Source organism: Mesorhizobium sp. LNHC232B00 (genome assembly GCF_000502435.1).
GTDB lineage: Bacteria > Pseudomonadota > Alphaproteobacteria > Rhizobiales > Rhizobiaceae > Mesorhizobium > Mesorhizobium opportunistum.
The window spans coordinates 341,637-456,421 of record NZ_AYWP01000001.1; the positions used below are offsets into that span (position 1 = coordinate 341,637).

Sequence of the window (114,785 nt, forward strand, 5' to 3'; positions counted from 1 at the left end):
AAATCGCCTGACCGGTCTTGCCGTTGTCATGCTCGTTTGACAAAACAGGCGCGCCTCTGGCGGGAGGCGGCCTATAAACGAGGATTTGCCGAAATGAACGTGGCCCAGAACATCGTCGCCGGCCTTGACCGGATACTCACCATGGAACTGGTACGCGTCACCGAGCGGGCCGCCGTCGCGGCCGCCAGGCTGCGCGGCCGTGGCGACGAGAAGGCGGCCGACCAGGTTGCCGTGGACGCCATGCGCCAGGAGCTCAACCGGCTCGCAATCAAGGGCACGGTGGTGATCGGCGAGGGCGAGCGGGACGAGGCGCCGATGCTCTATATCGGCGAGGAGGTCGGCACCGGCAAAGGTCCGGCGGTCGATATCGCGCTCGATCCGCTCGAGGGCACGACGATCTGCGCCAAGAACCTGCCGAACGCGCTCGCCGTCATCGCGATCGCCGAGAAGGGCAGCCTTTTGTTCGCGCCCGACGTCTATATGGACAAGATCGCCATCGGCCCGGGTTATGCCGAAGGCGTCATTGACATCGATGCCTCGCCGGCCGACAACATCGCCAGCCTCGCCAGGGCCAAGGGCGTCGCCGTCTCCGACATCACGGCCTGCATCCTCGACCGGCCCCGCCACGCCAAGCTGATCGACGCCGTGCGCGCCACCGGAGCCGCGATCCGGCTGATTGGCGACGGCGACGTCGCCGGCGTCATCCACACCACTGACGCGGAAGAAACCGGCATTGATATCTATCTCGGCATCGGGGGTGCGCCGGAAGGTGTTCTGGCCGCCGCGGCGCTGCGTTGCACCGGCGGCCAGATGCAGGGCCGGCTGATCCTCGACACACAGGAGAAGGTCGCACGCGCGGCCAAGATGGGCATTTCCGATCCGAAGCGCGTCTATCGGGCCGAAGACATGGCGCGCGGCGATGTGCTGTTCGCGGCCACGGGCGTCACCGACGGGAACATGCTGGCGGGAGTGAAGTTCGGCCGCACCACCATCACCACCCATACGATCGTGCTGCGCTCGTCGTCGCGGACCGTGCGCGAGATCAAGGCCCGGCACCAGGATTTGGATAAGTTCTAGACCAGCTTGCGAAGCCACGTCACAGTTGCTAGCCATTCAGGGGCCAGCCTGAAGCTGGCCGCAAGGATTTGACGATGAAGGCGTTCGACTGGCGTGCGGAGCCGATTTCGCGTGCCATTACGAAATCCTATCGCAACACCCAGAATGTGCGTCGCTGTCTCACCCGTGAATGCGGCGATGCGTTCAGGTTCGATCGACCTTTCACGGCCTGGCTCAAGGACGGTCGGGAAAAGACGATGGGGACGCAGCCGACGAATGGATCCGGCGCCAGGCTGAAAAGCGGAAAGCGTAGTTTTTCTTGAATTGTCCCGCGACGTCTGCCGCCGTGAAGCTTGGTTTTGCCCGCCTTCGGCCTATCCTGCACCGAACTATGAGTCGGCAAAGCGCATGATGGGCGAAAGGCGCCTTTTCCTCGATGTCAGGCAGTCGGCCACCGGTCTCGCCTGGGAGCACCGGCTGACCGAACGGCAGGACATGATCGCGCTTGCGATCGCGCAAGGCCATGGGGTGCCCGACATCGTCGCGCGCGTGCTGGCCGGGCGCGGCGTTACCGCCGATGAGACCGAGCGGTTTCTCGACCCGACAATCCGCGACCTGTTGCCGGATCCGGCATCGCTGACCGACATGGACAGGGCAGCGGCCCGCATCGCGGCGGCGGTGATGGCCAAGGAAAAGGTGGCGATCTTCGGTGACTACGATGTCGACGGCGCCGCCTCGTCCGCCTTGCTGAAGAGGTTCCTGGCGCATTTCTCGGTGCCGTCGGAAATCTACATCCCGGATCGCATTTTCGAGGGCTATGGCCCCAATCCCGATGCCATGCGCGAACTCGTCTCGCGCGGCGCGACGCTGATCGTCACCGTCGATTGCGGCACCAACAGCGCGGTCTCGGTCGATGCGGCCAATGCGGCTGGCGCCGATGTGGTGGTGCTCGATCACCATCAGGTTGGCGGCGCCTTGCCGGCGGCGATCGCCGTCGTCAATCCCAACCGCGACGATGACCTTTCCGGGCAGGGACATCTCTGCGCCGCCGGTGTCGTCTTCCTTGCCCTGGTGCAGACTGCAAGAGTCCTGCGCGGCCTGACCGACGCGCCGCCGCCGGACCTGCTTTCGCTGCTCGATCTCGCGGCACTTGCCACCGTGTGCGACGTGGTGCCGCTCACCGGCGTTAACCGCGCTTTCGTGGTCAAGGGGTTGCAGGTTGCGCGCCAGTTTCGGCATGGCGATCTGCATGTCGNACCGTGTGCGACGTGGTGCCGCTCACCGGCGTTAACCGCGCTTTCGTGGTCAAGGGGTTGCAGGTTGCGCGCCAGCAGAAGAATGAGGGGCTGGCGGCACTGGCGCGGGTCTCGCGCATCGGCGAACCAATCAGCACCTTTCATCTCGCCTATCTGATCGGCCCGCGCATCAATGCCGGCGGACGCATCGGCGATGCGGCACTCGGCAGCCGGCTGCTTGCGACCGACGATCCGGTCGAGGCCCGCACCATCGCCGAGACGCTCGACCGACTCAACCAGGAGCGGCAGCTGATGGAGCAGGAGATGCTGGCGGCGGCCCGTGCCGAGGCCGATGCCGAGCTTGCCGGTGGCAGCGGTCCGGCCATCGTCGTTACCGCCAGCAACAACTGGCACCCCGGCATTGTCGGCCTGCTTGCCTCACGGCTCAAGGATCACGCGCGCCGGCCGGCTTTCGCCATCGCCTTCAATGCCGTGGGCGTCGGTACCGGTTCGGGTCGTTCGGTGTCGGGCTTCGACCTCGGCCGGCTTGTGCGCGAAGCCGCCACCGCCGGGCTGATCGTCAAGGGCGGCGGCCATGGCATGGCGGCCGGCATCACCGTGGAGCGCGCCAGGCTCGGCGAGCTCAGGGCGTTTTTCGAGGAGCGGGCGGCCGCCGACGTGTTTCGGCTGCAGGACGAGGAAAGCCTCGCGATCGACGGCGCGCTTGCCGCCGAAGGCGCGACGCTCGGCCTGCTCGATGCGCTGGAAAAGGCGGGGCCATTCGGCGCCGGCCACGTGGCGCCGGTTTTCGTGCTGCCGCGGCATCGGCTGGCCGACGCCAGGCCGGTCGGCACCAACCACATCCGCTGCGAATTGCAGTCCGACAGCGGCGGTCGCATCCAGGCGATCGCCTTTCGCGCCGTCGACACGGTGCTGGGAGAATTCCTGTTCAAGAACCGGGGCAAGACGGTGCACGTCGCCGGCTCGCTGTCGGGCAATCACTGGAACGGCAACCGCACGGTGCAATTCCGCATCATCGACGCTGCGCAAGCGTAGTCGCGCCCGAGGCCGTCGAATTCAGCTGGCCGGCGCATAACGCAGCAGCATCACGCCCTGGCTCAGGCTTTCCGTCCCAAGCGGTCTCAGCGTCAGCGACTGGCCGGACTGGAAGTATGGCTTGCCGCCGCCAAGCACGACGGGATGCATGTAGAGCCTGAATTCGTCGACGAGACCGGCACGTGACAGCGAGGCGGCAAGATCGGCGCCACCGAGNCACCGAGGATGACGAGCCCATCCGTCTCGGCCTTGAGAGACCTTACGGTGGTCTCCGCATCGCCATCCACCAACCGGGCGTTCGGTCCGACTTCTCGGAGCGTGGTCGAGAATACGATTTTTGGCGTCTCTCGCCACGCGCGGGCAAAATCCCGCTCGACCTCGGTGTCGCTGGTCTCGCGGTCAGGGCTGTCCCAGAAGCGCATCATCTCGTACATGCGCCGTCCGGCTAGGACGACCGAGGCCTGTCGCATCATGTCGTTGAAATGCTGGTGCAGCTCTGCCTCGGGAACGGGCAGAGCGATGTCCCCGTCCGGTCCGGCTATGTAGCCATCCAAGGATGTCAGCATGGAATAGACGATTTTGGCCATCGGCATGCCTCCGTTCCATCTCCTGTAAACGAGCATAACCAGTTGCGTTTTGCAATCGGTTTATCTCATGCAGGCAAAATGGAATCGACGTAGAGCCGGTCGGACGAAGCATCTCCCTGGACAAGAGATGGCAGCGGCGCCTTTCAAGCGATTGACGTATTCTAAGCCAAAACCGTCTGAAGCCGGGCCAGTTCGCCGATCTGCGCCATGGTCGCCTGGTAGCCGAGCTGGATCGCCTCGTCGGCACGGTGGAACTCGGTCAGGCCGATATGGCTAAGCTTGGGCTGCAGCGACATGTCGGGCGGATCGCCGGCGAGCCTGGCGCGCGAAATGCGGTCCTGGATGATGTTGAAAGCCTCGACCATGACGCCGGTGATGCCGAGGCGGCTTTGATGCGACTGGTGCTCCGGGTCCGAGTGGCCGAGACGCGGCGCGTCCTTTTCGACAACCAACTCGCCGGCGCTATGTTTGATCACGGCGGCACGGCCGAACAGGTCGTAGTGAAGATTGACCGCCACGACCAGCGGCTGCTCGTAGGCGCGGCAGACCGACACCGGGACCGGATTGACCAGCGCGCCGTCGACCAGTACGCGGCCGTTGCAATTCACCGGTTCGAACACGCCGGGCAGTGCATAGGAAGCACGCATGGCTGTGATCAGCGAGCCGCTCGACAGCCAGATTTCGTGGCCAGTGCGGATTTCGGAAGTGACGGCGACGAATGGCTTGGGCAGGTCCTCGAAGCGAACGCCCGCCACATGTTCGCGCAGGCGCGCATCGAGTTTCATGCCGCCGAACAGACCGCTGCCGCGCAAATTGAGATCGAGCAGGCCGAAGATGCGTCGCCTCGTAAGGCTGCGGGCGAACTCTTCCAGCTCGTCCAGTTTGCCGGCGAGATAACAGCCGCCGACCAGCGCGCCGATCGAGGTGCCGGCGATCATCGAAACTTCGATGCCGGCCTCATCAAGCGCGCGCAGCACGCCGATATGGGCCCAGCCTCTGGCGCAACCACCGCCAAGGGCGAGCGAAATGCCTGTTTTCCTGGGAGATTTGGTTTCGGATGCGCCACCGGGCGAGGACAGGCCGTTGGCCTCCCTGACATCTGGTCTGTTACGCAATGACGCCCACTCGAGCATCATGATCTCCCTTGTCCCATGTCCTTTGTAGCGGAAGGACGTTTGAGAATAGTGAACATGAGTGGTTTGTGAATATTGAATGGTTCACAGAGGCTTCCGATACGTTTCTTCCGCATCGAACAGCGGCTTGCTGCCATCGTCGGCAAGCGTCCCCTTGCCATCGACCAGCCCCACCGTCCGATAAAAACATGAACGCCGGCCCGTGTGACAGGTTGCGTCGTGGCCCAACACTTTGACGCGCAACCATATGGCGTCCTGGTCACAATCCGTGAGCATCTCGACGACATGCTGGAGATTGCCCGAGGTTTCGCCCTTTTTCCAAAGTGCGTTGCGCGACCGCGACCAGTAGTGCGCGATGCCCGTTTCCAACGTCAGCGCCAGCGCTTGCGCGTTCATGTGCGCGACCATCAAGATCATACCGTCGGCGGCGTCGGTGACGACGACGGTCACAAGGCCCGAGGCATCGAAGCGCGGTGAAAACACCGCGCCTTCTTCCAAGGCCTTCTTGTCTGACGGAGCTTTTGGAAATTCCAGTGCCGACATCGCCGATTTATTTCCTGGCCGGGTTATTTTCCTGTTTGACCATGATCTCTGGACAAACGTTTTCGTTTGTCCGCGACAACCGGCTTCCACTTTTCGGGATCATGGTCGGGCAATGCCGGTGACGGGGCTTATATCCCGCCGCCACGCACCATGGTGACAAAACGAACCTGCTCCTCGGGCGTGTCCTTGAAGACGCCGGTGAAGGTGGAGGTCAGCGTGGTGGAGCCCTGCTTGCGGATACCGCGCATGGCCATGCACATGTGCTCGGCCTCGATCATGACGGCGACGCCGCGAGGATTGAGCACATCCTGGATGACGCCGGCGATCTGCGCGGTCAGGGCTTCCTGCGTCTGCAGGCGATGGGCAAAGATATCGACGACGCGCGCGATCTTGGACAGGCCGACGACCTTGCCGTCCGGCAGATAGCCGACATGCGCCTTGCCGATGATCGGCACCATGTGATGCTCGCAATGCGAATGGAACTGGATGTCCTTGACGATGACGAGATCATCATAGCCGGCGACTTCCTCGAAAGTACGGCCGAGTTCCTCGGCGGGGCACATGTCGTAGCCGCCGAACATTTCGCGATAGGCCTTGGCCACGCGCTTGGGCGTGTCGACCAGTCCCTCGCGATCCGGATTGTCGCCGGTCCAGCGCAGCAATGTGCGCACGGCGGCTTCGACTTCGGCTTCGCTCGGCCGGTCGGTGACCGGCTTTTCCATGTAGGCGGACTGGGGCATGAGTTTCTTGATGACGGCATCCATAAAAAGGCGTCTCCCGTAGTTCCTCTCACAGGAGGAACGAGTTGAACGGACCACGACCTTTCGGTGTCGGAAACTCGCCCCGTTTCCAGCCCCGTAAGCGGCGTGAACTTCCCGGCACGGACATTGGCTTTCGCAGCCTTGTCGATACCGATCTGCCAGCATTATATAAGGTCGTGGCGAGCGAAAGGAAGACACGGCAGCGGCAATCGCTGTTCGCTTGGCGGCGACGGATTGGAAAATTATGATCAACGACGTCTACAATGCGAAAATTCTCGGTTTTGCTGGAAATATCGCGCGCATCGGCCGGCTCGATCACCCCGACGCGACCGCAAAAGCCCATTCCAAGCTGTGTGGGTCGACCGTTACCGTCGACCTCAAGATGCAAGATGGCGTGGTCACAGACTTCGCCCATGACGTGAAGGCGTGCGCGCTCGGCCAGGCCTCGTCCTCGATCATGGCGCAGCATGTCGTCGGCGCGAATGCCGAGGAATTGCGCGCGGTGCGCGAGAGCATGCTGAAGATGTTGAAGGAAAATGGCGAGCCGCCCGAGGGGCGCTTCGCCGACCTGAAGTATCTGGAACCGGTGCGCGACTACAAGGCACGCCATGCCTCGACCATGCTGACCTTTGACGCCGTGGTCGACGCCATCGGCCAGATCGAGAAGAAGCGCGCCGAAGAAGCGGCCTAGGCCTCGCTGGAAGCGCGCCTGCTTTCGGCGAATTCGCTTCTAACCCAGTCGGCGAAGGCCAAGGCCGGCTCCGAGAGACCGCGCAGACTTCTGGCCACCAGCCAATAGGCGCCTGACGCGACGTCGATGTCGAATGGCTTGATCAGTGCGCCGGATGCGACTTCTCCACCGATCTGCAAGAGATCGCCAAGCGCTACGCCATGTCCGAGCAAGGCGGCCTGCTTTGAAAGCGATGCGTCCGCCAGCATGGGGCCTCGCGCGGGTACGGCATCGGGCGGCACCCCGGCTGCCTCGAACCAGCGTGTCCATCCCTGGCGATTTTCCTCATGCAAAAGTGTGTAGTTGGCAAGGTCGATCGGCTTCTCAAGAGGAGGGCCTGAGGCAAGCAGAGCCGGCGACAGAACCGGGGAGTCGACCGTCGAGGCAAGCCGCTCGGCCTGGCTGCGGGGCCACGAGGAAGCGTGGGCGCTGAAGCGAAGGGCGAGTTCAGGCTGACCGCTGCGGAATTCGATCAGTCTGGGATCGACTTCGAGGGACACGTCGATATCGGGCCGTATCTGACGAAACCGGTTGAGCCGTGGGACCAGCCATACCGATGCCAGCGACGGCTCGACGCTGACACGAACCACGGACTGCGCCGGAATCGCGACCAATTCCGAAAGCAATTTGTCGATGCCGTCGAAACTCCTGACCAATTGGGAAAGCAGCCGCCGGCCTGCATCCGTCAGTTCGACGCGGCGGTGATGGCGTTCGAACAGGGGCTGGTGCAGGAAGGTTTCGAGTTCGCGAATCTGTCGGCTGATCGCCGCCTGCGAAACGAAAAGTTCTTCGGCCGCGCGGCTGAAGCTCAAAAGACGGCCGGCGGCTTCGAAACTCCTCAGTGCCGTCAGGGGAAGTCGACCGCGCTTCATTCGCATAATCTCATGTTATCCGAACCGGAAATTATACTCGTTTGAAGGCGAAGGCCAGCGGCGGTCTAATCCATGTCAAAGGAGACACGGGTCATGATCCAGTTGCTGAGCATCCTCGGCGATGTCATGCGGATCGCAACATTTCAGTGGCGCGACGAGAGGCAGCACCCAAAGCGATGTGAAGAGCCGGCCAGCCATGACCGGTGGACACATGCGGCCGACCGGCAGCCATTTCGCCGTTTCCGTTCGTGACAGCAAGGCGGTGGGATTGCGTTCTCCCGCGCATGCCCACATCTATCGCGTGGAAACGCGATACGGAGACAGCAGTGGGCGACCGGCACGGGCATGTGCATCCAGCGGAACAGCCGAGGCGCGGTCGCAACTGGCCCGGCCCGTGGCGCAAGACGCCTGGCCGTCTCCTCGGCACCTCGATCGTACGCCTCTACCAACTGACGCTGTCCGGCTTTGTCGGCAACTCCTGCCGTCATCTGCCGACCTGTTCGGAATACGCGCATGAGGCGATCGCCAGGCATGGCCTGTGGGCCGGCGGCTGGATGGGATTTTTCCGGGTGCTGCGCTGTGGGCCATTCGGTACGCATGGCGTCGACCTCGTGCCGGAAGCGCTGGCGGATCGCTATGTGTGGTTCCTGCCCTGGCGGTACTGGCGGATCGGCAAGAAACGCCGGCAGGGGTGATTGTGCCGATGCGCCAATGGGTCGTTTTTACGATCCGGTAGGGTTAACGCAAGCCTGCACAAAGACTGCGCATTTGAGACAAAATCGAGACAAGAGACCTCGTTAAGCCGCTCGCGAACACCCTTCTGGAGCGAGCATCCCATGCGCAATTTCGACCGTCTTCCGTTCATCCTTGCCGGCGTCCTGTTCCTGCTAGCCTGGCTGCTGGGATTTCCGATGCGCGCGCAGTCGGCGCCGCTTGGCGATGTGCAGTGCACGCTGATCGCCGATGCGGCAAGCGGCAAGACGCTTTATCAGGACGGGACCTGCGACCAGCGGTTCAGCCCGGCCTCGACATTCAAGGTGCCACTCTCGCTAATCGGCTACGATGCCGGGATCCTGAGCGACGAGCACACGCCGGCCTGGGACTACAAGCCTGAATTCAAGGCGGCGAAGCGGGATCAAAAGACCGTCGATCCGGTGATCTGGGAGCGGGACTCGATCATCTGGTACTCGCGGGAGATCACCCGCCGGCTCGGTAGTGAGAAATTTGCCGGCTATGTCTCGAAACTCGGTTACGGCAACAGCGACGTGTCCGGCAATCCCGGCAAGGACGATGGCTTGACCTATTCCTGGGTGAACTCCTCGCTCAAGATCACGCCGGTCGAGCAGGTCGATTTCCTGCGCAAGCTGCTTGCCCGCCAACTGCCGGTGTCGGCCAAGGCGTACGACATGACAGCGGCCATCATACCGACGTTCCAGGCCGGCGGCTGGACCGTGCAGGGCAAGACCGGCAGCACCAGGCTTGGCGGTGACGCGGACAAGGACAAGCGCTCGCTGGGCTGGTTCGTCGGCTGGGCGAAAAAGGACGGCCGCCAGATTGTCTTCGCGCGGTTGGTCGTCGATGCCACCCGCACCGACATGCCCAAGGGACTGCAGACCCGGGCCGCGTTCCTGAAGGATCTGCCGCTGCTGGTGAAATAGATTGGTCAGGTGCTCCGGCGCGCACGGATGATGTGGCCGCTGGAGTTGGCTGTCCTTTCCGTCGGGGTTCTGGAAAGGCGAGCGGCGATATCGCTGCTCTCGAGATCCTCGATCTCGTCGAAGCCGAGGCCATGGAGAGATTGTGCCAGCTCACCGGGAACGAAGAAGCTGATCCATGGCTCCCCGACAGCGGCAACGCGTGCCGCGTGGAAAGCCAAGGCAGCTTGCCCCGCCGCATCGCGGTTCTCAGCCGGTTCGCTGTAGTCGAACACCACCTCCGAGCCGGGAACACCGGCTATCCAGGACAGCGTCTTGAAGATCGCTTCCTTCGTCAGGTAGGGGACGACCCCCAGCCAGATGAAGAAGCTCGGTTCGGTCGACTGCAAACCGGCCGCGGTCAATTCCGCTGACAGGCTCTGCCGCTCGAAATCGACCGGCACGAATGTTGTGGCGGATGGTTCGGCAAGACCAGCATTGGCAATGCATTTGCGTTTCCAGGCCTGCGTCGCCGGGTGGTCGACTTCGAACACGTTGAGGTCCGGATACGGATTGCGCAGTGAAAACGTGTCGAGGCCGGCGCCAAGTACGACGAGTTGCCGGATGCCGCGACGAACCGCCGCCGCCAGCCAGTCCTCGGCGAACCGGGCGCGAGCGGTCACGAACAGGCGCATGCGCCGGCGGCGCTCGTCTTCCTGCTCAAGCTCCTGCGCCGTGGGGGCCGCTTCACCCAGTATCGCGATCGCGTAGGGATCGCGAAACAGCCCCGCCTGCGGTGAAAACTGATGCAGGGCCCTCATGCGTGCGACGCCAAGGGCGGTTCGGCTGGGTGTAGCGTCTTCCATGCTGATGATTCCAGTTGGTGTCGTGCCTTTTCGCAAGGCTCTGCGACATCTGTAGCGACGTTTCCTGACGGTTGCGCCAATTGCCGCTCTTTACCTGACGCGGCACTGCCTCTAAAACCCGCCCGCTGCCGGTTGTCCATGTGATTTGGCGCACCCGGCTTTACCCACGACCACCCGCGCTCGTTTGCGGGACTGGATAGGAGATACCCATGCTGAATTCCGTTTCCCTGACATTTCCCGATGGCTCCGTCCGCGATTACGACGCGGCGATGACCGGTGCGAGCCTTGCCGAATCGATCTCGAAGTCGCTGGCCAAGAAGGCCGTCGCCTACGCCATCGACGGCACCGTCCGCGACCTCTCCGACCCGCTCGGCAAGTCCGGCAAGGTCGAGATCATCACCCGCGAGGATCCCCGCGCGCTGGAATTGATCCGCCATGACACCGCGCATGTGCTGGCGGAAGCGGTGCAGGAATTGTGGCCGGGGACGCAGGTGACGATCGGGCCGGTGATCGAGAACGGATTCTATTACGACTTCGCCCGCAACGAGCCGTTCACCCCCGACGATTTCCCGGTGATCGAGAAGAAGATGCGCGAGATCATTGCGCGCAACAAGCCGTTCACCAAGGAAGTCTGGTCGCGCGAGCAGGCGAAAAAAGTGTTTGCCGACAAGGGCGAGCGCTACAAGCTCGAGCTGATCGACGCCATTCCCGAAGACCAGGATCTCAAGATCTACGCGCAGGGCGACTGGTTCGATCTCTGCCGCGGTCCGCACATGGCCTCGACCGGCCAGATCGGCAACGCCTTCAAACTGATGAAGGTGGCCGGTGCCTATTGGCGCGGCGACTCGAACAACCCGATGCTGACCCGCATCTACGGCACGGCCTGGGCCGACCAGGCGCAGCTCGATGCCTACCAGACGATGCTCGAGGAAGCCGAGAAGCGCGACCACCGCAAGCTCGGCCGTGAGATGGACCTGTTCCATTTCCAGGAAGAGGGGCCAGGCGTCGTCTTCTGGCACGCCAAGGGCTGGAAGATGTTCCAGAACCTGGTCAACTACATGCGCCGCCGCCTCGACGAGCAGGGCTATCAGGAGGTCAACGCACCGCAAGTGCTTGACAAGAGCCTGTGGGAGACGTCTGGCCACTGGGGCTGGTATCGCGACGCGATGTTCAAGGTGACGGTCGCCGGTGACGACACCGACGACGACCGCATCTTCGCGCTGAAGCCGATGAACTGCCCGGGCCACGTGCAGATTTTCAAGCATGGGTTGAAGTCATACCGCGATCTGCCCGTAAAACTTGCGGAATTCGGCAATGTGCATCGCTACGAACCGTCAGGTGCGCTGCACGGGCTGATGCGCGTGCGCGGCTTCACGCAGGACGATGCGCACATCTTCTGCACCGAGGAACAGCTCGCGGCGGAATGCCTGCGCATCAACGACCTGATCCTCTCGACCTATGCCGATTTCGGTTTTGAAGAGGTCAGCGTGAAGCTGTCGACGCGGCCAGACAAGCGCGTCGGAACCGATGAGGCGTGGGATCATGCCGAGGCGATCATGGGCAATGTTCTGGAGACGATCAGGACGCGCTCCGGCAACCGCATCAAGACCTCGATCAATCCGGGCGAGGGCGCCTTCTACGGGCCGAAGTTCGAATATGTGCTCAAGGATGCCATCGGTCGCGAATGGCAGTGCGGCACCACGCAGGTCGACTTCAACCTGCCGGAGCGTTTCGGCGCCTTCTACATCGGCTCGGATTCCGAGAAGAAGCAGCCTGTCATGGTGCACCGTGCGATCTGCGGTTCGATGGAGCGTTTTCTCGGCATCCTGATCGAGAACTACTCCGGCCATTTCCCGCTGTGGTTCGCGCCGCTGCAGGTGGTGGTGGCGACGATCACGTCGGAGGCGGACGGCTATGTGACCGAAGTGGTGGCAAAGCTGAAGGCGGCCGGACTTCTGGCGGAGGCCGACCTGCGCAACGAGAAGATCAACTACAAGGTACGCGAACATTCACTGGCCAAGGTCCCGGTCATTCTCGTCTGCGGCAAGCGCGAGGCGGAGGAACAGACGGTCAATATCCGCCGGCTCGGCTCGCGCGACCAGCAATCGCTTGGCCTTGCCGAGGCGATCGCACAACTGACCGAGGAAACGATCACACCCGATCGCCGGCGCAAGCGCGCGGCCTGATTTGAACAGCCCTTCCAGTCATGGCGGTGGATCGATCCACCGCCATTTTCATATCCCTGTCACGGCGACCTTGTAACGAGCCCCCATGCTCAAGCTGAAATTGCGCGAACGGCCCTTTCCCGAGCTTTCCTACGCCAACCCGCGCCAGCCGGCGCTGGCGCGCTGGTTCATTCATTCGGTCGAAGGCCTGTCGGGCCGCGATCGTTTCGCGGCACTCTATGATTTCTGGCGCCGCCAGGTGGTGCCGAGCGGCGAGCGGGTATTCAGCCGCATGCTGGAACTGATCGACGTCGGCGTGCGGACCGCCGATCAATGGCCGCCGGCGCAATTACCCGACACACCGCTTGTGATCGTCGCCAACCATCCGTTCGGCATCGGCGACGGCATTGCCGTGCTGTCGCTGGCCGAGCAGTTGGGTCGGCCGTTCCGGGTGATGATCCACAAGGATTTGCTCAAGATCCGCGAGATGGAGCCTTATTCGCTGCCGATCGACTTTTCCGAGACCAAGGACGCGCTGAAGAACAACATGGCCGTGCGCCATGAGGCAGTGCGGCTGCTCAGGGAAGGCGTCACCATCGTGGTGTTTCCGGCCGGCGGCGTCGCCACGGCGCCAAAGGGGTTTGGCCGGGCGCGCGACCTGCCGTGGAAGATGTTTCCGGCGCGTCTCGTCCAGGAGGCGAAAGCGTCGGTCATTCCCATGCATTTTTCCGGGCAGAACGGCAGGCTGTTCCATCTGGTCAGCGGTCCAATGAACATGGCCGAGCGCGATGGCCGTGTGGCCAAATTCGTCGGCAAGGCGTCGCTGACCTTGCGCACGTCGCTGCTGATCCGCGAGTTCGCACGGCTGTCTGGCAAGGCGATCGACGTGCGCGTTGGCGATGTGCTGCGCTGGAGCGAGTTGGAGCCTTTGCGCGACCGTAAGCTGCTGCTCGAGCGCCTTTATCGTGGTGTGTTCGATCTGGCGCCGACACAGCCGCGCCGCCGGATACCCTTTCTGCCGACGCGAACAAAGCTAGCAGCCTAAGGCTAATCCGCGCCTTCTTCAGGATCCATCGCTGCGGCTTCAGTGGCGAGAACCTCGATCTCCTGGTTCTGACCGGCGACGACCGTGAAATCCTTCTGGTAGATGCGGTCGCGATTCTTGGCGATGATGGTGTAGTCGCCTTCAGCAAGCACCATGGAGGCGAAGGCGCCGACGGTCTCCTTGATCGGATCGCCGGATTCGTTGAGCAGCGACCACGAGGTGTCGGCGATTGCCTCGCCGCCCGATTCGCGCACCAGCTTCATCGTGATCTCGGCGGCATGGTGCTCGACGGTGGCCTCGGTCAGCTTGCCGGCCTCGACGCGGATGTCGGAGCGGATGACCGCGTTGACGGCGCCGTAGGTCGAGACGACATGATAGATGCCGGCGTTGAGCCGCACGACGCTGTTGGGCTCGACGTCGGGGATGATCAGCGCGCGGTCGCCATTGGCCTCCGCCGTGCCCTCGTAGATCGAAAAGCGCAGCTTTTTCGGCGGAATGCGCACGCCGCCTGACAGCACCGCGTCGAGCTTCAAGCCGCCGGCGTCGAGCACGAGGCTTTCGCGCTTGGCTTCCTTGCCGACCGTGATGCGCTTGGTGGCGCCGGCCCGGCCGTAGGACGCATGGACCAGATAGCTGCCTGGTTCGAGCTGGAAGACGGCGTTGCCGCCATGCGCGGAGGCGACCATCGGCAATTTGCCGTTGACGGCCTCAGGCTTGAAGACACGCCAGACCAGGCCGCGGGTGATGTCGGCGCCTTTGTCGGTCAACTGGGCCGACAGAGTGATGGCGCCACCGCCGCCAAGCGCCAGCGGGGTTTCGCTCTTGGGCGTCGCATAGCTCGAAATTCCGGGAAGTTTCAGGTCGCTGACGCCGTCCTTTTCCTGTGCGGCAGCCATGGTGACCGGCAGCAGGAACAGCGCGGCGCAGAGCCGGACCAGGAAAAGACGCAGTCGCCCCTCAAACATGCCTTGCGTTGAAGCCCATGGCGGTGGCAATTTCAAGGCTTAAGAGTCCGATCCACGACTCTTCAGTCCGGCGCTTGCGCGCCTTTGCCCGAGCCGCCCGACTTCCCGATGGTGCGCTTCAGCTCAAAAACGAGTGTCTAGGAGACTTGCGCCCATGGCGTCGCCGATCATCGACTTCCTGCTCACCCGAAATTCAGCGCCGATTCCGGAGCTCAAGGAGCCAGCGCCTGGTGACGCCGATATCGCAACGATGATCGCTGCCGCCACGCGCGTGCCCGATCATGGCCGGCTCGAACCCTGGCGCTTCATCCTCTACCGCGGCGATGTCCGCATCGAGATCGGCAAGAAGTTGGCCGACCTTGCCGAGCAGCGGGAAGGGCCGTTGCCCGAAGGCCGCCGCAACCAGGAACTGGCGCGATTCTCGCGGGCGCCGCTGGTGATCGGCGTGGTATCGGCGCCGAAGGAGAATCCGAAAATCCCGCTATGGGAGATGTTCCTGTCGGGCGGCATGGCGGCGATGAACCTGATGATTGCGGCCAATGCGCTGGGCTATGGCACCAACATGATCAGCAACTGGTATTCCGATGTCCCGGAGGGCAGGGCGATCCTCGGACTGGCGCCGCAGGAGCGTGTCGTCGGCTTCGTCCACATCGGCTCTTATGCCGGCCCGGCGCCGGAGCGGCCTCGGCCCGATCCCGCAAAGCTCTATGCCGATTACTCAGGGCCTTGGGCGGGCTGAATGTTCTACGAGCCATCGAAGGGGCACGGACTGCCGCACGATCCCTCCAAGGCGATCGTGGCGCCGCGCCCGATCGGCTGGATATCGACGCTGAACAAAGCGGGCGAGATCAATCTCGCGCCATACTCTTTCTTCAATGCGTTTTCGACGCGGCCGTTCATCGTCTGGTTTTCCTCGGAGGGAGAGAAGGACAGCGCCTCCTTCGCTCAGGAAACCGGCGAGTTCGTCGCCAATCTCGTCAGCCGCGATCTCGCGGAGAAGATGAATTACACCTCCGTCAACGCGCCGCGCGGCGTCAACGAGTTCGTCTATGCCGACCTTGCAATGGCGCCTTGCCGTCTTGTCGCGCCGCCGCGCGTGGCAGCAGCACCCGCCGCGCTGGAATGCCGGGTGACGGAAGTCTTTCGGCCACGGGCGCTGGATGGATCGCCGACGAGCGCTGTCGTCGTCGCCGGCGAAGTGGTCGGCGTGCACATCGACGATGCCTTTTTGAAGGACGGACTGTTTGACATCACCAAGGCCGGGAATGTCGCTCGTCTCGGCTACATGGACTATGCGAGCGTCGACGAAGTCTTTTCGATGCGCCGGCCGCGCTGGGGCCAGGAATAAGAGCCTTCCAACTTGTTCGCTATCGCGCCTTGCCGGCATTCGTTCGCCGCCGGCCGTCATGACGGCGCGCACATAGCCGGGCTCTGCGACACGAATGCTTCCGTCGGGGAGGCCGAGTATGCGGTCCAGGGCGATCTCGTAGGGCTTGACGCGTTTCTCCAGGGTTTCGATCGCGACATCCATGTCGGCGTCGCTGCCGCCGGCGAATGCCTTGGCGACCACGTCATGCGTGGCCATGCCGAACTGCATGACGATGTCGGCGACCCCCTCCGGATCGAAGGTCCTGAAGGTGCCGTCTTCGACACCTTGCCGGATGATCCTGACCAGCAGGGGCGAAAACGACCCGCTGGCGGCCAGGTTGATGCGGTCGTAGCGTACAGGCGAAAACGCCTACCACTCGCGGTCCGCCATCGCGGCGGCTTTCTTGGTCGCGAGCGCGCGAAAAGCGATTTCCCTTCATTTGAACACAGGCTAAGAGAACGGCTTCGGCGATGCGTTGGGGTTGGGGCATCGACCTTGGGGATAGTGCGGGGCACTGGCAACATGAAGAAGCGAGACACGCTGGGGACCCGGCTGCGCTACGGGTTTGACAAGAGCATGGCCGCAGGACCGATCGCGCTGATCGGTTGGCTCGCAGTCGTTTCCCTGCTGATCATCATCGCCGCCGCAGCTTTGCTTGCGGTGACCCGCATCGCACCGGAGGGCGGCGAGCCGCTGAACTTTTTCGAAGCGTTCTGGGAATCGCTGATGCGCACACTCGATTCCGGCACGATGGGCGGTGATACCGGCTGGGCTTTCCGTCTCGTCATGCTGGTCGTCACGCTGGCCGGCATCTTTGTCGTGTCGGCCCTGATCGGCGTGCTCAGCGCCGGCGTCGACGGCAAGCTCGATGAATTGCGCAAGGGCCGGTCGCGCGTGCTGGAGGCCGATCACACCATTATCCTCAATTGGTCGCCGTCGATCTTCGACGTCATCTCCGAACTGGTCATTGCCAATGCCAGCCGGCGCCGTCCACGCATCGTCGTCATGGCCAATATGGACAAGGTCGCGATGGAGGACGAAATCGCGGCCAAGGTCGGCAAACTGGGCAACACGCGCATCATCTGCCGCAGCGGCGACCCGACGGATCTCTACGACCTGGCCATCGTCAACCCGCAGACCTCGCGGTCGGTCATCGTGCTGTCGCCGGAAGGCGACGATCCGGATTCGCAGGTCATCAAGACGGTGCTGGCGCTGGTCAACGACCCGAACCGCCGCACCGACCCCTACAACATCGCCGCCGAGATCCGCGATGGCAAGAACGCCGAGGTCGCCCGCGTCGTCGGCGGAGCCGAGGTGCAACTCGTGCTGGCCGATCAGCTGATCTCGCGTATCGTCGTGCATTCAAGCCGGCAGTCGGGTCTCAGCGGCGTCTATTCGGAGCTGCTCGATTTCGACGGCTGCGAAATCTACACGACCGGGCAGCCGGAACTTACCGGCAAGACCTTCGGCGAAGCGGTGATGGCGTATGAGCACTGTGCGCTGATCGGCCTTTGCGACCCGCAGGGGCGCGTCGATCTCAACCCGTCGTCGGATCTGGTGATCGGCAAGGACATGCGCGCCATCATCATCGCCGAGGACGATGCCGCGATAAAGCAGGGAGGTACCGGGATCAAGATCGACGCGGCGGCGATCCACGGTCCTCGGCCGATCGAGACGAAGCCGGAGCGCATGCTGATCCTCGGCTGGAACCGGCGCGGTCCGATCATCACCTATGAACTGTCGCGCTACGTCGCGCCTGGTTCGATCCTGACCATCGCCGCCGATACGCCCGGGCTCGAGCAGGAAGTTGCCGGACTGACGGTCGCCAGCGACAATCTGTCGGTCAAATGCAGCATCACCGACACCTCGAGCAGCGCAGCACTGGCGAGCCTGGACGTGCCTTCCTACGATCACGTGCTCGTCCTCGGCTACAGCGAAACCATGGCGGCGCAGCCGGCCGACACGCGCACGCTGGTGACGCTGCTGCATCTGCGTAAGATCGCCGATGATGCCGGCCTGCACATCTCCATCGTCAGCGAGATGATCGACGTGCGCAACCGGGAGCTCGCGGCGGTGACCAAGGCCGACGACTTCGTCGTCAGCAACCGGCTGGTCAGCCTGATGTTGGCGCAGGCATCCGAAAACCAACACCTCGCCGCGATCTTCGATGATTTGCTCGATGAGAAGGGCTCCGAAATCTACATGCGCCCGGTCGCGGATTATGTCGCGATCGACCAGCCGCTGACCTTCTGGACGATCGCGGAATCGGCGCGGTTACGCGGCGAGATCGCGATAGGGTACCGGCGCATCCGCACTGGAGATGCCGACCAAAGGGCGCTGGGTGGCGTCATCGTCAACCCGCTGAAGTCGGAAGCGCTAGCCTATCAGCCGGAGGACAGGATCATCGTGCTTGCGCGGGACTGAGAGCAATTCCAGGAAGATTGTAAAAACGGATTTAAGCGGAAATCCCTGCCGCCCGCGCGCGTGCCAGAAGCCGTTCGGCCAGCCGCAGGTGCGGGCGGTCGAACATTTTGCCGTCGATGCCGACGACGCCGGGATCTCCCGTCGCCGCGAATGCGTCGACGATTGCCTGGGAGTGTTTCACAGCCTCCGTCGACGGCGTGAAGGCAGCGTTGATGACGGGCACCTGATCTGGGTGGATCGCCATCTTGCCGGTGAAGCCGTCGCGCTCGGCCTCAGCGCATTCCTCGGCGAAGGCCGCCATGTCGCGAAAATTCGGGAAGACCGTGTCTATAGCTGCAACTTCCGCCGCACTGGCGGCGAGGATGGTCATGGTGCGGGCAAGGCGGAACACATCGGTGTAGCGGCCGCTCTCGTCGCGCGCCGATCGCGCGCCGATCGCCGCCGACAGGTCTTCCGCGCCCCAGGTGAGGCCGACTAGGCGCGCGCTAGCACCGGCATAGGTCGCGGCGGCGAGCACACCGGCAGGGGTTTCGGTGATGATCGGCAGGATCTTTATCGCCCTGTCGGCCAGGCCATTTTCGGCCTCGCGAACCCTGAGCTTTGCCGAGAGCTGCTGCACATCCTGGCCGCTGTTCGACTTGGGCAGCATGATGCCATCCGGCTTCGCCGGCACGAGCGCGGCAAGATCGTCATCCGTCAGCCCGGTCGACAGGTCGTTGACCCTGACGTAGATCGCCGAGCTGGTTTGCCCCCGGCGTCCGGCGATGAAGCGTGCCGCGATCGCGCGCGCCGTTGCCTTGTTCTGCGGCGCCACGGAGTCCTCGAGGTCGACGATGACGACATCGGCGCCGGCTCCAAGGCCCTTTTCCAGCTTCCGCTCGGAATCGCCGGGGACGAACAGCAGCGAACGCATCAGGCCGCCTTCTTCAGCATCATCGCTTGCCTCGTGCATTTGGCGACGAGGTCACCATGCTGGTTGTAGGCGCGGTGCTCGAACTCGACGATGCCGCGATCGGGCTTCGATTTCGATTCCCGCACCGAGACGACCGTGGTCTCGACGCGGATGGTGTCGCCATGGAACACCGGGTGCGGAAACACGGTCTCCTTCATGCCGAGATTGGCGACCGTCGTGCCGACCGTGATGTCGTTGACCGAGATGCCGATCATCAGGCCGAGCGTGAACAGCGAGTTGACCAGCGGCTTGCCCCATTCGCTCTTGGCGGCGAAATCGAAATCGATATGCAGCGGCTGCGGGTTCAGCGTCATCACCGAAAATAGCATGTTGTCGCTCTCGGTAACCGTCTTGCGCAGCGTGTGCTGGAAGACGTGGCCGACGACGAACTCCTGGAGATAAAGCCCGGCCATTTCCTGTCTCCTTCGCTGCCTGACGGTTGATAAGCGCTGCAAATCGGCCCCGCAAGCCAGTTAATGAACATGGTGAACCGTTCGTAAACCATTTCTGCCTACCGTAATGACCGGGGCCAGAAACCTTCTGGCTAGGGGCGTAAGCAGACGGCATGGTTGTTGTTTCGCATTTCCTGAAGTGGATCTACACGGCCAGGGTGTCCGAGCGCGCCGCCGCGGCAAGCGCGCTGGCCCGTGCCTACATCAATTCCGAATTGCCGTTCGAGGACCGCTGCGCCGCCGAGGCGGCGCTGACGCTGCTGCTCGACGATGCCTCATCGAAAGTGCGGCTGGCGATGGCGAAGGCGCTGTCGATGAGCCATCACGCGCCGCTGCAGATCATCAGCGCACTGGCCTCCGACCAGCCGGAGGTTGCCGGCGTGGTGCTGGCACGCTCGCCGCTGCTCACCGACGCCGACCTGATCAACCGCGTGGCGGCAAGCCAGAAGGCAACGCAGACGCTGATCGCCGATCGGCCGCTGGTCTCGATGGCGCTGTCGGCGGCCATCGCCGAGATCGGCGAGGCGGAAGCCTGCGCGGTGCTGCTGGCCAACAGCGGCGCCGATATAGCGTCGCTCAGTTTCCGCCGCATGGCCGAGCGCCATGGGCATCTGCCCCTGGTGCGCGAGGCGCTGATATCGGATATCCGCCTGCCTGCCGACTGCCGGCACATGTTGCTCATCAAGCTCGGCGAGACATTGAAAACATCACCGCTGGTCATGGCTCTGATGGGCGCCGCGCGTGCCGAACGCGTCATGCGCGACGCTTGCGTCAAGGCCTCGGTGACGCTGATAGAAGGCACGCGCCCGGAGGAACACGCGGCACTGATCGAGCATTTGCGCTTGCGCGGCGATCTCACCGCGAGCTTCCTCATCCGCACCATCGCGCACGGCAAGGTGGATTTCTTCGGCTCCACGTTGGTCGCGCTCAGCCAGCAGTCCGAACAAAGGGTGAGGGCGCTGCTCGCCGGCGGGCACGATGTCGCCCTGCAGGCGCTGTTCCGCAGCGCTGGCCTCGCCGCCGCCACGCACGCGATCATCCTGCGGGCGCTGAAAATCTGGCGGGAGGTCGCCAATGGCAAGCGCGTCGCTGGCGTGCAGGAGGTCAGCTGGCTGATGCTCAAGGAATTGGGCGGGCAGTCCGCGGATGGCGACCTCGCCATCCTGGTCAAGTCGATCCATCTCAATGCGCTGCGCGAGAACGCGCGCGGTCATGCGCTGGCGATCGCCGCGGCCTGAAGTCGGCGCATTCGGCCACTTAGCTTCGATCCCTGGCGAAAAAATCCGGGAAATCCTCCATTGCCGCGGCGATGATGCGCAGTGACGCCGCGATCTGCAGCATGTCGCCGGTGGCGTTTTTCTGGGCGATGGCCGCCGCATATTGGCGGGCGACGGCGATGGTCGCCGTCTGCGGATCGCCTGGGGCGCGGAAGAGCAGTTCGCGTGCCAAACCTCTCAGGAAGTTGGCGATCGAGAGCGCGGTTTCGGGCGCAATGGCATGGTTTTGGCTCGTAGCGCGCAGCCGAAGGATCTCGAGGCCGACCGTGACGGCCACGACGCCGCCACCCAGGACCGCCTCGCCCTTCTTGCCCGAATTCTGCACCAGCGGCATCAACTGGTTGATCCGGTCATAGGCGAGGCTTTCGAAGGCCGAACGCCTCGGCACACGCTCGTGCAGGCAAAGCCGCGCCAGATCCTCGCGCATGGCGCGCACGATGCGGTTGGCCGCGAGCCACGGATCGGCGGGCAGAACGACGAGGAAGACGCCGATCGCCAGCAGGATGCCGACCAGCACCGACGCCGAGCCGGCGAAGAACGGGCCAGGATCGTAGGTCATCGCCTGATGCGGACTGAGGAAGGCGAGGAAGTTGATGGCGAACGCCGTGGCTACGCCGACATAGCGCGGATTGGCCATGCCCAGCGCCGTCGGCACCAGGATCGGCACGACAAACAGCACGAACCAGCCGAAGCCGGGCAGCGCAGGCAATGCGACCTGGCCGACGAGAAAGGCAAATGGCAAAGCCAGCAGCGTTCCCTTGAAGAAACCCCAGGACACCTGCACGGGATCGGGGCGGGCAGCAAACAGGCTCGACACGACGGCAACGAGAATGACGGTGCCGGCCGCTTCCGACCATTTCGTCGTCAGCCAGAAAGCCGCGACCAGCAGCGTCGCAAGGGCTGCGCGCACGGCGTTGCGCGCCGCGCCGGGATAGTCGCGGTGTACTACGAGGGCCGGCTGCTGGCTGGCGGGACCTGGGCGCCGCGTGACCGGCGCGCGCAAGGCATCGAGCCCGCGCAGCACCTGCTTCAGCGCCTCGGCGAAATCGGCGGCGATGGTGAGGCGGGTGATGGTGCCGACCTTGTCGTCGCCCTGGTCGGCCGGGACATCGGGCATCTGACGCGCCTTGGCCGAGATCGCGTCGAGCCGCGCCACCCAAGGCGCGGTGTCATCCAGCGCGCCGGGTTTGGTCGCCAGTTCGCCGACAAGCAGCTGCAACTCCGAGCGCACCGGAATGAGCGCTGCGTTCTTCGGCGCGGCGTGCGAATGCAGCGCACGCGCGGCCGAGAGTGCCGACAGCAATTGCCCGATGGTGCGCCGCACTGGATGGGCGCGCGGCGCGAAGCTCGGCGCCTCGAGCCTTGCATAGGCGCGCATCTCGCCAAGTGTCTGGGTGTCGGCGACCAGCTTCCTGTGCAGGCCGGAAAGCGTTGCCGGATCGCCGCTGGAGAACGCACCGCCGGCATAGGTCGCGAGATCGATGATGCAGCGCTTCAGCCGCGAGATGATGGCGTCACTGGCCAGCTTGGGCAGGATCAGCCGGCTTGTCAGGCCGGCGCAGACAATGCCGAGCACGATCTCGGCACAACGCGCGGCCGCGAGGTCCACGACCAGATGCGGCTGCCCGAAGGCGGGCAGGCCGATGATCATCGCCGTATAGCCGGCAAGTGCCGCACCATAGGCTTCGGGATTGCGCAGCAGCGACGAGACGAAGGTGCAGATGCCGATCCAGACCGCGAGCACCGTCACCAGCACCCAGGGGCCGGTGCCGAACGCGGTGGTGATGCCGATCGCCGCGACGCCGCCCACAAGCGTGCCGAGCAGCCGGTAAAAGCCCTTTGCCAGCACCATGCCGGCGACCGGCTGGGCAACGATGAAAACCGTCATCATCGCCCATTGCGGGTGGTCGAGCTTCAGTGCATAGGCGGCCAGAAGCGCGATCAGGCCGGCCGAAACAGTTCTAAGGGCGAAAATCCAGTCCGAACGCGTCGGCTGCGTCAGCCCGGCCAGATTGGTCTCGAAATAGCCCTTCAGCCGCACCCAGGTCACATGCTGGTCTCCGTACCCGCACGGACAAAGTAGAGCAGTGGGCGGCTAGATATCCAGCACTTCCGCCTCGGCGAATTCGGCACGTTCCTGGATGAAACGGAAGCGGGCTTCGGGCTTGGTGCCCATCAGCTCATCGACCCTGTCCTTGGTGGCCGAATCGACTTCGTTCACATCGACCCTGAGGAGTGTGCGCTTCCTCGGGTCCATGGTGGTTTCCTTGAGCTGTGCGGCCATCATCTCGCCCAGGCCCTTGAAGCGGCCAAGCTCGACCTTGCCGCGCCCGGTGAATTCGGTGCGCAGCAGCTCGTCCTTGTGCGCGTCGTCGCGGGCGTAGGCGACCTTGCCGCCCTGCCTGATCGAGTACAGCGGCGGCACCGCGAGATAGAGGTGTCCACCGCGCACCAGCGCGGGCATCTCCTGGTAGAAGAAGGTGATCAGCAACGAGGCGATGTGAGCGCCGTCGACGTCGGCGTCGGTCATGATGATGACGCGGTCGTAGCGCAGATCCTCGTCGCGGTACTTCGATCGCGTGCCGCAGCCGAGCGCCTGGATCAGGTCCGATATCTGCTGGTTGGCGGCCAGCTTGTCGTTGCCGGCGCTGGCGACGTTGAGGATTTTGCCGCGCAGCGGCAGCACCGCCTGGCTGGCGCGGTCGCGTGCCTGCTTGGCCGAGCCGCCCGCCGAGTCACCTTCGACGATGAAGAGTTCGGCACCGGCGGCGGCGTTCTGGGTGCAGTCGGCGAGTTTGCCTGGCAGGCGCAGCTTGCGCACCGCGCTCTTGCGCGACACTTCCTTTTCCTGGCGACGGCGCACCCGTTCGTCGGCGCGCGCGATCACCCATTCGAGCAGCTTGGAGGCTTCCTGCGGATTGTCGGCCAGCCAATGGTCGAATGGATCGCGGATCGCGGTCTCGACAATTCGAATGGCCTCTATCGTCGCCAGCCTGTCCTTGGTCTGGCCGACGAATTCCGGCTCGCGGATGAACACCGACAGCATGCCCGCCGCCGAGATCATGACGTCTTCCGAGGTGACGATCGAGGCGCGCTTGTTGCCGACGAGTTCGGCATAGGCGCGCAGGCCCCGTGTCAGCACATTGCGGAAACCGGCCTCGTGCGTGCCGCCTTCACCGGTCGGGATGGTGTTGCAGTAGGAATTGACGAAGCCGTCGCCGCCGAACCAGGTCACCGCCCATTCGAGCGAGCCATGGCCGCCTTGCTTGTCGCTCTTTCCGGCGAAGATTTCGCGCGTCACCTGGAAATCGTCGCCCAGCGATGCCTTGAGATAGTCCTTCAAGCCACCGGGAAAATGAAATTCCGCCTTGGCCGGCGTCTGGTCCTTTTCCTTGATCAGCGACGGATCGCAGGTCCAGCGGATCTCGACACCACCGAACAGATAGGCCTTCGAGCGCGTCATGCGGTAAAGCCGCGCCGGCTCGAACGCGGCACCCTTGCCGAATATCTGCTCGTCGGGGTGGAAGCGGATCTTGGTACCGCGCCGGTTGTGGACTTCGCCAAGGTGCTCGAGGCCGCTGACCGGAACGCCGCGCGAGAATCTCTGCCGGTAGAGCTGGCGGCCACGCGCGACTTCTACCTCGAGATGATCCGATAGCGCGTTGACCACGGACACGCCGACGCCGTGCAGGCCGCCTGAGGTCTCGTAGACCTTGGAATCGAACTTACCGCCCGAATGCAGCGTCGTCATGATCACTTCGAGCGCCGGCTTCTTGAATTTCGGGTGAGGATCGACCGGAATGCCGCGGCCATTGTCGGTGACGGAGAGATAACCGTCGGCCGAAAGCTCGACATCGATGAAAGTGGCGTGGCCGGCAACCGCCTCGTCCATCGAATTGTCGATGACCTCGGCGAACAGATGGTGCATCGCCTTGTCGTCGGTGCCGCCGATATACATGCCCGGCCGGCGCCGCACCGGCTCCAGGCCTTCGAGCACCTCGATGTCGGCGGCGCTGTAGCCCTCCGAACCGTCGCGGCTTGCCGCCGGCCGCTTGGCTGCCGCCTGCACCAGCGGATCCGCCGGGCGCGCCGGTGCGCGGACCGGCTGCGGTTGCTTGTCCAGGTCGCCGAAAAGGTCGTTGTTGTCGTCCATGCCTGCCATAGGTCCGGTGCTGCGAATCACCCGCCGATACTGCCACGCTTTTCAGCGCCAAGCGACGGAGGTTCCTGTTACGTTCGGGGATCCGGCCCGTCTTATCCTAAAACCATTCGATAACCAAGCGGGCGGAAATAGGTCGAATGCCGTCGTTCTGCGTTCCTGATTCTTTAACAATGCCACGTAGCGTGAGCCCAACATAACAAGAAACTACGGGCATCAGGGGTTTGGGCGTGAGGGGCAAGGCTATAACGATGATCGGTATCGCCGCCGTTTTCGGCGCGATCTCGATCTTTGCCGCGGATTTCTGGGTCAAAAGCCAGGCCGATGCCCAGGAGAAGACAGCCTCGATCGTCGCGCCGGCCCCGCCCAAGATCGAATTCAAGACCATCGTGGTGGCCAACGCTCCGTTGCGCTACGGCATGGAACTCGATCGCACGAAGCTCATCGAAATTCCCTGGCCGCAGGATTCGCTGCCGCAAGGCGCCTTTGCCACGATCGATGGGCTGCTCGGCGAAGGCGGCCGCGTCGTGCTGTCGCCGGTCGAGGTCAACGAACCGGTGCTGCTCACCAAGCTGTCGGGGCCGAACGGCCGGGCGACGCTTTCCAACATGCTGACGCCCGGAATGCGGGCGGTTACCATCCGCACCGATGAGATCGCCGGTGTCGGCGGCTTCGTCACGCCGGGCGACCGCGTCGATGTCGTGCTGACGCGCGATGCCGGTGAAATCCAGGAGGTCGCCAAGAACGCGCAAGGGGCGGCCGGTTCGACCATCACTTCCGAAATCGTCGTCGCCGACGCCAAGGTGCTGAGCGTCGGCCAGGGCGCCGACGAGCGCCAGACGGCGCCGCAGATCGCCAATTCCGTGACTCTCGAGGTGACGACCGAGGGCGCCCAGAAAGTGGCGCTTGCCCGCACCGTCGGCACGCTGTCGCTCTCGCTTCGCTCGGCCAGCGAAGGCGGCGACGGCAAGAACGGCGTCACCACCATCTCCTCCTTTGGCGGATCGGTGGCGTCCAAGGCGCAGGCCACGGCCGGCTCGTTATTCGATGCCATGACCAAGGAGCCGGAGAAGCCGAAATTCAAGACGGTCATCGTGACGCGTGGCACGAAGGCCGAGGAATATCAGGTTCCGGCGCGGGACCAGAAGTAAAAGGCCGGTGGGGACCGGGTGGGACGGGACAATGCTGATGCGTACCCTATATGGAATGACGGGCCGGTCGTGCTTCGTGCGCGCCCTGGCGATGGCGGTTTCGCTGGCCGCGGGCGCGATGCTCGCCTTCGCCAGCGCGGCCAGGGCGGATAATGACATCGTCTATGTCTCGGCGACCAAGAATGCGTCGATCAAAGTCGCCAAGGGCAAGCCCAAGACGATCATCACGAGCGCGGCTTTCTACCAGATCGTCATCGGCGATCCCGAGATCGCCAACGTCAATCCGCTGACCGATAAATCCTTCTATGTGCTGGGCAACAATCTCGGCACCACCGGCATCGCGCTGTTCGACGACAAAAAGCAGCTTGTCGGGACCGTCGACATCGAGGTGACGCTCGACACCGACGAACTGGCGAACACCATCCGCGCCAGCGTGCCGGACGCCAAGATCAAGGTCGGCTCGGCCAACGGCCGCGTGGTGCTGTCGGGCGAGGCGGACGACGCTGTCGCCGCCGAGAAGGCAAACAAGATCGCCACCCGCTTTTCCGGCAACGAGGAGGTGATCAATTCGGTCAACATCTCGTCGTCGCAGCAAGTCCAGCTCAATGTCCGCTTCGTCGAGATCAACCGCCAGGCGGGTCAGGATCTGGGTGCAAAATACAGCGCCAATTTCGCCTACGGCTTCGGCGGACGCGATGTTTCGCTCGATCCCGGCACGGTGCCGGCGGCGGGAACCGGTGAAATCATCGGCCGGCTACTATCCAATGGCGTCTCCATCGATATCGCCATCAAGGCGCTGGAAGAGCGCGGCCTTGCCCGGCGGCTGGCGGAACCGAACCTTATCGCCCGTTCCGGCGAGACGGCGAGCTTCCTGGCCGGCGGCGAATTCCCGATTCCGGTTTCGGAGGACAACGGCAAGATCTCCGTCAGTTACAAGAAATACGGCGTCAGCCTGGATTTCAAGCCGACCGTGCTCAAGGACGGATTGGTCAGCCTGGACATCGCGCCGGAAGTCTCTTCGATCGACGCGTCGGCATCCTACAACATCGGCAACATTTCGGTGCCGGGTTTCATCGTGCGCCGTGCCAGGACGTCGGTCGACCTGAAGAACGGCCAGAGCTTCATGATCGCGGGGCTGCTGCAGTCGCAGAACGACATCACCACCTCGCGCATTCCCGGCCTCGGCAAGATGCCGGTGCTTGGAGCGCTGTTCTCGTCGAAATCCTACCAGCGGCGCGAGACCGATCTGGTCATCATCGTCACGCCCTATCTGGTCAAACCGGTCGATCCGTCGAAGAAAATGGCCGTGCCGACCGACGGCACGCAACCGGCCAGCAACGCCGACTACTTCCTCAACAACACGGAGGAAGTGAAAGGGTCGGATACCAACCGCGCCCTGGCTATGGCTGACGGCGGCGCCGCACGGGCCGCTCCCGCCACCACGGTCGGACATTTCCTCGACCTGCCGAAGGACTGAAGCCATGCGTCTGATCCTGAGATCGAGCGTCGCCTTGCTGCTTGCCGGTTTCGCCGGCGGCTGCACCAGCGACGACTATGTGCGCAGCGAAGGCGTGACGTCAGGCGCCGGTGACGCCCAGGCCGCCAACACCGTCATGCAGATGGTCGACCCGTGGAAGTACGGTGTCCAGAACACCAGGCTTCTGGTGCCTGCGAAGCGTGGCGATGCCGGACCCGTCACACCCGATCAGGCGGCAGGCGCGAAGGCAGCGCAAACAAGCACAAGCGACTGAATCGAAAAAGGCAATCGATCAAGGCGATCGACCTACAGGCGGCAAGAATGGCAAACGGCATCAAGACCAAGAAGATCCTGCTCGTATCCACGGACAGGGCCTTCGTGCAGGACACGCGGACCGCGTTCGCCGCTTCCGAGATCATCCAGCTCTCGACGGTGGACAAGAGTGTCACCGAACTGCGCGGCGAGGTCCAGGAGACCGACTTCGGCGTCATCATCGTCGACATGGACGCGGCAAGGCTGGAGGAAGTCGAGTCGCTGCAGCGCATCATGCGCCGGCTGGAAGGCAAGGCGCCGGTGGTCGTGGTCACCCAGGAGTTCAACGCCGCTGCCGTGCGCATCCTGGTGCAGCTCAAGGTCGCCGACTTCCTGGTCAAGCCGATCACCACGGCCGACCTGGTGCGTTCGGTCGTGCGGGCCCTGCAAGGGCCGGGGCGCGAGGAAAACACCGAGTCGCAGATTTACACTTTCATGCCGGCCGCGGGCGGCGTCGGCACCACGACGTTGGCGCTGCAGACCGCTTTCCAGCTGCATCACTCGGTGACGCGCGGTGCCTCGACCTGCGTGGTCGACCTCAATTTCCAGCAAGGTGCCTGCGCCGAATATCTCGATCTCGAGCCGCGGTTCGACATCACCGAGATCGAGAACCAGCCCGAACGCCTCGACCGGCAGCTGCTCGACGTGATGCTGTCCAAGCATGCGAGCGGGCTTTGCGTGCTGGCGGCGCCGACGCATCCCTCGGAAATGCGCTCATTCAAGACCGATGTCGTGGTGCGCATGCTCGATCTCGTGTCGGCCTACTTCGACAATGTCGTCATCGACATGCCGCGGACCTGGTTCCCCTGGACGGAAACGGTGCTGCTTGGCTCCAACAAGCTCTACATCGTCGCCGAGATGACGGTGCCGTGCCTGCGCCACACGCAAAGGCTGATCCAGGCGGTCTACGAGACGGTGGGCAAGGAAGTGAAGCCGAACGTCATCGTGAACCGTTTCGAGCAGAAGATGTTCGACAACGGCATCAAGCAGGCGGACGTCCAGGAAATCCTGGGCGAGCATTTCGTCGGCGGGATCGCCAACAACTACCGGCTGGTGCGCGAGGCGGTCGACCGCGGTGTACCGCTGCACGAGATCGATCCCAACGCCAACGTCGTCAACGACCTGAAGCGGATCATCCTTCCGGAAGAGGCTGTCGCGATTGGAGCCAAGTCGAAATCGCTGTTTGGCCTAGGCAGGGGCCTGTTGAAGAGGAAGGCCGGATGACCAGCCGTTTTTCCACCCTGCAGAACCGCGATGCGCGCCCACAGCGCCCGGCGGAATCAGCCCCGGTCGCGCACCATGCGGTCGTCATCCCAACCAGTCGAAAAGCTTTGCCGGCAAAGCCGGAGACGGCACCTGCAAAGAATGCCAACAAGGTCCTGGATGCCCGCGTGCGCATCCACAGGATGCTGTTGGAGGAGATCAACCTTGTCGCGCTGGAGCGTTTGCCCCGCGACGAGATGCGCCGGCAGGTGCATGATTTCGTTTCGGAAAAAACCAGGCAGGAGCGGATGGCGATCAACACCGCCGAACTCGACGCACTGGTCGACGACATCGTCGACGAGATGGTCGGCCTCGGTCCGCTGGAGCCGCTGCTTAAGGATCCCGACATCAACGATATCCTGATCAACGGCCATCAGAACTGCTTTGTCGAAAAGAAGGGCAAGCTGCAGCAGGTTCACATCCCGTTCAAGGATGAGGCGCATCTCCTGCGGATCATCAACAAGATCGTCGCGGCCGTTGGCCGGCGCGTCGATGAATCGCAGCCGATGGTCGATGCGCGCATGCTGGACGGCTCGCGCTTCAACGCGGCCATCCGCCCGGTTGGTGTCGACGGGCCGCTGGTGTCGATCCGCAAATTCTCCAAGAACAAGCTCGGCCTGCACAAGCTGGTTGAATTCGGGGCCATCACCCAGAACATGGCCGAGGTGCTGGCTGCGGCGGTTCACGCCCGCAAGACGACGATCATTTCGGGCGGCACCGGCACCGGCAAGACGACGATGCTCAATGCGCTGTCGGCCTTCATTCCGGAAGACGAGCGGCTGATCACCATCGAGGACGCGGCCGAACTCCAGCTGCAGCAGCCGCATGTCGCTCGCATGGAGACGCGCCCCGCCAACATCGAGGGCCATGGCGAGTTGAAGCAACGCGATCTGGTCAAGAACGCGCTGCGCATGCGTCCCGATCGCGTCATTCTCGGCGAGTGCCGCGGCGAGGAAGCCTTCGACATGCTGCAGGCGATGAACACCGGCCATGAGGGGTCGATGGCGACCATCCATGCCAACACGCCGCGCGATGCCATTTCGCGTCTCGAACAGATGCTGGGCATGACCGGGATGCCGATGACGGTGCAGTCGATCCGCAGCCAGATCGCCAGCGCCATCGACCTCATCGTCCAGCTGACCCGGCTTTCCGACGGCAAGCGCAAGGTGACGAGCGTTGCCGAGGTGACGGGCATGGAAGGCGACGTCATCCAGATGCAGGAGATCTTCCGCTTCGTGCGCACCGGCATGGACGCCGACGGCAGCATTCTCGGCTATTTCGAGGCGACCGGCATTCGGCCGCGCTTCCTCGAGGATCTGCGCGCCATGGGCATCGAGTTTCCCGGACGATATTTCGAACCCGGCCGGCCGCAGGAGTAGACGGGGTGTTCGATGGACTGAGCGCGATCTATGTCGTCTATGCCGGGGCCGCGCTGACTGGCATCATGATCGCCGAGGCCTGTTATCTCCTCTATGCCGGCCGCAGCGACAAGCGCACCGCCATCAACCGGCGCATGAAGCTGCAGGAAAACAAGATCAGCCAGGAACAGGTGCTGATCCAGCTGCGCAAGGAGCGTGGCCTCGATGCGGGCACCTCGCTGTTCTCGCCGGACCGTTTCCGGGCGCTACGCACCCAGTCAGGCATGATCATGCCGCTGTCGAAATTCCTGATGATTACTTCCGGTATGGCCATGGCCATGGCACTGTTCGCCATCTGGCATGGGTTGCCGCTCTTGATGGGGCTTGTCCTGTTCCTCGTTCTGGTGCCGCTGGTGCCGGTGATGATGATGCGCTTCATGCGCAAGCGCCGGCTCAAGCGTTTCGGCATGCAACTGCCGGAGGCCCTCGAACTGATCACGCGCGGCCTCAAGGCCGGTCATCCGGTGCCGGTGGCCATTGCCATGGTGTCGCGCGAAATGCCCGACCCGATCGGCACCGAATTCGGCGTCATCGCCGATGAGGTGACCTATGGTTCCGATCTGGTCTCGGCATTGAATTCGCTGTTCGACAGGGTCGGCCACGAAGACCTGCCGCTGTTCATGACCGCGGTCTCGATCCAGTCCAGTTCGGGCGGCAATCTGCGCGAGATTCTCGATGGCCTGGCGTTGACGATCCGCGAGCGGGGCAAGCTGCGCCGCAAGGTGCGTGCCATCTCGACCGAGGGCCGCCTGTCGGCCTACATCCTGACGGCGATACCGGCGCTGCTGTTCGCCGGCATCATGGCCATGATGCCGGGCTTCTACCGCGATGTCTGGGACGAGCCGAAAACCTGGTACTTGATCGGCGGGTCGGTCACCTGGCTGATGCTGGGCAATCTGATGATGTTCAAGATGTCGAATTTCAGGTTCTGACATGCAGGGCTTCATCGAATTCCTCGCCTCGCTTGCACCGACCTCATTGATGCCGGTGGCCATCCTGCTCCTGGCGTTGGGCACGGTGGCGGTCGGCTGGCCGATGGTTGCGGCGAAGGGCGACCGCAACGATGTGAAGCGCCGGCTCAAGGTCGACAATGGTCCCGTGGCCGCAAGACCCGAGCCGGTGCAGAAGAAGAACGCCAACGTCGTGCGCGAGAAGGCGGTGAAGCGGGCGCAGGAATTCTATGCCAAGAGCGATCCGGAAAATGTCGCCCGGCTGCGCATGAAGCTGATTCAGGCGGGCTATATGGAGCCGCGCGCCGTCGGCATGTTCTTCATCATCCGCTTCTCGGCGCTGATCGGCGGCGCGATTGGCGCTTTCGTCCTCAACCAGTGGCTGGCCAGTGCCGATGCGACGATGACCAGCCGCTGGGCGTTCATCATCCTGTCGGGTGTGGCCGGCTACTTCCTGCCCGGTCTGGTGTTGAGCCAAAAGACGCGGGAGAAGATGCGCGAATACCGCAATGGTTTTCCCGACTTCATGGATCTGATGATCGTCTGTTCGGATGCCGGCATGAGCATGGAGGCCGGCATCGAGCGCGTCTCGAAGGAACTCGCCAGGACCTATCCGGCGCTCAGCCAGAACCTGCAGCTGGTGTCGCTGGAACTGAGGGCGGGGCGCAGCCTCGACGATGCGCTGAAGGCACTCGCCGACCGCCTCAGCCTGGACGAGGTCCGTTCCTTCGCCACGCTGCTGCAGCAGTCGAAGGAACTCGGCACCAGTCTGTCGGGAGCGCTGCGCGTCTTCTCCGACGAGATGCGCCACAAGCGCATGTCGCTGGCCGAGGAAAAGGCGCATGCCTTGCCGGCCAAGATGTCGATCCCGGTCACCGTGTGCATCCTGCCGGTGGTGCTGATGATCGCGATCATTCCGATCATCGTCAAAATGACGGGCACGCATTAGGACCTGTCCTATTCCGAAGGAGCAGGATTTCGAACAGTACTGCATCGGGATCTGCAAGGTCAGCAAATGAGAGTCGACAAATGCAGAGCCGGGGCTGACAACCCATCATCCTGCCCGAACGCGGCCCTGCGATGCGAGGACTCATGCGAATTCTTCTGTGTACTCTCTCTGTCTCTCTCGCTGCCGCCAGCTTTTCGACCGCCCAGGCCGCGGCCGACGATTGCGGCGATGCCGCCGCCCTGGTGCAGAAGGCCTATCCCAAGGCTCGAAAGAGCGCCGACGGCGCCTCGTTCACGCTCGACCCCCATACCAGCATTGTTCCGCTCCCGCAGGATGATACACCGGGCGTGGTCTGCAAGGTCTGGCCCGCTCATGACGATCTGCTGCTGGCCTCCGTGCCGCTGATGGATAGCGCCAAATCCAGCGACGACGAGCATTATGGCGATATCGAGCTTCTGGTCGTCGACAGGAAGACCCTGCAGGTGCGCCAGCGCCTGCTTCAGCCCAGGCTGATGAACGATGATGCTATTGCGATCCGCAAGATCGAATTCGATACTGGCCGCTATGTCCTGGCGCCCGGCGTCACCGCCTTTGGGCTGCGTATCGACATGGCAAATCACTCGCAGCCCAATCCGTTCAGCGAGACCGATCTGCGGCTCTACGCCATTGCCGGTGGCGCCCTTCATGCGGTGCTCGACGGCCTTGTGGTGGCCAACTATGGCGGTGAAGGCGACACCAATTGCGCTGGATCCTTTCATTCGAGCCAGGTCAGCCTGACGATGAGCCCGGCGAGCCTCCATGGCTATCACGATATTGTCGTGGTCGAGCGGTCGGATACGGACGACCCATCGGTCGACAAGAATGGCGAGTGCCAGTCCCATCCCGGCAAGCCTGTGAACCGCACCTACCGGCTGCGCTATGACGGCGGCCGCTATCCGGTTCCGGACGAGCTCAAGGCCCTGGCGCCGTGAGAATGCACTTGCGTCTGCCGGATGGAGGTGTTGCCGCCCAGTGGTTAACAGCTGGTATCCCCGAAACCAAATCTTGTATGCATTTCGGCACCGAAGCTTAACCGCCGTGCTGTAGTGTCCTTGCTGAAGAACGACCCGGCAAATCGGGCGACGGGGCAGGGCATGCGTCAGACGAAATTTGCGGCGGTCGCCACGATGGCGGCCGTCCTGATGATAACCGGGTGCACGACGAACAACAACGTCGACACGACCAAGACCACCGCCATCCAGCCGGCGGCAAAGGCCGTCGACACCTCCGACCTGGCGGAAGGCAAGGCGCAGTTTCGCGACGCCAATTATGGTCTGGCCGAACAGCATTTCCGCAAGGCCGTCGAACTAAAGGCCGACAATGCGGAGGCCTGGATGGGGCTCGCCGCTTCCTATGACGAGCTCGGCCGCTTCGATTTCGCCGACCGCGCCTATGGCCAGTTGCTGAAGGTCGCCGGCCGCAAGCCGCAGATCGTCAACAATATGGGCTATTCGCAACTGTTGCGCGGCAACAAGAAGAAAGCCAGGGCGCTGCTGCTCGAAGCCAAGGCCGGCATGGCCGACCCCACGGTCGTCGACGCCAATCTCGCTTTGCTGAACAAGGGCTGATGTTTCCTGCTCCGCGCTCGGCGTGGTGCGGTTTCGGGACACATGGCTTCGGGACACATGGCATCGACGCTTTGTAAACCCTATCCGCAGGTTGGATCGAGAGATCGGCTGAAAACCATGTCCGAGGGCTGCCGCTGACCTAGAATGCGGCACAACCGCCGACGCTCGAGAGGCCTCCACCCGATATGCTGGACTTCAGTTCGCTCCTGCTCGCAGCCGCGCTGTCGGGCACCTGTCTCAGCGTTACCATGTTCGCGATCTGGTTCACCGCGCCGCGGGCCAGCTTCGTCCTGTCGGTGGCGTGCGGCATTCTCGTGCTCGTCGCGCATGTGATCCTGTTCTGGCAATACACCAGGGATCCCGACCCGGTGCTCTGCCAGACCGCGCTCGCGCTGCTCAGCCTGGGGTTCCTGATCATCTGCCTGTCGGCCATGCAATATCTCGGCGTGTCAGACTACGGACGTGCCGTCGTGCCGACGCTCTGCGCCATGGCAGTCTGCGCGGCGGTGACCTTCCTCGGTCTTGACGGCATCGGCTTCGTCATCACCTACGCGACGGTGACGGTGCTGCTCTCGGCGATCGGGGCCATGTTCTGGATCAACGGCAGCCACGACCGGCGGATCCTGCTGGTGGTCTCGTTCCTGAGCGGCACCTGTGCGGTGTCGTTTGCTCTTTGCGGCATGGTCTTGTTGGGCAAGGGGCAGTGGACGCTGGGGGCGGCGCCCGACAACTGGGCCGAACGTCTCAATTCCGTCGTCGCAGTGGCCTGCATGACCGGCCTCGGCGCCCTAACGCTTTCCCTTCACCATCTGCAGGCGCAGATCGAGCTGAAGGCCGAGACGATGACCGATCCGCTGACCAGGCTGATGAACCGCCGCGGGTTGACGTCACTCCATGGCGAGCGGACTTTCGGTCCGTTCATGGCGATCGTCATGTTCGACCTCGATCACTTCAAGAGGACGAACGATGTCTATGGGCACCCGGTCGGCGACCAGGTACTGTGCCGGTTCGCCGCCGTCATAAACAAGTATGCCAGGACTGGCGTCGATGCCTTTCGCCTGGGTGGCGAGGAGTTCGCAATCGTCATGTCGCGGATGACGGAAGAGCGGGCCTATGACCTCGCCAGCAGGATCGGCGTGGCCTTCGGCACCGAGGTCGTTCCCACGCCGCTCGGTCCGTTGCGCAGCACGGTCAGCGGGGGCATCGGCTTTGGCGGGGCTGACGGCAGGTCGCTCGATGACGTGCTGGCCGAGGCGGACGCCGCGCTTTACGCCGCCAAGCGCGCCGGGCGCAATTGTGTCGTCAGCCGCAAAGGGATGGGCAAGGCCGAGCCGGTCGAGCCAGCCTTGCGCTCCGCGTAATTATTCAGCCGCTCCCAGGTAGTCCGACAACGGCGGACAGGAACAGACCAGGTTGCGGTCGCCGGCGACATTGTCGATGCGCGACACCGGTGGCCAGTACTTTGCCGCGGTGTCGGCGTCGCCCGCGGGATAGGCCGCTTCCAGCCGCGAATAGGGATGGGTCCACTGGCCGGCCAGCGCCTCGGCGGCGGTGTGCGGCGCGTTGACCAGAGGATTGTCGGTCAGCGGCCATTCGCCCTTCGCCACCTTGGCGGCCTCGCCGGCGATGGCGATCATCGCCTCGCAGAAGCGGTCGAGTTCGCGCTTGGGCTCGGACTCCGTCGGCTCGACCATCAGCGTGCCGGCGACCGGGAACGACATGGTCGGCGCATGGAAACCATAGTCGATCAGCCGCTTGGCGATATCGTCGACGCTGATGCCGGCGCTGTCCTTGAGCACGCGCGTGTCGAGGATGCATTCATGCGCGATGCGATCGTGCCGGCCTTTGTAGAGCAGCGGGTAATATGGCGCGAGCCGTGTCGCCACGTAGTTGGCCGAGATGATGGCGGTCTCTGTCGCCTGCTTGAGGCCAGCGGCGCCCATCATGCGGATATACATCCAGGTGATCGGCAGGATGGAAGCGCTGCCGAACGGCGCGGCCGACACGGCATGTGCCGAACCCTCGGTGACGTGGCCCGGCAGATAGGGCTGCAAATGCGCCTTGACGCCGATCGGGCCGATGCCGGGACCGCCGCCGCCATGCGGGATGCAGAAGGTCTTGTGCAGGTTCATGTGGCAGACGTCGGCGCCGATGTCGGCGGGGCGGGCCAGCGCGACCAGCGCGTTGAGGTTGGCGCCGTCGAAATAGACCTGGCCGCCATGTTCATGGATGAGGGCGCAGAGATGGCGCGCGCCTTCTTCATAGACACCATGCGTCGAGGGATAGGTGAACATCAGCGCGGCGAGATTTTTGGAATGCTCGTTGGCCTTGGCCCGCATATCGTCCATGTCGATGTTGCCGTCCTCCAGGCAGCGCACGACGACAACGCTCATGCCGGCCATCGCCGCGCTGGCAGGATTGGTGCCATGCGCGGAGGAAGGGATCAGGCAGACGGTGCGATGGCCTTCGCCGCGCGAGCGGTGATAGGCGCGGATGGCGAGAAGGCCGGCATATTCGCCCTGGCTGCCGGCGTTGGGCTGCAGGCTGACGGCGTCGAAGCCGGTGATCTCGGAGAGCCACCCCTCCAGCTCGCCGATCATGGCGCGATAGCCGACCGAATGGCTGGCCGGCGCGAAGGGATGCAGATTGGCGATTTCAGGCCAGCTCACCGGCATCATTTCGGCCGCCGCGTTGAGCTTCATGGTGCAGGATCCGAGCGGGATCATGCTGCGGTCGAGCGCCAGGTCCTTGTCGGCCAGCCGGCGCAGCAGGCGCATCATGTCGGTCTCAGAGCGGTTCTCCTGGAAAACCGGCTGGGTGAGGAACTCCTTGCCGCGCGGCTTGCCGGGCATCGAGCCGGCTTGGGCAGCGCCTGGCTTGGCGCCGAACAGGGCCGCGATCGCCTCGAGATCCGCCTCGGTCGAGGTTTCGTCGAAGGCGATGCCGATGTGGTCGGCATCGATGACGCGCAGCAGCCGGCCACCCTTTTCAGCGGCAGCCGCGATCGAGCCTGCCTTGCCCGTCACCTCCGCCGTCACCGTATCGAAGCGGCTGGAGCCGAGCACGGAGATGTTCGCTGCCTTGAGCCCCGCTGCGAGGCGGTTGGCGAGCCCATGGATATGTTCCGCGATCGCCCGCAGTCCAGCGGGGCCATGCCAGATCGCATAGGCCGTCGCCATGTTGGCGAGCAGCGCCTGCGCGGTGCAGATGTTGGAGGTCGCCTTGTCGCGGCGGATATGCTGTTCGCGCGTTTGCAGGGCAAGGCGGTAGCCGGGCCGCCCCTTGCTGTCGGTCGATTGGCCGACCAGGCGGCCGGGCATCAAGCGGGTCAGCTTGTCGGAGACGGCGCAATAGGCGGCGTGCGGCCCGCCAAAGCCCATCGGCACGCCAAAGCGCTGCATCGGACCAACGGCAATGTCGGCGCCAAGCTTGGCTGGCGCGTCGGTCAGCGTCAGGCCGAGCGGGTCGGCGATGAAGACGACGATGGTGCCCATGGCGCGGGCCTTTTCGATCGCAGCCTTGTGGTCGCCATAGACGCCGAATGTGTCGGGCCAGGAGACGAGCAAGGCGGCTGTGTTGTCGTCGATCGTCTCGCCGTCGATCTCGATGCCGAGCGGCTCGGCGCGGGTGCGCACGACATCCAGCGTCTGCGGGTGCGGGGTGCCGGCAAGCGCCACCTTGGTGCGCTTGTCGCGGTGGTGGCGCAATGCGATGCCGACCGCTTCGGCCACCGCCGTCGCCTCGTCGAGCAGCGAGGCCGACGCCACCGGCAGGCCGGTCAATTCGGTGACCAGGGTCTGGAAATTGAACAGCATTTCCAGCCGGCCTTGGCTGATCTCGGCCTGGTAGGGCGTATACGCGGTGTACCAGGCCGGATTCTCGAACAAATTGCGCTGGATGACCGGCGGCACGTGCACGCCATGATAACCGGCGCCGATGAAGCTTTTCAGCACCGTGTTCCTGGCCATCGTCGCCGACAATTCGGCCAGCGCTTCGGCCTCGCTGGCCGGTGCGGGCAGGGTCAGCGGCAGGTCGAGGCGGATCGACTGCGGCACGGCCTGGCTGATCAGCGTCTCGACGGAGGGAACGCCGATCACGGCAAGCATGGCTCTGACATCGTTGACATCAGGACCGATATGGCGGGCCGAGAAGGGGGTGAGTGCTGTGGTCATGGCAATACGTCCTGATATCAACCGATATGAGCTTTGTAGGCGGCCTCATCCATGAGGCTCGCGAGTTGACCTTCGTCGGCGAGCTTCATCTTCCACAGCCAGCCCGCGCCAGTCGCCGCCGAATTGACCAGCGACGGGTCGGACGACAGCGTGCCGTTGGCCTCGGTGATCTCGCCATCGACCGGGGCGTAGACGTCGGAGGCCGCCTTGACGGATTCGACCACGACGGCGGTGTCGCCCTTGGCGAGCTTGCGGCCTGCCTCGGGCAGTTCGACGAAAACGAGATCGCCGAGTTGCTCCTGCGCATAGTCGGTGATGCCGACGGTGGCGACGCCGCCTTCGACGCGGAGCCATTCGTGATCGGTGGTGAAATAGGTCGTTGCCATCGGGGTCATCCTTTGCGGTAGCGATGAGGGGTGAAGGGCAGGGAACTGATATCGACAGGGATTTTCGTGCCGCGCACGTCGGCGAAAACCCGTGTCCCGGGCTTTGCCAGCGGCGTCGCGACATAGCCCATGGCGACGGGATGACCGGCCGAGGGGCCGAAGCCTCCCGATGTGACATGTCCGGCTGGATTGCCGTCGGCGTCAAAGAGTGCGGCGCCGGCGCGCACCGGCTGGCGGCCTTCCGGCTTCAGGCCGACGCGCTTTTGCGCGGGGCCTCGCTCCACAGCGGCGCGCAAAGCGTCGGCGCCGATAAAGGCGCCGGTCGCGCGGATCTCCTTGGGGATTGCCCACATCAGTGCGGCGGCGGCCGGGTCGGTCTCCGGCGTGATGTCCTGGCCATGCAGGCACAGTCCCGCTTCCAGCCGCAGGCTGTCGCGGGCCGCAAGACCGATCCACAGCACACGCTCGTCCTCCAGCAGCTTCGCGACAAGGTCGCGCGCATCTGCCGCCGGCAGGCCGATCTCGAAACCGTCCTCGCCGGTATAGCCCGACCGGCTCATGAACCAGTTCTTGCGCGGTTCGACGCCGTGCATGAACAGCAGCGAGCCGGTCTCGATGCCGGCACGCGACAGCACGGCCCAGGCCTCAGGCCCCTGGATAGCCAGGAAGACACGGTCGAGCGGCTCGACCGTCGCATCGAAATCCCTGGCAAGGTCACGCAGGTGCTTTTCGTCGGCGACGGCATTGCCGGCATTGGCGACCACCATGAACCTGGCATCGCCGAGCCTGGTGACGATCAGATCGTCCAGAATGCCGCCGGCCTCGTTGAGGAAGAATGTCAGTTTGGATTGCGAGATTTCGAGCGCGCCGGCGTCGAGCGGGCACGCACGGTCGAGCAGCGCCACCGCTTGCGGCCCGCCGATGTCGAACAGCTTCATGTGCGAGATGTCGAAGAGGCCGGCATGCTCGCGGGTGTGAAGATGCTCCTTCATGACGCCGGCCGGATAGGTCAGCGGCATCGACCAGCCGGCAAAGGCGCCAAAGCGCGCACCGGCCGCTGCGTGGATGTCCTCGAGGGGAAGGTGTCTGCTGTCGTCGCCCGTCATGTCATCTCCAGAGTCGCACGCAATCGGCCGCTAATGGCGACCAGTCCGTGCCCCTCTGTCTGAAGCCTGAGAGACTCGCGCAGCCGGAACTCTGTCAGCGGCGCTTACACCTTCGGCGCGGGGGCAAGCCCCGACTTTCCAGAGTGTCTTTCCCGTCTACGGTTCTTTTGCCTGAGAGATTTCGGGCGATTTCCCCTTCGGCGGCAGCTCTCGCTGCTCTCTCCCGCAAACAGGTAGGACTCGAAACCTGAGCCCTCGACGCGCCATGCATAGCCCGTCGGCGACACCTTGTCACCTCCCAGCGACATCAAAGGTGCGTTGATATTCAGATGATGCCTGACCTGAATCCCAACACACCGAAAGTGCGCCGCGCTGACAAGTCTTCGCTAACCACGCCGTTTGCCGGTTTTTCAAGACACTCCTGATATACGGACGGAATGGGCCGGCTTCTTCTGCCGATGGACGGGGACGACAGATGGGCGAATTGATCATGAGCGCGCCGATGGCGGGGCTGACTTCGAAAAGTCGCATCACCGAGGAGGATGTAGCCATACTGCGCCACGAAGTGTTCGGCGATGGTGTGGTGACGCGGGGCGAGGCCGAGGCACTCTTCGCGCTCGACGCGACGGCGAAGGACAAATGCCGGGAATGGCCCGAATTCTTCGTCGAGGCGGTCACCGACTACATCGTTCACCAGGAAAAGCCTGCTGGTTACATCTCGCAGGACAATGCCGACTGGCTGGTCCGCACGATCTCGCGTGACGGCATGGTCGACAGCCGGACGGAACTCGAATTGCTGGTCCATGTGCTGGAAGCGGCGAAATCGTCGCCGAGCCGGCTTTGCGTCTATGCGCTGGAACAGGTCGCGCATGCCGTCATCGACGGCAAGGGGCCGCTGATGCTGGGCGGCGCGCTGGTTCCCGGATTGATCGCCAAGGCGGAAGTCGAGCTGTTGCGCCGTATCCTCCATGCCCATGGCGGCGACGGCAACATCGCCATCACCCGCGCCGAGGCCGAGGTGCTGTTGCGGATCAATGAGCGGACTGCCCAGGCCAACAACGATCCCTCCTGGAACGATTTGTTCGTCAAGGCGATCGCCAATTTCGTCATGTGCTCGGCCGGCTACGAAGCCCCGACCCGTGACGTGGCGCTGCGCCAGGAAAATTTCCTCGACCACGCCGATCCACAGATCGGCGGCTTCTTCAGCCGCATGGTCTCCGGCGGCCTTGCCGGCATCATCGAGGCCTATCGCTCGCCGGATGACGTCGAGACCGAGTGGGAGGCCAGGAACAGGGCAGCCGAAGCACTCGCCCGCCGTGCCGAGACGATCGATGCCGGCGAAGCCAAATGGCTGGTCGAGCATATCGGCACCAACAGGCCCCTGTACGAGAATGAACGCGCGCTGCTGACCCTGATCAAGCACGCCTCGCCGGAAATCCATCCGGCGTTGAAGGCGCTGCTCGACAAGGTGGCTTAGGCTGAGCCGTTCGCTGCGATCGTTTTGCACAGGATGATGTTGGAATAGCCTTCAGGCCATCCTGCAAACTCAGCCATGCGCTCGAAGCCGGCCTTTTCGTATAGGCCCGGCGCCTGGAAGTCGTGGCTTGATACCCATATCCGTCGGGCGCCGCGACGGGCAGCCTCCGCGACAAAAGCATTGATCAACTGCGTGGCGTAGCCGCGGCCTCGATGGGCCTCATCGATCCACATCAACTCGAGTTCCGACGTGCCTGCCCAGGAATAGCCGGCCGCGACACCTATTGTTCGTCCGGCATCCTCGCGAATGACAAAGGCCAGTCCGCGGTCATCGTCACGGCCTGTGAGGCGCCGGTTCTCGTTGTGCAGATGGTGTTCCAGTGCACTCCATTCGGCGGACGACAGGTCGTGCTCCGCCTCCATCCGAATGGCCATCAAATCCCGCCATACCAGTCATAGCCATTGTCTTCCCAATAGCCGCCGCGCCCGCCGCCGACATTGGCGAAGCCGTCGACCAGTTCGATCTTGTAGAGATATTTCGGCATTTTGTAGCCGAGCTGGCGCTCGACGCGGACGCGCAGCGGTGCGCCGTTCTCGACCGGCAGCGGCTTACCGTTGAGGCCATAGGCGAGGATCGTCTGCGGGTGGCGGGCATCGATGAGGTCGATGGTGCCATAATATTTGATGTCGCCGGAGAGGCTGCGGTCGATCGTGTCGAGGCAATGGAACATGACGTAGCGCGCCTGCGGCTTGACCACGGCCTGGTCCAGCACCAGCGAAAGCGGCGTGCCGGTCCATTTGGCGATGCAGCTCCAGCCCTCGACGCAGTCATGGCGGGTGATCTGGGTGCGGCTCGGCATGTTTTGAAGTTGCTCGCGGCTGAGCGACAGCGGCTTCTCCACGAGACCTGTCACTTCCAGGCGCCAGTCGGCGAAATTGTTGGCGAGCAGACCCTTGTAGGTGTCGTCGTCCGGCGCCGTGACACCGTTCGGCCGCTGCGGCTGGCGGATGTCGGCTTCGGTGAATTCCGGCGCCAGCGCGTCGCGGCCGGCGAGCAGGCGCTGTGCGCGGTATGTCAGGCCATTGGCGTTTTCGAGGAAGCTGCGCAGGCCGCTGCCGATGCTCAGCTGGCTGTCGAAGGCATCGCAACCGGACAGCAGGATGCCGGAGGCGGCAAGACTGCCCGCGGTCAGGAATTTACGGCGGCTGATTTCGAATTTCGGCATGTCACGCGCTCCTCTCGGTGGTTTTGTCGTCATGCGCCGGAGGGTCGGTGCGGTACCAGCCGGTGATGATCGAGCGCAATTCGTTGATCGGGCCGGCGGCCAGGATCATCAGAATATGGATGACGAAGAAGGCGACCAGCAGAACCATGACGGTGAAATGGATGGTGCGCGCGGTCTGCCGGCCGCCGAGCAGGTCGTTGAGGAACGGCAGCACCGAATTCATGCTGGGCGACATCGCCAGGCCGGTGATGATCATCAGCGGCAAGAGCACGAACAGCACGCCGCCATAGGCCATTTTCTGCAAGGTGTTGTATTCGCGGGTGTGGTGGAATTTCAGCTTGGCGTGGTCGACGATGTCCTGCGGAAGGCGCTTCAAATCATCTAGGCGCGGCGCGAGATCGCGGCGGATGTGGCCGTTGACGATGCTGGCGACCAGCCAGACGATCAAGGTCGTGGTCAGTATCCAGGCAAAGAAGAAATGGACGACGCGGGCGGTGCCGAGATCATAGTAGGACGGGATGGTCGCCCAGGATGGAAAGCCGCGTGCCGTCTGGTTGCCTGCTGGACCCGACCAGCCGAGCACGCCGGTCGTGTCGAAGCGATGCCCGAAGATTTCGGTGTAGCCTCGCGGGCCGGCGTTCGTGTTCTCTGCGCCGATTTCAAAGATGGTGTTGTCGTAGCCAAAGCCCGACTGCTTGCCGATATAGAGCTGCGGGCGGGCATTGAAGATCTGCAGGCCGGAAAGCAGCATAAAAAACAGGGAGATGGCCCACAGCCAGTGCGTCAGCCGCGTCCAGCGCGACTGACGATAGATCAGTGTCTTTTCGCTGGACACGGGGGCGTCCGGCCCGGTGGCGGATTGGCTTCTGGCAACCGATTCCATCTTCGTCTCGTCTCCCGGCCTCGCGGCTTGGCGCGCGTGTCATTGTCCTCCTGATACGTCGCGATCCAAACCAATGTTTCATCCGATCACGGATTTATTACGGGCCGCCCAGGCTGACGGCGAGGTTGACGGCGGCTGCGACGATAACGGTGTTGAAGAAGAACGACAGGATCGAATGGACAAGCACGACACGGCGCATATGCGTCGTCGAGATGTTGGTGTCGGCGGTCTGTGCCGTCATGCCGATAACCGTTGAGAAGTAGAGGAAGTCCCAGCCTTCGGGTCGCTTGTCGCCTGGAAACAGCAGACCGCCGACCGGAATCTTCTTCTTGGTGCCGGCATCGACCTCGTCGCCGTCCATCCAGTAGACATGGGCATAGTGGAGCGCTGCCATGGCGTGGATGGTGAACCAGCCCAATGGGATCGACAGCAGCGCGAAAGCGAGCTCGATCGAGTGGCCTCTGTCCTTCTGATTGATCAACAGGAACAATGAGATAATGGCTACAATGACGACGACGAGCGTTACAGCGAAGATGACCAGTACAGGCTGGTCGGTGTCGCGCGCATTCTTGCTCAGATACCTGCCGGTGAACTTTGGCATCTGGGAAACGACGAGAATGACGTAAGTGGCAAAGAATGCGTTGGCGCCGATCGAATAGGCTAGCTGGGCATGGAGCAGCAACGCCACGAGTAGCGCGAAGACACCGAAACACGCCGACGCCGCGAACAGCATGTGACGGTGGATGGGTTTCTCGACCGGGGTTTCGGCGGCCATGGCGGTCTCCACCTGGATGGCGCTTTGTTGCTAGCCCGGTGTGGCGGATTTCAGCGCACGCCGCAAGATACGGTCGAGTTCGCCGAGGAAACGCGAACGGTCCTGCGGCGCGAAACTGGCATTGTAGCCCTTGCTTTCACCGGTCTCGCGCAAATGCTGCTTCAAATCGCGCATGGCGACCGCCATGCCGATGGTTTCGGGCGTGAACGGGCGGCCGGTGGGCCCCAGCACATGCGCGCCGAGCGCTACGGCGCGGGCGGCGAGCGGAATGTCGGCCGTCACCACGATGTCGTTGGTGCGCGCATTTTCGACGATCCAGTCGTCGGCGGCGTCGGCGCCCTTGGAGACCACGACGTTGCGGATCATCGGATCCCGAGAGGGCCGCAAACCGCCATTGGAGACGTAGGTGACCACGACCCCAAGGCGTTCGGCGACCTTCTCCACCTCGGCCTTGACCGGGCAGGCGTCTGCGTCGACGTAGATAGCGGGCGCTGGCATTGTCTCTCCGAAATGAACAGGGGCCGGAAGCGTGTCCGGCCCCTGCCTGAAATCTTATAGCGTTCAGGCCGGCAGAGCGCCGGACTTCTTGGCCGTCCAGGTTGCCATATAGTCCATCAGTCCGGGATTGAGGCAGTCATAGGGTTCGAGCCCGATCGACTTCAACTGGCCGCGAATGCCGTCCATGCGGCTCGGGTCGACGCCGGATTCGATTATCGAAGACACAAACGCGGTGAAGCCCGGCGGCGACCAGCCATCCTCCTGGAAACGCTCGGGATGGATGAAGGACAGGCCCTTGAACGGATGGTCGCGCTCGACCGGTCCATGCATGTGGACACCGCAGCCGGTGCAGGCATGGCGCTGGATGAGCGCCGAGGGATCGATCACTTTCAGCTTGTCGCCGTTCTCGGTGACGGTGACATCGCCGGTGCCGGCAACGGCAACCACCGAGAACACCGCGCCCTCCGGCTTCCAGCATTTGGTGCAGCCGCAGGCATGGTTGTGGGCGATCTGGCCCTTGACCTTCACCTTGACCGGATTGCTGGTGCAGGCGCAGACCAGCGTGCCGCCGGCAAAGGCAGCGCTTTCCTTGGGCAAGCCATTGTCGATCTTCGGATGCAGTTTTTCAGGCATTTTATTCCTCCCTTGTTGAACCCGTGCAACTTCAGTCGCTGGCCCTTCGGTCGGCGGCTTTCTTCTCCTCAGTAAACGACGACGCTGCGGATCGACTTGCCCTCATGCATGAGGTCAAAACCCTTGTTGATGTCTTCCAGCTTCAGCGTGTGGGTGATCATCGGGTCGATCTGGATCTTGCCGTCCATGTACCAGTCGACGATTTTTGGCACGTCGGTGCGGCCGCGCGCGCCGCCGAAGGCGGTGCCCATCCAGGTGCGGCCGGTGACCAGTTGGAACGGCCGGGTCGAGATCTCCTGGCCGGCGCCGGCGACGCCGATGACCACCGACTTGCCCCAGCCGCGGTGCGAGGCTTCCAGTGCCTGACGCATCACCTTGGTGTTGCCGGTGCAGTCGAAGGTGTAGTCGGCGCCACCGATCTGGTCGGCGCCGCGCTTGGTCATGTTGACGAGGTGAGGGACGATGTCGCCGTCGATCTCCTTCGGATTGACGAAATGCGTCATGCCGAAGCGCTCGCCCCACTCCTTCTTGTCGTTGTTCAGGTCGACGCCGATGATCATGTCGGCGCCGGCCAGTTTCAGGCCCTGGATGACATTCAAACCGATGCCGCCGAGGCCGAAGACGACGGCGGTGGCGCCTTGCTCGACCTTGGCGGTGTTGATCACAGCACCGATGCCTGTCGTCACCCCGCAGCCGATGTAGCAGATCTTGTCGAAGGGAGCGTCGGGGTTGACCTTGGCCAGCGCGATCTCGGGCAGCACGGTGAAGTTGGAGAAAGTCGAGCAGCCCATATAGTGAAAGATCTTGTCCTTGCCGATCGAGAAGCGCGATGAGCCGTCCGGCATCAATCCTTGCCCCTGCGTGGCGCGGATGGCCGTGCACAGGTTCGTCTTCCTCGACAGGCAGGACGGGCACTGGCGGCATTCGGGCGTATAGAGCGGGATGACGTGGTCACCCTTCTTGACCGAGGTGACGCCTTTGCCGACATCGACGACGACGCCGGCGCCTTCATGGCCGAGGATGGCCGGAAACAGGCCTTCGGGATCGGCGCCCGACAGGGTGAACTCGTCGGTGTGGCAAATGCCGGTCGCCTTGATCTCGACCAGCACCTCGCCCTCGCGCGGACCGTCGAGGTCAACCTCCATGATCTCCAGCGGCTTTCCGGCGGCAACAGCGACTGCGGCGCGCGTTTTCATGGGGCAGTTCCTCCAATGCGAATTTTGCGCACAAGCTTTCAGGTTTTGGCCTGCTCATCAACCGTCAGATGAGACGAAATGTCGGCTTTCATGACGCAGACAGCACATCTCTGAGCGCGCCCGACGCAACGCTGGAGGGCTTCGAGAGCGCGACCTGCGTGTCGCCCACCCCGGCACTTGAGAGATGGCCACATAATCCATAGAACTGAACCTTCGTCCGGAGGGGAATGTCGCGCGCATGTTCACGAAGATCCTGATCGCCAACCGCGGCGAGATTGCCTGCCGCGTCATCAAGACGGCGCGCAAGATGGGCATTGCCACGGTCGCCGTCTATTCCGATGCCGATCGCGACGCCGTGCATGTCGAGATGGCAAACGAGGCGGTGCATATCGGGCCGTCACCCGCCGCGCAAAGCTATCTCGTGCCTGAAAAGATCATCGCCGCCTGCAAGGAAACGGGCGCTCAGGCCGTGCATCCCGGCTACGGCTTCCTCTCGGAACGGGCTGCCTTCTGCGAAGCGTTGGAAGCGGAAGGCATCGTCTTCATCGGCCCGAAACCCAAAGCCATCAAGGCGATGGGCGACAAGATCGAATCAAAGAAGTTCGCCAACGCCGCCAAGGTTTCAACGGTCCCCGGCTGGCTCGGCGTCATCGAAAATGCCGACCATGCCGAAAAGATCGCCGGCGAGATCGGCTATCCCGTGATGATCAAGGCCTCGGCCGGCGGCGGTGGCAAGGGCATGCGCATCGCCTGGGACCGGTCGGAAGTGCGCGATGGTTTCGACCGGGCACGTTCGGAGGCCAAGAGTTCATTCGGCGACGACCGCGTGTTCATCGAAAAATTCGTCGTCGATCCGCGCCACATCGAGATCCAGGTACTGGCGGACGCGCATGGCAACGCGCTCTATCTCGGCGAGCGCGAATGTTCGATCCAGCGCCGCAACCAGAAGGTCGCCGAGGAGGCGCCGTCGCCGTTTCTCGACGCCAAAACCAGGAAGGCGATGGGCGAGCAGTCGGTGGCATTGGCCAAGGCGGTCGACTACCAGAGCGCCGGCACCGTCGAGTTCATCGTCGACAAGGAAAAGAACTTCTATTTCCTTGAAATGAATACGCGATTGCAGGTCGAGCATCCGGTGACGGAACTTGTCACCGGCATCGACCTGGTCGAGCAGATGATCCGCGTCGCCGCTGGCGAGAAGCTCGCCTTGAGGCAAGGCGACATCAAGCTGAATGGCTGGGCGATCGAAAGCCGGCTCTACGCCGAGGATCCCTACCGCAACTTTCTGCCCTCGATCGGCCGACTGACACGCTATCGGCCGCCGGAGGAGGGGCAGTTCGGCGACATCGTCATCCGCAACGACACCGGCGTCACCGAAGGCTCGGAGATTTCGATGTTCTACGATCCGATGCTTGCCAAGCTGTGCACCTGGGCGCCGACGAGGCTCGCGGCGATCGACGCCATGTCGGAAGCGCTCGACAGCTTCGTGGTCGACGGCATCGAGCACAACATTCCGTTCCTGGCCGCCCTGATGCAGCATCCGCGCTGGCGGGAAGGGGCGATATCGACTGGCTTCATCGCCGAGGAATATCCCGACGGGTTTGGACCCGTGGTGCCGAACAGCGAAGAAAAGGCGGTGCTGGCCTCGATCGTCACCGCGGTGGAGTTGTTGCGCCGCGACCGGCTCGACCGGCTGGGCGGGCGGCTGGCACCGCATTCGGGCGCGCTCAAGCGCGACTGGGTGGTCAAGATCGGCGAGGAGTATCTCCAAGCATCCATCCTCGAAGGCATGATTTCGATCCCGATGGAAATCGACCTGTCGATCGACGGCGGCAAGGCGCTGACCGTTTCATCCGATTGGCGGCCGGGCGACCTGATCTGGCGCGGCACGGTTGGCAAACAGAAAGTCGCAGCCCAGATCCGAGCCGTCGCCAACGGCCATCGCGTTGCCTGGAAGGGTATGTCGGTGACGGCGCGCGCCATGCTGCCACGCACGGCCGAACTCGAAAGACTGATGCCGGAGAAAGTGGCGCCGGACACTTCGAAACTGCTGCTCTGCCCGATGCCCGGCCTTGTCGTGTCGATCGCCGTTGCCGAAGGCCAGGAGGTCAAGACCGGCGAGACTTTGGCGGTGGTCGAGGCGATGAAGATGGAAAACGTGCTGCGCGCCGAGCGCGATCTCGTCGTGTCGAAACTCAACGCCAAGCCGGGCGACAGCCTGGCGGTGGACGCGGTGATCATGGAATTTGCCTGAGAGATTGTTTGGAAATTCTACTCTCGCGGTCATCTGAAGGCGTTTTCTGCGCTTCCGGTGCTCATGGACCCAAATGTCCATTCCGCTCCGGTTCTCGAAACCACCATCATATGACTCGCCAGAGCGAAATTCGAAACAATCTCTGCGTGGGTCGGGCAGGGTAAAGGAAGCCTGTGGCCGGCGGTCGTTTGTGCTGGACTGGTATCGCGCTGTCCCGGACAATACATCTCCATCGACTCAAAACCTTAGGCAGCGCGAGAAACCATGGCGGATGAGAGACTTCCACGCGACCCCCTGAAGCGCGAAGCCGCGATTGCGGCGGCGCGGCCGGAGGTGCCGGCGCGGCCGTTCGTCCATCTGCGCGTGCATTCGGCCTATTCCCTGCTGGAAGGCGCGCTTCAGATCGGCAAGATCGTCGGTCACGCCGTGAAGGACGAAGCGCCGGCTATCGCCGTCACCGACACCAACAATCTGTTCGGCGCGCTCGAATTTGCGCAGAAGGCGGTGAAGGACGGTATCCAGCCGATCATCGGCTGCCAGATCGCGCTCGCCTTCTCCGGCGAGAACAGCGACGGCCAGCGCGACCGCCGGCGGCAGGGTCCGGAGATGCGGCCGGTCGTCCTGCTCGCCGCGACCGAAGCCGGCTATTCCAATCTGGTCCGGCTTGTCAGCGGCGTCTACCTGGAAACACCGCCCGGCGAGGCGGTACACCTGACCACCGAGACCCTGGCCGGGCAGACCGACGGGCTGATCTGCCTCAGCGGCGGGCCGCGCGGCCCGATCGGCAATGCCTTGAAAGAGGATCGCCGCGACCTGGCCGAGACGCGGCTATTGACCTTGAAAACGCTGTTCGGCGACCGTCTTTATGTCGAGCTGGACCGGGTTGCCGGCTATGACAGGGTCATCGAGCACTCGACGATCGAGCTCGCCTACGCGAACGAACTTCCGCTTGTCGCCACCAACGAGGCCTTTTTCTCCTCGCGCGACGATTATGAGGCGCACGATGCGCTGATTGCGATCGCCGAGGGCTCGGTGGTCGCCGTCGACACCCGCCGCCGGCTGTCGCCGGACAATTTCCTGCGCAGCCAGTCCGACATGGCAAAGCTGTTCGCCGACCTTCCGGAAGCGATAGACAATACGGTCGAGATCGCGCTGCGCTGCTCCTATTATCCAAAAACCCGCAGCCCGATCCTGCCGCGCTTCACCGGCGGCGACACCACCGACAAGGACGCCGCCGAAAAGGCCGAGGCTGAGGAATTGGCCCGCCAGGCGCGCGAGGGGCTGGACGCCCGGCTTGCCCTGCACGGACCGACGCCTGGCTACACGGTCGAGCAATATCGCGAGCGGCTCGAATTCGAGCTCGGCATCATCGAGAAGATGAAATTCCCCGGCTATTTCCTGATCGTTGCCGATTTCATCAAATGGGCCAAGGCGCAAGGCATTCCGGTCGGGCCGGGCCGTGGGTCGGGCGCCGGCTCGCTGGTCGCCTATTCGACGACCATCACCGACATCGACCCGTTGCGCTTTTCGCTGCTGTTCGAGCGCTTCCTCAATCCGGACCGCGTGTCGATGCCCGACTTCGACATCGACTTCTGCCAGGATCGCCGCGAGGAGGTGATCCGCTACGTGCAGCAGAAATACGGCCGCGACCAGGTCGGCCAGATCATCACCTTCGGTACGCTGCAGGCACGCGCGGTGCTGCGCGACGTCGGCCGCGTGCTGCAGATGCCTTACGGCCAGGTCGACAAGCTGTCCAAGATGGTGCCGCAGAACCCGGCCAATCCGGTGAAACTCGCCGATGCCATAGCCAACGAACCTCGCTTCGCAGAAGAGGCCGAGAAGGAGCCGATCGTCCAGACGCTGCTCGACATGGCGCAGAAGCTTGAGGGTCTCTATCGCCACGCCTCGACCCACGCCGCCGGCATCGTCATCGGCGACAGGCCTTTGTCGGAGCTGGTGCCGATGTACCGCGATCCGCGCTCGGACATGCCGGTCACCCAGTTCAATATGAAATATGTCGAGCAGGCCGGGCTGGTGAAGTTCGACTTCCTCGGCCTGAAGACGCTGACGGTGCTGGAGACGGCGGTGAAGCTGATCCGCCGCCGCGGCATCGACATCGACCTGGCGACAATCCCGCTCGACGATCCCGACACCTACTCCATGCTGTCGCGCGGCGAGGTGGTCGGCGTGTTCCAGGTGGAAAGTGCCGGCATGCGCAAGGCGTTGATCGGCATGCGGCCCGACTGCATCGAGGACATCATCGCCCTGGTCGCGCTCTACCGTCCGGGCCCGATGGAGAACATCCCGACCTACAACGCCAGAAAGCATGGCGAGGAGGAGATGGCGTCGATCCACCCCAAGATCGATCATCTGGTGAAGGAGACGCAAGGCGTCATCGTCTACCAGGAACAGGTCATGCAGATCGCGCAGGAGCTGTCGGGCTATTCGCTCGGCGAAGCCGATCTTCTGCGCCGCGCCATGGGCAAGAAGATCCGCGCCGAGATGGACAAGCAGCGCGAGCGCTTCGTCACCGGCGCGGTCGAGCGCGGCGTGGCAAAACCGCAAGCCGACTTCATTTTCGACCTGCTGGCCAAGTTCGCCGACTATGGTTTCAACAAGTCGCACGCCGCGGCTTACGCCGTCGTGTCGTACCAGACCGCCTATCTGAAGGCGCATTATCCGGTCGAGTTCCTGGCGGCATCGATGACGCTCGACATGGGCAACACCGACAAGCTCGCCGACTTCCGCCAGGATGCACTGCGCCTGGGCATCGAGGTTCTGGCGCCGTCGGTGATGACCAGCTTCCGCGCTTTCGAGGTCGGCGAGAACCGCATCTATTATTCGATGGCCGCGCTCAAGGGCGTCGGCGATGCGGCGGTCGAACACATCGTTGCCGTGCGCGGCGAAAAGCCGTTCAAGAACCTTGCCGACTTCTGCGAGCGGGTCGATCCCAAGATCGTCGGCAAGCGGGTCTTCGAAAGCCTGATCATGGCCGGCGCGCTCGATTGTTTCGGTCACGACCGTGCAGCGATGCTGGCCGGCGTCGAACGGATGATGGGGCTGGCCTCGCTTGCCCAGCAGAACGCCGTTTCAGGCCAGGCCGATATTTTCGGCGCCTCGCTCGGCGCGCAGTCGCAGGCGCTCAACCTGCCGGCGACGGACCCTTGGCTCGCCGCCGACCGGCTGCACCGCGAATTCCAGGTAGTCGGCTTCTATCTTTCGGCCCATCCGCTCGACGAATACAAGGCTGCCTTGCAGAAGATGCGGGTGCAGAACTGGGCCGAGTTTTCGGCCGCCGTCAAGCGTGGCGCCACCGCCGGCCGGCTTGCCGGCACGGTGACCAGCAAGCAGGAGCGCAAGACCCGCACCGGCAACAAGATGGGCGTGGTGGCCTTTTCCGACACCTCCGGCCAGTACGAGGCCGTGCTGTTTTCGGAAGGGCTCGCGCAATATCGCGACCTCCTGGAAGCCGGCCGCTCGGTCGTCATCACGGTCGCGGCGGAGGACAGGCCCGAGGGTGTCAATTTGCGCATCAATTCCGTGCAATCCCTGGAGGACGAGGCTAGCCGTATCCAAAAGGCACTGCGCATTTTCGTCAGGAACGATGGGCCGGCCTCGATGATCCAGTCCCAGCTCACCCAGCGCGGCGAAAGCCAGGTGAGCATCATCGTCATCAAGGACGAGGCGCAGGGCGAGGTCGAGATTGCCTTGCAGGGCGGCTACCGCGTCTCGCCGCAGATCGCCTCGGCGATGCGCGCCGTGCCCGGCGTGGTCGAAGTGGAGCTGGTGTGATCGCCGCCTTCGCAAGGTGGTCGCGCGCCGGGCAGCATTGGCTGGCCACATCACCGCGATCGGCATGAAGACCGCGGACAGGGGCGCAGCGCGAGACTTTTCCGCGCTGGCGCGGCTGCGCAACACGCTGCGCAAGCTCTATCATGGGCGCACGCCGGCCGCTTTCCGGTTCCAGCTGGCGGCTGTCGTCATCGACCTCGCCATCATCGCCTTCTTCATCGCCACGCCGGTCATCCAGCAGACGGCCTCGTTCCTGTGGCTGGACTATGCCGTGGCGGCCCTCGTTGCCGCCGATCTGACCGCCAGGCTGCTGGCTTCCAACGACATGCTGCGCCTGATGAAGCAGCCGACCTTCTGGGTGGACGTCTTCATCCTTCTGACGCTGCTGATGCCGACGGCGCTCGCCAGTCTCGGCTTTCTGCGCATCCTGCGGCTGTGGTCACTGTCGCGCAGCGGTTCGATCTGGCGGCATTTCGAGATGCGTGGTTTGCGGCCGTGGCGCGAGGCGAGCCACGCGGTCATCAACCTCTTGACGTTTCTTTTCGTCATCACCGGCTTCGTCTACACGTTCTTTTTCCGCAACGGAGCCGGGCTGGAGAACTACATCGACGCGCTTTATTTCACCGTCGCGACGGTGACGACCACCGGTTTCGGCGACATCGTGCTGCCTGGCATAGCCGGCAAGCTGACGGCGATCGTCACCATGGTCATCGGCATATCGCTGTTCGTCAGGCTGGCACAGGCGATTTTTCGACCCGCAAAAGTGTTCTTTCCCTGTCGGCAATGCGGATTGCAGCGGCATGAACCGGACGCGGTGCACTGCAAGGCCTGCGGTCATGTCCTCAACATCCCGAACGAAGGCGACTGACCGGCGGCGGCGCTATGACGCCGCCACTTCAGCCGGCTTTACCGGCCTGCGCTGCAGATTGAGCAGGTTGCCCATCAGGATCAGCAGCGCGCCGCCTGCGGTGAAGGCGTCGATCTGCTCCTGGTAAAGCAGCCAGCCGACGAGCGCCGACAACGGCACGCGCAGAAAATCCATCGGCGAAATGACCGTCGCGTCGGCATAGGTGAGCGCACGGGCCATGCAGAAATGCGACGACATGCCGGTGAAGGCGATCAGCACGATCCATGGCCAAAGCTCCAGCGGTGGGTTGCGCCATTCATAAAGGGCTGGAACGAGGCCAACCACCGATTGGATGATCAGCATCCAGAAGATGATACGCACGACGCTGTCGGTTCGCGTCAGCGATTTGACCAGGACCACCGAAATGCCGAAGCAGACCGCGGCGCCCAGCACGACCAGATGTCCCGGATCGACGGAGCCTACCCCCGGACGCACGATGACCACCACGCCGATCAGCCCGAGAACGACAGCCGCGAGTTTCGGACGGCTCAGCCTTTCGCCGAGAAATGTCACCGCCAGGATCGCCGTCCAGATCGGTGTCGTGAATTCGATCGAAATCAGCACCGCCAGCGGAATCAAGGTCAAGGCGTAGAGCCATGCAGCCTGCCCGGTATAGTGGATGACGTTGCGCGCGATATGGGCGAGGGGGCGCTGGGTGCGCATCGCCGTAAAGCCGCCGCTGGTCAGCACCAGCGGCAGGAGGATGAAGAAGCCGATCACCGAGCGCAGTTCCAGCACCTGGAAGACATTGAGTTCGGCCGTCGTGGCGCGGCCGGCCACCGACATCGCCAGGAACGAGGCGATCGACAGGGCCATCCAGAAAGCGGCCTTGGAAATGGAGGGGGCAGGTGACATGCCCGCTATGTCGCAGGCCGTGGCTTTTGGAGCAATCGCTAGTTGCTCCATTCTTCTGGGCCAGTTGCAAGGGGCAGCGTTGCAAAACGGCCATGCTGCGGGCGGAACCCGATACGGCAAGGGGCGTTGAGTCCCCGATATCCAGCCGTGCTTCGCAAGACGTTTTGCCCTCCAGAGACAAGGAGAGTTTCAATGAGAACATTCATACAATTCGCGCTTGTCGGCTGTCTTCTGGCTGCGACCGGTACGGCACATGCCGACGAGGCCAAGTTCCTGCAGTCATTCAAGGGCAATTTCGCCGGCAAAGGTATCGTCAAGGTCACCACCGACGCGCCTACGGTGAACGTGTCCTGCACATTCAAATCGAACGCGACATCGACGTCACTGGCGCTCGACGGCAATTGTCGCGGGCTCATTGTGGTGACGCGTGCCATCAGCGCGGACCTGAAGGCCGCCGGCGCGAAATACAGCGGGACCTATGTCGGGTCCCGGACTGGGCCGGCACAGCTCAACGGCAGCCGCTCGGGCAATGCGATCAATCTCGGCATTCGCTGGGCAAAGGAAGTCAACGGCGATCGAAAGGCGCAGATGAAGGTCGAGAAGACTGGTGAGAACGGCATTCGGCTGACGGTCGTCGACACCGACCCCAAGACCGGCAAGAACATCGTGACGAGCCGGATCGATCTGAGGCGTACCTGATTCTGGACGCACGAGGGGTAGCGTCATTCCTCGAGCGGCTCCGGTGGATGGGCGTCTCGCCCTTTGCCGAATGTGTAACCGGTTTCCACCGCCTTGCGGCCGAACTTGTCGCGCAAGGCATCGATGGCGCCCTCGGCCATGGCGCGTTTGCGCGACTGTAGGTCGACCAGATCCGGCGGGTCGGCCTTGTCGTCGTCGGAGAGGTCGCTGACGCCGATGCCGAGCAATCGGAATTTCGTTCCGTCGGTTTCCTTGCGCAGAAGCTCTACGCCGGTCGAAAAGATGCGATCCGCCAGCCTGGTCGGATCGCCGAGCTGGCGGTTGCGCGTGCGCAGCTTGAAATCCTGGGTCTTCAGCTTCAGCACCACGGTGCGACCGGCGATGCCTGATTTTTTCAGCCGCGCGGAAACCTTCTCCGAAAGGCCTCTCAGCACGGAGACGAGCTCCTCCAGCGATGCGATGTCGGTGTCGAAGGTGGTTTCGGCCGAGACGCTCTTGGCGTCCTGGTCGGGCTCGACGCGGCGCACGTCCTCGCCGCGCGAAAGCCGGTAGAGCCGGTCACCCATCGTGCCATAGCGGCGCATCAGGTCGGCGCGTTCCATCTTCTGAAGCTGGCCAATGGCGCGGATGCCGTCGCGCTCCAACGTGGCGTTGAACGCCTTGCCGACGCCCCAGATCATGGTCACCGGCTGCACGGCCAGGAAGCCGACCGCCTCGGCCTCGCCGATGATCGAAAAGCCGCGCGGCTTGCGGAAGTCCGACGCGATCTTGGCGAGGAACTTGCAGTAGGAAAGGCCGGCCGAGACGGTGATGCCGATCTCTTTCTCGACGGCCAGCGCAAAGCGCGCCAGCACCACCGCCGGCGGCAGGCCGTGCAGCCGTTCGGTGCCGGAGAGATCGAGGAATGCCTCGTCGATCGACAGCGGCTCGACCAGCGGCGTCAACGCCTGCATCATGGCGCGCACCTCGCGGCCGACACGAACGTATTTCTCCATGTTAGGGGGGATCACGACCGCGTCGGGGCAGGCCTCGAGCGCCTTGAACATCGGCATTGCCGAGCGCACGCCCCGGATGCGGGCGATGTAGCAGGCGGTGGAGACCACCCCGCGCTTGCCGCCGCCTATGATCAGCGGCTTGTCCTTCAGTGCCGGGTTGTCGCGCTTCTCGACCGCCGCATAGAAGGCATCGCAATCGATATGGGCGAGATGCAGCCGGTAAAGTTCTGGATGGCTGGCAAGGCGAGGGCTGCCGCAGCGTTCGCAGCGGCGTGTTTCACTGCGCTGATACGTCAGGCAGTCACGACAAAAGCCGTGATCGGGATTGTTGACAGAAGCCGCCATCGCTGCGAACATAAAGAGAACATAAGCAATGGTACGACAGTGCAAGGCCAGCGACAAGCTTGGCCTGGGGAGAACCGTATGAGCACGACCATAGTGCCGCTGGCGCCTGAGCTCTGGCCTGATTTCGAGGATCTTTTCGGCAAGCAAGGCGCCTGCTACGGCTGCTGGTGCACGCATTTCCGGCTGGCGCCGGCAGCGCGGCGCGAGAGCAGCCGTGAACGCAACAAGGACCACATCAAGGCACGCATCGAAGCCGGTCCGCCGCCGGGCCTGCTGGCCTTCGAGGACGGCAAGGCGGTTGGCTGGATGCAGATCGGGCCGCGCGCCGACGTGCCCGAATGGAACAACAAGGGCAGGGGCTCGGCGCCGATCGATCCCGCCGACGCTGCCGATCCGGTCGTCTGGGCGATCTCGTGCTTTTTCATCCGCTCCAAGGCGCGCGGCAGGGGCATCACGCACCGTCTTGTCGAAGGCGGCGTCGAGTTTGCCCGCGGGAATGGCGCACGGCTTGTCGAGGCGTGTCCAATAGACCTGTCCCGCGATTCGCGTTCGCTCGGGCTGTTCGTCGGCTCGTCGCGGGTCTTCGAGAAGGCCGGCTTCGAGAGGCTCGTCGAACGCAAGGCCGGTCGGCCATTGATGCGGCTGGTGCTGGGGCCCCCCGCCTGACCATCGTCGTCTTGCAGTTGCGATGGTATTTCCCTACCAGAAGTACGAAGCGATTTTGCCTTTTTGACCAGAGGGGAATTCCCGTGAACCGTATGTTGCCAGTTGCCTTTACCGCGCTCCTGCTCAGCGCGCCCGCTTTCGGCCAGACCGTCGACAGCCAGGGCGCGAAGCAATTGTCCAATGACCTGTCCCGCTATGTTGGCAAGCAGGCACTCGACAAGGGAATCCTGAAGGTTTCGGCCGAAGGCGACGCCTACAAGATCGTGTTCGATTTCAAAGCGCTTGCCGGGAGTTTTCCCGACCAGAAGCTGGTGAAGTTCGACTTCGCGCCCTACGCGCTGCTGGTCAAGCCGCGCAGCGACGGGACCTGGGATGTGTCGATGGATTTTTCGCAAAGCGCATCCTTCGAGTTCAAGGGGCCCGAGGGGCTGCAAAGCACGCAGTTGTCGATCAAGGACGGCAAGGGCTCCGGCGTCTATGACCCCGGCCTGGCGGCCTTCATCAGCGGCGTCAGTTCGATAGCAGGCATGACGATGACATCGAAGGATGCCAAGCAGCAGATGGACGTCAGCGCCGGTGCCGGCACCGCGACCCTGGCGGCCACCAAGGCTGCCAATGGCGGCGTCGATTTCACGACCTCGCAGAAAATGTCGAACTTCGTCGAGGCGATAAAATTCAATGATCCCGAGAGTGGGCTGAATTTTCCGGTCACCGTGAAATCGCCGGAATTGTCCGTGGAGGCCAGCGGCAAGGGCGTGCAGACCAAGCCGTTGCTCGACCTCCTGGCGTTTGCCGTGGCCAATGAGGACGAGAAGTCGTTGAAGGCAAACCAGGCGCAACTCAAGTCGCTTCTGCTCGCCGCGCTTCCGGTGTGGGAGCGCATCGACGGCACCTATGGCTTCAAGGATTTCGCGGTCGACAGCCCGATCGGCACGTTCGGGGCGACCCAGCTCAGCACCGCGTTCGGCAGTGACGGGGTTTCCCCGAACGGCGCGATCAGCTACGGCATCAAGGCGTCGGGGCTGACGGTGCCTCAGCAGCTTTTGCCGAGCTGGAGCGTGGCACTGTTGCCCACCGATATCGACCTGAATTTCGGCGGCGCCAACATCGACCTCGACAGCATGGCGAAGAAGGCGATCGAAACCTTTGATCTCAATCAGGATCCGCCGCTGCCGGCCGAGTTCGGCGACCAGCTCAAAGCTGACTTCCTGGCCAAGACGCCGAAGGTGGTCATCGGCCACAGTGTGGTGAAGAACAAGGACATGGAGATCGCGCTGGAAGGCGAGCTGACGAGCTTCGGCCAGAAGCCGGACGCAAGTCTCACGGTGGATGTCGCCGGCTTTGACAAGATCGTCGCCGGCCTGCAGGAGGCGGCAAAGTCCGAACCCGAAGTGGCGCAATACGTGCCTATGGCTCTCGTCGTGAAGGGGTTTGCCAAGACGCTGCCGGACGGCAAGTTGGAATGGGTTGTCAGCACCAAGGCCGACGGCTCGGTCACCGTCAATGGTGTGATGTTGAAGCCCGCCGATCCGGCGGTGGACGACAGCGTCGACGATGGTGATGGTGAGGACGACGACAGCGGCGGCGACAATGGCGGATCGGGGGCGAAGCTGAATCCTTGAAGGTTCGGCCCTCGAGTAATTCCAGGAAAAGTTTTTCCGTCTGGAATTGCCTCAGAGCCCAAGCGCGCCCGCGATCTTGGGCGCGGCTTCGCGCCAGTCCTGCACGACGATGACGTCGTTCGCGACCGGCGGCAGGAACGCGCGCAGCGAATTGTCGGCCATCAAGTGGAAAAGATCCGCGTCGGCCACCGCTTCCCGCACCGACGCCAGATTGTGCGGCTGATCGTCGACGAAGACCACCGGGCGGCCGCTCTTGCCGCGCAGTCTGGCCACTGCCGGCCCTTTGGCCATCTCGGTGGTCAACAGCGGATAGCCTAGCCCCAGGGCATCGAGATGGGCACGGCGCACGGCGCGATGCCTGTGCGGCATGGCGGTCAAGAGGATGATTTCCGCGCGGCCGCCAAGCCCCGCCAGCGCTTCCGTGGCACCATCGGTGATGCTCTGCCAATCGGCCTGCGCGTCGAAGAAATCGCCCAGGAGCGCCGTGACCTCGGGCTGTTCGATCAGCCGGCCGCTGGCCGTTTCGGCAATGTTGCCGGTCAGGCGGAAGGAGGCCAGCGTCAGGCCGTAACCGCGCGACTTGAGGAAGTCCGGGAAGGGCCGGATGAATTCGAGCACCACATCGTCGACATCGAGCACCAGCAATGGCCTGTCGTCGGCCGCCAGCTCCTCGATCTGGCGCGCGGTCTCCGGATCGTCGCTCATATGGAATGCTCGTGGTTGTCCTCGCCGAGCGGCAGCGCCCGCAATGCCTTGCCGACGGCTGCCGGCGGCGTGCCGGTTTCCTCGGCAAAGCGCATCAGGGTCGGCTCGTGGGCGAGAATGAACTGCAGCACGCCGGCCAGGAAACCCGGCTCGCCGGCGGCCCGGCGGATGGAATGCGCCTCTATCCCGGTGATCGCCAGGAAGCGCGGCAACAGCTCCGGATCGGAGGCGACGAAGCCCAGTGCCTTGACGGCAATGGTTTCAGCCTCTTCGCGCATTGACGCCGCGTTTGCCATCACTACCTTCGGTGTGTGGAATGAGTCTCTCCCGCAGTAATGGCAAGATCTGCTTGCGGCAAGCCTTTACAGCGCGGCGCACCTTTTAGGCGCGCGGGAGGCGAGGTGGAATTCGCGTTGCTTTGCAGCCCGAGGGTTTCCGTTTCGTCAATCATATCGCCGTATAGTGAAGCAGGGTTTGGTGCGTTCAAGGGAAGTGCGCATGACGGCCGCCTTCGAGCGGAGGGACGGCCGGGACGGGATGTCGATGCCTAAGAAGGTCATGATCGTCGAGGACAATGAGCTCAACATGAAGCTCTTTCGGGACCTCATAGAAGCCAGCGGCTACGAGACAGTGCGCACCCGCAACGGTCTGGAGGCCCTCGACCTAGCGCGCCAACATCGGCCGGATCTCATCCTGATGGACATCCAACTGCCTGAAGTGTCGGGACTGGAAGTGACCAAATGGCTGAAGGAAGATGACGATTTGCATGTCATCCCGGTCATCGCCGTGACCGCCTTCGCCATGAAGGGCGACGAGGAGCGCATCCGCCAGGGCGGCTGCGAGGCTTATATTTCGAAGCCGATCTCGGTGCCGCGTTTCATCGAAACCATCAAATCCTACCTGGGCGATGCCTGATGCGCCCTTCCAGCCGAGCCGGAGCCTTATGAAATGACCGCGCGGATCCTCGTCGTCGACGACATCCCTGCCAATGTGAGGCTGTTGGAGGTCCGGCTGCTGGCCGAGTATTTCGAGGTTCTGACCGCCACCAACGGGCCCGATGCGATCGAGACCTGCGAGAACGGCAAGGTCGACGTCGTGCTGCTCGACGTGATGATGCCCGACATGGACGGGTTCGAGGTCTGCCGCCGGTTGAAGAGCGATCCGGCGACGTCGCACATCCCGGTGGTGATGATCACCGCGCTCGACCAGGTTTCCGACCGCGTGCGCGGGCTCGAGGCCGGCGCCGACGATTTCCTGACCAAGCCGGTCAACGACCTGCAGCTGATGACGCGCGTCAAAAGCCTGGTCCGGCTGAAATCGCTGACCGACGAACTCAGGCTGCGTGCCTCGACGACGCGCAACATCGGCATCGAGGAACTGCTCAGCCGCAATTTCGCCTCCGAGGACACGGTGCCGAAAGTGCTTTTGATCGATGAGCGCAAATCATCCGTCGAGCGTATCCAGAAGATGCTGCGCGACCGCGCCGACCTCGACGTCACCAGCGATCCGCATGCCGGTTTCTTCCAGGCTGCCGAGACACCCTATGAATGCGTGATGATCTCGACGGCGTTCGCCGATTTCGACCCGCTCAGGCTCTGCTCGCAGCTGCGTTCGCTCGACCGCACCCGTTTCGTGCCGATCATCCTTTTGGCGGAGGAGGGCGAGGAGGAGCGCATCATCCGTGGCCTCGAGCTCGGCATCAACGACTACCTGATGCGGCCGATCGATCAGCAGGAGCTGACGGCGCGGCTGCGCACCCAGGTGCGCCGCAAGCGCTACAACGACCAATTGCGCGCCAGTGTCACCCAGACCATCGAAATGGCGGTGACCGACGGCCTGACCGGGTTGCACAACCGCCGCTATCTCGACAGTCATCTGCAGACGCTGTTCGACCGCGCCGTGGCGCGGCGCCGGCCGCTTTCGGTGATGATCACCGATCTCGACCGCTTCAAGGCGATCAACGACACGCATGGCCATGACGGTGGCGACGAGGTGCTGCGGGAGTTCGCGCGGCGGCTGCGCAAGAACGTTCGCGGCATCGACCTTGCCTGCCGGTTCGGCGGCGAGGAGTTCGTGGTGGTGATGCCGGATACCGATGGCGCCGTGGCTGAGAAGGTGGCCGAACGCATCCGCGCTGAAATCGCCCAACAGCCGTTTTCGATCAACGCCGACGGCAAGACGATCGAGGTCACGGTCAGCGTTGGCGTGTCCTCGGTTCTAAAGGGGGTGGATACGGTGGCGGCGCTGATGAAGCGCGCCGATCTCGCGCTCTATGAAGCCAAGAGCGGCGGCCGCAACCGTGTCGTCGCCAAGGCGGCGTAGCGCCAAGGCCGATTATCCAGTCAACCCGACAGGGTTACCCGTTTACCTTAATCCAAGCGATTTCCGAGCGTTGGTTAAGAAAGTGTTGATTTTCATAAGCTCTTGCGCAAGTGTGCTGGTCAAGACGAAGCCGGCACGAGGATAGATAGCCGGCTCGATCCCCAGAATACCCCATGATGCTCAGGTCCGCCGCATCTCCTGGGTCCGTGGGGTCGGCCGGCCGGCGCTGGCAAATAGTGGCCTCCTCGTACCGCTGCCAAACGCCGACCGGCCCCCTTTCCTGAAAATGACATCAGGACTCTGCGCCAAGCCTCGGAAGTTCCGGGGCTTTTTGCGACGAAAAATCTCGACGCTTTCTGGACCGTGAGGGCTTAATCGCTTGTGGCGCACTGCCACGCGGCAATGCGAGGATCTTACGCCGTTCACGAAGGGGAGGGAGAGTCCTTGCCTCTCCATTTCATACATATGGCGCACAAGGGGCTTGCTTCAAGGCCTGGTTCCTCCCGTAAAACCCTGGCGCAAGCCAATGGAAACGGGAGTGACGAGAATGCTTGTACCGACAGACGGATCGCTTCGCGATCATGCGGTGGTGATTGCCGGAGGCGGCCCGACCGGGCTGATGCTGGCGGGTGAACTGGCGCTAGCGGGCATCGACGTCGCCATTGTCGAACGGCGCCCGACCCAGCAGCTGATCGGTTTGCGCGCGGGTGGTCTGCACGCACGCACGATCGAAGTTCTCGATCAGCGCGGAATTGCCGATCGGTTCCTCTCACAGGGGCAGTGCTTCCCGACCGTCGGCTTCCACATGATCCGCTTGGACATCAGCGACTTTCCCAGCCGGCACAACCATATGCTGGCGCTGCGGCAAAACCATATCGAGCGGATATTGGCCGACTGGGTCGCAGAGTTAGAGGTGCCGATCTATCGCGGACAGGAAGTCACCGGTTTTGCGCAGGATGATGACGGTGTCGACCTGGAGCTGTCCGGTGGCCGACGGATAAGGGCGCAGTACCTCGTCGGATGCGACGGAGGACGCAGCACGATCCGCAAGGCGGCGGGTATCGAGTTCGCCGGATGGGATCCGACGATGAGCTGGATGATCGCCGAGGTCGAGATGTCCAGGGAACCGCCATTGGGCTTTCGCAGCGACGCCTGCGGAATTCATGCGATAGGCAAGATCGAGGAAGGCGGTCGGGTAGGTGTCGTTCTGACCGAGCGGCAACTGACTGCCGGCGGCGAGCCGGCGCTGCGCGAATTCCGTGAGGCACTCACAGCCATCTACGGCACCGATTACGGCGCCCACAGTCCGACCTGGATATCCAGGTTCACCGACATGGCACGTCAGGCCGCGGCTTACCGCGACAGGCGCGTGCTGCTGGCCGGTGATGCCGCGCATATCCATCCCCCGATGGGCGGGCAGGGGCTCAATATCGGCGTGCAGGACGCGGTCAATCTGGGGTGGAAGCTGGCCCGGGTGGTCAAGGGAACCTCACCGGAAAGCCTGCTCGACAGCTACCACGCCGAGCGCCACCCGATTGCCGCCCGCGTCCTGCGCAACACAATGGCGCAGGTCGCGCTTCGTCGCACGGATGACCGCACCAAGGCCTTGGGCGACACAGTCACCGAGCTTCTCGCCATGGACGAGCCCCGCAAACGGATCGCCGCGGAAATGTCGGGCCTGGGCGTTCATTACGATCTCGGGGAGGGGCACCCCTTGCTTGGGCGGCGCATGCCCGACCTCGATCTGGTGACCACCGACGGCCCGTTGCGGGTGTTCTCCTTGCTGCATGATGCACGGCCGGTGCTCCTCAACCTTGGGGAAGCGGGCAGGATGGACATTGCGCCCTGGGAGGACCGGGTTCGGCAGATCGACGCCGAATATGCCGGTGCTTGGGAGCTTCCGGCCCTTGGGGCGGTCGCCGCACCAGATGCCGTTTTGATCCGGCCCGATGGATATGTGGCCTGGGTTGGGGTTGGAACCCAGCAGGGATTGGCTGATGCGCTAACCACTTGGTTCGGGCCGCCGGCCAATTAGCACGTACGATCGAAGCGCGCTGTTGGCGCGACCTCGTGAAACGCACCTGCTTCGCGACCTTCCACGCGATGAGGCGAGCACCTCCTGACAACCGATTGACAGGAGTTGCCGTCTGTGCAGAATTGGTTGGACCATTGGACCACTTGGAGTAGTCGTGGACCAGAACAGCCTGCCACCCATTCAGACGACGGCGCGCGATGACGCCGTGCTGAAGGCGTTGGTGGGCTTTGTTCGTGCCGAGGCCCTGCAGCCGGGCGAGCGGCTTCCGACCGAGCGTATCCTGGCCGAACGGCTCAAGGTCAGCCGCAACACGGTGCGCGAGGCGCTGACGCGGTGGGAAGGGCTCGGCCTCGTCGAACGCCGGCAAGGCAGCGGCACCTATCTGAAGGCGGCCGTGTCACCCGACATGCTGCACATGCCGCTGACGTTTGCCGGCGGCAACGACTTCACCAGCCTGATGCAGACGCTGGAAATCCGCCGCGCGCTGGAGGCCGAGGCTGCCGCATTGTGCGCCGAGCGCGCAAGTCCGGCCGACATCGCCGAGATCGAGCGCAAGCTCGACATTATGGAGCAGGCGTTTCGCACCCGTGACGGCATGTCCTCGGAAGAAGACTGGGAGTTCCACCAGGCGATCTACCGCGTCTCAGGTAATCCGCTGTTCGAACAGATCATCGCCGCCATGCACGAGCTGTTCCATCGCTTCTGGGAGCACCCGCTCGGCGTGCGCGATTTCGGCCATGCCAGCTTTCCCTATCATCGCACCATCTACGAATGCATTGCCGCGGGCGATCCCCAGGGCGCCCGCGCCGAGGCGCTCAAGCTGATCGCCACTGTCGAGGACGATCTGAAGCGGGGTGCCGCCAAACTCAAACTTTCGAGCCAGACATGAACGAGCATCCGACCGGTTTCGATCACGACTATCTCGCCGAGGCCGCGACGCTGCTGGCGCATGACGAGCCGTTTCCGGGCGGCGCGGTGGTGCCGCCGATCTACCAGACTTCGCTGTTCACCTTCGCCAACTATGCCGAAATGGCCGACACCTTTGCCGGCAAACGAAAGCAGCCGATCTATTCGCGCGGCGACAATCCGACCGTGATGGAGTTCGAGGCACGCGTGGCGGCGCTTGAAGGTGCGGAAGCGGCGCGCGGCTTTTCCAGCGGCATGGCGGCGATCAGCGCGACGGTGCTTGCCTTTGTTGGCGCGGGCGAGCGCATCGTAGCGGTGCGCAACTGCTACGGCGATGCCTACCGGCTGTTCGAGCGTCTTCTGCCGCGGCTCAACATCAAGGTCGACTATGTCGACGGCTCCGATCCGGACGCGGTCGCCGCAGCTCTTCCCGGGGCCAAGCTGCTTTATCTGGAGAGCCCGACCTCGATGCTGTTCGAGCTGCAGGATTTGCCACACCTGACCCGGCTGGCCAGGGAGCAGGGCATCGTCACCACCATCGACAATTCCTGGGCAACGCCGGTGTTCCAGAAGCCGATCTCGCACGGCGTCGACCTCGTCCTGCATTCGGCCTCGAAATATCTGGGCGGCCACAGCGACACCGTCGCCGGCGTGGTGGCGGGTTCGGCCGCGCATATCAAGCATATCAACGAGCAGACCTATTCCTATCTCGGCGGCAAGCTGTCGCCGTTCGAGGCCTGGCTTTTGCTGCGCGGCCTGCGCACGCTGCCGCTGCGCCTGCCGCACCACATGAAGAGCGGCCTGACCATCGCCGAGCGGCTGAAGGCGCATGGAAATGTCGAACGCGTCAACCATCCGGCGTATTCCAACCATCCGGGCAAGGCGACGCTGGCCGGCTATGCCGGCCTGTTCTCCTTCGAGGTGACGGAGGATATCGACATCCCGATCTTCGTCGATGCGCTGAAGTTTTTCCGCATCGGCGTCAGCTGGGGCGGCCATGAGAGCTTAGTCGTGCCGGCCAAGGCGTCGCTGGAACAGACGCCGGGACTGAATTCGATGGCGCGCTTCGGCGTCAGCCCCCGAACCATCCGCTTCAATGTCGGATTGGAAAGTGTCGAAGACCTGTGGGCCGACGTGGCCCAGGCCTTCGAAAAAGCCAGAAAATAACAAGCGGGTTCAAAATGGGAGTCTTGAACATGAAAAAACTGACCGTCATGCTTGCCACCGTTGCGGGGCTGGCGATTTCCGCCGGCGGCGCGCTGGCCGATTCGACCCTGAAGATGGTCGAAGTCATCACCAGCCCGCCGCGCACCGAATTCCTGAAGAAGCAGATCGCAGAGTTCGAAGCCGCCAATCCCGGCGTCAAGGTCGAGCTGATCTCGCTGCCCTGGGGCCAGGCCTTCGAAAAATTCCTGACAATGGTGCAGGCCGGCGACACGCCCGACGTGGTCGAGATGCCGGAACGCTGGATGGGCCTCTATGCCAATAACGCCCAGCTCGAGGATCTCGGCCCTTACATGGCCAAATGGGACGACGCCAAGACGCTGGGCGACCGCGCCAAGCAGTTCGGCTCGACCGTCAACAACACCCAGTTCATGATCCCCTACGGCTACTATGTGAATGCGCTGTTCTGGAACAAGAAGCTGTTCAAGGAGGCAGGTCTGAACGGCCCGCCGGCGACGCTCGACGAATTCGTCGCCGACTCCAAGAAGATTTCGGCCATCCCAGGCAAATATGGCTACTGCCTGCGCGGCGGCCCGGGCGCCTTCAATGGCATGCACATGTTCATGAACATCGCCCAGGGCAAGGGTGGCTACTTCAACGAGGATGGCACCTCGACCATCAACGAAGAGGGATCGGTCAAGGGCCTGCAGATGCTGGCCGACATGTACAAGGACGGCCTGGCGCCGAAGGACGCGGTGAGCTGGGGCTTCAACGAGACCGTCACCGGCTTCTATTCCGGCACCTGCGCCATGCTCAACCAGGATCCCGACGCGCTGCTCGGCATCGCCGACAAGATGAGCGCCGACGATTTCGCGGTGGCACCGCTGCCGGTCGGTCCGAGCGGCAAGTCCTATCCGACGCTGGGGTATGCCGGCTGGGCGATGTTCGCCAATTCCCAGCACAAGGACGACGCCTGGAAGCTGATGTCGACGCTGCTGTCGCCGAAGGACAATCTGGAATGGGCCAAGGAAGTCGGCGTCGTCCCGATCCACAAAGGTGCCGACCAGGATCCGCATTTCAAGACCGAGCAGTTCAAGGGCTGGTTCACGGAGCTCAGCGACAGCTCCAAATATGAGATGGTGACGCCGCCGACGCATCTGGAGAACCTCGGCAACTTCGTCGACCAGGTGGCGATCAAGAACTTCCAGGAAGTGCTGCTTGGCCAGAAGACCGCCAAGGACGTCGCCGACCAGTGGGCTGCCTTCCTGACCAAGGAACAGCAGGACTGGATGGCGAAGAACAAGAAATAAGTGCGTTCTTTCCTTCTCCCCGTTCACGGGGAGAAGGTGTCACGAAGTGACGGATGAGGGGCGGCGGTAGTTCTGACTACTTTGCGCTGCCCCTCATCTGCCTGCCCATCCTTCGCAGCCGCTGCGCTGCAGCTTCGGAGGGTGAACCGGCACTTCTCCCCGCTCATTGTCCATTCGCTGCTCCAGGGAGCCGTTCCTCAGCCAATGACTTATGCCGTTTCCGAAATACGATCCGCCGGCAAACCTCGAAAGAAGCGGCTGTCGCACGCCGCTATCGAGCCCTGGCTCTATCTCAGCCCGGCGATCATCCTGCTGGTCGTGGTGCTTTTGGTGCCGCTGGTCATCGGCATCAGCTATTCGTTTCGTAAATTCTCCGCCTTCAAGTCTGAATATGTCGGGCTCGGCCAGTACCAGGCGATGCTGTCGGACCAGGTGCTGGGGCAGGCTTTGGTCAACACGCTGTGGTGGACGGTCGCCAGCCTGTTCTTCCAGTTCTTCCTCGGGCTTGGCCTGGCGTTGCTGCTCGACAAACCGTTTCGGGGCCGCAAGGCCGTGCAGGCGCTGGTCTTCCTGCCCTGGGCGGTGCCGTCCTTCCTCTCCGGCCTGACCTGGGCCTGGCTGTTCAACCCGATCATCGGTCCGCTGCCGCACTGGCTGTTCGCCTTGGGGTTGAAGGCCGAGCCAACCAACGTGCTGTCCGATCCCTCGACCGCGATGTGGGGGCCGATCGTCGCCAATATCTGGTTCGGCATCCCGTTCTTCGCCATTACCTTGCTGGCGGCGCTGAAATCGATCCCGTCGGAACTGCATGAGGCGGCGGCAATCGACGGCGCCTCGCCCTGGCAGCGCTTCACCAAGGTGACATTGCCGTTCCTGGCGCCGACCATTGCCATCACCGTGATGTTGCGCACCATCTGGATCGCCACCTTCGCCGACCTGATCTTCGTCATGACCGAGGGCGGTCCGGCCGGCTCGACCAACACGGTGCCGGTCTACATCTATGTCAGCGCCTTCAAGTCGCTGGACAAGGGCTATGCCTCGGCGGTGGCCGTGCTGCTGCTTGTCCTGCTCATTGCCTATGCTATCGCGCTGATCGCCATCCGCCGCACACTGGTGAGGCACGTCTGATGATTGCAGGACGCTCACCCTCGCAACGCTTCTTCGGCGGCATCGGCCTCTACGCAGCCATCGCCGCTTACGTGATCTTCGCCCTGTTCCCGATCTACTGGACGCTGAAGATATCGGTCACGCCGGAGCGGCTCCTCTATTCCGAAGGCATCACCTTCTGGCCTTCGCAAATGACGTTGCAGAATTTCGTCACCGTGCTCGAGGCCACCGATTTCCCGCGCTATTTCCTCAACAGCGTCATCGTCTCCGTATCGACGGCAGCCCTGGTGACGGTCATTGCGACGCTCGCCGGCTACGCCATGTCGCGCTTCACCTTTCGCGGCAAGGCGGCACTGGCGCTGATGCTGCTTTTGACCCAGACCTTTCCGCTGGTGATGGTCATCCCGCCGATCTACCGCGTCATGGGGCAGATCGGCCTGATCAACAGCCTGACCGGGCTGATCATCATCTACACCGCTTTCAACACCGCTTTCGCCACCTTCCTGATGCAGTCCTTCTTCGACGGCATCCCCAAGGATTTGGAGGAAGCGGCGATGATCGACGGCTGTACCCGAGCGCAGGCAATGCGCAAGGTGATCGTGCCGCTGACGCTGCCCGGCATGGGTGCGACGCTGGGCTTCGTCTTCACCGCCGCCTGGAGCGAGCTTCTGTTCGCCCTGATGCTGATTTCCAGCGACGACCAGAAGACTTTTGCCGTCGGCCTGCTGACCTTCATCGGCAAGTTCGCCGTCGACTGGGGGCAGATGATGGCGGCGTCGATCCTGGCGCTGATCCCGGTCTGCATCTTCTTCGCCTTCCTGCAACGCTATCTCGTCACCGGCCTGACCGCCGGCGCCGTCAAAGGATAGATCGATGGCCTCTGTTACACTCGAAAAAGTCCGCAAGGATTATGGCGCCGTCCGCGTCCTGCATGCGGTCGATCTTGAAATCGCTGATGGCGAATTCGTCGTCCTGGTCGGACCGTCCGGCTGCGGCAAGTCGACTTTGCTGCGGATGATCGCCGGGCTGGAGGAGGCTTCCGGCGGCGAGATCCGCATCGGCGAGCGGCTGGTCAACGACGTGGCCCCCAAGGACCGCGACATCGCCATGGTGTTCCAGTCCTATGCGCTCTATCCGCACATGGACGTGTCGAAGAACATGGGCTTCAGCCTGATGCTGCGCAAAGCCGAGAAGCCGGCGATCGATGCGCGGGTGGATGGCGCGGCCAAACGGCTGGGGTTGGACACTTTCCTGCAGCGCCTGCCGCGGCAATTGTCCGGCGGCCAGCGCCAGCGCGTCGCCATGGGCCGCGCCATCGTGCGCGATCCCAAGGTCTTCCTGTTCGACGAGCCGCTGTCGAACCTCGACGCCAAGTTGCGCGTCCACATGCGTGCCGAAATCAAGGCGCTGCACCAGCAGTTGAAGACGACCTCGGTCTACGTCACCCACGACCAGATCGAGGCGATGACCATGGCCGACCGCATCGTGGTCATGCATGACGGGCTGATCCAGCAGGTCGGCGCGCCGCTCGATCTCTACGATCGCCCGGCCAACATGTTCGTAGCCGGTTTCATCGGCTCGCCGGGCATGAATTTCCTGCCGGCGACGGTCCGCAAGGGCGGGAAGTCGGACGCCGTGCTGGCCGACGGCCAGACACTGCGACTGCCAGACGGACTGCCGCTCGGGGATGGCGATGCCATCACCGTCGGTCTGCGGCCCGAGCACATCAGGCTGGACGACGGTGGTGCGCTGCAAGGCGAGGTCGGGGTGGTGGAACCGCTCGGCCTGTCGACGCAGTTCTACGTCAAGCTGGCCAACCAGCAGCTTTGCGTCTTTGCCATGGGCCGTGCCGGCGTCAAGCCCGGCGACACCGTGCGGCTGGCGGCCGATCCGGCGTCACTGCATCTGTTCGACCTGAAAAGCGGCGATCGCATCGGTTGAAGGAACTCGGCCGGGCATTTCGGCCTGCAACCTCTGGAACAAAAAAGCCGCCCGGTGGGCGGCGTTTTTGTCTACAAAGGGAAAACCCAGATTACTTGATCTTGGTTTCCTTGAATTCGACGTGCTTCTTGGCGACCGGGTCGTACTTACGGAACGACAGCTTGTCGGTCTTGGTGCGGCTGTTCTTGCTGGTCACGTAGAAGAAACCGGTGTCGGCGGTCGACAGAAGCTTGATCTTGATGTTTGCGGCTTTGGCCATGATATCAGTCCGTTATGTTCGTGGGGTTTTGGCCGCTGGAGCACGGGAAAACACCCGGACGCGGGAAACTTGGCGCGACATGTAAAGAACGTGCCCGGAAAGTCAAGCCCGGCGATACCCTCTCTTCCTTCTCCCACAAGGGGAGAAGGGAAGGCCGCTTCATGCTTCTTCCTTAACCGCCGCAACCTTCTTCCAGTCTCCGGTCGTGTTCCACCAACGATTCGGGTTGGCGCGGTCGTCCAGCCCCTTGGACCTGCTGGCAAGGATCGGCTGGATGCGGATCACCGGCTCCTGATAGGAGTGCGCCTGGAAAATCGCCTCGACGACGCGGGCAGCCAGCGCCTGGTCATCGGGCAATTCGAATGAAACCTCGACCGTGCCCGGGCGGCGGCGCAATTCGGTTTCAGCGCCGGCCGCTGCCCCGTCAAGCGGCCTGTAGCGCTCGATGCCGTGCGCGGACTGATAGGCGTTGCGGTCGTAGTTGCCCATGGCCAGCGGGGCGAGCGCCACCACCGCGTCCATGATGCGGTCGACATCGGCGGCCGGAGCCTGGAAGCTCACAAGCAGCAGAAGCGTCATGCGCAGGGATGTGGTTTCAAAGCCGCTGTCGATCATGGGAGTGTCCTCAACTTCGGATGTTTTGGGGACACTCTTTTAACCGGGTGCTCCTGACAAGGTTCTGTCAGCATCGTGCCTCCGGGGCGGACAAGGGCTTCGACCGGTGCGAGGCTACAAAAGGATCTTGCGGATCAGCCTGAAGCAGACCAGGGCGATGTAGGCGCCGAAGAACAGGCCGAGCGACCAGCCGAAGCCAGACGGACCGAATGCATCCATGCCGATGCCGATCGCCTGTGGACCGAGCACCATGCCGACGCCGTAACAAAGCACGAAGGCGGCGTTGGCGGATGCCAGCTCATGGCCGGAAAGCTGCGAGCCGAGATGGGCAAGGCCGATCGTGTACATGGCCGCGACCACACCGCCCCACACAAACAAAAGGGCGGCCATCAGGTGCCAATTCTGCGCAAAGAAGGGCATGAAGACGGTGCCGACGAGACCGACGGTGGCGCAGGCGAGCAACAGGTAGCGGCGGTCGCTGACGCGATCGCTGATCATGCCGATCGGGATCTGCAGCAAAACGTTGCCGAGACCGATCATGGTCAGCAGCAGTGCCGCGTCGGCTTCGGAATAGCCGATGCGGTTGCCGTAGACCGGAAACAGCGCGAAGCCGCCGGTCTCGACGGCGCCGAACACCAGGACCGCGGCGGTCGCCGACGGCACCAGCCAGATATAGCGCAGGAAATTGCTGGTTTCGCCATCGGCTACGATGCTCGGGCTCTCGTTGCGCGCGGCCAGCACCGGTATCGCGGCCAGCGTCACCAGCGCGATGATGACGCCGAACGGCCTGAAGCCGGAACTGCCGAGATGAGCGAACAGCCACGGCCCGGCGGCAAAGCCGAGCGACAGGACGGTGGCGTAGATGCCAAGGACCAGACCGCGCCGGTGCGGCGGCGCCGAGGTGCTGATCCAGAACTCCGACAGGATGAACAGCACCGTCAGCGCGATGTGCAGCACGATGCGCAGCGGAAACCACATCCAGAAATCAGGCGCGAAGTGAAAGCCGACGAAGGCCAGCGCGCCGGCGGCGATCATCGCGATCATGGTCCAGGCGACGCCGAAGCGCATGGCGAGCGGCGTGGCGAGCGGGGCGCCCGCGATCGAAGCCAGGCCGGCGACGGCCGTGTTGAGGCCGATCATCGAAGCCGAATGGCCGCGCGTTTCCAGGATGACGCTGAGCAACGGCATGCCGAGGCCGATGGCGATGCCGACGACGCTGATCGACGAGATCGCCGCCACCATCGGCAGCCAATGTACGCGTTCGTCGCCCTGTTGTTGGGTATCGACCGTCATGAGATGCTGAATACTCTGTCTTTTTGATCTTACGCAATTCCGGACGGAAAACCGCGTCACGCTTTTCCTGGAATTGCTCTAGAGAAGTTCGCGGGTGAAGCGGTTGCCGACAAGCCGGTAGAAGGGGACGGAGCCGCCGGGACGCAGCAGCGGATCATGGGCGAGGCGCTTTTCCAGCTCGTCCAGGATCATTCGCGTGATGTCGGGGATGTCGGCTTCCCTTGCCTTGGCAAGCGGCAACCAGACCAGTTCCTCGAGTTCGTTGGTCGGCCCGCCACCAGGCAATTCGACGGCGACATCGTCGCGCCAGGCGCTGAAGAAGCGCGTGTCGAAGCGGCGCACCCGGTTGGGTGGGGTGATGGCCCGCGCGATAAAACGCAGCATGTCCAGGGAGGGCTGCACGCCATGTTCGGCAAAGCCTTGCCAATCGCGCCTGGCGGTGGCGAAGACGCCTTTGCGGCCGATCAGCAGCCCGGCTTCCTCATAGGTCTCGCGGATCGCCGACAGGGCGATGGCGCGGGCGCGCGCCGCGCTTGTGCGGCCGGGACCGGCAAGCAGCTTTGCTTCCTGCTCGGCATGCAACACGGCGGCGACCGGGATGCGGCTGTCGGCAGGGTCAGTGCGGCCACCGGGAAAAACGAATTTTCCGGGCATGAAGGCATGGCCGGCGTGGCGGCGGCCCATCAGGACCAGTACTTCATCGCCCTTGCGGTCGAGAAGGATCAGGGTCGCGGCATCGCGCGGGCGCATCGGCCGATCGCTATGAGCGACCATGCTCCTCTCGATCCCGTCGACTTGCGCCTTGGTCATACCATCCATGCGCACGACCTAGCGGAAACTTCTTGCATGCGAAAGTGGCCTTAACCGTTGGCGTATTGCGCCAGCCTGCACCTCAGGCCCCGGGATGCGGCTCGATTGCATCCTTTTCGCCACCGAATCCGTGCATATAGAACGCCCATTGCAGTCCGATGACGGCACCTTTCACAGGCTGCAGCAGCGCAACCGACAAAAGGATGGTCAAGGGCACCCAGATGACGATGTGCTGCCAGGTCGACAAGGTCGACGTCGCTTCCACACCCATGAAGGCACCGAGAATGATGTGGCCGACAATGACGATGACCAGATAAGCAGGCAGGTCGTCGGCGCGATGATGGTGGATCTCTTCGCCGCAGACGCTGCAGGCGTCGACAGTCTTGGTGAAGCCGCGGAACAGCTTGCCTTCGCCGCAATTCGGGCAGCGGCCCAGCAGGCCGCGCTTCATCGCCGTCCACAGCGGGCGGGCAACGCGGCCCGAATGATGTTCGCCGCCGAAAACCTGTTCTTGCATCCCTAATTCTTTTGGCATCATCGTCTCCTGCCGCGCGAACCCGGTCGCGATTGCGACGCGCGGGCGCGGCCCTTGGCCTTGTGAAACGACTTGACGGAGCCTGGCAGGGGCTTCGGGTCGGTCAACATCTCGAAGCGCATCGCGCCGGCCATCGGTGCCACCTCGATGAGCCGGACCTCGACGCGATCCGCGAGCTGGTAGCCTTTGCCCGAGCGTTCTCCAAACAGGGAGCGGGCCGTTTCGTCGTATATATAGTAATCGCCGCCCAGAGTTGACACCGGGATGAAACCATCGGCGCCATACTGCGGCAATTGGACAAATAGTCCCGATCTGGTGACGCCGGAGATGCGGGCGTCGAAGCGGTCGTCGATGCGCTCGGCGAGGTAGGCGGCGATCAGTCGGTCGACCGTATCGCGTTCGGCAGCCATTGCGCGGCGTTCCGTGCCGGAGATCAGCACCGCGACGTCTTCGAGCCGAGCCTCTTCGTCGCGCGTCAGCCCGCCCGGGCCGAGGCCGAGTGCGGCGATAAGTCCACGATGCACGATGAGGTCGGCATAGCGGCGGATCGGCGAGGTGAAATGCGCGTAGCGCCTGAGGTTCAGGCCGAAATGGCCGATGTTCCCAGGCGAATATTCGGCCTGGCTCTGCGACCGCAGCACCACTTCGTTGACCAGCCCTTCATTGTCGGCGCCGCGCACCCGCTCCAGGATGCCATTGAACTGGCTGGGCCGCATCTGCGCGCCGCGCGCCAGCGACAGCCCCAGCGTCTGCAGGAATTCGCGCAGCGATTCCTGCTTGGCGAGCGATGGCGCGTCGTGGACGCGGTAGACCAGCGCCTGCTTCTTCGCCTCGAGCGACTCGGCGGCGGCGACATTGGCCTGGATCATGAATTCTTCGATCAGCTTGTGGGCATCGAGCCGCTCCGGCACGATGACGCGGTCGACCGTTCCATCCGGTTTAAGCAGGATCTTGCGCTCCGGCAGGTCGAGTTCGAGCGGCTGGCGGCCGTCGCGTCCGCGCTTCAGGATCGCATAGGCATCCCACAGCGGCTTCAGCACCGTGTCGAGGATCGGGCCGGTCTTGTCGTCCGGCACGCCGTCGATCGCCGCCTGCGCCTGCGGGTAGGCCAGCTTGGCCGCCGATTTCATCATGATGCGGTGGAAGGAGTGCCTGATCTTGTGACCGTCGGCGGAGAAGGTCATGCGCACTGCCAGCGCCGGACGGTCCTGGCCCTCGCGCAGCGAACAAAGATCATTGGAAATGCGTTCGGGCAGCATCGGCACGACGCGATCCGGGAAATAGACCGAATTGCCGCGCTTCAAGGCTTCGCGGTCGAGCGCCGTGCCATAGCGCACATAGGCGGCGACATCGGCGATGGCGACCGTGACGACCACTCCGCCCGGATTCTTCTCATCGAGGTCCGGCGTGGCGAACACCGCGTCGTCATGGTCCTTGGCGTCGGCCGGATCGATGGTGACCAGCGGCAGGTCTCGCCAGTCCTCACGGTGATCGAGCGTTGCCGGCTTGACGGCCTCGGATTCGGCGATGACGTCGGCCGGGAAAATGTGGGGAATGTCGTGGGCGTGGATGGCGATCATCGAGACCGCCTTTTCGCTGGTCAGCGAACCCAGCACATTGAGCACCTTGGCGTGGGGCAGACCGTAGCGCGAAGCGCGCGCGGGCTCGACCTCGACCAGATCGCCGTTTTTGGCGCCGTTCTGGAATTCCTTGTCGACGATCAGTTCCGGCTGGCGCCGTTCCACCGGTTCGATGCGAAAGGTGCCGTCCTTGAGTACGCGGAAGACGCCGAGAACGGCATCGGTGCGTTTCTCGAAGATCTTCATCACCCGGCCGGTATAGGCAGGGCCGCCCAGGGCGACATTCGTCTCGTCGGCGGGAAAGGTCTTGGCCAGCACGCGGTCGCCAATGCCGGGCGCCGGTCCACCACCACTGCGCGACAGGCGGATGGAAACGATGGGCGGCGGTCCGTTGGCCGTGTGTTCGGTGGGACGCGCCAACAGCACGCCGTCGGCGTCACGGTCGAAAATATCGAGGACCGTGACGTGGGGCAGGGCGCCGACGCGGGCCAGCCCCTTGCGCTCCTTGGTCAGGACACCTTCGTCCTGCAGGTCACGCAAAATGTCTTTCAGCCAGATGCGGTCGTCGCCGCGCAAGGCGAACGCCTTGGCGATGTCGCGCTTTCCGGCGCGATCGGGATTTTCGGCGATGTAGCGCAGGATCTCGTCACGCGACGGCCGGTAGTCGTCCTTGACCTTGGCCCTGGTGTCGGCGGTGCGCGGATCGCCGTGGCTTCTTCCGGTGATCTTGCGCGCCACGCCGTCCTATCCTTTTTTCTTCGCGGCCGGCTTCTTGGTCGCTGCTTTCTTGGTTGCCGGGGACGCTGCCTTGCGGAACGGCTTCTTGCCGCCGCCGCCCTTGGCTTCCCTCTCGGCGATCAGCGCCAGCGCATCCTCGATCGTCACCGATTGCGGATCCTTGCCCTTGGGCAGCGTGGCATTGACCTTGCCGAAGTTGACGTAAGGCCCGTATTTGCCGTCGCGAACGACGATCTTGCCACCGCCATCCGGATGGTCGCCCAGTTCTTTCAAGGCAGCGGCGGTGCCGCCGTTGCGGCCGCCCTTGGCCTTCGATTGCTTCTCGGCAATCACCGTGACGGCGCGGTTGAGGCCGATCGAAAACACGTCCTCGATGCTGTCGACATTGGCGTAGGTGCCGTCATGCAGCACGAACGGACCGTAACGACCGAGCCCGGCCGAGATCATCTTGCCAGATTCGGGATGTTTTCCCACATCGCGCGGCAATGACAGCAGTGCCAGCGCTTTCTCATGGTCGATGGATTCCGGCGTCCAACCCTTGGGCAGGCTGGAGCGCTTGGCTTCCTTGCCGTCGCCGCGCTGGATGTAGGGGCCGAAGCGGCCTGAGCGCAGCGTGATTTCCTCTGCCGTGTAGGGATCCTTGCCGAGCACCTTGGTGCCGTCCTCGCCGCCGCCATTCTCGCCATTCGGGTTGGCGGCATCGCCGAGCTGGCGGGTGAAGGAGCATTCCGGATAGTTCGAACAGCCGACGAAAGCGCCGAACTTGCCGAGCTTCAGCGACAGATTGCCGGTGCCGCATTTCGGGCAGATGCGCGGGTTCGAACCGTCCTCGCGGGCGGGGAATACCAGCGGCGCCAGTTCCTCGTTCAGCGCATCGAGCACGTCGGTGACGCGCAGTTCCTTGATATCGGCGACGGCGCCTGAAAAATCCTTCCAGAAGTCGCGCAGCACGTCCTTCCAGGCGAGCTTGCCGTCGGAAATCTCGTCGAGCTTTTCCTCCAGCGAGGCGGTGAAATCATATTCGACATAGCGTTCGAAGAAGCTTTCCAGGAAGGCCGACAGCAGCCGCCCCTTGGCCTGCGGCACCAGCCGGCGCTTGTCGATCGTGACATAGTCGCGGTCCTCAAGTGTCTTCAGGATCGCTGTGTAGGTCGACGGGCGGCCGATGCCGAGCTCTTCCAGCTTCTTGATCAGCGACGCCTCGGAATAACGCGGCGGCGGCTCGGTGGTGTGCTGGGTGGCGTTGATCGCCTGGCGGGCGAGCTGCTCGCCGACACGGATCTCGGGCAGGCGGCGGTTTTCCTCGTCCTCCGCGTCGTCTTCCTTCTGGTCGGTGTAGGCGGCGATGAAGCCGTCGAAGCGGACGACGGAACCGACGGCGCGAAGCTCGGCGGTGCGCGAGCCGTTCACCGCCTCGATCTCGACGGTGGTGCGCTCGATCTCGGCCGGCTGCATCTGGCTGGAGATGGCGCGCTTCCAGATCAGCTCATAGAGCCGCATCTGGTCGGAATCGAGGTACTGCCTGACCGATGCCGGGGTGCGCATGAAATCCGTCGGACGGATCGCCTCGTGCGCTTCCTGGGCGTTCTTGGCCTTGGTCGTGTAAACGCGCGGCTTTTCCGGCAGGTATTTCGGGCCGAATTCCTTGGCGATCGCATCGCGGGCAGCGTCGATCGCTTCCGGCGCCATCTGCACGCCGTCGGTTCGCATATAGGTGATCAGGCCGGTGGTTTCGCCGCCGATCTCCATGCCTTCATAGAGCCGCTGCGCCACCTGCATGGTACGGGTAGCGGAGAAGCCGAGGCCCGAAGAAGCCGCCTGTTGCAGCGTCGAGGTGGTGAAGGGCGGGCCCGGATTGCGCTTGGTCGGCTTGGCTTCGACGGACAGCGCCTTGAAGGCGGCACTCTCGAGCATCGCCTTGATGTCGTCGGCCTGCGCCTTGTTGGCAATGTCGAGCTTCTGCAGCTTCTTGCGCTCGAAGGCGGTGAGCCGGGCTTCGAAAGTCTCGTTACGGGGCGTGCCGAGGATGGCGGCGATCTGCCAATATTCCTCGCGGATGAAGCGCTCGATCTCGGATTCGCGGTCGCAGACAAGGCGCAACGCCACCGACTGGACGCGGCCGGCCGAGCGGGCGCCCGGCAATTTGCGCCACAGAACCGGCGACAGCGTGAAGCCGACGAGATAGTCGAGCGCCCGGCGGGCGAGATAAGCATCGACCAGCGGCGCATCGATCTGGCGCGGATTGGCCATCGCTTCCAGCACCGACGACTTGGTGATCGCGTTGAAGACGACGCGGCTGACCGGCTTGTCCTTCAGCGCTCGCTTCTGCTTCAGCACTTCCAGCACGTGCCAGGAAATGGCTTCGCCCTCGCGATCCGGGTCGGTGGCGAGGATCAGGCCATCGGCATCCTTGACCGCCTTGGCGATGTCGGCGAGGCGCTTGCCCGAAGCGGTGTCGACCGCCCAGGACATGGCGAAATCCTCGTCCGGACGCACCGAGCCGTCCTTGGCCGGCAGATCGCGGACATGGCCGAACGAGGCCAGAACCTTGTAGTTCTTGCCGAGGTATTTGTTGATTGTCTTTGCCTTGGCCGGCGATTCGACGACGACGACGTCCATGAGGTCTCTTATTCAGCTGTGATGCGCCAGAAGAATTCCGCTGCGCGCGACGAAATCTCGTTCCTGTTGCCGCTCACATGGCCGCGCTTTCGCATCCGGTCAAGGGGAAGCGCCCAAATTGCGGGGATGCCGGCAGCAATACACTCTTAGAGTGTATGGAGAAAATCACAGAATTTGGCTGAGAGAGACGATGGTCGCAAATTGGCGAAAACGACCGAGCCCCGTTTCGATGAGTCGAGGAATGCCGTCCCTCGATCATGAGGCCGGCCGCCGACGGTATCGAAGGATGCCCGGCGACCAGCTGATGCCCCGCCAACAGGCGGGAAGCGGGAAGGAGGCTCAGTCGGCCTTGACGACGTGCCAGACGCCAGCGACACCGTCACCGCTCATGTCGCCAGCCTTCTTGTCCTTGACGAAGGTGTAAACCGGCTTGCCGTCATAGGCCCACATCTTGGTGCCGTCGGTGCGTTTGACAACGCTCCATTCGTCGTCCGCCTTGGCGCTGGCCGCGGCCTTCAGCGGCGGCCAGTTGGCGGCGCATTTGTCGTAGCAGTTCGACTTGCCCTTGCTGTCCTTGTCATAGGTGTAAAGCGTCATGCCCATGGCATCGGTGTAGATCTTGGTGCCGCCGACATCGGCTTCCTTCCACGCCTCGGCGGCGAAGGATGCGGCGGTGCTGAGCAGAAGCGCGGCCAGCCCTGCGGTTATGATTTTCATGGAAACCTCCCTGATATGTGGAGACGCGCGGGAAATCGCGGTCTCGTTGTGTCAACGCCTGCCGGCCGGGGTTCTTCCCGAGAGGGCTTGTGGACATCTGTAGCCGGGGCTTGGCTGCCAGTAACAATTCCCACAGTTCGGTCGTACTTAGTTGGGTGGCGCAGCTAAATTCGGGCCAAGGGGGGATTGCCCGGACAGCGACCGGTTGCCACACATTGGTGATTGGCGCACAGGCCAGGGCTTCGCTATATCGGCGCCCAAACAGTATCGTCGCCGAAACAGCAGGGTTTTGGAATGGCATTGGATATCGGCTATGTCAGCGCGGTCGGGGCGGGCGCCATCTCGTTCCTGTCGCCTTGCGTGCTGCCGCTGGTGCCGCCCTATCTCTGCTACATGGCCGGTGTCTCGGTCGACGATTTTCGCGGCAATGCCGGGGCGACGGCGCGTGAAGGCACGCGCGGCGCCCTGCTCTATTCCTCGATCGCCTTCGTGCTCGGCTTCTCGACCGTGTTCGTGGCGCTCGGCGCAGGCGCTTCGACCATCGGCCGGCTGCTGCGCGTCTGGCAGGAGCCGCTGGCGATGGGCGCCGGCGTGCTGATCATCCTGATGGGCCTGAATTTCCTCGGCATCCTGCGCATTCCGCTGTTGTCGCGCGAGGCGCGCTTCCAGTCGCAGGGCNCTGATGGGCCTGAATTTCCTCGGCATCCTGCGCATTCCGCTGTTGTCGCGCGAGGCGCGCTTCCAGTCGCAGGGCAAGCCGGCAAGCGCTGTCGCCGCCTATGTCATGGGACTGGCGTTTGCCTTCGGCTGGACACCTTGCATCGGCCCGGTGCTGGGGCCGATCCTGACGCTGGCTGGTGGGCGCGAAACCGTGGGCGAGGGGGCGCTGCTGCTCGCCGCCTATTCGCTTGGGCTTGGCATACCGTTCCTGATCGCGGCGCTGTTTTCCGGCGCCTTCATGCGTTTCCTCGGCAAATTCCGCGTCCATCTCGGCCGAGTGGAAAAAGCGATTGGTGCGCTGCTGGTCGTCGCCGGCGTGTTTTTCCTCACCGGTGGCGTGCAGGCCGTCTCCTACTGGTTGCTGGAGAATTTTCCGGTGCTCGGACGGCTGGGGTAGTCCACTTCAGCACGGGAACGATGCATGGCGGCCTGCATTTGCAGTGCCATTGACCGACACTTTTTTCGAGCCGGGAGGCGAGAATGGTAGCCAGGGCGGATGTGCGAAAGTTCTTCAAGGCCTATGAGAAGGTCTACAATGACGCGATCGCCGACACCGTCGATCCCAACGACGTTGCGGACATGTATTCGGCTGGTTTTGTCTCGGTGACGCCGGCCGCGGTCATGGTCGGCGAGAATGGCCAGCAGTTGAAGGCCATCATGAAAAAGGGTTTTGAGGCCTATCGTGCCCTCGGCAGCAAGAGGATGACCTGCAAGGACGTCTCTGTGACACCTATCGACCAGGACCATTGCGTGGCTGAGGTAAGCTGGTCCGGTGATTATGAACGCAAGGACGGGAGTCCTGTGACCATCGACTTTGCGATCAACTATCTCGTCGAAAAGCGCGATGGCAAGCTGAAGGTGTTTGGCTGGATATCAGGTGACGAGCAGGCGGAATTCAGGAAACATGGCCTGTTGTAGGTGTGCTGACTGCCGGATTCCGTCTCAAGCCCGCTGATCAAGAGTCAGCTGCTCCGCCATCTCACCGGAATTTAACCGCATTGGTCCAGCATGGCGCCACTGCTAGCATGTTTTGATTCCCAACGCTTTCATATGGTTGTCCTTCTATGAGCCAGAGATCCTGCCTGTCGATCATCCTCGCCGCTGGCGAAGGCACGCGCATGAAGAGTGCGCTGCCGAAGGTGCTGCACCAGATCGCGGGCCTGCCGATGGTCGCGCATGTGGTGAAGGCGGCCGAAGCCGCCGGGGCCGGCGACCAGGCGCTGGTTATCGGCCATGGGGCGGAGGAAATGCGCAAGGCGGCGGCGAAATTCGCGCCTAAAGCAGAGACCTTCGTCCAGGAAAAACGGCTCGGCACCGCGCATGCCGTGCTGGCCGTGCGCGAAGCGATATCAAGGGGTTATGACGATGTCCTGGTGATGTTCGGTGACACGCCGCTGATCGATCCGGGGGCGCTGACCGTGGCGCGACTGAAGCTGGCGGAAGGTGCTGCCGTCGCCGTCATCGGCTTCCGTACACCCAATCCAACCGGCTATGGCCGGCTGATCGAAAAGGGCGGCAAGCTGGTCGCCATCCGCGAGGAGAAGGATTGCAGCGAGGAAGAGAAGAAGATCACCTTCTGCAATGGCGGGCTGATGGCGGTGGCCGGTAGCCAGGCGCTGAAGCTGCTCGACGCGGTCGGCAACAAGAACGCCAAGGGCGAATATTACCTCACCGACATCGTCGAGATCGCCAGCGGGCAAGGCCTCGATGTGGTTGCGACCGAAGCCAGCTTTGAAAATGCGCTCGGCATCAACAACCGCGCCGAACTGGCGCAAGCCGAGGGTATCTGGCAGGCTCGCCGCCGGCATGAGACGATGCTATCAGGCGTGACACTGATCGCACCGGAGACTGTTTTCTTCTCGCATGACACCGAAATCGGTGCTGACACGATCGTCGAGCCCAATGTCTGGTTTGGGCCGGGTGTAAAGATCGCCGGCGGCGCCAAGATCCATGCCTTCAGCCATATCGAAGGCGCTACTGTGGCGGGCAATTGCGATGTCGGTCCGTTCGCGCGGCTGCGGCCGGGCGCCGATCTGCGGGAAAAGGCAAAAGTCGGCAATTTCTGCGAGGTCAAGCAGGCTGTTATCGAGGAAGGCGCCAAGGTCAATCATCTGACCTATATCGGCGATGCACGCGTCGGCGCGGGGGCCAATATTGGCGCCGGCACCATCACCTGCAACTATGACGGATACTCGAAATTCTTCACCGACATCGGCGAGGGTGCCTTCATCGGCTCGAATTCCTCGCTGGTCGCGCCTATTACAATCGGCAAGGGCGGCTACATCGCCTCGGGCAGCGTGATCACCGAAAGTGTACCCGACGATGCGCTGGCCTTTGGTCGCGCCCGCCAGAAGACGATCCCCGGCAAGGGCAAGGAATTGCGCGAGCGCTTTGCCTCGGCCGCGGCTGCCAAAAAGAAGTAAGACCGGCCTTCAAAAACTGAACGATTGCGGTAACCGGATTGCAAGTGCGCTGTGTCATGATGCATGCGTGCAGAAGCGTCCGTTACAGCGGACGAAATGCAATGTGACTTTCGCGGCGAACCGGCCATCCCTAAATAACGCTGGTTTTCCACGGGGAATTGGGGGCTGTCTGCATGTGCGGTATCGTTGGAATCGTCGGCCACTCGCAGGTTGCGCCGCTCATTGTCGATGCGCTGAAGCGGCTCGAGTATCGCGGCTATGACTCGGCCGGCGTCGCCACTATCGAGAAGGGTGAGCTTGGCCGCCGGCGCGCCGAAGGCAAGCTGGTCAACCTCGAACGCCGGCTCAAGGACGAGCCGCTCGAAGGCACCATCGGCATCGGCCATACACGCTGGGCGACCCATGGTGTACCCAACGAGACCAATGCGCATCCGCATTTTTCCGCCGGCGTCGCCATCGTCCACAACGGCATCATCGAGAATTTCGCCGAACTGCGCGACGAACTGATCCGCGACGGCTATTCTTTCTCGTCGCAGACAGACACCGAGGTCGTTGCCCATTTGGTGGCGCGCGAACTGGCCAAGGGGCTGATGCCGGTCGAGGCCGCGCATCAGGCGCTGAAGCGGCTGGAAGGCGCCTTTGCGCTGGCCATCATGTTCAAGGGCGACGAGGATCTGATCGTCGGCGCCCGCAACGGCCCGCCGCTGGCCGTCGGCCATGGCGATGGCGAAATGTTCCTGGGCTCGGACGCCATCGCGCTCGCGCCGTTCACCAATTCGATCACCTATCTTGAAGACGGCGACTGGGCGGTGGTGCGCCGCGACGGTGTCGCCATCTTTGACATCGACGGCAAAAAGGTTGCCCGCAAGCGCCAGCAGTCGCTGTCGACCAGCTTCATGGTCGACAAGGGCAATCGCCGCCATTTCATGGAGAAGGAAATCCATGAGCAGCCCGAGGTGATCTCGCACACGCTGGCTCACTATGTGGATTTCGTCTCCGGCGTCTCCAAGCCGCTCGACCTGCCGTTCGATTTCGCCAAGATCGACCGGCTGGCGATCTCCGCCTGCGGCACCGCCTATCTCGCGGGCCTGATCGGCAAATACTGGTTCGAGCGCTATGCTCGGCTGCCGGTCGATATCGATGTCGCCTCGGAATTCCGCTACCGCGAGATGCCGCTGTCGGCCAACGATGCCGCTTTTTTCATCTCGCAATCGGGCGAGACCGCCGACACGCTGGCCTCGCTGCGCTACTGCCGCAAGGCCGGCATGAAGATCGGCGCCGTCGTCAATGTGCGGGAATCGACCATGGCGCGCGAATCCGACGTCGTGCTGCCGACACTTGCCGGACCCGAGATCGGCGTCGCCTCGACCAAGGCTTTCACCTGCCAGCTGTCCGTGCTGGCCGCGCTTGCGGTGCGCGCCGGTGTGGCGCGCGGCACAATCTCGAAAGAGCAGGAGAAAACCCTGGTGCGCGCGCTTTCGGAAGCGCCGCGCTATGCCAACCAGGTGCTCAAGCTCGAGGAGCAGATCGAGCGCATCGCGCGCGAACTATCGCGCTACAAGGACGTGCTCTATCTCGGCCGCGACACCAATTTCCCGCTGGCCATGGAAGGCGCGCTGAAACTCAAGGAAATCTCCTACATCCACGCCGAAGGCTATGCCGCGGGCGAGTTGAAGCATGGCCCGATCGCGCTGATCGACGAGAATATGCCGGTCATCGTCATCGCGCCGCATGACCGTATCTTCGAGAAAACCGTTTCCAACATGCAGGAAGTGGCGGCGCGCGGCGGCAAGATCATCCTGATCACCGACAGCAAGGGCGCGGCACAGGTAAGCGTGAAGACGATGGAAACGATCGTGCTGCCGGATGTGCCGGAAATCATCTCGCCGATCATCTATGCGCTGCCGATCCAGATGCTGGCCTATTTCGCCGCCGTCTTCATGGGCACCGATGTCGACCAGCCGCGCAATCTGGCGAAATCGGTGACGGTGGAGTAAGTTTTACCTCTAAAATCGGGAGGTTGAGCCGAATGGCATCGAAGTTCGCCCGTCCAGTCCACCCCGGAGAATTCCTGCGTGAAGAATATCTCGTTCCCCTTGGCATGAGCGCTGGCGCCCTCGCAAAAAAGCTCAATCTTCCTCGTACCCGTATCGAACGCATTGCCAAGGAGGAGATCGGCTTGACCCCCGACACTGCTTTGCGACTGGCGCGGTTTTTCAACACCACGCCTCAATTCTGGATGAATTTTCAGCAGGCTTACGAGCTTGAGACCGAGGCGAAGAAACTAACGTTGGAACTTGAGAGGATTGAACCGCTGGTAGCGGCGGCATAATCGGGCCTTTAAAAACTTCGCAGTTCCAAACGGCCTTGCTGTTCACTAATGTTGCGCTGCAATTCGCGCTCCCGGTGAACCATGTCCGACGCTCCGAAGACTTCTGGCATGACCCGGCTGAGGAACTATTTCCTCACAGGCTTCGTCGTCTGCGCGCCGCTGGCGATCACCGCCTATATTGCCTGGTCGTTCATCGGCTGGGTCGATTCCTGGGTAAAACCTTATATTCCAGCGCGTTACAACCCCGATACCTACCTGCCGTTCCCGGTGCCGGGCTTCGGGCTGATCGTCGCCCTGATCCTGATCACGCTGATCGGCTTCCTGACGGCCAACATCGTCGGCCGCGCCATCGTAAATTTCGGTGAGCGCATGCTTGGCCGCATGCCGCTGGTGCGTGGCATCTATGGCTCGCTGAAGCAGATTTTCGAGACCGTGCTGTCGAACAAGGGCGACATGTTCCGCCAGGTCGGGCTGGTCGAGTATCCGCGCAAGGGCGTCTGGTCGCTGGTCTTCGTCGCCAGCGAGAAAGAGACCGAGATCAACCAGAAGCTTGATCAGGAAGGCGATCCGCTGATTGCCGTGTTCATGCCCTGCACGCCGAACCCGACCACCGGCTTCCTGATGTACGTGCCGAAGTCGGACATCGTGCTGCTCGACATGACGATCGAGGACGGTGCCAAGCTGATCGTGTCGGCCGGACTGGTGGCGCCCGAGGTCAAGCAAATGGTTGTCGTGAATGGTGAGCCTATCGAGGGAATGCTTGCCAACCCATCGGTTGCCGCCTTGGCTCATCCGGCGCGCAGGAGCCGAACGGCTTCGTCGCGACCGAACAAATAGAGCAACAGGCGTAGCGCCTCGCCGCGGTCGGATTGCAGCTCAGGGTCGCGCGACAGGATCAGCCTCGCATCGTCGCGGGCAGCTTCCAGAAGATCGGCATGAGCCTCGATACGCGCCACCTGGAAGCCCGGCGTGCCGGACTGGCGGGTGCCCAAAAGCTCGCCTTCACCGCGCAATTTCAGGTCTTCCTCGGCGATCAGGAAGCCGTCCTCCGTCTCGCGCATCACCGACAGCCGGCGTTTGGCGGTCTCGCCGAGCGGATCCTTGTAGAGCAGCACGCAGGAGGACGGCTTGTCGCCGCGTCCGACACGGCCGCGCAGTTGATGCAACTGCGCCAGCCCAAAGCGCTCGGCATGCTCGATGACCATGACGGTGGCATCGGGCACGTCGACGCCGACCTCGATGACCGTGGTGGCGATCAGGATGCGTGTCTCGCCTTGCTTGAAGGCGCGCATCGCCTCGTCCTTCTCCGCACCCTTCATGCGGCCATGGACAAGGCCGATACGATCGCCGAACAGCGGTTTCAGCGAGGCGAAACGGTCTTCCGCCGACATCAGCTTGATCTCTTCGGATTCTTCGACCAACGGACAGATCCAGTAGATCTTCTGGCCGCCGGCGACGGCATCGACCATGCGGCCGACCAGTTCGTCCAGGCGCTCCAGCGGCAGCGTGACGGTTCGGATCGGCTGGCGGCCGGCCGGCTTTTCCGTCAATTTCGACACGTCCATGTCACCGAAGGCGGTCAACACCAGCGTGCGCGGGATGGGTGTCGCCGTCATCACCAGCATGTCGGGTGCATCGCCCTTGGCCGTGATGGCAAGCCGCTGGTGGACGCCAAAGCGGTGCTGCTCATCGATGACGGCCAGCACCAGGTCGTGGAAGGTCACCGTTTCCTGGAACAGCGCGTGGGTGCCGACGACGATGTCGATCTCGCCGCTGGCCAGGCTGGCCAGCGTGTCGGCGCGTTCGCGGCCTTTCTCGCGCCCGGTCAGGATGGCGATGCGCAGGCCTATGCTGGCGGCAAGCGGGGCGATCGTCGCCAGATGCTGGCGCGCCAGGATTTCGGTCGGCGCCATCAACGCCGCCTGGCCGCCAGCCTCGACGGCGCGCGCCATGGCAAGCAGCGCGACGACCGTCTTGCCGGACCCGACATCGCCTTGCAGAAGCCGCAGCATGCGCTCGGGGTCGGCGAGGTCGGCATTGATTTCGGCCAGCGCGAATTCCTGGGAAGCGGTCAGCGAATAAGGAAGCGCTGCGCGCAGTTTCTCTACGATGCTGCCGTCGCCGACCAGGGGACGGCCAGACAAGCGGCGGATCTTTGCCCGCACCAGCGCCAGCGAGACTTGGCCCGCCAGCAATTCGTCATAGGCGAGGCGCCGCCAGGCAGCGCCGTCGATGGAGACGTCGATCGGATCGGCCGGGTTGTGGATGCGGGCGAGCGCATCGCCAAAGGTCGGAAAGGTGTGCCGGCGCATGAAGGCGCTGTCCTGCCACTCGGGCAATTCGGGCAAGCGGCCGAGCGCCTGGCCGATCGCCCGGCGCAGCACCTTGCCGGACAGCCCCGCGGTGAGCGGGTAGACCGGTTCGACCAGCGGCAGGTTTTCCGCCTCGCTGGCCATGGCGATATGGTCGGGATGGACCATGGTCGGGCGGCCGTTGAACCATTCCATGCGGCCCGAGACCACGACATGCTCGCCGACTGGCATCGCCTTTTCGAGATAGGAGGCATGGGCATGGAAGAAGGTCAGCCCGATTTCGCCGGTATCGTCATGGGCAAAGACCCGGTAGGGCACCGACCGGTTGCCGCGCGGCGGCGGCTGATGACGGTCGATGCGCACCTCGAGCGTTACGATCGCGCCCTCGGCGGCGAGCGCGATGCCCGGCCGGTTGCGGCGGTCGATGACGGTGTGCGGCAGCACGAACAGAAGGTCGCCGGCGCGCGCCGCGCGATCGCCGAGATCGGCGGCGACGACTTTCTCGATCAATGCGCCCACCTTCGGCCCGATGCCGGCGAGCGAGGTGATCGGGACAAAGAGGGGGTCGAGGATGGAAGGACGCATGATGTCAGCTTATGTCGCGACGGCAGCAGCGCAAGGCTGACAGCCCCTTCTATCCACGCTATATGCGCCGCAGCAAGTGAGGATGCGCAACAATGACCGGAACGAAACGATCAAGCGAGGGGCTGGACGTCCACCGCCGCAAGCTCTTGTTCCGCTCCTGGCATCGCGGCTTGCGCGAGATGGATCTGATCCTCGGCACCTTCGCCGATGCCGAGATCGGCGCCTTGACGGCCGAGGAGATCGACCAATATGAGAGGCTCCTCGACATTCCCGACACCGAATTCCTGCCGCTGATCACTGGCGAACGCCCGGTGCCGGCGGATATCGACTGCGCCGTCCTGCAAAAGATCCTGGCGTCCCGCCGGACCATGATTTTCTGAACACAAGCAATTCCAGGAAAAGTGCCAAGCAGTTTTCCTGGGAATTGCGACAAACAAGACCGTGATTTGATGAGCCTCATTCCCACCATTGGTCTGCCGAAAGGCCATGCCGGCCAGTTCATCGTCGACGGTGTCGCCGATGGCTATGAAGCCTTCGCGCTGGTGCAGGCCGCGCTAGAGATCGCGCCCGACAAGCCGGTATTGTTCGTGGCGCGTGACGGCCAGCGCCTGCCGGCAATCATCGAGGCGTTGTCCTTCGCGGCGCCCGGCCTTCCGGTGCTCGAACTGCCGGCCTGGGATTGTCTGCCCTATGACCGCGTTTCGCCCGGTTCGGATGCCGCCGCCAAGCGCCTCGATGCGCTGACCGCCATGATCGCGCTGGCCAGGAAGCCACACCGCGCCGTCATCCTCACCACCGCCAACGCGCTGCTGCAGCGCATTCCGCCGGCCGAGCTTGTCGAGGCACAGACTTTTCATGCCAGGCCCGGCAACCAGATCGACATGAACGCGCTGGTGTCGCGGCTGGAAACGTCGGGCTTCGAACGGGTGCCGACGGTGCGCGGTATCGGCGAATTCGCCGTGCGTGGCGGCATTCTCGACCTCTTCGCGCCGGGCTGGACCGAGGCGCTGAGGCTCGATTTCTTCGGCGACACGCTGGAATCGATCCGCGTCTTCGATGCCGCTACGCAGCGCACCACCGGCCAGCGCAAGTCGATGGCGCTGCAGGCGATGAGCGAGGTGGCGCTGACGCCCGAAACCATCAGCCGCTTCCGCCGCGCCTATATCGAAGCCTTCGGCGCACCGCAGCGTGATGACGGCCTCTATGCGGCGGTCAGCGAGGGCAGGCGTTTCGCCGGCATGGAGCACTGGCTGCCGTTCTTCTACGAGCGGCTGGAGACCGTGTTCGACTATCTACCGGACACGCCTGTCGTCTTCGACCACTTGGCGCATGAGGCGTTGGCCGAACGCCATACGCTGATTCTCGACCACTACGAGGCGCGCAAGAAGCAGGCGGACGCGGCTTTGAAGGATGCCGTGCCCTACAAGCCGGTGGCGCCGGATCTGCTTTATCTCTCGCCGGAAAACCTGATCGCCTCGCTCGGGCCGCGCGAAGCGATCGACTTCACGCCGTTCGACGCGCCCGATGCCGGCGCCAAAAAGGTCTACCACGCCGGATCACGCCATGGCCGCAGCTTCGTCGAGGAGCGCGCCGATCCGAACGTCAATGTCTTCGATGTCGTCGTCAGGCATATCGCCGATGAGCGCGCGGCCCGTCGCCGCGTCGTCATCGCCGGCTGGACCGAAGGTTCCCTCGACCGGCTTGGCCAGATCCTGGCCGAGCATCATCTCGGCAACCTCAAACAGGTCGAGACGCTGGCCGAAGCCGAACAACTCGAGCCGGGGCAAGCGGCCTTGGCCGTGCTGCCGCTGGAATCCGGCTTCGAGACCGAAAGGCTGGTCGTCGTCGCCGAACAGGACATTCTGGGCGACCGGCTGATCCGGCGCTCGAAGCGCAAGAAGCGTGCTTCCGACTTCATCGCCGAAGCGTCGGCCTTGTCGGCCGGCGATATCGTCGTCCATGCCGACCACGGCATCGGCCGCTTCATCGGCCTGCGCACCATCGAAGCCGTCGGTGCGCCGCATGATTGCCTGGAAATCCACTATGCCGGCGACGACCGGCTGTTCCTGCCGGTGGAAAACATCGAGCTCCTGTCGCGCTACGGCTCTGACACAGCCGAGGCGACGCTGGACAAGCTCGGCGGTGGCGCCTGGCAGTCGCGCAAGGCGAAGCTGAAGAAGCGTCTGCTCGACATGGCCGGGCAATTGATCCGCATCGCCGCCGAACGGCAGATGCGGGCAGCACCGGCGCTGGTGCCGGCCGAAGGCCTTTATGACGAATTCTCGGCGCGTTTCCCCTACGAGGAAACCGACGACCAGCAGACGGCGATCGACTCGGTCAGGGATGACCTCGGCGCCGGCAAGCCGATGGACCGGCTGATCTGCGGCGACGTCGGCTTCGGCAAGACCGAAGTGGCGCTGCGCGCCGCCTTCATCGCGGCCATGGAAGGGTTCCAGGTCGCCGTGGTGGTGCCGACGACGCTGTTGTCGCGCCAGCACTTCAAGACGTTTTCGCAGCGGTTTTCCGGCCTGCCGATCCGTGTCGCCCAGGCCTCGCGGCTGGTTGGCGCCAAAGAACTGGCGGAAACCAAAAAGGGCATGGCCGAGGGCCAGGTCGACATCGTCATCGGCACCCATGCGTTGCTCGGATCTGCCATCTCGTTCAAGAATCTCGGCCTGCTGATCATCGACGAGGAGCAGCACTTTGGCGTCAAGCACAAGGAACGGCTGAAGGATCTGAAGACCGACGTCCACGTGCTGACGCTGTCGGCGACGCCGATCCCGCGCACGCTGCAACTGGCGCTGACCGGCGTTCGCGAACTGTCGCTGATCGCCACGCCGCCTGTCGACCGCATGGCGGTGCGCACCTTCATCTCGCCCTTCGATCCGCTGGTCATCCGCGAGACGCTGCTGCGCGAGCGCTATCGCGGAGGACATTCGTTCTATGTGGTTCCGCGCATCAGCGATCTCGTCGAAATCCATGATTTTCTGCGTGAATCCGTGCCGGAACTGAAAGTCGCCGTGGCCCACGGCCAGATGCCGCCAGGCGAACTCGACGACATCATGAATGCCTTCTATGACGGCCAGTACGACGTGCTTTTGTCGACGACCATCGTCGAATCCGGCCTGGATATCCCGACCGCCAACACGCTGATCATCCATCGCGCCGACATGTTCGGCCTGTCGCAGCTCTACCAGCTGCGCGGCCGCGTCGGCCGCTCGAAAGTGCGCGCCTATGCGCTGTTCACCTTGCCGGCCAACCGCAAGCTGACCGACACGGCCGAGCGCCGGCTGAAAGTGCTGCAGTCGCTCGACACGCTGGGCGCCGGCTTCCAACTCGCCAGCCACGATCTCGATATCCGTGGCGCCGGCAATCTTCTGGGCGAAGAACAGTCCGGCCACATCAAGGAGGTCGGCTTCGAGCTTTACCAGCAGATGCTGGAAGAGGCGGTGGCCGAGGTGAAGGATTCCGGCGAGGTCCAGGATGGCGGCTGGTCGCCGCAGATCGCCGTCGGCACCGCGGTGATGATCCCGGAAAGCTATGTGCCCGACCTGCAGCTCAGGCTGGCGCTTTACCGCCGCCTCGGCGATCTCGAAAACACCGAGGAGATCGATGCTTTCGGCGCCGAGCTGATCGACCGTTTCGGCCCGCTGCCGGACGAGGTGAAGCATCTCTTGAAGATCGTCTTCATCAAGGCGCTCTGCCGCAAGGCCAATGTGGAAAAACTCGACGCCGGGCCGAAGGGCGTCGTCATCCACTTCCGCAAGCGCGAATTCTCCAACCCGGTCGGTCTGGTCAAGTTCATTGGCGAACAGGGGTCATTGGCCAAGATCAGGCCTGACCACAGTGTCGTCTTCACTCGCGACTGGCCGACGGCCGAGAAGCGGCTTGCCGGCTCCGCGGTCGTCATGACGCAGCTGGCGCGGCTGGTGGAGAAGGCCGCCTAGCCGCCGGCCATCATTCGCCAGCGCTGAAATTCCGGTCTAGAATAGAAAATCGGCTTCGTGTATGGAGCCGCCACCCCTATAGGGGCTGGAAATGGCGGGCGAGGGTGCTTGCCGGAAAGAGCGTTGGGTGCAGCGATGACGAAATGGTCGCCGAATTCGTGGAGAGCAAAGCCGATCAAGCAGGTTCCTGCTTATCCGGATCTTGGCGCGCTGAAGAACACGGAGGCCCAACTCGCCACCTTTCCGCCGCTGGTCTTTGCCGGCGAGGCGCGCAAGCTGAAGAAGCAGCTCGCGACTGTCGCCGCCGGCGAGGCCTTCCTCCTCCAGGGCGGCGACTGCGCCGAGAGTTTTGCCGAACATGGCGCGGACAATATCCGCGACTTCTTCCGCGTCTTCCTGCAAATGTCGGTCGTGCTGACCTTTGCCGGCGCGCAGCCGGTGGTGAAGGTTGGCCGTGTTGCCGGCCAGTTCGCCAAGCCACGTTCGTCCGACAACGAGACCAAGGGCGAGGTGACGCTGCCGAGCTATCGTGGCGACATCATCAACGGCATCGAATTCGATCAGAAGTCGCGCATTCCCGATCCCGCCCGCCAGGAAATGGCGTACCGCCAGTCGGCCGCGACGCTCAACCTTCTGCGCGCTTTCGCGCAGGGCGGCTATGCCAGCCTGGAGAACGTGCATCGCTGGATGCTCGGCTTTGTCTCCGACAGCCCGCAAGGCGAGAAGTACGAGTCGCTCGCCAACCGCATCACCGAGACGATGGACTTCATGAAGGCCGTCGGCATCACCTCGGAAACCAACTATGCCCTGCGCGAGACCGATTTCTACACCAGCCACGAGGCGCTGCTGCTCGGTTACGAGGAGGCGCTGACCCGTGTCGATTCGACCTCCGGCGACTGGTACGCCACGTCAGGCCACATGATCTGGATCGGCGACCGCACCCGCCAGCCCGACCATGCCCATGTCGAGTATTGCCGCGGCATCAAGAACCCGCTCGGCCTGAAATGCGGCCCGTCGCTGACGCCGGATGGCTTGCTGGAGCTGATCGACCTGCTCAATCCGGACAATGAGCCCGGCCGGCTGACGCTGATCGCGCGCTTCGGTTCCGACAAGGTCGCCGACCATCTGCCGAAGCTGGTGCGCGCGGTGCAGAAGGAAGGCCGCAGCGTCGTCTGGTCGTCGGATCCGATGCACGGCAACACCATCGAGGCCGCCGGCTACAAGACGCGGCCTTTCGACCGCATCCTGAAGGAGGTGCAGACCTTCTTCGAGGTGCACCGCGCCGAAGGCACGCATCCGGGCGGCATCCATGTCGAGATGACCGGCAAGAACGTCACCGAATGCACCGGTGGCGCGCGCGCCATCACCGCCGAGGAACTGCAGGACCGCTACCACACGCATTGCGACCCGCGCCTCAATGCCGACCAGGCGATCGAACTGGCATTCCTGGTGTCGGATCTCCTGAAGAAGAGTCATCCGGTGCGGCACAAGCAGGTCGTGAACGGCTGATTGCTGCCAGGCTGGACTGACGCAAAGAAAAGGCGCCTGGGAAATCCGGCGCCTTTTCCGTTTGTGGTCAAATACTTGCCGAGCCGACAGGGCGGGATGGAAGGCTTCAGTCCTTCTTGTAGAGAAGCCAACTCTTGCCGGCGCGGCCGGCCATTGTCGAGTGCTTGGTGACGCGGTTGCGCCCGCTGACCTTGGAACGGTAAAGCGCCCGGTCGGCCTTGGTGTAGAGGTCTTCCGGGCCATCGGCCTCGGATGCCATGCAGATACCCATGGAGACGGTGACGGTGCCGTAATTGGCGCCGGTCTGGCTGCTGGTGAACGGCGTCTGCTCGATCAGCGCACGGATGCGCTCCGAGATATCGTAGGTGGCGTCCTCGCTGGCGCCCTCGATGATCAGCGCGAACTCCTCGCCGCCGGTGCGGGCGACGAACATGTCGCCGCGAATGCTGGTCTGGAAAATCTCGGCGATGATCTGGATGATCTTGTCGCCGACCGGATGGCCGTAGCGGTCGTTGATGTCCTTGAACCGATCGATGTCGGCAAGGATCAGGGCATTGAACAGGATGCCCTTGTTGCTGTTGTAGATCCTGGTGATTTCCTTGTCGAAGGCGCGGCGGTTCCAGATTTGGGTCAACGGGTCGGTGTCGGCCAGCCGCTTGTATTCCTCGAGCTTCGACTTGACGCTCTCGAGTTCGGCCGTCTTGTCACGGAGTGTCGATGCAATCTGCCTGCCATGATCGATCGTCGAACTGGTGGCGACCGACATGGCGTTGGCGATCTTCTGCAAGAGGTCCTGCGACAGTAGGCTGCGGCCGCTCAGACCGCTCGATGTCTCGTCGAGGATCCTGCCGTATTTCTCGATGTGGCTGCGCTCGCTCCGCAGGAGTGATGCGACTTCCTCAAGCTCCCTGGCGATGACGTCCCGCGCATGCTCAACGATGCCGGGGCCATGGTTGTGGGCAAAGAAGGTGCGCCCGATCTGATCCAGCTCATCCTGCGTCGGCCGGCTGCTCAGCGACACGACGGCGAGACTGAGCTCGCGGTTGGTGCCGCTCAATGCCTCGTAGAAAATCTCGTAGTTGCGCGGCACGCCGAGCACGCCAAGCTGGCGCATGGTCGTGACGACGGTGCTGGCGATATCGGTGTTTCTTTCGGTCTGGGTGGCTGCCGGCTGCATGTCTGATCCACTCTTCCCCTTGGATCCCGGCGAAGATTTGCGGGTCCACTTATCGCCGACATGGGGGAATGCTACCGACATTCCAGAACGAGACGCGAAGAGGCGCGTCCCCACCCGCAACCTTCACACGACATGACCATAGATGCGCTAGCGCTAAAGTTTCCTTAATTCGCATAAAATCCGCAGGTTTTTCTCCGGCTGCGGCTGTGAAGGCTTCAGCCTGCCACCAACAGTCCGAAAACAATGCCGGTTTGGCAGCTGAGTTCGCAGGCCTGTTACGCTGTTGGAGAAACCGAATTTCGGATTTGCTGCACCAGAGCATGTCGCATTTGCTTGCGTGCGGCCGGCGCAAAGCTGGAATCCTGGCGGTGAGGACGATGCCGCGTTTTCGGAGGAGGTTGGAATGAGTGACAGTCACCAGGGATCTTGTCTGTGCGGAGCGGTCCGCTTCCGGACGCGCGGCGCGCTGCGCGGCGTTGTCTATTGTCACTGCTCGCAGTGCCGCAAGCAGAGCGGCCATTTCTACGCCGCGACCAATGTCGCCGACGCCGATATCGTCATCGAAGGTTCGGAAAGCATCACATGGTACGAGGCTTCCTCCTTCGCCAGGCGGGGCTTTTGCAAGGCATGCGGGTCGGTGCTTTTCTGGAAACCGGGGGATCAAGACTACATTTCGGTCATGGCGGGATCGTTCGACAGGCCGACGGGCCTCAAGGGCGACTGTCATATCTTCGTTGGCGACAAGGGCGACTATTATTCGATCGATGACGGGCTGCCGCAGTTTGAAAAGTCGACCCCATCGATACCGGTCGCGGAATGAATTTTGGACGAGACCGCTTATTCCATTGATCGGGCCATTGCTTTATCCCGTGCCGGTGGTTCGGAGAGGGATTTGGGCATGCAGCGGCTGATCGACGCTTTTATCAATTCGGTGCGAGCGTTTCGCAAGCTGGCCGCCAACGAGAAGGCATTTCAGCAGGAGCTGACGCTCCTTGCGCTCGCCTTGCCGGCAGGGTGGTTCGTTTCGGTGTCGTGGCGCGGTTACGCGTTGCTGATCGGCGCGGTTCTGCTGCTGATCATGGTCGAGGTCTTGAACACCGGCATCGAGGCGGCCTGCGACGCCTTCAGCCGCGAGTTCAATGTCGACATCCAGCTGGCCAAGGATTGCGGTTCGCTGGCGGTGCTGATCTCGGTGGTCATCGTCGCCGGCGTCTGGGGCATTGCGCTCGTCGAGCGGCTCACCGGCTTTCCCATCTGACCCATCTGACGTCCGCGCCTCGATCCGGCGGGCGACATCACTGCTCGTGGCCGCGCTCCTTCTTGGCGATATGGCGGGCGACCAGCCAGGCAAGTACGGCCACGGTGAGACCGATGCCAAGTCCGATGAACAGCCGCTCGTGGCGCATCAGCGCCTGGCCGATCAAATGCTCCGCCCCCAGTCCAAAGACATAGCCGATCGAGCTGAACAGCACCGCCCAGATCATCGACGAGATGGCATTGAGGATGACGAAGCGCGGTGCGGCTATGGTCGAAAGGCCGGCCGCGATGCCGCCGACCAGGCGCATGCCGTAGACGTAGCGGTTCGACAGCACGAAGATGTTTGGATGGGTGTTGAGCAGGCGGTAAGCGCGGCGGAAACCGGGCCGGCCGCGCAGCCTGACGACGTGGCGATTGTCGGCGAAACTTCTGCCCAGGATGAAGAACAAGGTGTCGCCGGCAAAGGCCCCGAGGGCTGCCGCGACAACGGCATGCCACAGCACGAAAACGTCCTGATGGGCGAAGAAGCCGCCGAGGATGGCAGCACTTTCCCCTTCGGCAACGCAGCCGAGAAAGACGGCAAGCAGGCCATACTGTTCGATGAAATGATGGATCGCGTCGGTCATGTAGCCGACTGTTGCGACAGCCTCTCGTCGATCCGCTTGACGAGATCGGCCAGCCGCGCGATCTCTTCGCGCATGCCGAGGATCTGGCTGTGGCGCAGCTCATCCAGCTTTTCGTGCAGCGCCATGATCTCGATCTCGGCCTTCAGATTGACCTCATAGTCATGGGCGGCATCGATGCGGTCGCGTTCGGTCTGGCGGTTCTGCGCCATCATGATCACCGGCGCCTGCAGGGCGGCGACCATCGACAGCACCAGGTTGAGGAAGATGAACGGGTAGGGGTCGAAGGCATCGCGAGACAGCAGCCAGACATTGCCCGTGGTCCACAGGGCCAGAAAAGCCAGGAAGGCCAGGATGAAGGACCAGGAGCCGCCGATGCGGGCGATCGTATCGGCAAGGCGGTCGCCAAAGGTCTGGTGGAAAGCCACCGCCTTGTTGGTGTCCCTGGAGATCGTGGTGCGCTCGAGCGCCGATTGCAGCACCCGGCTTTCCAACGGGCTGAGGCCGTCCGGCCGACGCTTGAGCCAGCGGTTCGCCAGTTCATCGATCGTCTTGTTCATGGCCATCTCCATCGTCGGTGGAGATAGACGTAGAGGCTGCCGGCCCTGACGGGAAGTGGTACATTCAGCCGGACAGCGAGGGACCGATGGCCGATTTCAAGAAAATTCGTCTGCGCGCGGCAAAACGCAAGGGCGGCGAGGCGGAGCTTGCGACGCTGCTGGGGCCTGTGCCCGACAATGCAGCAGTGGCCGGCATACCGGACGATCGCATCCTCTCGACCATGGCCGAGCGCGTTTTCGCGGCGGGTTTCGTCTGGCGCGTCATCGAGCAGAAGTGGCCGGGCTTCGAGGAAGCGTTCCTGCGTTTCGAGCCGAAGCGGCTGTTGTTCCAGCCTGACGATTTCTGGCACGAGTTGGTTTCCGACCAGCGCATCGTGCGCAACCCGCAGAAGATCAGGTCCGTCCGGGAAAATGCGGCCTTCGTCGAACGCGTATCCAGGGAACATGGCGGCTTCGGCAATTTCCTCGCCGATTGGCCACCCGATGATCAAGTCGGGCTGATGGCCTATCTCGGCAAGCACGGCAGCCGGCTCGGCGGCAACACCGGTCAGTATTTCCTGCGCTGGCTGGGATGGGACGCCTTCGTCATTTCGGCCGATATGGCCGCAGCCCTTCGCGATGCCGGCCTCGATATCGCCGATAGTCCGACCTCGAAGCGGGATCTCGACAAGATCCAGACACAGATCAATCGATGGGTGGCGGACACCGGCCTGGCGCGCCGGCACATTTCGCGTATCCTGGCGATGTCGATCGGCGAGAACCATTCGCCGCAGTCGTTGCGCGAGTATGTGGGCGACGATTGAACGCCAAAGCCTGGCCCGAATTGGTCCAAACGAACGCCATTGCGAGGCCAATTCCGCCGCGCTAAACCGGAAAGCATGACCAAGAAGCTCGACATCCTGCGCATCGCGATCGCCCAGCTCAACCCGACCGTCGGCGATGTCGCCGGTAACCTTGCCAAGGCGCGGGAGGCGAGGGCGGATGCCGCACGCCAGGGCGCCGACCTCGTGCTCTACACCGAGCTTTTCCTCGCCGGTTATCCGCCGGAGGATCTGGTGCTGAAGCCGGCCTTCCTGAGAGCCTGTGAGAAGGCCGCGCAGGACTTTGCCGCCGACACCGCCGATGGCGGCCCCGGCGTCATCATCGGCACGCCGCTGAAGCGCAAGAGCGGCACCCACAATTCGATCGTCTTCGCCGATGGCGGCAAGATCATCGCCGAGCGCTACAAGCTCGACCTGCCGAACTACGGCGAGTTCGACGAAAAGCGCGTCTTCCAGGCCGGGCCGGAGATCCAGGGGCCGGTCAACTTCCGTGGCGTGCGGCTGGGCATTCCGATCTGCGAGGACATCTGGGGTGAAGTCGGCATCTGCGAGACGCTGGCCGAAAGCGGAGCGGAAATCCTGCTGGTGCCGAACGGCTCGCCCTACTACCGCGCCAAGATCGATGTCCGCCACCAGGTCGTCATCCGCCAGGTCATCGAATGCGGGCTGCCGATCATCTATGCCAACCAGCTCGGCGGTCAGGACGAACTGATCTTCGACGGCGCGTCGTTTGCCATCGGCGCCGACAAGACGCTCGCCTTCCAGATGAGCCAGTTCGAGGATGCGGTCGATGTCACGACCTGGAAGCGCACGGACGACGGCTGGGCCTGCGCGGAAGGGCCAATGTCGAAAATCCCCGAACGGGAAGAGGCCGACTACCGCGCCTGCATGCTTGGCCTGCGCGATTACGTCAACAAGAACGGTTTCAAGAATGTGGTGCTTGGCCTGTCCGGCGGCATCGATTCGGCGATCTGCGCCGCCCTTGCCGTCGATGCGCTCGGCGAGGAGCGGCTGCGCGCGGTGATGATGCCTTACCGCTACACGTCGAAGGATTCGCTGAAGGACGCCGAGGACTGCGCTCGCGCGCTTGGCTGCCGCTATGACATCGTGCCGATCTTCGAGCCGGTCGAGGGCTTCCTGCATGCGCTGACGCAGCTTTTCGAGGGCACCAAGGAAGGCATCACCGAAGAAAACCTGCAGAGCCGCGCGCGCGGCACCATCCTGATGGCGATCTCCAACAAGTTCGGCTCGATGGTGGTCACTACCGGCAACAAGAGCGAGATGTCGGTCGGCTATGCCACGCTCTACGGCGACATGAATGGCGGCTTCAATCCGATCAAGGACCTATACAAGATGCAGGTCTACGCGCTCTCGCGCTGGCGCAACAGCCATGTGCCGCCGGGCGCGCTCGGGCCTTCGGGCGAGGTGATCCCGAAGAATATCATCGACAAGGCGCCGTCGGCGGAATTGCGCGAAAACCAGACCGACCAGGATTCGCTGCCGCCCTATCCGGTGCTGGACGACATCCTCGAATGCCTGGTCGAGAACGAGATGGGGGTCGACGACATCGTCGCGCGCGGCCATGACCGGGCGACGGTGACGCGCATCGAGCACCTGCTCTACATCGCCGAGTACAAGCGCCGGCAAGCGGCACCGGGTGTGAAGATCACCAGGAAGAATTTCGGCCGCGACCGCCGCTATCCCATCACCAACCGATTCCGGGATCGCGGCTAGGGCAATTCCAGGAAAAGTGTGAAACGGTTTTCCCGGGAAAAGCGCGTAGCGCTTTCCCTTAGGAATTGCGTTAAAACAAAGAGTTAGAGCAGTTCGCCATTTCCGTGAAACGGCGAACTGCTCTAGTGGACCGATGCCGGATGCGCGTTGGCGGATCAGGCAGGAACGTAGGTCAACCTGATCACGTCATCGTCAATCAGATCGCTGGCCACAAAGCGAAGCGGTGGCCGAGGGCCGGCGAAGAACGGCTTGCCGTGACCAAGCACGACCGGGTGGAAGTAGAGTTGGTACTCGTCGATCAGACCAAGGTCGGTCACGCTTCGGGCAAGGTTGGGGCCAGACAGCGAAATCTCCCCAGCGAGATCAGCCTTCAGCCCACGGATCACCGCCTCGACATCGTCCTGGACAAGTGTGGCATTGGGGCCGACTGATTTCAGCGAGCGCGACACGACCCATTTCGGTTGGTTTCGCCACGCCGCCGCGAACTCGTGTCCTTCCGCGCTCCACTCGGGACGGTCTTCGTCCCAATAACGCATGACCTCGTACATGCCGCGACCGTAGACACTGCCGGTAATGGCGCGCACTTGCTCTATCCAGTGACGAAAGATCGTGGGGCGTGAGGGCATTGCCAGGTGGTCGACGTAACCGTCGAGGGACTGGTTCATCCTGAAAATGAGCTTGGCCATGCTGCAAGGTCTCCAACCCAAGGTCTTCAGGATAATCTCGCCCGCCGTTACGCAGAAGCGAGATTGGGCGCAAACTGTGCGCCGACGGCACGCGGCCAAGCGTCCACCAGCCGTTGTTGCAAAATAACCTCAGTAGCTGGACCAGATATACTTTCGGGCATGGGCTGGTCTTGGCGATGCGTCAGGCTGTCACTATAAGGACCGTTCCGCGATTCATTTGCGGGAGGTCCGAATGGCAGTATTTCAAATGGTAATGCGAGGCCGCGAAGCTTAGGTCTCATCCGGCGCTCCGCGAGGGTCTGTCTCTCGTGCCGAAGCCGGATCGAGCTCAGGCTTATGCCGATGCCGGTCGCCGCCCTCCCGAGGGCTCGACGCCAATATGCCACTCCGCATCCCGGGCACCATCTGCCCCAGCGCGGCTTTTCAATTTCGACCTTACTGGGATCGGGCTCGTTTGCGCCCGAATGACATCATGGCTCGTTTTAAGATCGATCTGCGCGCGAGCGCCTTTCGCAGCGTTCTTGGCTTCACGCTCACTCATTGGCGGCGCCAGCGATGGCGGCTGTCGCTCATCATGGGCGGTTTTCTGCTGTCGACGCTCGCCGACGTGCTGACGCCGCTCTATTCCGGCCGGCTGGTCGACGCCGTGGCCAGCAGCGCCGGCGCGGATGCCATTGCCTGGAATGCCGCGATGACGGCGTTTTCCATCCTGATGGCGCTCGCCCTGACCGGCGTCGTGCTGCGCAACCTGGCCTTCATGGGAATCGTCGAGCTGACGCTGAAGATGATGGCCGACATCGCCGCCGATGCCTTCCATCGCGTCCAGCGTTTTTCCACCGACTGGCATGCCAACAGCTTTGCCGGCTCGACGGTGCGCAAGGTGACGCGCGGCATGTGGGCGCTCGACCTGCTCAACGACACGATCCTCATCGCGCTGCTGCCGTCGGTTGTCATGCTCGTTGGCTCGACGCTGCTGCTTGGCTGGTTCTGGCCGCTGATGGGCGCGGTTGTCGCGGCAGGCTCGGTGCTGTTCATCATGGTGACGGCGATGCTGTCGCTCGGCTATGTCGCGCCGGCGGCAAGGCTTGCCAACACCTGGGACACGCGGCTGGGCGGATCGCTGGCTGACGCGGTGAGCTGCAACGCCGTGGTCAAGGGTTTTGGCGCCGAGGAGCGCGAGGAGCACCGCCTCGCCAAGGTGGTTGCCAAATGGCGGGCGCGCACGCGGCGCACCTGGGTGCGCGGCACCATCAACGGCACCACGCAAGGGGCGCTGCTGCTGGCCATGCGCGCCGCGGTGATCGGCCTGGCGCTGATGCTGTGGTCGTGGGGGCAGGCGAGCGCCGGCGACGTCGCCTTCGTGCTCACTTCGTTCTTTGTGCTGCAGGGCTATTTGCGCGATATCGGCACGCATATCCGCAACCTGCAGCGCTCGATCAACGACATGGAGGAGCTGGTCGATTTCCAGTCCGAGCCGCTCGGCATCGAGGACCGGCCCGGCGCCAGGCCGATCCGGATCACGCAAGGGGCGATCAGCTTCGGCAACGTCACCTTCCATTATGGCAGCCACCGGTCGCCGCTTTATCGCGACTTCTCGGTCGACATCGCACCGGGTGAACGTGTGGGGCTGGTCGGCCATTCGGGGTCGGGCAAGACGACTTTCGTCAAGCTGATCCAGCGGCTCTACGATGTGAACGCTGGAAAGATCCTGATCGACGGCCAGGATATCTCGCAGGTGGCACAGGGATCGCTGCGCGGGCAGATCGCGATCGTCCAGCAGGAGCCGATCCTGTTCCACCGGTCGCTGGCCGAAAACATCGCATATGCTAGGCCAAGTGCGACGCAGGATGAGATCGAGCATGCCGCACGCTTGGCGAGCGCGCACGACTTCATCACCAGCCTGCCGAAGGGTTACGGTACACTGGTGGGCGAGCGCGGCGTGAAACTGTCGGGCGGCGAGCGGCAACGCGTGGCCATCGCGCGTGCCTTCCTCGCCGATGCCCGCATCCTGATCCTGGACGAGGCGACATCGAGCCTCGATTCGGAATCGGAGGTGCTGATCCAGCAGGCGATGGAACGGCTGATGGTCGGCCGCACCACGCTGGTCATCGCGCACCGGCTCTCGACGGTGCGGGCGCTCGACAGGCTGCTGGTCTTCGATCGCGGCAAGATCGTCGAGGAAGGCTCGCATGACGAGCTGATCCGGCTGAAAGGCGGCATCTACCGCCGCCTGTTCGAGCGCCAGGCGCTTGAACTGACCAAGGGCCTGGTCATTTGAGCAGAAGGGGCCTCCGGCTTCGGCTGGAGGCCCCTCCCAGGCATCAGTCAGCTGGAGCGACGTACGCGGCATTGTTTTTGCGCCCCCGGTTTCTAGGCGTTTTGGTTATAACGCAGGCCGCGACACGTCGTTTCTACCACCGGTTGCCGCTCATTTACTCAAAAGCAACTCAGAGATAGTAGGTGCGTATCCTGGGGATCGGATTGATCAGCGCAGGATTTTGGCTTGCCTCTTGTTTCCACAAATGCTGGTCCAGAAAAGGTGGCTTCGCCGTCGGTGCTGGACTCCCAACACGGTTCGGTTCGGCCGCTGGCTGCAGAAGATCTCGAGCGGGTCGCGGCACTCTTCCTGGCCAAGTTTCGCCGGCGGCGTCACCTCCGCGATCGCGCGGTCGCGGAGACGGCCGCGTATATGAGGGAGATCTATCTCGACCCTGCCGGCCAGTCGGGGCCGAGCAACGCTCTTGTCCAGATCAACCCGCAAGGTGATCTGGGCGGGTTCCTCGGCGTCCTGAAAGCCCGCTACGAGCTCAACGGAACAACATTGAAAGCGGCGATCATCGGTCCGCTGATGGCCGACCCCGGCACCGATCACGGTTCCGCCGGCCCGCAATTGCTGCGTGTCCTGCATCAAGGCGAATTCGATCTGTATCTGACCGATTCCGCCAACCGGGTGTCCCTGGCCTTCGCGCGCCCGATGAAATATCAGCTCCTGCCGGTGCATTGTCTGGGATGGACCTGTATTTTCCGGCCGGCCGCGATGGCCGCCGCCATGTTGCACCGTAGATGGCCCGGCCTGCCTCGCCTGATACTCGACCCCGGCGCGAGAGCATTCGATGCCCTTGCGAAAAGAAGGTTCGGGTCCCCCATCCAGCCTTCATCGTCGCATCGGGTCCATCATGAACCGATGGATGCCGCGCAGTTTGCCGAGCGGCTGCCGGGCCTCCTGTCCGATTACGCTCTTCGGCCGCGCTGGGAGAATGGCGAGCTGCCACGGCTGCTGGCGCTGGCGGCCGAGAAGCGAGCCGACGGTCCGCTTCATTTCGGTGGGACTTACGACGAAACGGGCAAAATGCTCGGTTGTCATGCCTTCTATGGTCAAGCTGGCGGCATCGCGAACCTGTTGCAAATCCAGGCGTCCGGATCTCACTGGGGCGCGACGTTGGACGGACTTGTCGCGGCTGCGTGGGATTTGGGCTGCGTGGGCATCACGGGGCAGACGCAGAGCCGATTCATGCCCCAACTCTTCGGCTACAGGAATGTCTTCTTCCGCTATGCCGGAGGGACGATGGTCCGCTCGCGGATAGCCGAGGTCACGGAAGCGGTCCGCTCCGGCGACATCTTTATCGGTGGGTTGATGGGCGACCGCTGGACCCGTCTCAGTTCCGACGATTTCGGCCACTGATCGGACTCAACGACCTGTTCGCCGGCACCGTCGCTCCACAAGTTGACCTATCGCGGCAGGGAAAGGCGGCTTATGTGCCGCCTGGGCCCACGCCACCACGGTCTTTTCATTGCTTGCGCCATGTTCTATGTCTGCCCCACGGTGCGGGGGCGCATCTTGTCAATCACCAAGGCATCCGGTACGCCCCGCTCATGACAGTTACCGTTCGTTTCGCTCCGTCACCGACCGGCCGCATCCATATCGGTAATGCGCGCACCGCTCTGTTCAACTGGCTGTTTGCCCTCAACAACAAGGGCCGCTTCATCCAGCGCTTCGACGACACCGACATCGCCCGCTCGAAGCAGGAATTCTCCGACGCCATCCTCTACGACCTGCATTGGCTGGGCATTTTTCCGGATGCCACCGAATATCAATCGCGACGCTTCGAGATCTATGACGCGGCGGTTGAGCGGCTGAAGGCCGCAGGCGTTCTCTATGCCTGCTACGAAACGCCCGAGGAACTCGATCTCAGGCGCAAGGTGCGCCGCACGCGCGGCCTGCCGCCGGTCTATGGCCGCGAGGCCTTGACGCTGACGCAGGAGCAGGTGGCCGAATACCAGGCCGACGGCCGCCGGCCGCACTGGCGCTTCCTGTTGCCCAATTTCTCCGGCGATCCGCAGCAGCCGGAGCGCACCGAGATCCATTGGAACGACCTGGTGCGCGGTGAGGAAACGGTTGACCTGGCCTCACTGTCCGACCCAGTCCTGGTGCGCGAGGACGGCACCTATCTCTACACGCTGCCTTCCGTCGTCGATGACATCGAGATGGGCATCAGCCATGTCATCCGCGGTGACGACCACGTCACCAACACGGGCGTCCAGATCGCCCTGTTCCGGGCATTGGGTGCCGAACCTCCGGTGTTCGGCCACCACAATCTGTTGACCACCGTCTCGGGCGAGGGGCTGTCGAAGCGTACCGGCGCGCTGTCCATCGAAAGCCTGCGCGAGGATGGCATCGAGCCGATGGCGGTCGCTTCGCTTGCCGTGCTGGTTGGCACTTCGGAAAACGTCGCTGCCGCGCATGATCTCGGCGAACTCGCCGGCCACTTCGACCCGGCCGCGACGTCGAAATCATCGGCCAAGTTCGATCCGGACGAGCTTTTCGTGCTCAACCGCGTGCTGCTGCACCATATGCCGTTCGACGAGGCGCGCGACCGGCTGATGGTGCTTGGCATTTCAGGCGAGCAGGCCGAGCCGTTCTGGCTGGCCGTGCGCGGCAATCTCGACCGGCTGGCCGATGCCGTGGGCTGGTGGCGGATCCTGCGCGAGGGACCGCAGGAGAAGCCCGAATTTTCCACGGACGACCGCGATTTCCTTCACCAGGCCTTCGATGTCCTGCCTGAAGATCCCTGGAGCGGGACGGTCTGGAAGGATTGGACGGGCAAGATCAGGGAAGCGACCGGGCGCAAGGGCAAGGCACTGTTCATGCCGCTGAGGCTTGCCCTTACCGGGCTGCCTTCGGGGCCGGAGCTTGCAGATCTATTGCCGCTGATGGGTCGGGAAGGAACGTTGGCCCGACGACCCTGACCTTGCGCTGCTCCGGCGGCAAGGCGGACACGGGCGACGTCACCGGCTTGGCGGAGAGACGCTTGATGGCTTCGCGGTCGAGCCCGCCTTCCGTATTCGCCAGGGTCTCCGGATCCGCCCCCGGATCGGGCTTGGAAGGCGGAACCGGGGTGAACGATGTTGCGTTCGTCTCGGGCTGGGACTGCTCAGGGGCGGGCGGGTTGCCGCCGATGATCTGGAAATTCTGCGCGGCGTTGCAACCGCAGGCCGGCGGCCGCGCCACGTTGGACTGCTTGTAGAGATAGGCGGTCGGCAATTCGCTGTAGGGCCTGCCGGTGACCGATGACGTCATCGATGCCGAATCGTCGTCCATGCCGCGTGAATAGAAGACCTGCATCTCGGTGCCGGGGCAGCTCGATTCGCAGTTCTTCTGGTCGCGCTCGAAGTCGCTGGTCGAGGCGGCGTTCGACATCGGGAAGAAATAGCCGTCGCAGGTGCGCACGCAGGTGGTGTGGAACTCACCGCCGGTGCTCGGAAAGTCTGGAATGCCGGGCCGGTTCAGGATGCGGCTTACACCGCGCTCCTCGTCTGTATCGTCAGATTGGTCCGACCTGTCGGACTGCCGGTTGTCGCCGCCGAAAAGCTGGTCGAACAGGTTTGCGCTGCCGTCTTCACGGCTTGCTTCCCGCAGGGGTTCCCGGCGCGGGGCAACCGGGTCGTCGCGGCAGCCATTGGCGTCGAGCGCGGCCAGGATGCGACCACGGTCGCGGCGCGATCCGCCGCCGCCGGCGAGCTGGGCTCGCTTGGCCTGCAGGCTGTCGAGATTGGCGCTCATGCGGTCGATGGTGGCGTTGAGCCCGGCGCACTGGTTGACGTTGCGGGAAAACAGCGAAAACCCGCATCCGGCGCCGTTCGCCTGGCCGCGAGCTTTTGAAATCTGCTCACGCTGCCGTTCGATCGCGGCGTCGTATTTGCGGATCATTGCCGGACCGCCGCCACCGCCGCGCGAGGCAGCGGCAAGGTCGGCTTCCAACTGGCGGCAGACCCGCGAGGCAGCCTGCGGCTCGGTGATTGTGGCGCCGGACAGCAAAAGGCCAAGCAGCACGGCAGCATGCGCCTGCTTCAACCCTCCGACTGTCATCCGTCCAACTCCGCCTGATCGTCCGCAAGGCTATCGTATTCGCGGTTAACCGCAATTTACTGCGAAAGCTGCGTTGCGCCCAGATCGACGATCGCCTGTGCCTTGTGCGCGGCTTCGACGACGGCCAGCGCGGTCATGTTGACCACGCCGCGCGACGTGACCGAAGGCGTCAGAATATGCGCCGGCTTGTCGGTGCCGAGCAGGATCGGCCCGACATGCAGCGCATCCATCATGGCACGCAGCGCCGTCAGCGTGATGTTGGCCGAATCGAGGTTCGGGAACACCAGGAGATTGGCTTCGCCCTTCAGCCTCGAATGCGGATAGACGCGCTGGCGCAGATGCTCCGACAAAGCGGAATCGGCATGCATTTCGCCGTCGCACTGCAATTCCGGCGCGATGCGCGCCAGGATCGCCGCCGCCTGCCGCATCTTGAGCGCGCTCGGCGAATCGCGCGAGCCGAAATCCGAATGCGACAGCAGTGCCGCCTTCGGCTCGATACCGAAGCGCTGGATCTCCTCGGCCGCCAGCACGGTCATCTCGGCGATCTCCTCGGCGGTCGGGTCGACGGAGACGTGGGTGTCGGTGAGGAAGATGATGCCGCGCTGCGAGATCAGCATCGACAGCGTCGACAAATCGTAATCCTTGATGCCGGCGCGCGGCCCGATGATCAGCGTCACGTTGCGCAGATGCCGCTCGAAGCGCCCTTCGAGGCCGCAGACCATGGCGTCGGCATCGCCACGCTTCAGCGCTAGTGCGGCGATCACCGTATTGTCGGTGCGCACCATGGTGCGCGCGGCCTCCGTCGTCACGCCGCGCCGGCCGGCGAGTTCAATCAGGAGGTCGACATAGTGGCGATAGCGCGGATCGTCTTCCGGGTTGATCAGGCCGAAATCGACACCCGGCTTGATGCGCAGGCCGTAGCGCTTCAGCCTGACTTCGATAACATGCGGACGGCCGATCAGGATCGGTTCGGCTATGCCTTCCTCGAGCACCACCTGGGCGGCGCGCAGCACACGCTCATCCTCGCCGTCGGCGTAGATGACGCGCTTGGCGCTCGAGGCCTTGGCAGACGAGAACACCGGCTTCATCACCAGGCCGGAGCGGAAGACGAAGCGGTTGAGCTTGTCGATATAGGCGGCGAAATCGGTGATCGGCCGTGTCGCGACGCCGGTGTCGCAGGCCGCCTTGGCGACCGCCGGCGCGATGCGCAGGATGAGCCTGGGATCGAAGGGCGAGGGGATCAGGAACTCGGGTCCGAAGATCGGCGTCTCGCCCGAATAGGCGCGCGCGGCGACGTCCGAAGGCTCTTCGCGGGCAAGGGCCGCGATGGCGCGGACCGCCGCCATCTTCATCTCCTCGTTGATGGCGCTGGCGCCGCAGTCCAGCGCACCACGGAAGATGTAGGGGAAGCAGAGTACGTTGTTGACCTGGTTGGGAAAATCGGACCGGCCTGTGCAGATCATCGCGTCGGGGCGCGCCGCGCGTGCAACCTCCGGCATGATCTCCGGATTGGGATTGGCCAGCGCCAGGATCAGCGGCTTCGGAGCCATGTGCTGGAGCAGTTCCGGCTTCAGCACGCCGGCGGCCGAAAGGCCAAGGAAGACGTCTGCACCCGCAATGACGTCGGCCAGCGTGCGCGCCTCGGTATCCTTCACATAGGGGTCTTTCCAGCGGTCCATCTCGTCGGTGCGGCCCTTGTAGGCGACGCCGAAGCGGTCGGTGACCCAGATGTTTTCGACGCGCACGCCGAGCGAGACCAGGAGGTTGAGGCAGGCGAGGGCCGCGGCACCGGCGCCGGAGGTGACGACCTTGATGTCCGAAATGGTCTTGCCGGCGAATTCCAACCCGTTGAGCACGGCCGCGGCGACGATGATGGCGGTGCCGTGCTGGTCGTCGTGGAACACCGGTATCTTCATGCGCGCCTTGAGCCGCTCCTCGACCTCGAAACACTCAGGCGCCTTGATGTCCTCGAGGTTGATGCCGCCGAAGGTCGGCTCCAGGGCAGCGACCGTTTCGACCATGCGTTCGATTTCGGGCGCGTCGATCTCGATGTCGAAGACGTCGATGCCGGCGAATTTCTTGAACAGGACCGCCTTGCCCTCCATCACCGGCTTGGACGCCAGCGGGCCGATATTGCCGAGGCCGAGCACTGCCGATCCGTTGGAGACGACGCCGACCAGGTTGGCGCGCGCCGTATAGTCGGCGGCGGTCGCCGGATCGTCGCGGATCTCCAGGCAAGGGGCCGCCACGCCAGGCGAATAGGCGAGCGCCAGGTCGCGCTGGTTGCCGAGCGGCTTGGTCGCCTGGATTTCAAGTTTTCCAGGCGTCGGATACTTGTGGAAGTAGAGGGCGGCTTCGTCGAGGTCCGAACGTGCCGTTTTCTTGCTCTCGCCAGTCATTCCGGCCCTCCCTGCGCTCTGCCTGCGACCCTTCTTAGCATGCGGCCGCGGTTTTTCGAGACGCCAAATGACGCAATCGCGGATCACATTGGCGAGACAGGAATAGCTGATTTATTTCAGCCGCTTCGACAGGGTTTCTTTCGCGTTGCGATTACCGAGGCTCAGAACGCGCTGACGTAGAGGCCGCCATCCACCGGAATGTTCTGCCCGGTCAGGTAGCCGGCATGGACCGAGCACAGGAAGGCGCAGATCTGGCCGAATTCCTCCGGCGTGCCGAGCCGCTTGGCCGGCACGTCGGCGCTGATGCGGGTCTTGCGCGCCGCCGCCGCCGCGGGCTCCTCGACGGTGCCTGCCTCATGCGGGCCGCGCAGCCGGTCGGTATCGAGCTTGCCCGGCAGCAGGCTGTTGATGGTGACGTTGCGGTCGATCACCGTGCGCGCCACGCCGGCGAGGAACGAAGTCAGGCCGGCGCGCGCTCCCGACGACAGGTCGAGGCCGGGGATCGGCACGTAGACCGACAGCGAGGTGATGTTGACGATGCGGCCGAAGCCACGTTTGGCCATGCCGTCGATGACGGCCTGCACCAGCTCGATCGGCGTCACCATGTTCTGGGTGACGCCTTCGAGGATTTTGCCGCGATCGAGTTCGCGGAAATCGCGCAATGGCGGGCCGCCATTGTTGTTGACGAGAATGTCGGGTTCGGGGCAGGCGGCAAGCAGAGCCTTCTGCACTTCGGGTTTCGAGACATCACCGACGACTTCCGTGACCGTCACGCCGTAGCGCTCGCGCAGCTCCGCGGCGGTCTTCGCCACCAGTTCGGCGTTTCGTCCGTTAACGACGATGTCGCAGCCGGCCTCGGCCAGCGCCATGGCGCAGCCTTTTCCAAGTCCCTTGCTCGAAGCGCAGACGATGGCTTTCTTGCCGCGAATACCGAGATCCATGACGATTTCTCCTGTGATTTGGCCGGCAGGCTAGCTCTTAGGCTGGCCCAATCGCAACCGTCATACGGTTGTTGCATGAATCGGGGCATAGGCTGCACGAAAGCAACGGTGAAACGCGATGTCCGGCCAAGAGCCCCGCACCTTCCGCAGCATGTTCATTTCCGATGTCCATCTCGGCTCGAAGGCGGCCAAGGCCGAATTCCTGATCGATTTCCTTCGCTATCACGACGCCGACATCATCTATCTGGTCGGTGACATCGTCGACGGCTGGCGGCTGCGGCGGAGCTGGCACTGGCCGCAAAGCCACAATGACGTCGTGCAGAAATTGCTGCGCAAGGCGCGCAAGGGCGCCTCGATCACCTATATCGCCGGCAACCACGATGAGTTCGCCCGCCAGTTCCAGGGCGTGCATTTCGGCGGCATCGTCGTTGCCGACCGCGCCATCCATGAGACCGCCGACGGCAGGCGCCTGCTGGTCATCCATGGCGACCAGTTCGACACCGTCGTCCACAATCAGCGCTGGCTCGCCTATCTCGGCGACCATGCCTATGACGCGGCCATGCAGGTCAACCGTGTCATCACGCGTCTGCGCCAGCTGCTCGGCCTGCCTTACTGGTCGTTCTCGTCCTGGGCCAAGGTCAAGGTCAAGAAGGCCGTGAACTTCATCGGTTCGTTCCAGACGGTGCTCAGCGAGGAAGCGCGGCGCTCGCATGTCGACGGCGTCATCTGCGGCCACATCCACCACGCCGCGATCGAGAATTATGGCGATGTGCAGTACATCAACACCGGCGACTGGGTGGAGAGCTGCACGGCGGTGGTCGAACATTTCGACGGCCGCATGGAAATCCTGACCTGGGCGCATGTCCTGCCTGAAGCGCCGGACGAGCCTTTCATCCCGATGTTGATCGAAGACCGGGTCGGGCAGGCGGCCTGACACGGAATTCACGGCGGCTTTCAGCGTTAATCGGTTAGTCCAGCCGGTTTCGCCTGGTTTTCCGCCATGTTAAGGGATCGATCTACATCGCCAGCCGGCCGAGCGCGGCGTAATTGGATCGATTCATGTCCCTGCCGCCGCTTTCGCCAGAACAACTCGTCAAGCCGCGCCATTTCGAGCTGCGCATGAGCCTGATCTTCGCGACATTGTTCGTGTCGCAAGGCACGCATCTGCCCTATTTTCCGCTCTGGCTGCAGGCGAAAGGTTTCGGCGCCGAACAGATCGCCGTCATCCTTGCCGCGCCGATGTTCCTGCGCGTTCTGACGACCCCCATGCTGACGGCACTTGCCGACCGGGCGAAGGACCGCGCCGACGTCTATATCGTGCTTGTCGCGGCAACGATGGTCATTTCGGCGGGCTATTTCCTGCCGGCGACCTACGCGACCGTACTGGCCGTATCACTGATTCTGACGATCGTCTGGACACCGCATTCGCCAATGGCCGATTCGCTTGCATTGTCCGGGGTGCGCCGCTTCGGCTCGAACTACACCGCCATGCGCAAATGGGGCTCGATCTCCTATCTCTGCGCCAATGTCGTGGGCGGCTTCATCCTGGCGGCGGCCGGAGCCAAAGCCGTGCCGGTGATCATTTTCGCGGCGCTTGCCGCAGCGCTTGCCGCGGCCTTGTTCGCGCCCCGCATGGGGCGGCCGCGCAAGGCTTCGCTGTTGTCGGCCACTGAAATCCAGCACGCGGCGCCGAGCCTGTTCAACGCCTATTTCCTCTATTTCACCTTCGGCGTCGGCATCATCACCGCCAGCCACGCCTTCCTCTACGGTTTCGTTTCCATCTATTGGAAATCGATCGGCATCAGCGATTCCGTCGTTGGCCTGCTGTGGGCCTGGGGCGTGGTGTCCGAAGTCTGCATGTTCTTGTTTTTCAATCATATTTTCGCGTCCGTATCCGTGGTCAAGGTGATGGTGATCGCCGGCATCGGTTCGATCCTGCGCTGGATCGTCTTTCCACTGGTATGGCCGCTCGGCCTTGGCGTCGCCGGCTTCTTCGCCGTGCAGTCGCTGCATTCGGTGTCTGTCGCAATGGTGCTGATCGGATTGCAGAAAATGATCGGCGAGACCGTCTCCGAAGAGCGCACCGGTGCCGCGCAAGGCATCGCCTATTTCTTCAACGGCTTCTTCATGGCAGCCGTCACGCTTGCGTCCGGGCCGCTCTATGACCGTCTCGGCGTCGACGGTTTCCTGGCGATGATCCCGATCTCGATCGTCGGCCTCGTTCTGATCGGGCTTGCAGCGCGCTCAGCCCCAAAGCACCCGATCCGGGGGTGAGACGAGCGAACCCCGGTAGACAAGGCCCGGCTCGCGGTCGCGCGCAAGCAACAGCGGACCGTCAAGGTCGACGAAATCGGCGTCCTGGGCGAGCACCACCGCAGGCGCCATCGCCAGCGAGGTGCCGACCATGCAGCCGACCATGACGCCGAAACCGAGTTCCCGGGCGCGGTCGCGCAGGACGAGCGCCGCCGTCAGCCCGCCGGACTTGTCGAGCTTGATGTTGACGGCGTCATAGAGGCCGACAAGCAAATCCAGGTTTTTCGCCTCGTGTACGCTTTCATCGGCGCAGATCGGCACCGGATGCGCGATGTGGCGCAGGATGCCGTCATGGCCGGCCGGCAGCGGCTGTTCGATCAGCGCGATGCCTTGTTCCGCAGCAAAGGCGAGGTTCGCGACGATGTTGTCGTCGGTCCAGCCCTCATTGGCATCGAGGATGATTCGGCTCTCGGGCGCGGCCTGTCTCACCGCCTGAATCCGGGCGATGTCGTTGTCGCCGCCGATCTTGACCTTCAGCAGCGGCCGGCCGGCATTGGCGCTGGCCTGTGCCGCCATCGCCGAGGGTTCGCCGAGCGACAGCGTGTAGGCGGTTTCGAGCGGACGCAGCGGGGCCGGCCAGATTGTGTTCGCCACTGGAGTGCCGCTGATCTTGGCTTCGAGGTCCCACAGGGCGCAGTCGATGGCGTTGCGGGCCGCGCCGGCCGGCATCGCATCGAGCAGGGCGGTCCGGTCGATGCCGCCGGCGATCCGCCCGCGCATGGCCTCTATCGCCGCGTGCACGCCGTCCAAGGTTTCGCCGTAGCGCTTGTAGGGAACGCATTCGCCGCGCCCGACATGCCCATCCTGGCTGATTGTGCAGGTGATGACCTCGGCTTCGGTCTTGGAGCCGCGCGAAATGGTGAAGGTGCCGGCGATCGGGAAACGCTCGGCCTCGACCGAAATGACACGCGCCATATTTTTCTGCTCCGGCTGTGCGAGAAGGGTTGTCGGCAAATCGACAAGGTCGGACCCATCAGGCTAAACAGGACGCCATGTTGACCATAGGCAAGCGCGACGCAAGCGGCACGACCGCCTCGGAGGCTGACCACCAGCCGCGCGTGGCTATCGGCGAGGAGGGCGGCGTTCTCGGCTGCGCCTTCTCCGGTGTCTGGACGACACGGACCGTGGCACTGATCGACGCGGACATGCGCAAGATCGAGAAACGAAGCGGTTTCAAGACTTTGGCACTCGATCTTTCCAAGATCGAGAAGATCGACACCGCTGGCGCCTGGCTGATCGACCGGCTGGTCAGCGTCTTCGAGAAGAAGAACGTCGAGGTCCGGCTGCAAGGCCAGAGCGAGATCGCGTCCATCCTGCTCGATGCGGTGGGGGAGGCTGTCCGCCGCGAGCCCGAATCCGGGCCGGCGCGGCCGCCCAATATCGTCCTTCGCGCCCTCGAGGCGGTTGGCCGACGCGTCTATGAGATGCGCGACGATTTCCTTGCCTCGATGAATATTTTGGGCGCCACCATCCGCGGCGCGCAGATGAAGCTCGGCCGCGGCCATGCCGTCAATCCGGCGGCGATCTTCAACCAGATCGATCGCATGGGCGTCGGCGCCATACCGGTGGTGGTGCTGATGTCGGCCATCGTCGGCGCCATCGTCGCCCAGCAAGGCGCCTACCAGCTCAGCTATTTCGGCGCCGATATCTTCGTCGTCGACCTCGTCGGCGTGCTGATCCTGCGCGAACTCGGCGTGCTGATGACGGCAATCATGATCGCCGGCCGTTCCGGCAGCGCGATCACCGCCGAGATCGGTTCGATGAAGATGCGCGAGGAGGTCGACGCGCTGAAGGTCATCGGTCTCAACCCGATCGGCGTGCTGGTCTTTCCACGCCTGGTTGCGCTGGTGATCGCCTTGCCGTGCCTGACAATCATCGCCAATTTCGCGGCGCTCGGCGGCGGCATCGCCGCGGCCTGGCTCTACTCCGACATTCCGCCGGCCGCCTTCCTCGACCGGTTGCGTGTCGCCATCGATCTCAGCACCATTTTCGCCGGCCTGATCAAGGCACCGTTCATGGCGATGATCATCGGCACGATTGCGTCCGTCGAGGGTATGAAGGTCGGCGGCAGCGCCGAATCGCTCGGCCAGCACGTGACCGCCTCGGTGGTGAAGTCGATCTTCGTCGTCATCATCCTCGACGGGCTTTTCGCCATGTTCTACGCAGCGATCGAGTTCTGACATGGCTGAGGGGAATGGGATCGCGACGAAGGAGCAGGGCGAGGGCGACCTCGTGCTTTCGGTGCGCGACGTCACCGTTGCCATCGAGGACAAGCTGATCCTCGACAAACTATCGCTCGACATCAAACGCGGTGAGATCCTGGGTTTCGTCGGCGCTTCGGGCGCCGGCAAGTCGGTCCTCCTGCGGACCATTCTCGGGCTGATGCCCAAGCAGTCGGGAACGATCAAACTGTTCGGCGTCGACGTCGACAAGGCAAGCGATATCGAGCGGCTGCGCATCGACATGCGCCTGGGCGTGCTGTTCCAGCATGGCGCGCTGTTTTCGGCGCTGACCGTGCTGGAGAACGTGCAG

At 63.3% G+C, this 114,785-nt stretch carries 99 protein-coding genes, 3 pseudogenes and 1 riboswitch (1 of these 103 only partly in view); of the genes and pseudogenes, 59 read left to right on the forward strand and 43 right to left on the reverse strand.

The window, feature by feature from the left end:
- Positions 1-93 precede the first annotated feature (93 nt).
- The 3 genes and pseudogenes from glpX to recJ all read left to right on the forward strand — a co-directional run bounded on the left by glpX (position 94) and on the right by recJ (position 3,347).
- On the forward strand, positions 94-1,077 hold the full coding sequence (gene glpX, locus X743_RS166955; protein WP_023763578.1) for a class II fructose-bisphosphatase: 984 nt from the start codon (positions 94-96) through the stop codon (positions 1,075-1,077).
- Between the two features lie 74 nt (positions 1,078-1,151).
- Complete coding sequence (locus X743_RS01000000168540) at positions 1,152-1,379, forward strand: DUF6434 domain-containing protein (protein ID WP_245264141.1); 228 nt, start codon at positions 1,152-1,154, stop codon at positions 1,377-1,379.
- An 85-nt stretch (positions 1,380-1,464) separates the two neighbouring features.
- Positions 1,465-3,347: pseudogene (gene recJ / locus X743_RS1000000174085) on the forward strand (single-stranded-DNA-specific exonuclease RecJ).
- 21 nt (positions 3,348-3,368) lie between these two features.
- Here recJ and X743_RS1000000173880 read toward each other — a convergent pair.
- The 5 genes and pseudogenes from X743_RS1000000173880 to folE form a co-directional block, all read right to left on the reverse strand.
- On the reverse strand, positions 3,369-3,701 hold the full coding sequence (locus tag X743_RS1000000173880) for a dihydrofolate reductase family protein (protein WP_280800781.1): 333 nt from the start codon (positions 3,699-3,701) through the stop codon (positions 3,369-3,371).
- Positions 3,656-3,970: pseudogene (locus tag X743_RS1000000173885) on the reverse strand (dihydrofolate reductase family protein); the annotation flags it as partial. The gene X743_RS1000000173880 and the pseudogene X743_RS1000000173885, both read right to left, overlap by 46 nt.
- 125 nt (positions 3,971-4,095) lie before the next feature.
- Complete coding sequence (locus X743_RS166950) at positions 4,096-5,070, reverse strand: patatin family protein (protein WP_198028405.1); 975 nt, start codon at positions 5,068-5,070, stop codon at positions 4,096-4,098.
- An 81-nt stretch (positions 5,071-5,151) separates the two neighbouring features.
- On the reverse strand, positions 5,152-5,610 hold the full coding sequence (hisI, locus tag X743_RS166945) for a phosphoribosyl-AMP cyclohydrolase (protein WP_023763580.1): 459 nt from the start codon (positions 5,608-5,610) through the stop codon (positions 5,152-5,154).
- Positions 5,611-5,738: 128 nt separating this feature from the next.
- A complete protein-coding gene (folE, locus tag X743_RS166940) occupies positions 5,739-6,374 on the reverse strand; it encodes a GTP cyclohydrolase I FolE (protein ID WP_013895157.1) in 636 nt (211 codons plus the stop codon).
- 241 nt (positions 6,375-6,615) lie between these two features.
- Between folE and X743_RS166935 the strand changes: the two genes are divergently transcribed.
- Positions 6,616-7,062, forward strand: coding sequence for an iron-sulfur cluster assembly scaffold protein (locus tag X743_RS166935; RefSeq protein ID WP_023763581.1), 447 nt, complete (start codon positions 6,616-6,618; stop codon positions 7,060-7,062).
- Here the strand turns inward: X743_RS166935 and X743_RS166930 are convergent.
- Positions 7,059-7,973 carry a LysR substrate-binding domain-containing protein gene (locus X743_RS166930; protein ID WP_023763582.1) on the reverse strand — a complete coding sequence of 305 codons (915 nt, stop codon included), beginning with the start codon at positions 7,971-7,973 and terminating at the stop codon, positions 7,059-7,061. The two genes, X743_RS166935 and X743_RS166930, sit on opposite strands and share 4 nt — an antisense overlap.
- A 93-nt stretch (positions 7,974-8,066) precedes the next feature.
- Between X743_RS166930 and X743_RS1000000170240 the strand changes: the two genes are divergently transcribed.
- The 3 genes from X743_RS1000000170240 (at position 8,067) to blaOXA (ending at position 9,631) form a co-directional block, all read left to right on the forward strand.
- Complete coding sequence (locus X743_RS1000000170240; RefSeq protein ID WP_084555419.1) at positions 8,067-8,225, forward strand: hypothetical protein; 159 nt, start codon at positions 8,067-8,069, stop codon at positions 8,223-8,225.
- Between the two features lie 74 nt (positions 8,226-8,299).
- Positions 8,300-8,668: a membrane protein insertion efficiency factor YidD gene (gene yidD / locus X743_RS166925; RefSeq protein ID WP_023763583.1), complete on the forward strand. Its 369-nt coding sequence runs from the start codon at positions 8,300-8,302 to the stop codon at positions 8,666-8,668.
- A gap of 141 nt (positions 8,669-8,809) precedes the next feature.
- A complete protein-coding gene (gene blaOXA, locus X743_RS166920) occupies positions 8,810-9,631 on the forward strand; it encodes a class D beta-lactamase (protein ID WP_023763584.1) in 822 nt (273 codons plus the stop codon).
- Positions 9,632-9,636: 5 nt separating this feature from the next.
- On the opposite strand, the gene X743_RS166915 is transcribed toward blaOXA, so the two are convergent.
- Positions 9,637-10,473 (reverse strand): SAM-dependent methyltransferase, encoded by an 837-nt coding sequence (locus X743_RS166915; protein WP_023763585.1) that lies wholly within the window; start codon positions 10,471-10,473, stop codon positions 9,637-9,639.
- Positions 10,474-10,682: 209 nt separating this feature from the next.
- On the opposite strand from X743_RS166915, the gene thrS reads away from it, so the two are divergent.
- Positions 10,683-12,659, forward strand: coding sequence for a threonine--tRNA ligase (gene thrS, locus X743_RS166910; protein ID WP_023763586.1), 1,977 nt, complete (start codon positions 10,683-10,685; stop codon positions 12,657-12,659).
- Between the two features lie 85 nt (positions 12,660-12,744).
- Positions 12,745-13,683 (forward strand): GNAT family N-acetyltransferase, encoded by a 939-nt coding sequence (locus X743_RS166905; protein ID WP_023763587.1) that lies wholly within the window; start codon positions 12,745-12,747, stop codon positions 13,681-13,683.
- 2 nt (positions 13,684-13,685) lie between these two features.
- On the opposite strand, the gene X743_RS166900 is transcribed toward X743_RS166905, so the two are convergent.
- Entirely contained in the window at positions 13,686-14,648 is a 963-nt protein-coding gene (locus X743_RS166900; RefSeq protein ID WP_023763588.1) for a hypothetical protein, read from the reverse strand.
- A gap of 154 nt (positions 14,649-14,802) precedes the next feature.
- Here X743_RS166900 and X743_RS166895 point away from each other — a divergent pair, with 154 nt between their 5' ends.
- The 3 genes from X743_RS166895 to X743_RS166880 are packed head-to-tail and all read left to right on the forward strand — an operon-like array spanning position 14,803 to position 18,441.
- Positions 14,803-15,387, forward strand: coding sequence for a nitroreductase (locus X743_RS166895; RefSeq protein ID WP_023763589.1), 585 nt, complete (start codon positions 14,803-14,805; stop codon positions 15,385-15,387).
- Positions 15,388-15,996, forward strand: coding sequence for a flavin reductase family protein (locus X743_RS166890; protein ID WP_023763590.1), 609 nt, complete (start codon positions 15,388-15,390; stop codon positions 15,994-15,996).
- 12 nt (positions 15,997-16,008) lie between these two features.
- Entirely contained in the window at positions 16,009-18,441 is a 2,433-nt protein-coding gene (locus tag X743_RS166880) for a hypothetical protein (RefSeq protein ID WP_245264142.1), read from the forward strand.
- Positions 18,442-18,472: 31 nt separating this feature from the next.
- On the opposite strand, the gene X743_RS166875 is transcribed toward X743_RS166880, so the two are convergent.
- Entirely contained in the window at positions 18,473-19,354 is an 882-nt protein-coding gene (locus X743_RS166875; protein WP_023763593.1) for a CoA ester lyase, read from the reverse strand.
- The gene (locus X743_RS166870; protein WP_013895173.1) at positions 19,354-19,806 is read right to left on the reverse strand and encodes a MaoC family dehydratase; all 453 of its coding nucleotides are present in this window, start codon (positions 19,804-19,806) and stop codon (positions 19,354-19,356) included. Before X743_RS166870 ends, X743_RS166875 begins: the two co-directional genes overlap by 1 nt.
- A gap of 152 nt (positions 19,807-19,958) precedes the next feature.
- Here X743_RS166870 and X743_RS166865 point away from each other — a divergent pair, with 152 nt between their 5' ends.
- On the forward strand, positions 19,959-21,083 hold the full coding sequence (locus X743_RS166865) for a DUF2336 domain-containing protein (RefSeq protein ID WP_023763594.1): 1,125 nt from the start codon (positions 19,959-19,961) through the stop codon (positions 21,081-21,083).
- A 19-nt stretch (positions 21,084-21,102) separates the two neighbouring features.
- Here the strand turns inward: X743_RS166865 and X743_RS166860 are convergent, their stop codons facing one another.
- Together X743_RS166860 and parE are read right to left on the reverse strand one after the other, a co-directional pair.
- A complete protein-coding gene (locus tag X743_RS166860; RefSeq protein WP_023763595.1) occupies positions 21,103-23,172 on the reverse strand; it encodes an FUSC family protein in 2,070 nt (689 codons plus the stop codon).
- Between the two features lie 45 nt (positions 23,173-23,217).
- A complete protein-coding gene (gene parE, locus X743_RS166855) occupies positions 23,218-25,275 on the reverse strand; it encodes a DNA topoisomerase IV subunit B (RefSeq protein WP_023763596.1) in 2,058 nt (685 codons plus the stop codon).
- A 257-nt stretch (positions 25,276-25,532) separates the two neighbouring features.
- On the opposite strand from parE, the gene cpaB reads away from it, so the two are divergent.
- The 10 genes from cpaB to X743_RS166805 all read left to right on the forward strand — a co-directional run bounded on the left by cpaB (position 25,533) and on the right by X743_RS166805 (position 35,769).
- On the forward strand, positions 25,533-26,432 hold the full coding sequence (gene cpaB / locus X743_RS166850; protein WP_023763597.1) for a Flp pilus assembly protein CpaB: 900 nt from the start codon (positions 25,533-25,535) through the stop codon (positions 26,430-26,432).
- Positions 26,433-26,463: 31 nt separating this feature from the next.
- Complete coding sequence (locus X743_RS166845) at positions 26,464-27,909, forward strand: type II and III secretion system protein family protein (RefSeq protein ID WP_023763598.1); 1,446 nt, start codon at positions 26,464-26,466, stop codon at positions 27,907-27,909.
- Between the two features lie 4 nt (positions 27,910-27,913).
- On the forward strand, positions 27,914-28,183 hold the full coding sequence (locus X743_RS166840; protein WP_013895179.1) for a hypothetical protein: 270 nt from the start codon (positions 27,914-27,916) through the stop codon (positions 28,181-28,183).
- A 47-nt stretch (positions 28,184-28,230) separates the two neighbouring features.
- Entirely contained in the window at positions 28,231-29,445 is a 1,215-nt protein-coding gene (locus tag X743_RS166835) for a response regulator/pilus assembly protein (protein ID WP_023763599.1), read from the forward strand.
- Complete coding sequence (locus X743_RS166830) at positions 29,442-30,863, forward strand: CpaF family protein (RefSeq protein ID WP_023763600.1); 1,422 nt, start codon at positions 29,442-29,444, stop codon at positions 30,861-30,863. The genes X743_RS166835 and X743_RS166830 overlap by 4 nt, the downstream gene beginning before the upstream one ends.
- Before the next feature lie 5 nt (positions 30,864-30,868).
- Positions 30,869-31,834, forward strand: a complete 966-nt coding sequence (locus tag X743_RS166825) for a type II secretion system F family protein (protein WP_023763601.1) — start codon at positions 30,869-30,871, stop codon at positions 31,832-31,834.
- Between the two features lies 1 nt (position 31,835).
- Positions 31,836-32,801, forward strand: a complete 966-nt coding sequence (locus X743_RS166820) for a type II secretion system F family protein (protein WP_023763602.1) — start codon at positions 31,836-31,838, stop codon at positions 32,799-32,801.
- 143 nt (positions 32,802-32,944) lie between these two features.
- Positions 32,945-33,772, forward strand: a complete 828-nt coding sequence (locus X743_RS166815; protein ID WP_023763603.1) for a hypothetical protein — start codon at positions 32,945-32,947, stop codon at positions 33,770-33,772.
- 162 nt (positions 33,773-33,934) lie between these two features.
- Entirely contained in the window at positions 33,935-34,408 is a 474-nt protein-coding gene (locus tag X743_RS166810) for a hypothetical protein (RefSeq protein WP_023763604.1), read from the forward strand.
- Between the two features lie 185 nt (positions 34,409-34,593).
- Complete coding sequence (locus tag X743_RS166805; protein WP_023763605.1) at positions 34,594-35,769, forward strand: GGDEF domain-containing protein; 1,176 nt, start codon at positions 34,594-34,596, stop codon at positions 35,767-35,769.
- Here X743_RS166805 and gcvP read toward each other — a convergent pair whose 3' ends face one another.
- From gcvP to gcvT, 3 genes are read right to left on the reverse strand one after another with little or no spacing between them, the layout of a single operon-like run.
- Positions 35,770-38,580 carry an aminomethyl-transferring glycine dehydrogenase gene (gene gcvP, locus X743_RS166800; RefSeq protein ID WP_023763606.1) on the reverse strand — a complete coding sequence of 937 codons (2,811 nt, stop codon included), beginning with the start codon at positions 38,578-38,580 and terminating at the stop codon, positions 35,770-35,772.
- Between the two features lie 17 nt (positions 38,581-38,597).
- Positions 38,598-38,966, reverse strand: a complete 369-nt coding sequence (gcvH, locus tag X743_RS166795; RefSeq protein WP_023763607.1) for a glycine cleavage system protein GcvH — start codon at positions 38,964-38,966, stop codon at positions 38,598-38,600.
- Between the two features lie 5 nt (positions 38,967-38,971).
- Positions 38,972-40,072, reverse strand: a complete 1,101-nt coding sequence (gcvT, locus tag X743_RS166790) for a glycine cleavage system aminomethyltransferase GcvT (RefSeq protein WP_023763608.1) — start codon at positions 40,070-40,072, stop codon at positions 38,972-38,974.
- A 149-nt stretch (positions 40,073-40,221) separates the two neighbouring features.
- A riboswitch (glycine riboswitch) is annotated at positions 40,222-40,308 on the reverse strand.
- A 239-nt stretch (positions 40,309-40,547) separates the two neighbouring features.
- Between gcvT and X743_RS166785 the strand changes: the two genes are divergently transcribed.
- Positions 40,548-41,549, forward strand: coding sequence for a hypothetical protein (locus X743_RS166785; protein WP_023763609.1), 1,002 nt, complete (start codon positions 40,548-40,550; stop codon positions 41,547-41,549).
- On the opposite strand, the gene X743_RS166780 is transcribed toward X743_RS166785, so the two are convergent.
- The 7 genes from X743_RS166780 to X743_RS166750 form a co-directional block, all read right to left on the reverse strand.
- Positions 41,546-41,983: a GNAT family N-acetyltransferase gene (locus X743_RS166780; RefSeq protein ID WP_023763610.1), complete on the reverse strand. Its 438-nt coding sequence runs from the start codon at positions 41,981-41,983 to the stop codon at positions 41,546-41,548. The two genes, X743_RS166785 and X743_RS166780, sit on opposite strands and share 4 nt — an antisense overlap.
- Complete coding sequence (locus tag X743_RS166775; protein ID WP_023763611.1) at positions 41,983-42,774, reverse strand: molybdopterin-binding protein; 792 nt, start codon at positions 42,772-42,774, stop codon at positions 41,983-41,985. The genes X743_RS166780 and X743_RS166775 overlap by 1 nt, the downstream gene beginning before the upstream one ends.
- A 1-nt stretch (position 42,775) precedes the next feature.
- Positions 42,776-43,657, reverse strand: coding sequence for a cytochrome b/b6 domain-containing protein (locus X743_RS166770; protein WP_023763612.1), 882 nt, complete (start codon positions 43,655-43,657; stop codon positions 42,776-42,778).
- A gap of 97 nt (positions 43,658-43,754) precedes the next feature.
- On the reverse strand, positions 43,755-44,432 hold the full coding sequence (locus X743_RS166765; protein ID WP_023763613.1) for a DUF1345 domain-containing protein: 678 nt from the start codon (positions 44,430-44,432) through the stop codon (positions 43,755-43,757).
- A gap of 30 nt (positions 44,433-44,462) precedes the next feature.
- Positions 44,463-44,930, reverse strand: a complete 468-nt coding sequence (locus tag X743_RS166760; protein ID WP_023763614.1) for a YaiI/YqxD family protein — start codon at positions 44,928-44,930, stop codon at positions 44,463-44,465.
- A gap of 63 nt (positions 44,931-44,993) precedes the next feature.
- Complete coding sequence (gene gfa / locus X743_RS166755; protein WP_023763615.1) at positions 44,994-45,563, reverse strand: S-(hydroxymethyl)glutathione synthase; 570 nt, start codon at positions 45,561-45,563, stop codon at positions 44,994-44,996.
- Positions 45,564-45,631: 68 nt separating this feature from the next.
- Positions 45,632-46,759, reverse strand: coding sequence for an S-(hydroxymethyl)glutathione dehydrogenase/class III alcohol dehydrogenase (locus X743_RS166750; RefSeq protein WP_023763616.1), 1,128 nt, complete (start codon positions 46,757-46,759; stop codon positions 45,632-45,634).
- 238 nt (positions 46,760-46,997) lie between these two features.
- Here X743_RS166750 and X743_RS166745 point away from each other — a divergent pair, with 238 nt between their 5' ends.
- From X743_RS166745 to X743_RS166735, 3 genes are all read left to right on the forward strand, one after another.
- Positions 46,998-49,010, forward strand: a complete 2,013-nt coding sequence (locus X743_RS166745) for an acetyl/propionyl/methylcrotonyl-CoA carboxylase subunit alpha (RefSeq protein ID WP_023763617.1) — start codon at positions 46,998-47,000, stop codon at positions 49,008-49,010.
- A gap of 264 nt (positions 49,011-49,274) precedes the next feature.
- Complete coding sequence (dnaE, locus tag X743_RS166740; RefSeq protein WP_023763618.1) at positions 49,275-52,802, forward strand: DNA polymerase III subunit alpha; 3,528 nt, start codon at positions 49,275-49,277, stop codon at positions 52,800-52,802.
- 64 nt (positions 52,803-52,866) lie between these two features.
- A complete protein-coding gene (locus tag X743_RS166735) occupies positions 52,867-53,670 on the forward strand; it encodes a potassium channel family protein (RefSeq protein WP_023763619.1) in 804 nt (267 codons plus the stop codon).
- A 12-nt stretch (positions 53,671-53,682) separates the two neighbouring features.
- On the opposite strand, the gene X743_RS166730 is transcribed toward X743_RS166735, so the two are convergent.
- Complete coding sequence (locus X743_RS166730) at positions 53,683-54,564, reverse strand: DMT family transporter (protein ID WP_013895201.1); 882 nt, start codon at positions 54,562-54,564, stop codon at positions 53,683-53,685.
- Between the two features lie 192 nt (positions 54,565-54,756).
- Here X743_RS166730 and X743_RS166725 point away from each other — a divergent pair, with 192 nt between their 5' ends.
- A complete protein-coding gene (locus X743_RS166725) occupies positions 54,757-55,263 on the forward strand; it encodes a hypothetical protein (RefSeq protein WP_023763620.1) in 507 nt (168 codons plus the stop codon).
- Between the two features lie 23 nt (positions 55,264-55,286).
- On the opposite strand, the gene X743_RS166720 is transcribed toward X743_RS166725, so the two are convergent.
- On the reverse strand, positions 55,287-56,615 hold the full coding sequence (locus X743_RS166720; protein ID WP_031257378.1) for a DNA polymerase IV: 1,329 nt from the start codon (positions 56,613-56,615) through the stop codon (positions 55,287-55,289).
- 66 nt (positions 56,616-56,681) lie between these two features.
- Here X743_RS166720 and X743_RS166715 point away from each other — a divergent pair, with 66 nt between their 5' ends.
- Both X743_RS166715 and X743_RS166710 read left to right on the forward strand, forming a co-directional pair.
- Complete coding sequence (locus X743_RS166715) at positions 56,682-57,269, forward strand: GNAT family N-acetyltransferase (RefSeq protein WP_023763622.1); 588 nt, start codon at positions 56,682-56,684, stop codon at positions 57,267-57,269.
- A gap of 92 nt (positions 57,270-57,361) precedes the next feature.
- On the forward strand, positions 57,362-58,891 hold the full coding sequence (locus X743_RS166710; protein ID WP_245264145.1) for a hypothetical protein: 1,530 nt from the start codon (positions 57,362-57,364) through the stop codon (positions 58,889-58,891).
- Positions 58,892-58,942: 51 nt separating this feature from the next.
- Here the strand turns inward: X743_RS166710 and X743_RS166705 are convergent, their stop codons facing one another.
- Together X743_RS166705 and X743_RS166700 are read right to left on the reverse strand one after the other, a co-directional pair.
- Entirely contained in the window at positions 58,943-59,596 is a 654-nt protein-coding gene (locus X743_RS166705; protein ID WP_023763624.1) for a hypothetical protein, read from the reverse strand.
- Positions 59,593-59,892, reverse strand: a complete 300-nt coding sequence (locus X743_RS166700) for a DUF3572 domain-containing protein (RefSeq protein ID WP_023763625.1) — start codon at positions 59,890-59,892, stop codon at positions 59,593-59,595. Before X743_RS166700 ends, X743_RS166705 begins: the two co-directional genes overlap by 4 nt.
- Before the next feature lie 202 nt (positions 59,893-60,094).
- Between X743_RS166700 and X743_RS166695 the strand changes: the two genes are divergently transcribed.
- The 9 genes from X743_RS166695 to ugpC all read left to right on the forward strand — a co-directional run bounded on the left by X743_RS166695 (position 60,095) and on the right by ugpC (position 70,381).
- Positions 60,095-60,511 carry a response regulator gene (locus tag X743_RS166695; RefSeq protein ID WP_274608575.1) on the forward strand — a complete coding sequence of 139 codons (417 nt, stop codon included), beginning with the start codon at positions 60,095-60,097 and terminating at the stop codon, positions 60,509-60,511.
- A 33-nt stretch (positions 60,512-60,544) separates the two neighbouring features.
- The gene (locus tag X743_RS166690; RefSeq protein WP_023763626.1) at positions 60,545-61,918 is read left to right on the forward strand and encodes a PleD family two-component system response regulator; all 1,374 of its coding nucleotides are present in this window, start codon (positions 60,545-60,547) and stop codon (positions 61,916-61,918) included.
- Positions 61,919-62,444: 526 nt separating this feature from the next.
- A complete protein-coding gene (locus tag X743_RS166685) occupies positions 62,445-63,953 on the forward strand; it encodes an FAD-dependent monooxygenase (protein WP_051508493.1) in 1,509 nt (502 codons plus the stop codon).
- A 154-nt stretch (positions 63,954-64,107) separates the two neighbouring features.
- Positions 64,108-64,842 (forward strand): FadR/GntR family transcriptional regulator, encoded by a 735-nt coding sequence (locus X743_RS166680; RefSeq protein WP_023763628.1) that lies wholly within the window; start codon positions 64,108-64,110, stop codon positions 64,840-64,842.
- Entirely contained in the window at positions 64,839-66,026 is a 1,188-nt protein-coding gene (locus X743_RS166675) for a PLP-dependent transferase (RefSeq protein WP_023763629.1), read from the forward strand. The genes X743_RS166680 and X743_RS166675 overlap by 4 nt, the downstream gene beginning before the upstream one ends.
- A gap of 29 nt (positions 66,027-66,055) precedes the next feature.
- On the forward strand, positions 66,056-67,333 hold the full coding sequence (locus X743_RS166670; protein ID WP_023763630.1) for a sugar ABC transporter substrate-binding protein: 1,278 nt from the start codon (positions 66,056-66,058) through the stop codon (positions 67,331-67,333).
- A gap of 204 nt (positions 67,334-67,537) precedes the next feature.
- Positions 67,538-68,461 carry a sugar ABC transporter permease gene (locus X743_RS166665; protein ID WP_023763631.1) on the forward strand — a complete coding sequence of 308 codons (924 nt, stop codon included), beginning with the start codon at positions 67,538-67,540 and terminating at the stop codon, positions 68,459-68,461.
- Positions 68,461-69,309, forward strand: a complete 849-nt coding sequence (locus X743_RS166660; RefSeq protein ID WP_023763632.1) for a carbohydrate ABC transporter permease — start codon at positions 68,461-68,463, stop codon at positions 69,307-69,309. The genes X743_RS166665 and X743_RS166660 overlap by 1 nt, the downstream gene beginning before the upstream one ends.
- A 4-nt stretch (positions 69,310-69,313) precedes the next feature.
- Entirely contained in the window at positions 69,314-70,381 is a 1,068-nt protein-coding gene (gene ugpC, locus X743_RS166655) for a sn-glycerol-3-phosphate ABC transporter ATP-binding protein UgpC (protein ID WP_023763633.1), read from the forward strand.
- Positions 70,382-70,472: 91 nt separating this feature from the next.
- Here the strand turns inward: ugpC and rpmG are convergent, their stop codons facing one another.
- The 8 genes from rpmG to X743_RS166615 form a co-directional block, all read right to left on the reverse strand.
- Positions 70,473-70,640, reverse strand: a complete 168-nt coding sequence (gene rpmG / locus X743_RS166650) for a 50S ribosomal protein L33 (protein WP_006201775.1) — start codon at positions 70,638-70,640, stop codon at positions 70,473-70,475.
- Between the two features lie 159 nt (positions 70,641-70,799).
- Positions 70,800-71,255: a hypothetical protein gene (locus X743_RS166645; protein WP_023763634.1), complete on the reverse strand. Its 456-nt coding sequence runs from the start codon at positions 71,253-71,255 to the stop codon at positions 70,800-70,802.
- 114 nt (positions 71,256-71,369) lie between these two features.
- A complete protein-coding gene (locus X743_RS166640; protein ID WP_013895218.1) occupies positions 71,370-72,548 on the reverse strand; it encodes an MFS transporter in 1,179 nt (392 codons plus the stop codon).
- 78 nt (positions 72,549-72,626) lie between these two features.
- On the reverse strand, positions 72,627-73,367 hold the full coding sequence (locus tag X743_RS166635) for an NUDIX hydrolase (protein WP_023763635.1): 741 nt from the start codon (positions 73,365-73,367) through the stop codon (positions 72,627-72,629).
- 73 nt (positions 73,368-73,440) lie between these two features.
- A complete protein-coding gene (locus X743_RS166630) occupies positions 73,441-73,893 on the reverse strand; it encodes a DUF983 domain-containing protein (RefSeq protein WP_031257380.1) in 453 nt (150 codons plus the stop codon).
- Positions 73,893-76,211: a ribonuclease R gene (rnr, locus tag X743_RS166625; RefSeq protein ID WP_023763637.1), complete on the reverse strand. Its 2,319-nt coding sequence runs from the start codon at positions 76,209-76,211 to the stop codon at positions 73,893-73,895. The genes X743_RS166630 and rnr overlap by 1 nt, the downstream gene beginning before the upstream one ends.
- Before the next feature lie 6 nt (positions 76,212-76,217).
- A complete protein-coding gene (topA, locus tag X743_RS166620) occupies positions 76,218-78,830 on the reverse strand; it encodes a type I DNA topoisomerase (RefSeq protein ID WP_023763638.1) in 2,613 nt (870 codons plus the stop codon).
- Between the two features lie 339 nt (positions 78,831-79,169).
- A complete protein-coding gene (locus X743_RS166615; protein ID WP_023763639.1) occupies positions 79,170-79,547 on the reverse strand; it encodes a hypothetical protein in 378 nt (125 codons plus the stop codon).
- A gap of 294 nt (positions 79,548-79,841) precedes the next feature.
- On the opposite strand from X743_RS166615, the pseudogene X743_RS01000000168555 reads away from it, so the two are divergent.
- The 6 genes and pseudogenes from X743_RS01000000168555 to X743_RS166590 all read left to right on the forward strand — a co-directional run bounded on the left by X743_RS01000000168555 (position 79,842) and on the right by X743_RS166590 (position 85,859).
- A pseudogene (locus X743_RS01000000168555) lies at positions 79,842-80,664 on the forward strand (cytochrome c biogenesis CcdA family protein).
- 83 nt (positions 80,665-80,747) lie between these two features.
- Entirely contained in the window at positions 80,748-81,185 is a 438-nt protein-coding gene (locus X743_RS166610; protein WP_023763640.1) for a hypothetical protein, read from the forward strand.
- Between the two features lie 146 nt (positions 81,186-81,331).
- Positions 81,332-82,690: a bifunctional UDP-N-acetylglucosamine diphosphorylase/glucosamine-1-phosphate N-acetyltransferase GlmU gene (glmU, locus tag X743_RS166605; RefSeq protein WP_023763641.1), complete on the forward strand. Its 1,359-nt coding sequence runs from the start codon at positions 81,332-81,334 to the stop codon at positions 82,688-82,690.
- A 173-nt stretch (positions 82,691-82,863) separates the two neighbouring features.
- Positions 82,864-84,687, forward strand: a complete 1,824-nt coding sequence (gene glmS / locus X743_RS166600; RefSeq protein ID WP_023763642.1) for a glutamine--fructose-6-phosphate transaminase (isomerizing) — start codon at positions 82,864-82,866, stop codon at positions 84,685-84,687.
- A gap of 32 nt (positions 84,688-84,719) precedes the next feature.
- Complete coding sequence (locus X743_RS166595; RefSeq protein WP_023763643.1) at positions 84,720-85,022, forward strand: HigA family addiction module antitoxin; 303 nt, start codon at positions 84,720-84,722, stop codon at positions 85,020-85,022.
- An 81-nt stretch (positions 85,023-85,103) separates the two neighbouring features.
- A complete protein-coding gene (locus X743_RS166590) occupies positions 85,104-85,859 on the forward strand; it encodes a DUF502 domain-containing protein (RefSeq protein WP_031257382.1) in 756 nt (251 codons plus the stop codon).
- Here X743_RS166590 and recG read toward each other — a convergent pair.
- Positions 85,811-87,919: an ATP-dependent DNA helicase RecG gene (recG, locus tag X743_RS166585; RefSeq protein ID WP_023763645.1), complete on the reverse strand. Its 2,109-nt coding sequence runs from the start codon at positions 87,917-87,919 to the stop codon at positions 85,811-85,813. The two genes, X743_RS166590 and recG, sit on opposite strands and share 49 nt — an antisense overlap.
- 92 nt (positions 87,920-88,011) lie before the next feature.
- Between recG and X743_RS166580 the strand changes: the two genes are divergently transcribed.
- The 3 genes from X743_RS166580 to X743_RS166570 all read left to right on the forward strand — a co-directional run bounded on the left by X743_RS166580 (position 88,012) and on the right by X743_RS166570 (position 93,375).
- Positions 88,012-88,299 carry a succinate dehydrogenase assembly factor 2 gene (locus X743_RS166580; RefSeq protein WP_013895230.1) on the forward strand — a complete coding sequence of 96 codons (288 nt, stop codon included), beginning with the start codon at positions 88,012-88,014 and terminating at the stop codon, positions 88,297-88,299.
- Between the two features lie 69 nt (positions 88,300-88,368).
- Complete coding sequence (gene mfd, locus X743_RS166575; RefSeq protein WP_023763646.1) at positions 88,369-91,866, forward strand: transcription-repair coupling factor; 3,498 nt, start codon at positions 88,369-88,371, stop codon at positions 91,864-91,866.
- A gap of 135 nt (positions 91,867-92,001) precedes the next feature.
- Positions 92,002-93,375, forward strand: a complete 1,374-nt coding sequence (locus tag X743_RS166570) for a 3-deoxy-7-phosphoheptulonate synthase class II (RefSeq protein WP_023763647.1) — start codon at positions 92,002-92,004, stop codon at positions 93,373-93,375.
- Between the two features lie 106 nt (positions 93,376-93,481).
- Here the strand turns inward: X743_RS166570 and X743_RS166565 are convergent, their stop codons facing one another.
- The gene (locus X743_RS166565; protein ID WP_023763648.1) at positions 93,482-94,552 is read right to left on the reverse strand and encodes a diguanylate cyclase; all 1,071 of its coding nucleotides are present in this window, start codon (positions 94,550-94,552) and stop codon (positions 93,482-93,484) included.
- Positions 94,553-94,955: 403 nt separating this feature from the next.
- Between X743_RS166565 and X743_RS166560 the strand changes: the two genes are divergently transcribed.
- Complete coding sequence (locus tag X743_RS166560) at positions 94,956-95,372, forward strand: GFA family protein (RefSeq protein WP_023763649.1); 417 nt, start codon at positions 94,956-94,958, stop codon at positions 95,370-95,372.
- 78 nt (positions 95,373-95,450) lie between these two features.
- Positions 95,451-95,810 carry a diacylglycerol kinase gene (locus X743_RS166555; RefSeq protein ID WP_023763650.1) on the forward strand — a complete coding sequence of 120 codons (360 nt, stop codon included), beginning with the start codon at positions 95,451-95,453 and terminating at the stop codon, positions 95,808-95,810.
- A 37-nt stretch (positions 95,811-95,847) separates the two neighbouring features.
- Here the strand turns inward: X743_RS166555 and X743_RS166550 are convergent, their stop codons facing one another.
- Both X743_RS166550 and X743_RS166545 read right to left on the reverse strand, forming a co-directional pair.
- Entirely contained in the window at positions 95,848-96,435 is a 588-nt protein-coding gene (locus X743_RS166550) for a DedA family protein (RefSeq protein ID WP_023763651.1), read from the reverse strand.
- On the reverse strand, positions 96,432-96,992 hold the full coding sequence (locus X743_RS166545; RefSeq protein ID WP_023763652.1) for a DUF1003 domain-containing protein: 561 nt from the start codon (positions 96,990-96,992) through the stop codon (positions 96,432-96,434). Before X743_RS166545 ends, X743_RS166550 begins: the two co-directional genes overlap by 4 nt.
- A gap of 86 nt (positions 96,993-97,078) precedes the next feature.
- Between X743_RS166545 and X743_RS166540 the strand changes: the two genes are divergently transcribed.
- Entirely contained in the window at positions 97,079-97,795 is a 717-nt protein-coding gene (locus X743_RS166540; protein ID WP_023763653.1) for a DNA-3-methyladenine glycosylase I, read from the forward strand.
- 75 nt (positions 97,796-97,870) lie between these two features.
- Positions 97,871-99,547, forward strand: a complete 1,677-nt coding sequence (locus X743_RS166535; RefSeq protein ID WP_023763654.1) for an NAD+ synthase — start codon at positions 97,871-97,873, stop codon at positions 99,545-99,547.
- A gap of 155 nt (positions 99,548-99,702) precedes the next feature.
- Here X743_RS166535 and X743_RS166530 read toward each other — a convergent pair whose 3' ends face one another.
- Positions 99,703-100,233: a dihydrofolate reductase family protein gene (locus X743_RS166530; protein WP_023763655.1), complete on the reverse strand. Its 531-nt coding sequence runs from the start codon at positions 100,231-100,233 to the stop codon at positions 99,703-99,705.
- A gap of 472 nt (positions 100,234-100,705) precedes the next feature.
- On the opposite strand from X743_RS166530, the gene X743_RS166525 reads away from it, so the two are divergent.
- The 3 genes from X743_RS166525 (at position 100,706) to gltX (ending at position 105,480) form a co-directional block, all read left to right on the forward strand.
- Complete coding sequence (locus X743_RS166525) at positions 100,706-102,511, forward strand: ABC transporter ATP-binding protein (RefSeq protein ID WP_023763656.1); 1,806 nt, start codon at positions 100,706-100,708, stop codon at positions 102,509-102,511.
- Positions 102,512-102,736: 225 nt separating this feature from the next.
- Complete coding sequence (locus tag X743_RS166520) at positions 102,737-103,915, forward strand: hypothetical protein (protein ID WP_023763657.1); 1,179 nt, start codon at positions 102,737-102,739, stop codon at positions 103,913-103,915.
- A 191-nt stretch (positions 103,916-104,106) separates the two neighbouring features.
- Positions 104,107-105,480, forward strand: a complete 1,374-nt coding sequence (gene gltX / locus X743_RS166515; RefSeq protein WP_023763658.1) for a glutamate--tRNA ligase — start codon at positions 104,107-104,109, stop codon at positions 105,478-105,480.
- On the opposite strand, the gene X743_RS166510 is transcribed toward gltX, so the two are convergent.
- The 3 genes from X743_RS166510 to X743_RS166500 form a co-directional block, all read right to left on the reverse strand.
- Positions 105,398-106,600 carry a DUF2865 domain-containing protein gene (locus X743_RS166510; protein ID WP_031257384.1) on the reverse strand — a complete coding sequence of 401 codons (1,203 nt, stop codon included), beginning with the start codon at positions 106,598-106,600 and terminating at the stop codon, positions 105,398-105,400. The genes gltX and X743_RS166510 overlap by 83 nt on opposite strands.
- Positions 106,601-106,656: 56 nt before the next feature.
- The gene (locus X743_RS166505; protein ID WP_023763660.1) at positions 106,657-108,999 is read right to left on the reverse strand and encodes an NADP-dependent malic enzyme; all 2,343 of its coding nucleotides are present in this window, start codon (positions 108,997-108,999) and stop codon (positions 106,657-106,659) included.
- A gap of 161 nt (positions 109,000-109,160) precedes the next feature.
- Entirely contained in the window at positions 109,161-109,940 is a 780-nt protein-coding gene (locus X743_RS166500; protein ID WP_023763661.1) for an SDR family oxidoreductase, read from the reverse strand.
- 118 nt (positions 109,941-110,058) lie between these two features.
- Here X743_RS166500 and X743_RS166495 point away from each other — a divergent pair, with 118 nt between their 5' ends.
- Both X743_RS166495 and X743_RS166490 read left to right on the forward strand, forming a co-directional pair.
- Positions 110,059-110,874: a UDP-2,3-diacylglucosamine diphosphatase gene (locus X743_RS166495; protein WP_013895247.1), complete on the forward strand. Its 816-nt coding sequence runs from the start codon at positions 110,059-110,061 to the stop codon at positions 110,872-110,874.
- Positions 110,875-110,999: 125 nt separating this feature from the next.
- Complete coding sequence (locus X743_RS166490; RefSeq protein ID WP_023763662.1) at positions 111,000-112,214, forward strand: MFS transporter; 1,215 nt, start codon at positions 111,000-111,002, stop codon at positions 112,212-112,214.
- On the opposite strand, the gene dgcA is transcribed toward X743_RS166490, so the two are convergent.
- Positions 112,185-113,168: an N-acetyl-D-Glu racemase DgcA gene (gene dgcA, locus X743_RS166485; RefSeq protein ID WP_023763663.1), complete on the reverse strand. Its 984-nt coding sequence runs from the start codon at positions 113,166-113,168 to the stop codon at positions 112,185-112,187. The genes X743_RS166490 and dgcA overlap by 30 nt on opposite strands.
- Positions 113,169-113,245: 77 nt before the next feature.
- Between dgcA and X743_RS166480 the strand changes: the two genes are divergently transcribed.
- A complete protein-coding gene (locus tag X743_RS166480; RefSeq protein ID WP_023763664.1) occupies positions 113,246-114,433 on the forward strand; it encodes an ABC transporter permease in 1,188 nt (395 codons plus the stop codon).
- A gap of 1 nt (position 114,434) precedes the next feature.
- Positions 114,435-114,785, forward strand: the start of a protein-coding gene (locus tag X743_RS166475; protein WP_023763665.1) for an ABC transporter ATP-binding protein. It continues 459 nt past the right edge of the window; 351 of the gene's 810 nt are visible here — the first part of the coding sequence; it begins with the start codon at positions 114,435-114,437; its stop codon lies off the right edge, out of view.

What these genes read in the sequence shown, in the direction of transcription:
- glpX (WP_023763578.1), top strand. Translation starts at nt 94, where the DNA reads ATGAACGTGGCCCAGAACATCGTCGCCGGCCTTGACCGGATACTCACC.
- X743_RS01000000168540 (WP_245264141.1), top strand. Translation starts at nt 1,152, where the DNA reads ATGAAGGCGTTCGACTGGCGTGCGGAGCCGATTTCGCGTGCCATTACG.
- X743_RS166950 (WP_198028405.1), bottom strand. Translation starts at nt 5,070, where the DNA reads ATGATGCTCGAGTGGGCGTCATTGCGTAACAGACCAGATGTCAGGGAG.
- hisI (WP_023763580.1), bottom strand. Translation starts at nt 5,610, where the DNA reads ATGTCGGCACTGGAATTTCCAAAAGCTCCGTCAGACAAGAAGGCCTTG.
- folE (WP_013895157.1), bottom strand. Translation starts at nt 6,374, where the DNA reads ATGGATGCCGTCATCAAGAAACTCATGCCCCAGTCCGCCTACATGGAA.
- X743_RS166935 (WP_023763581.1), top strand. Translation starts at nt 6,616, where the DNA reads ATGATCAACGACGTCTACAATGCGAAAATTCTCGGTTTTGCTGGAAAT.
- X743_RS166930 (WP_023763582.1), bottom strand. Translation starts at nt 7,973, where the DNA reads ATGAAGCGCGGTCGACTTCCCCTGACGGCACTGAGGAGTTTCGAAGCC.
- X743_RS1000000170240 (WP_084555419.1), top strand. Translation starts at nt 8,067, where the DNA reads ATGATCCAGTTGCTGAGCATCCTCGGCGATGTCATGCGGATCGCAACA.
- blaOXA (WP_023763584.1), top strand. Translation starts at nt 8,810, where the DNA reads ATGCGCAATTTCGACCGTCTTCCGTTCATCCTTGCCGGCGTCCTGTTC.
- X743_RS166915 (WP_023763585.1), bottom strand. Translation starts at nt 10,473, where the DNA reads ATGGAAGACGCTACACCCAGCCGAACCGCCCTTGGCGTCGCACGCATG.
- thrS (WP_023763586.1), top strand. Translation starts at nt 10,683, where the DNA reads ATGCTGAATTCCGTTTCCCTGACATTTCCCGATGGCTCCGTCCGCGAT.
- X743_RS166905 (WP_023763587.1), top strand. Translation starts at nt 12,745, where the DNA reads ATGCTCAAGCTGAAATTGCGCGAACGGCCCTTTCCCGAGCTTTCCTAC.
- X743_RS166900 (WP_023763588.1), bottom strand. Translation starts at nt 14,648, where the DNA reads ATGTTTGAGGGGCGACTGCGTCTTTTCCTGGTCCGGCTCTGCGCCGCG.
- X743_RS166895 (WP_023763589.1), top strand. Translation starts at nt 14,803, where the DNA reads ATGGCGTCGCCGATCATCGACTTCCTGCTCACCCGAAATTCAGCGCCG.
- X743_RS166890 (WP_023763590.1), top strand. Translation starts at nt 15,388, where the DNA reads ATGTTCTACGAGCCATCGAAGGGGCACGGACTGCCGCACGATCCCTCC.
- X743_RS166875 (WP_023763593.1), bottom strand. Translation starts at nt 19,354, where the DNA reads ATGCGTTCGCTGCTGTTCGTCCCCGGCGATTCCGAGCGGAAGCTGGAA.
- X743_RS166870 (WP_013895173.1), bottom strand. Translation starts at nt 19,806, where the DNA reads ATGGCCGGGCTTTATCTCCAGGAGTTCGTCGTCGGCCACGTCTTCCAG.
- X743_RS166865 (WP_023763594.1), top strand. Translation starts at nt 19,959, where the DNA reads ATGGTTGTTGTTTCGCATTTCCTGAAGTGGATCTACACGGCCAGGGTG.
- parE (WP_023763596.1), bottom strand. Translation starts at nt 25,275, where the DNA reads ATGGACGACAACAACGACCTTTTCGGCGACCTGGACAAGCAACCGCAG.
- cpaB (WP_023763597.1), top strand. Translation starts at nt 25,533, where the DNA reads ATGATCGGTATCGCCGCCGTTTTCGGCGCGATCTCGATCTTTGCCGCG.
- X743_RS166845 (WP_023763598.1), top strand. Translation starts at nt 26,464, where the DNA reads ATGCTGATGCGTACCCTATATGGAATGACGGGCCGGTCGTGCTTCGTG.
- X743_RS166840 (WP_013895179.1), top strand. Translation starts at nt 27,914, where the DNA reads ATGCGTCTGATCCTGAGATCGAGCGTCGCCTTGCTGCTTGCCGGTTTC.
- X743_RS166835 (WP_023763599.1), top strand. Translation starts at nt 28,231, where the DNA reads ATGGCAAACGGCATCAAGACCAAGAAGATCCTGCTCGTATCCACGGAC.
- X743_RS166830 (WP_023763600.1), top strand. Translation starts at nt 29,442, where the DNA reads ATGACCAGCCGTTTTTCCACCCTGCAGAACCGCGATGCGCGCCCACAG.
- X743_RS166820 (WP_023763602.1), top strand. Translation starts at nt 31,836, where the DNA reads ATGCAGGGCTTCATCGAATTCCTCGCCTCGCTTGCACCGACCTCATTG.
- X743_RS166815 (WP_023763603.1), top strand. Translation starts at nt 32,945, where the DNA reads ATGCGAATTCTTCTGTGTACTCTCTCTGTCTCTCTCGCTGCCGCCAGC.
- X743_RS166810 (WP_023763604.1), top strand. Translation starts at nt 33,935, where the DNA reads ATGCGTCAGACGAAATTTGCGGCGGTCGCCACGATGGCGGCCGTCCTG.
- X743_RS166805 (WP_023763605.1), top strand. Translation starts at nt 34,594, where the DNA reads ATGCTGGACTTCAGTTCGCTCCTGCTCGCAGCCGCGCTGTCGGGCACC.
- gcvP (WP_023763606.1), bottom strand. Translation starts at nt 38,580, where the DNA reads ATGACCACAGCACTCACCCCCTTCTCGGCCCGCCATATCGGTCCTGAT.
- gcvH (WP_023763607.1), bottom strand. Translation starts at nt 38,966, where the DNA reads ATGGCAACGACCTATTTCACCACCGATCACGAATGGCTCCGCGTCGAA.
- gcvT (WP_023763608.1), bottom strand. Translation starts at nt 40,072, where the DNA reads ATGACGGGCGACGACAGCAGACACCTTCCCCTCGAGGACATCCACGCA.
- X743_RS166785 (WP_023763609.1), top strand. Translation starts at nt 40,548, where the DNA reads ATGGGCGAATTGATCATGAGCGCGCCGATGGCGGGGCTGACTTCGAAA.
- X743_RS166780 (WP_023763610.1), bottom strand. Translation starts at nt 41,983, where the DNA reads ATGGCCATTCGGATGGAGGCGGAGCACGACCTGTCGTCCGCCGAATGG.
- X743_RS166775 (WP_023763611.1), bottom strand. Translation starts at nt 42,774, where the DNA reads ATGCCGAAATTCGAAATCAGCCGCCGTAAATTCCTGACCGCGGGCAGT.
- X743_RS166770 (WP_023763612.1), bottom strand. Translation starts at nt 43,657, where the DNA reads ATGGAATCGGTTGCCAGAAGCCAATCCGCCACCGGGCCGGACGCCCCC.
- X743_RS166765 (WP_023763613.1), bottom strand. Translation starts at nt 44,432, where the DNA reads ATGGCCGCCGAAACCCCGGTCGAGAAACCCATCCACCGTCACATGCTG.
- X743_RS166760 (WP_023763614.1), bottom strand. Translation starts at nt 44,930, where the DNA reads ATGCCAGCGCCCGCTATCTACGTCGACGCAGACGCCTGCCCGGTCAAG.
- gfa (WP_023763615.1), bottom strand. Translation starts at nt 45,563, where the DNA reads ATGCCTGAAAAACTGCATCCGAAGATCGACAATGGCTTGCCCAAGGAA.
- X743_RS166750 (WP_023763616.1), bottom strand. Translation starts at nt 46,759, where the DNA reads ATGAAAACGCGCGCCGCAGTCGCTGTTGCCGCCGGAAAGCCGCTGGAG.
- X743_RS166745 (WP_023763617.1), top strand. Translation starts at nt 46,998, where the DNA reads ATGTTCACGAAGATCCTGATCGCCAACCGCGGCGAGATTGCCTGCCGC.
- dnaE (WP_023763618.1), top strand. Translation starts at nt 49,275, where the DNA reads ATGGCGGATGAGAGACTTCCACGCGACCCCCTGAAGCGCGAAGCCGCG.
- X743_RS166735 (WP_023763619.1), top strand. Translation starts at nt 52,867, where the DNA reads ATGAAGACCGCGGACAGGGGCGCAGCGCGAGACTTTTCCGCGCTGGCG.
- X743_RS166730 (WP_013895201.1), bottom strand. Translation starts at nt 54,564, where the DNA reads ATGTCACCTGCCCCCTCCATTTCCAAGGCCGCTTTCTGGATGGCCCTG.
- X743_RS166725 (WP_023763620.1), top strand. Translation starts at nt 54,757, where the DNA reads ATGAGAACATTCATACAATTCGCGCTTGTCGGCTGTCTTCTGGCTGCG.
- X743_RS166720 (WP_031257378.1), bottom strand. Translation starts at nt 56,615, where the DNA reads ATGTTCGCAGCGATGGCGGCTTCTGTCAACAATCCCGATCACGGCTTT.
- X743_RS166715 (WP_023763622.1), top strand. Translation starts at nt 56,682, where the DNA reads ATGAGCACGACCATAGTGCCGCTGGCGCCTGAGCTCTGGCCTGATTTC.
- X743_RS166710 (WP_245264145.1), top strand. Translation starts at nt 57,362, where the DNA reads ATGTTGCCAGTTGCCTTTACCGCGCTCCTGCTCAGCGCGCCCGCTTTC.
- X743_RS166705 (WP_023763624.1), bottom strand. Translation starts at nt 59,596, where the DNA reads ATGAGCGACGATCCGGAGACCGCGCGCCAGATCGAGGAGCTGGCGGCC.
- X743_RS166700 (WP_023763625.1), bottom strand. Translation starts at nt 59,892, where the DNA reads ATGGCAAACGCGGCGTCAATGCGCGAAGAGGCTGAAACCATTGCCGTC.
- X743_RS166695 (WP_274608575.1), top strand. Translation starts at nt 60,095, where the DNA reads ATGACGGCCGCCTTCGAGCGGAGGGACGGCCGGGACGGGATGTCGATG.
- X743_RS166690 (WP_023763626.1), top strand. Translation starts at nt 60,545, where the DNA reads ATGACCGCGCGGATCCTCGTCGTCGACGACATCCCTGCCAATGTGAGG.
- X743_RS166685 (WP_051508493.1), top strand. Translation starts at nt 62,445, where the DNA reads ATGGAAACGGGAGTGACGAGAATGCTTGTACCGACAGACGGATCGCTT.
- X743_RS166675 (WP_023763629.1), top strand. Translation starts at nt 64,839, where the DNA reads ATGAACGAGCATCCGACCGGTTTCGATCACGACTATCTCGCCGAGGCC.
- X743_RS166670 (WP_023763630.1), top strand. Translation starts at nt 66,056, where the DNA reads ATGAAAAAACTGACCGTCATGCTTGCCACCGTTGCGGGGCTGGCGATT.
- X743_RS166665 (WP_023763631.1), top strand. Translation starts at nt 67,538, where the DNA reads ATGACTTATGCCGTTTCCGAAATACGATCCGCCGGCAAACCTCGAAAG.
- X743_RS166660 (WP_023763632.1), top strand. Translation starts at nt 68,461, where the DNA reads ATGATTGCAGGACGCTCACCCTCGCAACGCTTCTTCGGCGGCATCGGC.
- ugpC (WP_023763633.1), top strand. Translation starts at nt 69,314, where the DNA reads ATGGCCTCTGTTACACTCGAAAAAGTCCGCAAGGATTATGGCGCCGTC.
- rpmG (WP_006201775.1), bottom strand. Translation starts at nt 70,640, where the DNA reads ATGGCCAAAGCCGCAAACATCAAGATCAAGCTTCTGTCGACCGCCGAC.
- X743_RS166645 (WP_023763634.1), bottom strand. Translation starts at nt 71,255, where the DNA reads ATGATCGACAGCGGCTTTGAAACCACATCCCTGCGCATGACGCTTCTG.
- X743_RS166640 (WP_013895218.1), bottom strand. Translation starts at nt 72,548, where the DNA reads ATGACGGTCGATACCCAACAACAGGGCGACGAACGCGTACATTGGCTG.
- X743_RS166635 (WP_023763635.1), bottom strand. Translation starts at nt 73,367, where the DNA reads ATGGATGGTATGACCAAGGCGCAAGTCGACGGGATCGAGAGGAGCATG.
- X743_RS166630 (WP_031257380.1), bottom strand. Translation starts at nt 73,893, where the DNA reads ATGCCAAAAGAATTAGGGATGCAAGAACAGGTTTTCGGCGGCGAACAT.
- topA (WP_023763638.1), bottom strand. Translation starts at nt 78,830, where the DNA reads ATGGACGTCGTCGTCGTCGAATCGCCGGCCAAGGCAAAGACAATCAAC.
- X743_RS166615 (WP_023763639.1), bottom strand. Translation starts at nt 79,547, where the DNA reads ATGAAAATCATAACCGCAGGGCTGGCCGCGCTTCTGCTCAGCACCGCC.
- X743_RS166610 (WP_023763640.1), top strand. Translation starts at nt 80,748, where the DNA reads ATGGTAGCCAGGGCGGATGTGCGAAAGTTCTTCAAGGCCTATGAGAAG.
- glmU (WP_023763641.1), top strand. Translation starts at nt 81,332, where the DNA reads ATGAGCCAGAGATCCTGCCTGTCGATCATCCTCGCCGCTGGCGAAGGC.
- glmS (WP_023763642.1), top strand. Translation starts at nt 82,864, where the DNA reads ATGTGCGGTATCGTTGGAATCGTCGGCCACTCGCAGGTTGCGCCGCTC.
- X743_RS166595 (WP_023763643.1), top strand. Translation starts at nt 84,720, where the DNA reads ATGGCATCGAAGTTCGCCCGTCCAGTCCACCCCGGAGAATTCCTGCGT.
- X743_RS166590 (WP_031257382.1), top strand. Translation starts at nt 85,104, where the DNA reads ATGTCCGACGCTCCGAAGACTTCTGGCATGACCCGGCTGAGGAACTAT.
- recG (WP_023763645.1), bottom strand. Translation starts at nt 87,919, where the DNA reads ATGCGTCCTTCCATCCTCGACCCCCTCTTTGTCCCGATCACCTCGCTC.
- X743_RS166580 (WP_013895230.1), top strand. Translation starts at nt 88,012, where the DNA reads ATGACCGGAACGAAACGATCAAGCGAGGGGCTGGACGTCCACCGCCGC.
- mfd (WP_023763646.1), top strand. Translation starts at nt 88,369, where the DNA reads ATGAGCCTCATTCCCACCATTGGTCTGCCGAAAGGCCATGCCGGCCAG.
- X743_RS166570 (WP_023763647.1), top strand. Translation starts at nt 92,002, where the DNA reads ATGACGAAATGGTCGCCGAATTCGTGGAGAGCAAAGCCGATCAAGCAG.
- X743_RS166565 (WP_023763648.1), bottom strand. Translation starts at nt 94,552, where the DNA reads ATGCAGCCGGCAGCCACCCAGACCGAAAGAAACACCGATATCGCCAGC.
- X743_RS166560 (WP_023763649.1), top strand. Translation starts at nt 94,956, where the DNA reads ATGAGTGACAGTCACCAGGGATCTTGTCTGTGCGGAGCGGTCCGCTTC.
- X743_RS166555 (WP_023763650.1), top strand. Translation starts at nt 95,451, where the DNA reads ATGCAGCGGCTGATCGACGCTTTTATCAATTCGGTGCGAGCGTTTCGC.
- X743_RS166550 (WP_023763651.1), bottom strand. Translation starts at nt 96,435, where the DNA reads ATGACCGACGCGATCCATCATTTCATCGAACAGTATGGCCTGCTTGCC.
- X743_RS166545 (WP_023763652.1), bottom strand. Translation starts at nt 96,992, where the DNA reads ATGAACAAGACGATCGATGAACTGGCGAACCGCTGGCTCAAGCGTCGG.
- X743_RS166540 (WP_023763653.1), top strand. Translation starts at nt 97,079, where the DNA reads ATGGCCGATTTCAAGAAAATTCGTCTGCGCGCGGCAAAACGCAAGGGC.
- X743_RS166535 (WP_023763654.1), top strand. Translation starts at nt 97,871, where the DNA reads ATGACCAAGAAGCTCGACATCCTGCGCATCGCGATCGCCCAGCTCAAC.
- X743_RS166530 (WP_023763655.1), bottom strand. Translation starts at nt 100,233, where the DNA reads ATGGCCAAGCTCATTTTCAGGATGAACCAGTCCCTCGACGGTTACGTC.
- X743_RS166525 (WP_023763656.1), top strand. Translation starts at nt 100,706, where the DNA reads ATGGCTCGTTTTAAGATCGATCTGCGCGCGAGCGCCTTTCGCAGCGTT.
- gltX (WP_023763658.1), top strand. Translation starts at nt 104,107, where the DNA reads ATGACAGTTACCGTTCGTTTCGCTCCGTCACCGACCGGCCGCATCCAT.
- X743_RS166510 (WP_031257384.1), bottom strand. Translation starts at nt 106,600, where the DNA reads ATGACAGTCGGAGGGTTGAAGCAGGCGCATGCTGCCGTGCTGCTTGGC.
- X743_RS166505 (WP_023763660.1), bottom strand. Translation starts at nt 108,999, where the DNA reads ATGACTGGCGAGAGCAAGAAAACGGCACGTTCGGACCTCGACGAAGCC.
- X743_RS166500 (WP_023763661.1), bottom strand. Translation starts at nt 109,940, where the DNA reads ATGGATCTCGGTATTCGCGGCAAGAAAGCCATCGTCTGCGCTTCGAGC.
- X743_RS166495 (WP_013895247.1), top strand. Translation starts at nt 110,059, where the DNA reads ATGTCCGGCCAAGAGCCCCGCACCTTCCGCAGCATGTTCATTTCCGAT.
- X743_RS166490 (WP_023763662.1), top strand. Translation starts at nt 111,000, where the DNA reads ATGTCCCTGCCGCCGCTTTCGCCAGAACAACTCGTCAAGCCGCGCCAT.
- dgcA (WP_023763663.1), bottom strand. Translation starts at nt 113,168, where the DNA reads ATGGCGCGTGTCATTTCGGTCGAGGCCGAGCGTTTCCCGATCGCCGGC.
- X743_RS166480 (WP_023763664.1), top strand. Translation starts at nt 113,246, where the DNA reads ATGTTGACCATAGGCAAGCGCGACGCAAGCGGCACGACCGCCTCGGAG.